Source organism: Cupriavidus sp. DF5525 (genome assembly GCF_040149425.2).
In the GTDB taxonomy this organism is placed as follows: domain Bacteria; phylum Pseudomonadota; class Gammaproteobacteria; order Burkholderiales; family Burkholderiaceae; genus Cupriavidus; species Cupriavidus pickettii_A.
Map to the genome: position 1 here is coordinate 3,894,373 of NZ_CP168265.1, position 113,152 is coordinate 4,007,524.

Consider the following 113,152-nt stretch of genomic DNA (forward strand, 5'->3'; position numbering starts at 1 on the left):
TCCCTACGCGCGCAAGGTGCGCGTGGTGATGGCGGAAAAGAAAATTGACTACCAGATGATCGAAGAGGACGTCTGGTCGCCCGAGACGAAGATCGGCCAATTCAACCCGCTCGGCAAGGTGCCGTGCCTGGTCATGGAAGACGGCGGCGCGATCTTCGATTCGCGCGTGATCGTCGAGTATGTCGATACGCTGACGCCGGTCAGCCGCATGATTCCGCAAGGCGGGCGCGAGCGGCTGGAAGTGCGCTGCTGGGAAGCGCTGGCCGACGGCCTGCTCGACGCCGCGCTGCTGGTGCGCCTGGAGGCAACCCAGCGCGAGGCGCACGAGCGCAGCGAGCGCTGGGTGCAGCGCCAGCGCGGCAAGATCGAGGCGGCGCTGGTGGCGATGGCCAACGGCCTGGCCGACAAGCCCTTCTGCACGGGCACGCATTATTCGCTGGCCGATGTGGCGGTGGGCTGCGCGCTGTCCTACCTGGACTTCCGCTTCCCCGAGATCGCCTGGCGCGAGCGTCATGCAAACCTGGCGGCGCTGGAAGAAAAGCTGTCCAAGCGGCAGTCCTTCATCGATACGGAACCGCCGCGCGGCTGAGGCGCAACGGTTCACGAAAAAACACCCGCTACGTGCTCCCGCTACGTGCGGGTGTTTTTCTTTCTTCGGCCAGCGGTTACTGGATGATGCCGCCGCCCAGGCACACGTCGCCGTCGTACAGCACCGCGGACTGGCCGGGCGTCACCGCCCACTGCGCCTCGGCAAATCCGAGCGTCAGCGCATCGCCCTCCACCGCCCGCACCGTGCAGGCCGCATCGCTCTGGCGGTAGCGCGTCTTGGCCGCCATCGCCGCACCTGCCGCCGGCGGCTCGCCTGCCACCCACGACAGGTCCGACGCATTCAGCACCGGCGTCAGCAGCCACGGATGGTCGTGGCCCTGCACCACGTAAAGCGTATTGTTCGCCATATCCTTGCGCGCCACGTACCAGGCGTCGCCATTGCCGTCGCGGCTGCCGCCCAGCCCGATGCCCTTGCGCTGGCCCAGCGTGTAGAACGCCAGCCCGATATGCTCGCCCACGACCTTGCCGTCCGGCGTCTCCATCGGGCCCGGCCTGGTCGGCAGGTAGCGGTTCAGGAAATCGCGGAACGGGCGCTCGCCGATAAAGCAGATACCGGTGGAGTCTTTCTTCTTCGCGTTGGGCAGGCCGATTTCGGCAGCGATCTCGCGCACGCGCGTCTTGGGGATCTCGCCCAGCGGGAACAGCGTGCGCGACAGCTGCGCCTGGTTCAGCCGGTGCAGGAAATAGCTTTGGTCCTTGGTGTGGTCCAGTGCCTTGAGCAGCTCAAACTTGCCCGCCGCATTCTGGCGCACGCGCGCATAGTGGCCGGTGGCGATGGTTTCCGCGCCGAGCGACATCGCATGGTCGAGGAAGGCCTTGAACTTGATCTCGGCATTGCACAGCACGTCTGGATTGGGCGTGCGCCCGGCGGAGTACTCGCGCAAGAAATCGGCAAAGACGCGGTCCTTGTACTCGGCGGCGAAGTTGACCGCCTCCACGTCGACGCCGATCAGGTCGGCCACCGACACCACGTCGAGCCAGTCCTGGCGCGTGGAGCAGTACTCGCTGTCGTCATCGTCCTCCCAGTTCTTCATGAACAGGCCGATGACCTCGTAGCCCTGCTGCTTGAGCAGCCACGCGGTGACCGACGAATCGACCCCGCCCGACATGCCGACGACAACGCGCTTTTCCTTCCCGCTCACGGCTGCGCTCCAACTTCCAGCACCGACGGATGCGTGTACAGCGCGTCCAGCGCATAGCGCTTGCCGGCCAGATAGTCGTCGACGCAGGCCATCACCAGCGGCGAACGGTGGCGTTCCTGGCAGGCGCGCAGTTCCTCCGCGCTCATCCACACTGTGCGCACGATGCCGGTATCGAGTTGGCGGCCCGCGTCGAGCGAGCCCAGGTCGCCGGTAAAGGCAAAGCGCACATAGGTCACGTCCGAGCCGGTGCGCGACGACAGCGATCGGCCCATATAGCAGCCCAGCAGCGCGCGCGGCTCGAAGGTGTGCGCGGTTTCTTCCAGCGTTTCGCGGATGACGGCGCGGATCAGGCTTTCACCCGGGTCCAGGTGGCCGGCGGGCTGGTTCAGCCGCAGCCCGTCCGCGGTTTCCTCTTCCACCAGCAGGAAACGGCCGCCGCGCTCGATCACGGCGGCAACGGTCACGCTGGCATTCCAATCACTTGACATGATGCTCAATTTTTAGGCAATCCCGCATTCTACCGGTTGCCGGCCTATCCTGCAGCGCCGCGAACCCCGCAACCTGCGCCACATCAGGCACCCTGCGGGCGCCGAAACGCCCGCTTGGCGCCACCCTCAAAACCCGACCGGCCGGTCACCATTGAACGTCAGAATCCTGTAAGCTGCGAAAAAATTGTGCGCTGCGGATGAGCCATTGCGACGCGCAATGGGCCAGACGTCGGCCCGCCCAACCAGATACGACGCCAGCTAAAGGAGAAATTGACGATGTACATCGGCATCCCGCAGGAGACGCGGGCCGGCGAGACTCGTGTCGCCGCCACCCCGGAGACCGTCAAGAAATACGTCGCCCAGGGCCACAAGGTCGTGGTCCAGGCCGGCGCTGGCGTGCGCGCCAGCCAGCCGGACGGCGCGTATGAGGCGGTCGGCGCCACCATCGGCACCGCCGCCGAGGCACTCGGCGCGCAGCTGGTGCTCAAGGTGCGCGCACCCGAAGCGGCCGAACTGGCGCAGATGAAGCCGGGCGCCGTGCTGGTCGGCATGCTCAATCCCTTCGATGCCGAGAACAACGCGCGCATGTCCGCCGCGAACATCACCGCCTTTGCCCTGGAAGCCGCGCCCCGCACCACGCGCGCGCAGAGCATGGACGTGCTGTCGTCGCAGGCCAACATTGCCGGCTACAAGGCCGTGCTGGTGGCCGCGCACCACTACCAGCGCTTCATGCCGATGCTGATGACCGCCGCGGGCACCGTCAAGGCGGCGCGCGTGCTGATCCTCGGCGCCGGCGTGGCTGGCCTGCAGGCCATCGCCACCGCCAAGCGGCTGGGCGCGGTCATCGAAGCCTCCGACGTGCGCCCCGCGGTCAAGGAACAGATCGAATCGCTCGGCGGCAAGTTCCTCGACGTCCCCTTCCTCACCGACGAAGAGCGCGAGATTGCGCAGGGCGTGGGCGGCTATGCGCGCCCGATGCCGCCGGACTGGATGAAGCGCCAGGCCGAACTGGTGCACCAGCGCGCGATCCAGGCCGACATCGTCATCACCACCGCACTGATCCCCGGCCGCAAGGCGCCGGTGCTGCTGCAGGAAGCGACCGTGCAACAGATGAAGCCGGGCTCGGTGGTGGTCGACCTGGCCGCCGCGCAAGGCGGCAACTGCCCGCTGACGGTGGCCGACGAAGTGGTCGAACGCCACGGCGTCGTGCTGGTCGGACACACCAACCTCGCCAGCATGGTCGGGGCGGACGCCTCGGCGCTGTACGCGCGCAACGTGCTGGACTTCCTCAAGCTGGTCATCGACAAGGACGGCCAGTACACGCTGAACCTTGAGGACGACATCGTCGCCGCTTGCCTGATGTGCAGGGACGGCCAGGTCGTGCGAGAGGCGGCGTGATTTCACGGGGCGCCGGGCGCGCCCACCAGCTTTCGCTTTACATATAAGGACGTATCACCCATGCAACGCATCATGCTCCGCGCCAAGCTCCACCGCGTCACCGTGACGCAGGCGGACCTCAACTACGAGGGTTCGTGCGGCATCGACCAGGACCTGCTGGACGCTGCCGACATGAAGGAGTTCGAGAAGATCGAGCTGTACAACGTGAACAACGGCGAGCGCTTCTCCACCTACATCATCAAGGGCGAGCGCGGCAGCGGCGAGATCTCGCTGAATGGCGCCGCGGCGCGCCGTGCGCACCTGGGCGACCAGCTGATCATCTGCACCTACGCGCCGATGACCGACGAGGAAATCGCCACGTACAAGCCCAAGGTCATCCTGGTGAACGAGAAGAACGGCATCAAGGAAATCAAGAAGGTCTGAGGTTTTCTCCCCTCTCCCGCAAGCGGGAGAGGGGGCACGAAATGGGTCATTCAGAGCCAATGATCCTTGGCACCCGCTGACAGCGGGGCGCCATCCTGGTCGTTCGCAATACAGCAATAAGAATTCAGTAAAACGCGCGGCATCCCGGATTCAAAGCAACGGAGGAGAAGTCGATGGAGATGGTGAACCACACGGTGATCAACCTGATCATCTTCGTGCTGGCGATCTACGTGGGTTACCACGTGGTCTGGACGGTCACGCCGGCCCTGCATACACCCCTGATGGCGGTGACCAACGCGATCTCGGCCATCATCATTGTCGGCGCGATGCTCGCCGCGGGCCTGACCGAAGGCGGGGTCGGGCGCGTGATGGGCACGCTGGCGGTGGCACTGGCCGCGGTCAATGTGTTCGGCGGCTTCCTGGTCACCCAGCGCATGCTGGAGATGTTCAAGAAGAAAGAGCCGAAGGCCAAGGCCCCTGAGGCTAAGCAGGCGCTGGCCAGGGAGGGTGCGTGATGACCGGTCTCGTCAGCATGAACCTCGTCACCCTGCTCTACCTGGTGGCCTCGGTCTGCTTTATCCAGGCGCTCAAGGGCCTGTCCCACCCGGCTTCGGCGCGCAAGGGCAATGCCTTCGGCATGATCGGCATGGCGATTGCGGTGGTGACCACGCTGGTCCTGATTATCAAGCTCAAGAATGATTTTCTGGCGGCCGGCACGGCCCAGTCGTCGGTGGGCACGGGCCTCGCGCTGATTTTCGCCGCGCTGGTGGTGGGCGGCGGCATCGGCGCTTACGTAGCCAGGAAGGTCCAGATGACCAAGATGCCGGAACTGGTCGCGGCGATGCACTCGCTGATCGGTCTGGCCGCGGTCTTCATCGCCGTGGCGGCGGTGGCCGAGCCGGCCGCGTTCGGCATCGCGCCGGCGGGCTCGCACCTGATCCCGCTGGGCAACCGCATCGAGCTCTTCATCGGCTGCTTTGTCGGCGCCATCACCTTCTCGGGCTCGGTGATCGCCTTCGGCAAGCTGGCCGGACGCTACAAGTTCCGCCTGTTCCAGGGCGCGCCGGTGGTGTTTGCCGGCCAGCACTGGCTGAACCTGCTGCTGGCGGTGGCGATGGTCGGCTTCGGCATCATCTTCTTCATGTCGCAGGCGTGGCTGCCGTTCCTGATCATGCTGGCGATCGCCTTCGTGCTGGGCGTGACCATCATCATCCCGATCGGCGGCGCCGACATGCCGGTGGTGGTGTCGATGCTGAACTCGTACTCGGGCTGGGCGGCGGCGGGCATCGGCTTCTCGCTGAACAACCCGATGCTGATCATCGCTGGCTCACTGGTAGGTTCCTCCGGCGCGATCCTGTCATACATCATGTGCCGGGCGATGAACCGCTCGTTCTTCAACGTGCTGCTGGGCGGCTTCGGCGGCGACGCGTCGGCTGTGGCAGCCGCCGGCACGCAGGCGCAGCGCAACGTGAAGTCCGGTTCGGCCGACGATGCCGCCTTCCTGATGGGCAACGCCGAAACGGTCATCATCGTGCCGGGCTACGGCCTGGCCGTTGCGCGCGCCCAACACGCGCTCAAGGAACTGACCGAGAAGCTGGCAGAAAAGGGCGTGACCGTGAAATACGCGATCCACCCCGTGGCGGGCCGCATGCCGGGCCATATGAACGTGCTGCTGGCCGAGGCCGAGGTGCCGTACGATCAGGTCTTCGAGATGGAAGACATCAACAGCGAGTTCGGCCAGGCCGACGTGGTGCTGGTGCTGGGCGCCAACGACGTGGTCAACCCGGCGGCCAAGAACGACCCCAAGTCACCGATCGCCGGCATGCCGATCCTGGAGGCGTACAAGGCCAAGACCATCATCGTCAACAAGCGCTCGATGGCGGCCGGCTATGCCGGGCTGGACAACGAGCTGTTCTACATGGACAAGACCATGATGGTGTTCGGCGACGCCAAGAAGGTGGTCGAGGACATGTTCAAGGCGGTCGACTGAGACCGCCCCGCCCGCGGGCGCCGGGGGCCTCCCCGGCCGCCTGCGGCGCCGTGCCTTGCAAGGCAGCCACGGCGCGCTATACTGGCCTGCGAATGCGCACTCAGGCTTGCCGTTTGCGCCGAACCCTGCCCGCCGGCCCCGAGGCCAACGCACCATGACCTTCAACCCGCACGACAGGAATCTGTCGGTCTTCCATCACCCAGTGCTGACCGTCCTGGTCGATGACAGCAAATCGTTCATCGACAGCCTGGCGTTCCAGATGGATGCCTCGCGCGCGGTCATCACCTTCACCGACCCGCGCGAAGCGCTGCAATGGATCCGGGAGGCGTACGCTACCCGCTTCCCGGGCTTCCTGCCGGTGCGCGTCACCCACGACGACCTGACCTTCCTGACCGAGCGCCGCACGGTGCAGCTCGACATCGACCGCATCTACCGCCAGATCCACGACGTCAACCGCTTCCTGCAACCGGGCGTGATCGTGGTCGACTATTCGATGCCGCAGATGGACGGGCTGGAGTTCTGCCAGGCGTTGCAGGACCTGCCGTGCAAGACCATCCTGCTGACCGGCACCGCGGACGAGAGCATCGCCGTGCAGGGCTTCAACCACGGGCTGATCGACCGCTACGTGAAGAAGCACGACAGCAATATGGTGGAGCGGCTGGACCAGGAAATCGATGCAATGCAGCACGCGTACTTCGCCACGCTGTCGCGCACGCTGCGCGAGCTGCTGACGCGGCATTCGTTCTCGTTCCTGTCCGACCCTGCCATGACCGAGCGCGTGCGCCAGATCACCGCGCGCTATGGCTTTGTCGAGTATTACCTGTACCCCAACCCGGCCGGCATCCTGATGCTGACCGCGCAGGGCCATGCCACGCTGATGGTGATCGAGACCCGCGCGGGACTGATGACCCAGGTGGAATCGGCCGAGGCCTACGACGCCCCAGCCGCGCTGATCGAAGGCCTGCGCGAAGGCCGGCTGGTGCCGTTCTTCTGGCCGGGCAACGGCATGTACACGCCGGCCTGCATCGACTGGGAGCAATATTGCCTGCCAGCCGAGCACTGCGAAGGCAACGAAGAGTTCTTCTACGCACTGTTCGACCTGCCGCGCCACCTGCTGCAGGAGCCGGTGGTCAGCCTGCAAGGCTTCCTGGCCGACCTGGCACGCAACCCTGAGGCGATGACGGGGCGCAAGCGCCCCTGACGGCGGCCCCGCCGCTCAGTCTGCCTGCGGCGCCCGGTTGGCGCCGCGCACCATGTCAAAGCGGAACAGCCGACATTCGATATTGCCGTTGTACAGCGGCGTGCGGCGCGATTCCTTGAGCCGCAGCCGGCGCGGGAAATTCAGGTCGCCGGTAAAGACCCACGCCTGCCAGCCCGCGAAATGCTGCTTGAGCGTGGTGGCGAATGCGCTGGCGAACTGGTTCGCGGCGGCCTCTTCCACCTCGTCGCGCGGCGCCTCTTCCTCCGGCGTGCGGCGCTGCCCGCGCACCGCGATCCGTTCCCCGTACGGCGGGTTCATCAGCAGCAAACCCGGCTCTTCGTAAGGCGGCTGGATAAAGCGCGCGTCGACCTGCTTGGTGCGCGCCTCGCCCGGCAGGCCTGCGCGTTCCCAGTTGGCGCGCGTGATCGCCAGCATGTCGGTGGAGATCTCCGACCCGACCACCTGCAGTTCATCGGCCGAAGCCAGCATGCGTGCGCGCTGCGCGTCGGTCTTGAGCTTCTGCCAGGCCTTGGTGTCGACGCCCTTGAGCCATTCGAAGGCAAAGCTCCGGCTGCCGCCCGGCGCGATGCCCAGCGCTACCTGCGCGGCTTCGATCAGGAACGTGCCGCTGCCGCACATTGGGTCGTAGAACGGCTGGAAGGTCTGGCCCGGCACCCAGCCCGCCAGGCGCAGGATGCCGGCGGCCAGGTTTTCCTTCAGCGGCGCCTCGCCCTTCTCGGTGCGCCAGCCGCGCTTGAATAGCGGCTCGCCGGTGGTGTCCAGGTACAGCGTGCAGTCGCGCTCGGTCAGGTGGGCATAGATGCGCACATCCGGGCTGACGGTGTCGACGCTCGGGCGCGCCCCCAGGCGTTCGCGCATGGCGTCGCAGACGCCGTCCTTGACCCGCAGCGCGGTGAAATTCAGGCTGCGCAGCGGCGACTTGTGCGAGGTGATATCCACGCGCAGCGACTCATCCGGCGAGAACCACTGCTCCCAGCGCACGCCGCGCGCCAGCGTATAGATGTCGTCCTCATGCCGGTAGCCGCGCGCGGCCACCCGCATCAGCACGCGGCTGGCGATGCGCGAATGCAGGTTGACCGCGTAGGCGGCGGCCATCTCGCCCGAGAAGTTGACCCCGCCGGGCACTTCCTGGTGCACCGTGAACGGCGCCAGCGCGGCCATGCCGGGCCGGACGGCAATCTCGCGCAGTTCTTCGGCGAGCGCGCTCTCCAGGCCGCGCGGGCAAGGGGCAAAGAAGGCTTGGGTCATGTGTGGGTTTCCTGCAAACAAAAACGTCCGCCGTAGCGGACGGGACATATCCGATAGCTTAGATCACGCCGCCGCCAGCGCGCGGTCGAGGAAGTCGAGCCGGTCCTGGCCCCAGTGGGCCAGGCCGTCATATACATACCACGGCGCACCGAACACGCCGGCCGAGATCGCATCCTGCGTGTTCTGCGCATAGGCCGCCTGCACAGACTGCGCCTCGCTGGCCTTGAGCAGGCTGGCGCCGTCCAGGCCGGTCTCGCCGGCGATCTGCGCCAGCGTGGCGGCATCGGCGATATTGCGCTGCTGCGCCCACACCGCCGCGCCGATGGCGCCGGTCAGCTGCATCGCACGCGCGGTGCCGTGCGCGAGCTGCGCCGCGATGAGCAGCTTGCTGGCCGCGTCACCCGACACCGGGAAGAAAGTCGGCTGCGGGTGCAGCGGCACGCCGAGGAATTCGCTCCAGCGCGCCAGTTCCACCAGCCGGTAGGCCTGGCGCTGTGGCGGGCGCTGGGCCAGCGGCACGCCGCCCGAAACGGAAAACACCTTGCCCAGGTCGCACGGCTTCAGGTTCACCTGCGCGCCGTGGCGCTCGGCGATGGCCGTGAAGCGGGCATGGCCCAGGTAGACGAACGGCGACTGCGGCGTCAGGTAGTAGTCGACCAGCTTGCTCATCTCAGTCTCGCAACAATGTTTGGCGATGGTCAGGCTCAGAACGGCTTGACCACCACCAGGATCACCACCGCCAGCAGCACCAGCACCGGCAGCTCGTTGAACCAGCGATAAAACTTGTGGGAGCGCGTATTGCGTCCCGCCTCGAACTTGCGCAGCAGCACGCCGCAACCGTGGTGGTAGCCGATCAGCACCAGCACCAGCGCCAGCTTGGCGTGCATCCATCCCTGCCCCGCGCCGCGACCGATGCCGTAGCCCAAGTACAGCCACAGCCCGAACACCAGCGCCGGCACCGCCAGCATGGTCATGAAGCGGAACAGCTTGCGCGCCATCAGCAACAGGCGCTGTATGCTGGCGGCGTCGGTCTCCATCGCCAGGTTGACGAAGATGCGCGGCAGGTAGAACAGGCCGGCGAACCATGAAACGACGAAGACGATATGCAGCGCTTTAACCCAGAGCATCGGGAGGGAGACGTTCGAGAACGGTTGCTATTGTTGTTGGCGCGCGGTACGCACGTAAGTCAGGTGCGGATTTCCCCGTGCCCGAAGACCACGTACTTCAACGACGTCAGCCCTTCCAGCCCGACCGGGCCGCGCGCGTGCAGCTTGTCGTTGGAGATGCCGATCTCCGCGCCCAGGCCATACTCGAAGCCATCGGCAAAGCGCGTCGAGGCGTTGATCATCACGCTGGCGGAGTCGACTTCGCGGATAAAGCGCATGCCCGTCGAGTAGTTCTCGGTGATGATCGAGTCGGTATGGTGCGAGCCGTATTCGTTGATATGGGCGATGGCCTCGTCCAGTCCCGCCACGGTCTTGATGGCGAGGATCGGCGCGAGGTATTCCAGGCGCCAGTCTTCCTCAGCGGCATCGACCAGGCCGGTGAAGCCAGCGGCTTCCAGCGTGGCGCGGGTGGCCGGGCATACGCGCAGTTCGACGCCCTTGTCCTGGTAGATGCGGCACAGCGGCGGCAGCGCGGCGGCAGCGATGTCCTGCGACACCAGCAGCGTCTCCATGGTGTTGCACGGGGCGTAGCGCTGGGTCTTGGCGTTGTCGCAGACGCGCACGGCCTTGTCGAGGTCGGCATCGGCGTCGATATAGACGTGACAGATGCCATCCAGGTGCTTGATCATCGGCACGCGCGCTTCTTCCATCAGGCGCGCGATCAGGCTCTTGCCGCCGCGCGGCACGATCACGTCGACGTACTCGGTCATGGTGATGAGACGGCCGACGGCGGCGCGGTCGGTGGTCCCGATCACCTGCACGGCCTCGGACGGCAGCCCGGCTTCGGCCAGGCCTTCGGCCACCAGCGCGGCCAGCGCGGTGTTCGATTCGATCGCCTCGGAGCCGCCGCGCAGGATGGTGGCGTTGCCCGACTTCAGGCACAGCGCCGCCGCGTCGATGGTCACGTTGGGGCGCGACTCATAGATGATGCCGATCACGCCCAGCGGCACGCGCATCTGGCCGACCTGGATGCCGGTCGGGCGGAACTTCATGTTCGAGATCTCGCCGATCGGGTCGGCCAGCCCGGCGATCTGCTCCAGGCCCGCGGCCATGGTGGCAATCGCCTTGTCCGACAGCGTCAGGCGGTCGACGAAGGCGGCGTCCTGGCCGTTGGCGCGGGCGCGCTCGACATCGCGCGCGTTGACGGCCTTGAGCTTGTCGGCATCGCGGCGGATAGCGGCAGCGATGGTCAGCAGCGCACGGTTCTTGTCCGCCGTGGAGGCACGCGCCATCGCGCGCGACGCCGCGCGGGCCTGGCGGCCGACGCGGTCCATGTATTGGTTGAGGTCGAGCTCGTTCATGTTCGTGGCCTTGGGGATGGCCGTCAGTGTGTGTGTTCCTCCCCTCTCCCGCACGGCGCGAGAGGGGAACAAACCTTCAGGGGAGCAAACCCTCAGCGTGCGATCATCAGCGCCAGCTGCTGCAGGCCGTCCCATGGCTCGGCCGGCAGCGCGCTGCTGCCCGGTGGCGGCAGGTCGGACAGGCCCTTGACCTGCCGGTCCAGCCGCGCGGCCATGGCCAGCGCCGCTTCCAGCCGTGGCTGCGCCAGCCGCTGCGCGGCCTGCGGCACCAGCCGCTCGCGCGGGCCCCAGACGCGCAGCTCGCGCATCAGTACGCCCGCCGGCTTGCCGGCCGCGAGGCCTTGCCGGACCTTGGATAATACGCGAATTTCCTCGGTCAGCGCCCACAGCACCAGCACCGTGGCCTCGCCCTCGCCGCGCAGCCCTTCGAGCATGCGCACCAGGCGCGGCACATCGCCCGAAAGCATCGCCTCGGACAGCTTGAAGACATCGTAGCGGGCCACGTTCAGCACCGCGTCCTGGACCTGGTCGAAGCTCAGTTCGCCTGGCGGGTACAGCAGCCCTAGCTTCTGGATTTCCTGGTGCGCGGCCAGCAGGTTGCCTTCCACCTTGTCGGCGATGAACTGCAGCGCGCGCCGCCCGGGCTCGCCGCCCTCGACGCGCTGCTGCTGCAGCGCCAGCCGCTCGCCGACCCAGGCCGGCAGCCGGGTGCGGTCCACCGTGTCGACCTTGATCGACACGCCGGCGCCCTCGAGCGCCTGAAACCACGCGGACTTGGAAGTGGCGAAATCCAGGCGCGGCAGCGTGACGATGAGCACCACGTCGGGCGACGGCTGTGCCGCCACGGCACGCAGCGCCTCGCCGCCGTCCTTGCCGGGCTTGCCCGAGGGAATGCGCAGCTCGACGATCTTGCGGTCGCCAAACAGCGACATCGACTGCTGCGCCTCGACCAGCTGGCCCCAGTGGAAGCCGCGTTCGGCCGCCAGCACCTCGCGCTCGGAAAAGCCGGCTTCGCGCGCCGCCGCACGCAGGCGGTCGACCGCTTCCAGCACCAGCAGGTGCTCGTCGCCGTACACCACGTACAGCGGCGCCAGGCCCTTGGCCTTGGCCTGCTTCAGGTGTGCGTCGAGCCCGTCGAGCTTGAGTTGCATGCGTTGGTCAGATGGCCTTGACGGCGGCCAGCCGGCGCATCAGCTGCTGCACGATATCGCGTTGCATGTCGCGGTACAGCTGCTGTTCTTCGTAGTCCTTGGCCAGCGTGTTGGCTTCGTTGTAGGTCAGGTCGCGCGTCAGTACCAGCTGCGACGGCGGGATCAGTTCCTTGCCGGCGGCGTCGCGCAGCCGGAAGACGAAGCGCTGTGTCAGGCGGTATTCGCGCACCACGCCTTCGGTCGTAATCGACAGGATCGACTTGGTGCGGCTGTCCTGCAGCACGTCCAGCAGCGCGTCGGCTTCCTTCTGGTCTGCCACCACCTGGGTGTCAGACCCGCCGCGGATGGCGCGACGCAGGTCGGCGCCCATCAGCGAATTGGGTGGAATCCCGATATAGAGCCGCTTGAACGCGAAATCCGCGTTGCCGCGCATGTGGAAGCCGCAGCCGGCCAGCAGGCCCATTGCCGGCACCGCCAGCATTGCCGCGAGCACCTTGCGGCGCCCCATGTTCAGTCGCTTCATTCTTGGCGATTCCTTTCGCGCTTACCGGGCTCCAGGCCCTTACAACACAACGTTGACCAGACGGCCGGGCACGACCACGATCTTCTTGGGCGCCTTGCCTTCGGCAAACTTGGCCACGGTCTCGCTGGCGGCAGCAACCGCCTCGATGGCGGCGCGGTCGGCGTCGGCCGGCACGGTGATGCTGCCGCGCACCTTGCCATTGACCTGCAGCACCAGTTCGATCTCGCTGCGCACCAGCGCGGCTTCGTCGACCTGCGGCCACGGCGCGTCAAGCAGGTCGCCGGCTTCGGCCACGTAGCCCAGCTGCTCCCACAGGCCGTGGGTAATATGCGGCACCACCGGGTACAGCACGCGCAGCAGGATGCCGAAGCACTCGCGGCGCGCGGCCGGCGAAGCGTTCTTGGCGTCGTCCAGCGCGTTCAGCATCTTCATCGTGGCGGAGACCACGGTGTTGTACTGGATGCGCTGGTAGTCGTAGTTGGCCTGCTTGAGCACGCCGTGGATCTCCCGGCGCAGGTCGGCATCGTCGGCCGTCGGCGCGCTGCCGGCACCGTCGCGCAGCGCGGCAGCGTTGGCATAACCGTAGTTCCACACGCGGCGCAGGAAGCGCGATGCGCCCTCCACGCCCGAACCACTCCACTCGAGCTGCTGCTCGGGCGGCGCGGCGAACATCACAAAGAGGCGCGCGGTATCGGCGCCGTACTGGTCGATCAGCGCCTGCGGGTCGATGCCATTGTTCTTGGACTTCGACATCTTCTCGATGCCGCCGATCACCACCGGCTGGCCGTCGGCCTTCAGCGTGGCGCCCAGCGGGCGGCCACGCTCGTCGGTGCGCAGGTCGACCTCGGCGGGGTTGTACCAGTGCTTCTTGCCCGAGGCGTCCTCGCGATAGTAGGTCTCGTTGAGCACCATGCCCTGCGTCAGCAGGTTGGTAAAGGGCTCGTCGAACTTGACCAGGCCCATGTCGCGCATGACCTTGGTCCAGAAGCGCGCGTACAGCAGGTGCAGGATCGCGTGCTCGATGCCGCCGATGTACTGGTCCATCGGCATCCAGTAGTCGTTGCGGGCATCGACCATGGTGGCCGCGTCCGGGCAGGTATAGCGCATGTAGTACCAGCACGAATCGATGAAGGTATCCATCGTGTCGGTCTCGCGGCGCGCCGGCTGGCCGCACGACGGGCAGGCGCACTGCAGGAAGCGCGGATCCTTGGCCAGCGGATTGCCGGTGCCGTCCGGCACCAGGTCTTCGGGCAGCACCACCGGCAGGTCCTGCTCCGGCACCGGCACCACGCCGCAGCTGTCGCAGTGGATCAGCGGGATCGGCGTGCCCCAGTAGCGCTGGCGCGAAATGCCCCAGTCGCGCAGGCGCCAGGTCACCTTCTTCTCGCCCAGGCCCTTGGCGCCCAGGTCGGCGGCGATCGCCTCGACCGCGGCCTGGTAGCCGAGGCCGTCGTACTTGCCGCTATGGATGCAGGTACCGTTTTCCTTGTCGGCGTACCACTCCTGCCAGGCTTCGGTCGAATACGGCTGGCCCTTCACGTCGATGACCTGCCGGATTGGCAGCTTGTACTTGAGCGCGAAAGCAAAGTCGCGCTCGTCGTGCGCCGGCACGCCCATCACGGCGCCGTCACCGTAGCTCATCAGCACGTAGTTGCCGACCCATACGTCGACATTGTCGCCGGTCAGCGGGTGCACGACCTGCAGCCCGGTCGGCATGCCCTTCTTCTCCATGGTCGCCATGTCGGCTTCCATGACCGAGCCGTGCTTGCATTCGTCGATGAAGGCAGCCAGTTCGGGGTTGTTCACGGCAGCGTGCGTGGCCAGCGGGTGCTCGGCAGCGACCGCGCAGAAGGTCACGCCCATGATGGTGTCGGCGCGCGTGGTGAACACGTACAGCTTGCCGTCGTTGATCGGCTTGCCGTCCTCGCCCGGGATGTCATGGGTGAAGGCAAAGCGCACGCCCACGCTCTTGCCGATCCAGTTCTGCTGCATCACCTTGACGCGCTCGGGCCAGCCGAGGCCGTCGAGGTCGCCCAGCAGCTCCTCCGCATAGTCGGTGATGCGCAGGTAGTACATCGGGATCTCGCGCTTTTCCACCACCGCGCCCGAGCGCCAGCCGCGGCCGTCGATGACCTGCTCGTTGGCCAGCACGGTCTGGTCTACCGGATCCCAGTTGACGGTGCCGGTCTTGCGGTAGGCGATGCCCTTTTCCAGCATCTTCAGGAACAGCCACTGGTTCCAGCGGTAATAGTCCGGGCTGCAGGTGGCGACTTCGCGCGACCAGTCGATCGCCAGGCCCATCGACTGCATCTGCTTCTTCATGTAAGCGATGTTGTCGTAGGTCCAGGCCGCCGGTGCCACAGCGTTGTTGAGCGCGGCGTTTTCCGCCGGCATGCCGAAGGCGTCCCAGCCCATCGGCATCAGCACGTTGTTGCCGTTCATGCGCAGGTAGCGCGCCATCACGTCGTTGATGGTGTAGTTGCGCACGTGGCCCATATGCAACTTGCCCGACGGATACGGCAGCATCGAGCAGGCATAGAACTTGGGCTTTTCCTTGCCGTCGGGCCCGGCTGCATGCTCCGACACGCGATAGGCGTCGATGGCTTGCCAGTGCTGCTGGGCGGCTTGTTCAACGGCGGAAGGAAGGTATTTGTCTTGCATGGTCGGGACAACAGTCAGGACAACGTCTGCGCGGCTACTGGCCTGCCGGCATCCGGGGGAATCGTTGGAATGTGGGCAGCGGACGCCAGCTGCGCGGCGCCCGCCAACGTGCAATGCGAAAGCAGTCGATTATAACCGTGGGCGCAGGCCGGCTTGCGGCCCGTGCGCCTCACGGCTGCGCCTTACTTCAGGCCGAGCACGTCCTGCATGTCGAACAGGCCGGTGGGCTTGTCGGCCAGGAAACGGGCGGCGCGCACAGCACCGTCGGCATACGACTGGCGGCTGGACGACTTGTGGCTGATCTCGATGCGCTCGCCGATGCCGGCGAACATCACGGTATGGTCTCCGACGATATCGCCGCCGCGCACGGTGGCAAAGCCGATCGAATTGGGATCGCGCTCGCCGGTATGGCCTTCGCGGGCATAGACGGCGCAGGTCTTCAGGTCGCGCCCGAGCGCATCGGCGATCACTTCGCCCATTTTCAGCGCGGTGCCGGACGGGGCATCGACCTTGAAGCGGTGGTGGGCCTCGATCACCTCGATGTCATAGCCGCTCGACAGCAGCTTGGCCGCCACTTCCAGCAGCTTGAAGGTGGCATTTACGCCCACGCTCATGTTCGCGGCAAAGACGATGCCGACCGACTTCGCGCCCTCGGCCAGCGCGGACTTGCCGGCGTCGTCGAAGCCGGTGGTGCCGATCACCATCTTCACGCCCAGCTTCTTTGCCACTTCCAGGTGCGCCAGCGTGCCTTCGGGACGGGTGAAGTCGATCAGGCAGTCGGCCCCCTTCAGGCAGGCTTCCACGTCGGCGGTGATGGCCACGCCGGTATGGCGGCCCAGCAGCAGGCCCGCGTCCTGGCCCAGCGCCGGCGATCCCGGCACGTCGAGCGCGCCCGCCAGGCTCACGCCCTCGGTGTTCAGCACGTGTTCGATCAGCATGCGGCCCATGCGGCCGGATGCGCCTGCGATGGCGATGTTCATGGTGTCTGGCTCAGCGGAATGTGCGCAATGCGCGGAAAGTGAACGAGCCGGTCATGCCTGACCGGCCCGGAAAACTGGGGCGCGCCGCTGCCGGCGCGCCATGCGGCGGATCAGTTGGCCGGCTTGGCGGCCTCGGCCGGCACGCTGGCCGGTGCCGGGGCGGCGGCTGCCGGTGCGGCAGCTTCAGCCGCCGGAGCCGCTGCCCCCGCGGCCGCTTCCGGCGCCGGCTGCTGTACCTGCCGCGGCACGAAGTTCTCCACCGTGGTCTGCGGCTCGGCCTGGGCGGTCGCCGCGCTGGTGGTGGAGATCTTGCCCGGCGTCTGGTCCTTCAGCGCCTTCTTCATGCCGTCGATTTCGGCGATCAGCTCGTATTCGGAGGGCAGCTCGTCGCCGCCAAACTTGACCAGCCGGTCGCCATCGAAGAACACCGTATAGCGGCGCTGCTGTACCACCGAGGCATTGCCGCGGCGGAACGAAAACACGTAGTCCCAGCGGTTGGCGTGGAACACATCGGTCAGCAGCGGCGTGCCGAGCAGGAACTTGACCTGGTCGCGCGTCATGCCTTCGCGCAACTGCGAGGCGGCTTCGCGCGAGACAAAGTTGCCCTGCACGATATTGATCCGGTACGGCGTGATGGCGTTGGCTACCTTGCGCGAGGTGGAATCGTAGGCCGAGCAGGCGCCGGCCAGCAGGGCCGCGGCCAGCAGGGAAACAACCAGCGTCGGGCGCATGGCGGACGAACGGGTATAACGCATGTATCTCGCTTCCGGGGAGGGAAAGGAAAAGTGCCGCGGGCCGGAACAACGCAGGCGCCAGATGCGCCGGTTGCACCACATGCGCACGGGGCGCCTGCCGCGGCAACCACATGGGAAGGCAACGCTGCCTGGCGCGGGATGCCTGGCTCGGACATCACGGCCGCGGGCGACTTTTGCTGCCAAAACCCTTATGATTCAACTATCGAGACATTGTACTCTAGGGAGTCACGCCCATGCCGAGTCCGGCTGACCTCAAGAACATCGGCCTGAAGGCAACCGTGCCCAGGCTGAAGATTCTTGAAATTTTTCAGACCAGCGAACAGCGGCACCTGAGCGCGGAAGACGTCTACCGTATCCTGCTGAACGAGCATATGGATATCGGCCTGGCCACCGTTTACCGCGTGCTGACGCAGTTCGAGCAGGCTGGCCTGCTGTCGCGCAACAACTTCGAATCGGGAAAGGCGATTTTCGAACTCAACGAAGGCAAGCACCATGACCATCTGGTGTGCCTCGACTGCGGCCGTGTTGAGGAATTCTTCGATTCCGAGATCGAGCACCGCCAGCAAAGCATCGCGCGCGAGCGCGGCTTTACCTTGCAGGAACACGCACTTTCGCTGTACGGCAACTGCACCAAAACAAACTGTCCCCACAGACCCAAACGATAAGCCGGCACGCCCCTCGCGGGAGATGACGGCCATAAAAAAACCGGCGCCTGGCGCCGGTTTTTTTATGGCCACGAGCCCCGCTCAGGGCGCCTGCAGGTCCTGCAGATCCTGCTCGGTCACCACGCGCGCCGGACGTGCCGGCGGCAGGCCGACGAACTCACCCACCACCTGGCGGAACAGGCTGCGCGCCCACACCAGCATCGGGTGGGTATTGCGGCTGCGGTGCCAGAACATGTTCAGGCCCAGTGTTGTGTTCAGCTCCGCTGGCAGATGGAAGGCCTTCAGCCCGTAGGTCTCGCAGGCCATGTCCTTGGTCAGCGCGTTGACCGTGAAGATCATGTCGGTCTGCGCGGCCAACTCGGCCTGGGCGCGCCAGGAATGCACGGTCAGCGTCGCGTTGCGCTTGAGCCCGCGCTGCTGCAGCGCGTAGTCGAGCGGGATCAGCGACGGCGCCGGGCGCCCAATCCACCCAAGATAAGCCGTCAAATAGAATCGCAATTTGCCACGCGCACGCTTGACAGATGACGAGGTTCGAGCGGCCGCCGCCCTGCTTGCGCTGGCTGTTTAGCGCAAGCAGGGCGGCGGCCAATAGAGGATCGTTTCTCGATCTTCGCTTGGCTCTCATGCCCCTGTCCGATCTGTTCGCTACGCTTACCCAATATCTGCACACCAAGGTCTTTCACGATCTTGCCCGTCATCCCGAATATCCAGCCGCATTCACCCGTCAGCGCAAGCTCACCCTGCCCACACTGATCGCGTTCATGCTTGGCAACTTGCGCATGGGCGTTCAAGCCGAACTCGATCAATTCTTCGCCGCGCTCGCCCGCCAAAACACCTTGTGCCGGCGAGTCAGTGAACAAGCCTTCGCCCAGGCTCGCAGCAAACTCAGCGGCGATGTCTTTGCTCACCTCAATGACTGGCTGCTTCAGCAGGTGTCCAACCATTTGCCGCGCTGGCATGGCTTTCGGCTGGTCGCAGCCGACGCCTCGCACCTGCGTTTTGCCATCCGCCACAGCCATCTGCCTCGAGCCGCCACCCGTGATCAACTCGCTTTCGGCCTGTACCTCCCCGGGGCCGAGATGATGCTCGCCGCCTCACTGCACAGCGTGCTCGAGAACGAACGCCAGATCCTGTTCGAGCATCTGGACCGCCTGCAATCCGACGACTTGCTGTTGCTCGACCGCGGCTACCCGGCCCGCTGGCTGGTAGCCGTACTCAACCAACGAAACATCCCTTTCTGCATGCGCGCCGACGGTAGCGGCTTTGCTGCCCTGCGGGACTTCGTCCGCTCCGGCCGCGCCGAGACCGTCGTCACGCTCCCGGCTCCAGCCCGCAATGACGCGCGCGACTATGAATGTGCGTCCGTCCCGCAGACCGTCCGGCTCATCCGGCAGATCTCGCCAGCCGCCAAGGTTCGCGTGCTCATCACCAATCTGCTCGACAGGCACCGCCATCCGGCTGCCACCTTCCGCGATCTCTATCACCAGCGCTGGCGTCTCGAGGAGGCCTTCAAACGCCTCAAACACCGCATGGCACTCGAACACCTGTCCGGCCTCTCACAGTTGGCCGCCAGGCAGGACTTCGGAGCCAAAGTCCTGTGCGATAACCTGCACGCCCTGTGCTGTCTTGCGGCCGCGCAGGAACATGACATTGACTCGGATCATCGGATCAACCGTGCCTACGCCATCACCGCCCTTAAACGTGTCCTGCCTGCACTGCTGCTCGGCCTGCGCTGGGCCAAGGCTGCCCTGAACGAGACCTTGACCTTGATCGCAACACGTCTCCAGCGCGTGCGACCAGATCGCGCCAAGCCCCGTCCACCACGCCACAAGCCTCATCGACATGCCGCTTATAAGGCTTGTTGATGCTGCTTATCTTGGGTGGATTGGCCGGGCGCCCCGCACCACCGGAATGCGCCATGAAGATATGGCCACAATCCAGGTATTGCTCGAGCGTGCAGTGGTTCTTCAGTACTGGATGATTCTTGCGCGCGCAAACCCACAGGTTCAGCGACGTCACCATCTCCTCGACGATTTCCGGATGCCGGGTCGGGAACGGCGAAAATGCCAGGTCGAGCTCATTGGCGCGCATCGAAGCCACGTCGGTTTCCCAGGAATGGGACTCGACCAGCTTGATATGCAGGTCCGGCGCCAGTTGCTTGATGCGCAGCACGAAGCGGTTAAATACGGTATCGCCGAGCTCAGCGGCAAAGCCGATGCTCAGCGTGCCGGTGGCGATGGCCGGATCGAAATTGTCCGCGTCACCCTCGTTAATCGACGACCACAGGTCCAGCATGTCGCGGATCTTGGGGCCCAGCTCGAGCGCGCGCGGCGTCGGCGTAAGGCCGTGCGGAACGCGGATGAAGAGTGGATCGTCAAAGATTTCGCGCAGCCTGCCCAGCGAATGCGACACCGCGGGCGCAGTCATATGCATTTTTTCCGCGACGTAAGTGGCGTTCCGCTTACTCAGCAGCTCGGTGAAGATCACTAAAAGCTTTGTGTCTACGTTCACCATGATCAGGCCCCGGTCAGATTTTTCTTAGCAAAGATGGCCCCACCACTTGCGCTGGCTGCACATCAGATTTCAACGACGTCTTAATAGTGTAAGAGGAAAAAACAAGCTCGGAAAGCAAATTCGGCATTTTCGAAGTGACTGTCGAGGTCATTTTTCTGAAAAATGCGGAAATTTTTAGGGTATTGCCTGCATATAGGTACAATTTCCGGACTCCAGCAACCAATATACGGTGGGGGTATATTGACGATCGGTCTTCCATTTTTATCATTCTTTTCTGACGACATCATGTCCGACCCCGCGCCCGCTCCCGCACATTTCCGCCTTCCCGTCGAACTGCCGAAAGCCTATCGCCTGCTCAATCACGGCCCGACCGTGCTGGTCAGTGCCGCAGCCGGCGGCAAGCGCAATATCATGGCCGCCGCCTGGGCCATGCCGCTGGATTTCTCTCCACCCAAGGTGGCGGTGGTGCTGGACAAGAGCACCTGGACCCGCAAGCTGTTGGAAGAGAGCGGCGAATTCGTGCTGCAGGTGCCTACCGTGAGCCAGGTCGACCTGACCGAGACGCTCGGCTCGAGCTCCGGCCTGGCGCTGATGGAGCAGGATGGTACCGACAAGTTCGACGCTTACGGGCTAGGGACTTTCACTGGCATGACGGTCGGCGCGCCGCTGCTCGAGGGCTGCGCCGCCTGGCTGGAATGCCGGCTGCTGCACGAGCCAGCCACACAGCAGACCTACGACCTGTTCCTCGGCGAGGTCGTCGCCGCACAGGCGGACTCGCGCGTGTTCAGCAACGGGCGCTGGCATTTCGACGGGCATGACGGACTGCGCACCATCCACCACGTGGCCGGCGGCCATTTCCTGGTCGATGGCGCGGCGGTCGATGCGCGGCCGCTGGCGCCCCGCCCGGCCGGCTGATATCCCGCTTGTGCAAAAAGAAAAACGCGCCCGAAGGCGCGTTTTTCATTCCGCAAGACTGCAGGATTACTTGGCCGCGACGCGAACCATTTCCAGCACCTTGTTCGAGTAGCCCCACTCATTGTCGTACCAGCTCACGACCTTGATGAAGGTGCCGTCCAGCGCGATGCCGGCTTCGGCGTCGAAGATCGAGGTGCGGGCATCGCCGCGGAAGTCCGTGGCAACGACCTTGTCTTCGGTGTAGCCGAGCACGCCCTTCAGCGCGCCCTGGCTCTGGGCCTTCATCTCGGCGCAGATTTCTTCGTACGTGGCCGGCTTTTCCAGCTCGACGGTCAGGTCGACCACCGACACGTCCGAGGTCGGCACGCGGAACGACATGCCGGTCAGCTTCTTGTTCAGTTGCGGGATCACCACGCCCACGGCCTTGGCAGCACCCGTCGACGACGGGATGATGTTTTCCAGGATACCGCGGCCGCCGCGCCAGTCCTTGTTGGACGGGCCGTCAACGGTCTTCTGGGTGGCGGTGGCGGCGTGCACGGTGGTCATCAGGCCGCGCTTGATGCCCCACTTGTCGTTCAGCACCTTGGCGACCGGCGCCAGGCAGTTGGTGGTGCAGCTGGCGTTGGAGATGATCGCCTCGCCCTTGTACGTCTCGTGGTTCACGCCGTACACGAACATCGGGGTGTCGTCCTTGGACGGGGCCGACATGATCACCTTCCTGGCGCCCGCGTCGAGGTGCTTCTGCGCGCCTTCCTTGGTCAGGAAGATGCCGGTCGACTCGACCACCACGTCGGCGCCGATCTCGCCCCACTTCAGCTCGGCCGGATCCTTGACCGCGGTCAGGCGGATCTTCTTGCCGTTGACGACCAGGGTGTTGCCGTCGACCGACACTTCGCCGTCAAAGCGGCCGTGCACCGAGTCGTACTTCAGCATGTACGCCAGGTAGTCGGGTTCCAGCAGGTCGTTGATGCCAACGACTTCGATGTCCTTGAAGTTGGCGACGGCGGCGCGGAACACCATGCGTCCAATGCGGCCGAAGCCGTTGATGCCGATCTTGATGGTCATGACTGTCTCTCCTGAGGATCGATTGAAACCGGCGGGCGCCGCACGGGCCGCGCGGCGCACCACGCGGCTCCAGCGCCCGGATGCTTAGATAAGGGTGTCCTTCACCGTTCGGACAACGTTCTCGACGGTAAAGCCGAAGTGCTTGAACAGCACACCGGCCGGGGCCGATTCACCAAAGGTGTCGATGCCCACCACCGCTTGGACCTGGTACTTCCACCAGAAGTCCGTCACTCCCGCCTCGACGGCCACGCGCGGCACGCCGGCCGGCAGCACGCTGGCCTTGTAGGCGCTGTCCTGCTTGTCGAACACGGTGGTAGCCGGGATCGAGACCACGCGCACGTGCACGCCTTCCGCTGCCAGCTGATCGGCGGTGCCGACGGCCAGGCCGACTTCCGAGCCGGTGGCCAGGATCACGGCGTCCGGACGGCCGGTGTCCGGGTTGACGCTGTCGCGCAGCACGTAGCCGCCGCGTGCGATATTGGCGCGGGTGGCCTCGTCGCGGCGCTGGAACGGCAGGTTCTGGCGGCTGAAGATCAGGCAGCTCGGACCGTTCTCGCGGCGGATCGCCTCGGCCCAGGCCACCGCGGTCTCGGTGGTGTCGGCGGTACGCCAGACGTCCATGTTCGGGATCAGGCGCAGGCTGGCGACGTGCTCGATCGACTGGTGGGTCGGGCCGTCTTCGCCGAGGCCGATCGAGTCATGGGTGAAGACGAACAGCGAGCGGATCTTCATCAGCGCCGCCATGCGCAGCGCATTGCGGCTGTAATCCGAGAAAGTCAGGAAGGTCGCACCGTAGGGGATGTAGCCACCATGCAGCGCAATGCCGTTCATGACGGCGCTCATGCCGAACTCGCGCACGCCGTAGTTGATGTGGTTGCCCCAGCCATCGACGCGCACGGGCTTGGTGCCCGACCAGTTGGTCAGGTTCGAGCCGGTCAGGTCGGCCGAGCCGCCGAGGAACTCGGGCAGCACCGGAGCGACGGCTTCGATGGTGTTCTGGCTGGCCTTCCGGGTGGCGATGGTTTCGGCCTTGTCCTCGCACTTGGCGATAAAGGCTTCCACCGCAGCGTCGAACGAACCGGGCAGCTCGCCCTTCATGCGGCGGCGGAATTCGCCGGCTTCATACGGATGGCGCTCGGCGTAGGCATCGAACAGCGCGTTCCAGGCGCGCTCCAGCGCCTGGCCGTTGGCCTTGGCGTCCCAGGCGTCGTAGACGTCGCCCGGCACTTCGAACGGGGCGTGGGCCCAGCCCAGCGCCTCGCGCGTGGCCAGCACTTCGGCGCCGCCCAGCGGGGCGCCGTGCACGTCGTGGCCGCCTTCCTTGTTCGGGGCGCCCTTGCCGATCTTGGTGCGGCAGCAGATCAGGGTCGGCTTGTCGCTGGCCCTGGCCTGCGAGATGGCCATGTCGACGGCGGTCACGTCATGACCGTCGATGCCGCGGATCACGTTCCAGCCGTAGGCTTCGAAACGCTTCGGGGTATCGTCGGCAAACCAGTGCACCACGTCGCCGTCGATCGAGATGCCGTTGTCGTCCCACAGCGCAATTAGCTTATTAAGCTTCAGCGTGCCGGCCAGCGAGCAGGCCTCATGGCTGATGCCTTCCATCAGGCAGCCATCGCCCAGGAAGACATAGGTGTGGTGGTTGACGATGTCGAAGCCGGGGCGGTTGAATTCTTCACCCAGCAGGCGTTCGGCCAGTGCCATGCCGACCGCGTTGGTGATGCCCTGGCCGAGCGGGCCGGTGGTGGTTTCCACGCCCGGGGTGATGCCATATTCCGGGTGGCCGGCGGTCTTGCTGTGCAGCTGGCGGAAGTTCTTCAGCTCTTCGACCGGCAGGTCATAGCCAGTCAGGTGCAGCAGCGCGTAGATCAGCATCGAGCCGTGGCCGTTGGACAGCACGAAGCGGTCGCGGTCGGCCCAATGCGGATTGGTCGGGTTGTGCTTCAGGTGCCGGCCCCACAGCGCCACGGCGATATCTGCCATGCCCATCGGCGCACCGGGGTGGCCGGAATTGGCTTGCTGGACGGCGTCCATGGCAAGCACGCGGATGGCATCGGCCATCAGCTTGGCGGGCTGGGAAGCAAAAGGACTTGTTGCGGGATGGGCAAGGGCGGACATGCGGGCTGGACGGAGACGGTGAGCGGGCGTGGGCCTGACGGCGGGAAAACCGCAATTTTAGCAGAAGCTAGGTGGTTTTCCGGACCGGCCGGCGCGGCTAACGGGTGGGTGGGACGCTCTACCGCCGGTGCCGGCGATGCCGCTCACCTGCCCCAGCCATCCTGTCGGAACTATCCGAGCGTGAACATGCCTGATACTCCACCTATGCAGCGACGCCCCCGCCGCTGCACCGCACTTCGACAGCGCAAGCCCGCACGCGTAAGATGCACACTCGCACCGCGCGGCGCGCCAGCCGCGCCGGGTTTCCCGCATTCCAGGAGACGATCATGACCAGACCGGCCAACACCCCCTGGCTCACCCCCTACCTGACCGTCGCCAACGGCCGCGTCGCGCTGGACTTCTACAGCCGCGCCTTCGGCTTCACCGCCGGCCATGTGGTCGATGAAAACGGCGTGCCGACCCACGCAGAGATGCACTACCAGGGCCAGTTGGTGGTGATGTTCGCGCCCGAGGGCGCCTGGGGCAGCACCGCGCGCACGCCGCGCTCGCTGGGCGTGGAATGCCCGCAGACCTTCTATGTCTATTGCGACGATGTCGACGCAATGCACCAGCGCGCGATCGACGCCGGCGCGGTCAGCCTGATGGCGCCGGCCGACCAGTTCTGGGGCGACCGCTACTGCATGGTCGAGGATCCCGACGGCTACCGCTGGGGTTTCGGCAAGCCGCTGGAACAATCGGCGGGGCAGGCAGGCTGATGGCTCCGCGTTTCTTCGTCGGCGGCACGGAGGCGGTCCTGGCCGCCGAATCCGACTTTTCTCTTCCCGAACTCGTGGTACGCCACGCCCAGGTGCTGCGCCTGGCGCCGGGCGATGCCATTACGCTGTTCGACGGCCGCGGCGGCAGCCATGCGGCCACGCTGGTCGAACTGGGCAAGCGCCACGCCGTCGCGCGCATCGGCGCGCATGACACCGCCGAGGCCGAACCGCCCTTCCGCGTCACGCTGGCGCAGGGCCTGGCGGGTGGCGACAAGATGGACTGGCTGATCGAGAAGGCAGTCGAGCTTGGCGTCGGTGCGATCCAGCCATTGCAGGCCACACGCTCGGTGGTGCGGCTGTCGGGCGAGCGCGCGCAGAAGCGCCAGGCGCACTGGCAGGCGCTGGTACAGGCCGCGTGCGAGCAATGCGGCCGGAATCGCTTGCCGGAGGTCGCGCCGGTCGCTAACTTTGAGACGTGGCTGGCGCAGTCCGGCGGTGCCGGGGCACGGCTGCTAGTGTCGCCGCGCGCGGAGCAGTCGCTGCCGGCGTTCGTGGCGGACCGGCACGATGCGCTGGTCGCCAACGGCGTCACGCTGCTGATCGGCCCCGAAGGCGGCCTGTCACCGGAAGAGGAACAGGCGGCACGGCAGGCCGGCTTCACCGGCGTGTCGCTCGGCCCGCGCATTCTGCGTACCGAAACCGCGGGGCTGGCGTGCCTGGCGACACTCAACGCCTTGCTTGGCGGATTCTGATGGCAACAGCCACCCCGGCTGGCGCCAACCCTGACTGAAAGGAGTCGACCATGGGACTACTCGATAGCGTGCTGGGCGGCGTGCTCGGACAACTTGGCAACGCCCGCAGCGAGGACGGCAGTGCCGGCGGGCTCAATCCGAAGCTGATGATGGCGCTCGGGCTACTGGCGATGCTGGCGATGCGCAAGCGCGGCGAGGCTGGCGATGCGGGCGCGGCGGGTGATTCGGCGGCGCCGGTCGACGATGGCGTGGGCGGACTGGGCAGCCTCGGCGGCCTGCTGGGCGGCATGCTCGGTGGCGGCGCCGGTGCCGCGCCTGGGAACGCCACCGGCGGGCTTGACCTTGGCTCGCTGCTGGGCGGCCTGCTTGGCGGCCAGGGCGGCGCACCGGCCAACAGCCAGGCACTGGGCGCCGCCGCGGGCGGCATCGGCGCGCTGCAGCAGATCCTGGCGCAGGCCGGGCTGGGCGAGCAGGTCAATTCGTGGATCAGCAGCGGTGCCAACCAGCCGGTCACGCCGTCGGCGCTGAGCAATGCGCTGGGCGATACCGGTGCGCTGGAATCGCTGGCGCAATCGACCGGGATGTCGCAGGATGATGTGGCGGCGCAACTGAGCGACGGGCTGCCGGAGCTGATCGACCGTCTGACGCCGCACGGGCATATCCCGGCGCAGGAATAGCGGTCCGGCGCATCGCCAGAAAGCAAAAAGCCCGCATTTGCGGGCTTTTTTCATGGAACACCGTGCAGCCGATCAGGCGAACGAGTAGAACACCCGGAACTGCACCTTGCGCTCGCCCCAGAACTCGGCGGCGTCGCGGAACACGTCGAGCAGCACCTCTCGCCCTTCCTTGTCGAATTTCTGCGCAAGCGGCAGGCCCTCAAGCACGATCACGAAGCCCGGCTGCGGGCCGGCCTTGTAGATCATGTCGGTCAGGCAATCGGCCAGCGCGTCGAAGTTCTTGCCGAAGTGCTTCGGGAACGTGAACGAGATCGCGATCGTTTCCAGGATCTCCGCCTTGCTGGCGCAATGCGCGCAGTTGGCGTACAGGAAATGCTGGCCGAGATCCGCGGCCGCCTGGGCCAGCTCGGGCACGCGGAAGGCGCGGATCGACTGGACGATGTTCGGACGCACCGTCTTGAACAGGTTCATGGCCCCCTCGCTGGTGCCGTCTGCCCAGCCGGCACCGGTCGGCATGGCCACAGGCGCGGTCGCGGGCGGGAGTTTGTGCGTCAGCTCTTGGCGCGGCATCATCAGCACGTTGTCGTATAGGTTCTGGGCCTGCTGCTGAGCCCGCTGCCAGCCATCTCCGGCGCCGCGCTCTTCGCGGGCGGCAAGGGCGTCGCCCAATCCGAAAATGTCAGTCATCATTTGATTATCCGTTTGAAGCTGTTGTAGTGGTCTTCCGTGTAGTAACAATCGTTGGCAGCGCGTTGTTCCCCGCCGCATACGATCCGCTTGGCTCCCCGGTTCCGGCTTCTGGCACTCTTTACCGTGTATTCGCGGTAATACCCGCGTTCTCTTTGCGGCAGGATGCGTTCGTAGTTGCCGAATCGGGACCCGTCCTTGTCATACAGGAAAGGGCCGCCGGCTTCGATGCGGTCCAGGGTCTGCCGTGCATCGTTGGGCAACTGCTGCACTGCAATGGTTCCCATCCCTTCGGTCTGCGCCTGACGCGCCAGCGTCGGTTGCGCCAGGGCCAGCACCAGCGCCGCGCCCGTCATGGAACGGACGAGCATGCGTGTTGCGTGCCGCATCAGAGGTACTTGGAAACCCACGTTGCTTGTCTTGGTTGAACCGGAAATCGAGCCTGCCGCTGGTTGGGTAGACGATCTGTCCGGGCCACCCTGGCCAGCGCCCTGCGCCACCTGGTCAGGAGCGCGATGGATGCCGGCCGCACCGGGGCGCTCATGGCGAGCGCCTATATCAAAGGCGTAAGGTTACGCGCATGCACGGAATTAATCAATCCCGGTCCACGGGCAGCGCTATTTCTTCAATTGTTTCAATATGTTAAGCGTATGTGTGCGCATACTAACTGTTGGCAGATGGACACAAAAAAAGCCGGGCAAGCCCGGCTTTTCGCCACATTTGTGATGCGACGGATTAACGCTTGGCGGCGGCAGCGTCGACGACGACCAGCGAGGTCATGTTGACGATGCGGCGCACCGTCGCCGACGGCGTCAGGATGTGCACCGGCGCCTTCACGCCCAGCAGGATCGGCCCGATCGCGACGTTATTGCCCGCGGCAACCTTGAGCAGGTTGTACGAGATATTGGCCGCATCGATGTTCGGGCACACCAGCAGGTTGGCTTCGCCCTTGAGCGTGCCGTCCGGCACCAGCTGGTCGCGCAGCTTCTGGTCGAGTGCGCTGTCGCCGTGCATTTCGCCGTCGATCTCAAGCTCCGGGGCGCGATCGCGCAGGATGGCGAGCGTTTCGCGCATCTTGCGGGCCGAAGGCGCCTCGGACGAGCCGAAGTTCGAATGCGACAGCAGCGCGATCTTGGGCTCGATGCCGAAGCGCTTCAGTTCCTCGGCGGCCATCAGCGTGATCTGGGCCAGCTCTTCGGCGGTCGGGTCGACGTTGACGTGCGTATCCACCAGGAAGATCTGGCGGCCCGGCAGCACCAGGCCGTTCATCGCTGCGTAGACCTTGTTGGTGCCGCCCAGCACCTGGTCGATATAGCGCAGGTGCGCCGCGGTGTTGCTGACGGTGCCGCAGATCATGCCGTCGGCCTCGCCCTGCTTGACCAGCATGGCGCCGATCAGCGTGGTGCGGCGGCGCAGCTCCAGCTTGGCGTACTCGGGCGTGATGCCCTCGCGCGCCATCATGCGGTAATAGGCGTCGGAGTAGTCGCGGAAACGCTCATCGTGCTCGGGGTTGACCACGGTGAAGTCCACGCCGGCGCGCAGGCGCAGGCCAAAGCGCTCGATGCGGTGCTGCAGCACGGCCGGGCGGCCAATCAGGATCGGGTTGGCCAGCTTTTCGTCGACGATCACCTGCACCGCTCGCAGCACGCGCTCTTGCTCGCCTTCGGCGAAGACAATGCGCTTCTTGTCCATCTCGACCTTGCGCGCGGCGGCGTAGATCGGCTTCATCAGCGTGCCCGAGTGGTACACGAACTGCTGTAGCTGCAGGCGGTAGGCGTCCATGTCCTCGATCGGACGGGCGGCCACGCCGGACTTCATCGCGGCTTCCGCCACGGCCGGGGCCACCTTGACGATCAGGCGCGGATCGAACGGCTTCGGGATCAGGTACTCAGGGCCGAACGACAGGTCCTGGATGCCATAGGCGGTGGCGACGATGTCGCTCTGCTCCTGGCGTGCCAGTTCGGCCAGCGCGTTGGCCGCAGCGATTTCCATCTCGCGCGTGATGGTGGTGGCGCCGCAATCGAGCGCACCGCGGAAGATGAACGGGAAGCACAGGACGTTGTTGACCTGGTTCGGGTAGTCGGTACGGCCGGTAGCCATCACGGCGTCCGGGCGCACTTCCTTGACCAGTTCCGGCGCGATTTCCGGGTTCGGGTTGGCCAGCGCCAGCACCAGCGGCTTGTCGGCCATGCGCTGGACCATGTCCTGCTTGAGCACGCCCGCGGCGGACAGGCCCAGGAAAATGTCGGCGCCGTCGATCACCTCGGCCAGCTTGCGCTTGTCGGTCTTCTGCGAGAAGCGCGCCTTTTCCGGGTCCATCAGCTCGGTACGGCCTTCATAGACCACGCCGGCCAGGTCCGTCACCCAGATGTTCTCGATGGGCAGGCCGATGTCGACCAGCAGGTCCAGGCAGGCCAGCGCGGCCGCGCCGGCGCCCGAGGCAACCAACTTGACCTTTTTGATGTCCTTGCCGACCACCTTCAGGCCGTTGATGATGGCCGCGGCCACCACGATGGCGGTGCCGTGCTGGTCATCGTGGAAGACGGGGATCTTCATCTTCTCGCGCAGCTTGCGCTCGACGTAGAAGCACTCCGGTGCCTTGATGTCTTCCAGGTTGATGCCGCCGAAGGTCGGCTCCAGCGCAGCGATGATCTGGACCAGCTTCTCGGGGTCCTTCTCGTCGACTTCGATATCGAATACATCGATACCGGCAAACTTCTTGAACAGGCCGGCCTTGCCTTCCATCACCGGCTTGGAGGCCGCGGCACCGATGTCGCCCAGGCCCAGCACGGCGGTGCCGTTGGTGATCACGGCCACCAGGTTGCCGCGCGCGGTGTAGCGGAAGGAGTTGGCCTGATCGACAACGATTTCTTCACAAGCGGCGGCCACGCCCGGCGAGTAAGCCAGGGCCAGGTCGCGCTGGTTCGACAGCGGCTTGGTCGGGGTGACGGAGATCTTGCCGGGGGTCGGAAACTCGTGATACTCGAGCGCCGCTTTGCGCAGCGCCTCACGCTGCTGCTGTTTCAGATCGTCTTGGGACGGGGACTGCTGAGGGCTGGTCATCGGCGCATCTTCCAATCGGTGGAGCCGTCATTGACGTGGCGGGGACGATCGGCGGACCGGCTCCACGTGTCCGCCCTTCTCTTCCTTTGGAACCCCGCATTTTATATAGTGAAATACTATTTCACAATAAGCCTTTTGCTTGGGGCACCTTTGCGTTTCGGTACAATATGCCCCAACCTCGGGGCCAACACCAGCAAGCGTAGCGCCGTCCGGCGGAAGCGGGGTGACCCGCTGCGATCATGGCTGTCATGCGCGGCAGTATCTTGCTGAAACGCCCTTGGCACCCCATCCTGACGCGCTGCGCGCGCCGCGGTCCCCTCAGGCTGCCTCCTGCAACGCCCCGCCACCCCACCTGCTTTCCCGTCCTTGCCGGCCGGGCCACTCCTAGTCCACAGCGATGTCCGACCCTCACCCCGCCCAGCTTTCCGAGTTCGACCTGATCCGCCGTTATTTCACGCGGCCGGTGCGCAAGGCCGCGCTCGGCGTGGGCGACGACTGCGCGCTGATCGAGGGCCGCCCCGGCCACCACCTGGCCATCAGCACCGACATGCTGGTCAGCGGCCGGCATTTCTTCCCGGACGTGGCGCCGCGCGCGCTCGGCCACAAGGCGCTGGCTGTGAACCTGTCCGACCTGGCCGCGATGGGCGCCGAGCCGCGCGCCTTCACGCTGGCCCTGGCGCTGCCCGAGGCCGATCCCGCCTGGCTGGCCGACCTGGCCGAAGGCATGCTGGCGCTGGCGGACGCACATGGCTGCGAACTGGTCGGCGGCGATACCACGCGCGGGCCGCTGACGCTGTCGCTGACGGTGTTCGGCGACGTACCGGTGCGCGCCGCCCTGCGTCGCGATGCCGCACGCCCCGGCGACGATATCTGGATTTCCGGCACGCTCGGCGACGCGCGCCTGGCGCTGGGCGACTGCCGCGGCGAATGGCTGCTGCCCGAGCCTGAGTACAGCCAGGTCCGCCCTCGCATGGACACGCCCACCCCGCGCGTGGCGCTCGGCATGGCGCTGCGCGGCGTGGCGCATGCCGCACTCGATATTTCCGACGGGCTGGTCGGCGACCTCGGCCATATCCTGGCGCGCTCACAGGTCGGCGCGCTGCTGGACGTCGATGCGCTGCCGCGATCGGCGGTGCTGGCCAGCCAGCCGGAGCCGATCCAGCGCGAATGCGTGCTGGCCGGCGGCGACGACTACGAGCTTTGCTTCACGGCCCCGGTGGGCAATCGCGACGCCATCGCCGCGATCAGCGAGCGGCTCGCATTGCCGCTGACACGCGTGGGCACGATCACGCCGGAGCCGGCCCTGCGGCTGGTCGACGGTGCCGGCAACCCGACCCGGTACGAGGGCGCCAGCTTCGACCATTTTGCTTCCCCCTGACACCGGGGCACAGGCGTGTCATGATGCCGGCATCGGCGCGCCGCGCGGGCACGGGAGTCCCGCAACATGCAGCGCAGCCGGCCATAACCATAAGCAGCACCCGCATCACACGAGCCAAATTGATGTCCACCTTGCCTCCCGGGGCCGCGCCGCGCGACCCCGCCCTGACCCTGGAAGCCGGCCAGACCGTCAAGGTCACGCGCCCCACCGCCCGCTTCATGCTGGCGCATCCGGCCCACCTGATCGCGTTCGGCTTCGGCTCCGGCCTGTCGCCCCTCAGCCCCGGCACGGTCGGCACCCTCTATGCCTGGCTGTCGTTCGTGGTGATCTCGCTGTGGCTCGAGCCCACCACCTGGCTGTGGATCATCGGCGGCGGCTTCCTGGTCGGCCTGTGGGCCTGCGCCAAGACCGCGCGCGACATGGGCGTGCACGACCACGGCAGCATGGTCTGGGACGAGATCATTGCCTTCTGGCTGGTGCTGACCTTTGTCACGCCGACCGGGTTCTGGGGCCAGTTCGCCGCCTTCCTGTGGTTCAGGCTGTTCGATATCGCCAAGCCCGCGCCGATCGGCTACTACGACCGCACGCTCAAGGGGCCGGGCCTGCGCGGCGGCTTCGGCGTGATGTTCGACGATATCTTTGCCGCCTTCTACACCCTGCTGGTGTTTGCGCTGTGGCGCTCGTTCTGAGCCAACCCGCCACGATCCGCGCGCATCGCCCACTTATTTCTAATAATTTACCCCCGAGCCCATCATGTCCGTCAGCCGCCTGCTCGACCAGCTCGCCATCCAGGCCGGCGTCGCCCTTGCCGACAAATCGCTGATGCTGGCCACCGCCGAATCCTGCACTGGCGGGCTGGTGGCGGCCGCCATCACCGATGTATCGGGCTCGTCCGGCTGGTTCGAGCGCGGCTTCGTCACCTATTCCAACGAAGCCAAGAGCACCATGCTGGGCGTGCCGGCCAAACTGATCCGCGACCACGGCGCGGTCAGCGAGGAAGTGGCGCATGCCATGGCCGAGGGCGCGCTGCTGAACAGCCGCGCCCAGGTGTCGCTGTCGATCACCGGCGTGGCCGGGCCCAACGGCGGCACGCCGGAAAAGCCGGTGGGGATGGTGTGCTTCGGCTGGAGCAACCGCATTACGACCCTTACCGAAACGCAGCGCTTTCGTGGCGACCGCGGGCAGATCCGCCGCCAGGCGGCGGAGCATGCGATGCGGGGGCTGCTGGAGCTGCTGCGAAACGAGGCCTGACACCGCCGACACCAGCCCCTGCACCACCAAATAAAAAACCGCGCCGTTCCCGGTCGCGGTTTTTTTCTGCCCTGCCACCCGGCCTCAGCCGTGGCGATAGCGGTTGATCGTCTCCCGCGTCTGCAGCGCGACATTGCGCGCCGCCGTGGCAAAGTCCTTCTCGCGGCTGGCGTAGAGAATGGCACGCGACGAATTGATCATCATCCCCGTGCCATCCGCCGTGCGCCCGGCCTTGACCGTGGCCTCGATATCCCCGCCCTGTGCGCCGATCCCCGGAATCAGCAGCGGCATATCGCCTACGATCTGCCGCACCCGCGCGATCTCGTTCGGGAACGTCGCCCCCACCACCAGCCCCATCTGTCCGGTGGTGTTCCAGCGCTCGCGCGCCGCCTCGGCCACCAGCTGGTACAGCGGCTTGCCGTCGACCTGCAGGAACTGCACGTCGGAGCCGCCCGGGTTGGAGGTGCGGCACAGCACGATCACGCCGCGGCCCGGATAGGCCAGGTACGGCTGCATCGAATCGAAACCCATGTACGGACTGACCGTGACCGCGTCGGCCTTGTAGCGCTCAAAGGCCTCCAGCGCATAGTGCTCGGCGGTCGAGCCGATATCGCCGCGCTTGGCGTCCAGGATCACCGGGATGCCGGGGTGGGCATCGTGGATGTAGTGGATCAGCTGTTCGAGCTGGTCCTCGGCGCGCTGTGAATGGAAGTACGCGATCTGTGGCTTGAACGCGCAGACCAGGTCGGCGGTAGCGTCGACGATCTCGCGGCAGAACGAGAAGATGGCGCCGCCCGCCCCGGTCAGGGACAGCGGCAGCTTCTGCGGGTCAGGATCGAGCCCGACGCACAGAAGGGAATCGTTGCGCTGCCAGGCGGCAGCAAGCTGCTCGGTGAAAGTCATGGGTACTCGGTATTCCTGGTGGCGCCGGCGCCCCACAGGATCGGCCGGCGCGGTTGGCTGCAGCGGCGTGAAAACCATTCATCCCTTGCAGCATATGTCGCTTCCGGCGATTTTACCCGCTGCGTGCTATCGTTTTCCGCTTCCTCTCAAAACAAAGAGCGGCATCGCGCACAGCCAGCCGCCCTCCCTCCATGTCTCTCGATCGCCGCGGTATTTTCCTGCTTATCGTCCTTACGCTTGCCTGGGGCATCAACTGGCCCATCATGAAGGTAGGGGTGGCGCACTTCCCGCCCCTTGGTTTCCGGCTGCTGTGCATGGCCGGCGGCCTGCTGGCGCTGGGCCTGGCGCTGCGGCTGCGTGGCGACTCGCTGGCGGTACCGCGCCGCGAATGGGGCACGGTGTTCCGCCTGGCCCTTCCCAACATGGTGGTCTGGCACCTGTTTGCCATCGTCGCGGTCAAGATGCTCTCGTCGGGCCGGGCCGCCATCCTCGGCTACACCATGCCGATCTGGGCGGTGGTGTGGGGCCTGGTGTTCTTTCGCGAGCGCATCAGCGGCTGGGCCTGGTTCGGCATCGGCTGCGCGCTGACCGGCACCGTGCTGCTGCTGTCGGGCGAGATCAGCGCGCTGACCGGCAGCCCCGCCGGCACGCTGCTGATGCTGCTCGCCGCGGCCGGCTGGGGCTTTGGCACCCAGCTGATGAAACGCACCCAGACCAGCGTGCCGATCGGCGCCATGACCTTCTGGATGCTGGCGATCACGCTGCCGTTCCTGCTAGCCGGCTCGCTGCTGCTGGAAGACGGCTGGCGCATGCCCACGGCAGTCGAATGGGGGGCGATCGCCTACAACGCGGTGGTGGTCTTCGCCTTCTGCCACCTGGTCTGGTTCGGGCTGGCGCGCAGCCTGCCGCCGGTGGTGTCGAGCCTGTCGATCATGTTCATCCCGGTGGTCGGGGTGTTCTCGGGCATGTGGCTGCTGGACGAGCAGCCGCACTGGCAGGACTATGCGGCGATCGTGCTGATGTTCCTGGCCTTGTCTTCGGTGATGCTGGCGCCGCTGCTGTGGCGCCGGTTGCGGGGCGCCATGGGGTGACGCCGCGGCGACGGGGGCCTAGCACAACGGCAGGCCGCGGACGCGGAGATTTCACTTAACAAGCCACCCTTCGTTGGGCTACACTCGCGGCCATCACAATCCCGGAGAAATTACGTGGGCAGTAGCATCGGGTGTTCGAGTTGCCGCAGCAGCGCTGCGACCTCTGCGAATGCCATGTCACTGCGGGCTGCGTAACGACGACCCGCCCGGAGCACCCGGCTCCGCGCCTCGTCGGCCTCGCCCGCAGCAGAACACTGCGGGCGAGTGTCTTTCCGTGCCACCGGCGGCGCCATCCATGCGCGCCGCATCGTTACGGATCTTCCCTCTCCCGGCTAGCCAGCCAACCCAGGCAAACGCCATCGCCTTGTACCGCTTGTGCCGAACGGCAGGCGCGGCACAGCGCGATCACGCTTGCCCGTGGCCCGGCCATTGCGGCTGCGTTGCAGCATAGCGCAAGGCCATGCAGGGCATGACGGAGCACCTGGGATGCGGCGAGCCGCCTGCGCTTGTCTTCGCGCTTGTCTTTGTTTTTCGTCGCAATCAGTAATAAGGAATCCCGGGGATGATCAACCTGTTCGTCCTGCAGAAAGGCCGGCTCGCCCAGGAGCAGGTCGACGAGCGCAATGAGCTGCTGCAACACAAGCCAATCTGGATCGACGTCGTCAATCCCGACGACGAAGAGCTGAACTGGATCAAGGAAGCCTACGGCGTCGCCCTTCCCGAACTGGAAGACCTCGGCGACCTGGAGGCATCGGCGCGCTACTTCGAGGGCGAGGACGAGAATATCCATATCCGCACCGACTTCCTGCTGGACGAGGAAGAGGTGTCGCGCAACGTGCGCGTGGCCTTCGTGCTGACGCGCGACGTGCTGTTCTCCATCCACGACGAAGACCTGCCGGTGTTCCGGCTGGTGCGGTTGCGCGCGCGCATGCGCCCGGGCTCTGTGCGCAATGCCAAGGACGTGCTGATGGACCTGTACGCGACCGACGCCGAGTACTCCGCGGATTCGATCGAGGAAGTCTACGAACGCCTGGAAGAAGCCAGCCGCCGCGTGCTGGCCGAGAACGTGACCGATGCCGCCGCGGCCGACGTGCTGGAAACCATCGCCCGCGAGGAAGACTTGAACGGGCGCATCCGCCGCAACGTGATGGACACGCGCCGCGCAGTGTCCTTCCTGATGCGCAGCCAGCTGCTGTCGGCCGAACAGCAGGACGAGGCGCGCCAGATCCTGCGCGATATCGACTCGATCGAGAACCACACCGCGTTCCTGTTCGACAAGATCAACTTCCTGATGGACGCGACCGTCGGCTTCATCAACATCAACCAGAACAAGATCATCAAACTGTTCTCGGTGGTGTCGGTGGCGCTGATGCCGCCCACGCTGATCGCCAGTATCTACGGCATGAACTTCAAGTTCATGCCGGAGTTGGACTGGGCCGCAGGGTATCCGTGGGCGATTGCGCTGATGGCGGTGTCGGCGGCGATTCCGCTGGTGTATTTCCGCCGCAAGGGCTGGCTTAGCTGACGCCGGGGGGCGTCAGTCCGGCAAGGTGGCCGCCCCCATCCGCCGCGCGATGATCCCCGCCTTGGCGCGGAAATTCACGCGCACATTAGCGCAGTATTCCTTCTTGTCGAAGCACTTGGGCGCCGGCAGCGCCGCGGCCAGGCGTGCGGACTGGCCCACGCTGAGCTTGTCCGCCGTGGTGCGGAAGTAGTGCTGCGCCGCGGCCTGCGCGCCGAACACGCCCTCGCCCCACTCCACCGAATTGAGGTAAATCTCGTAGATGCGCTGCTTGTCGAGCCAGAACTCGAGCATCCACGTGATCGCCAGCTCCTGGCCTTTGCGCAGGTAGTGCTGCTCGGAGGACAGGAACAGGTTCTTGGCCAGCTGCTGCGTGATGGTCGACCCGCCCCGCACGATGCGCCCGCGCTTCTTGTTGCGCTCCCAGGCGTCGAGCATGGCGTCCAGCTCATAGCCCGGGTGGTTGACGAAGTCGGCGTCCTCGCTGGCGATCACCGCGCGCTTGAGATTGCGCGAGATGCGATCGTACGGTACCCATTGCCGGTCGATGCCGCAGTTCCACACGTTGAGGCCGCACAGCCGCCAGCGCTCGGCGCGCATGAACGTGGTCGTCGACGGGTTGATGTATTGCCAGCTTGCGATCTGCACGAAGAAGAACAACTGCATCGCCACCACGCCCGCCGCCACGCAGCCCAGCAGGTAGCCGAGCCAGCGGACCGGGTTGAGCACCGTCCGTGCAGGGGCTGCGCCGCGGCTGGCGCTGGCCGTGCGGTTGCGGTTGGCCACGGCTGGCGGCGCCCCGGTCAGCCCTTGCGTTCGGCCTGCAGCGCGGCGCGCAGCTCGGCCAGCACGGGGGCGGTGCGGGGGCGCACGCCGCGCCAGATGTAGAAGGCTTCGGCGGCCTGCTCGACCAGCATGCCCAGGCCGTCGCTGGTACGCGCGCCGCAGCCCGCGGCGAACTGCAGGAACACCGTGGGCTCGGCGCCGTACATCATGTCGTAGGCGAGCACGCCTTCGCCCAGCAGCAGCTCGGGCACCGGCGGCACTTCGCCATGCAGGCTGCTGGACGAAGCGTTAATCACGACGTCGCAGGCCTCGTCCTCGGACAGGCCTTCAAGCGCATCGAGCCCGCCGCCCCACAGCTCCACGCCGTACTGGTCGGCGGCTTCGACAAACTCTTCCAGCATGTCGCTGGCGCGCGAGGCGGTGCGGTTGGCCACCACGATGCGCGACGGCCGGCATTCGATCAGCGGCAGCATCGCGCCCATGGCCGCGCCGCCCGCACCCAGCAGCAGCACGCGCTTGCCTTCGATCAGCGTGTCGAGGTTGTCCTGGATATCGCACACCAGGCCGATGCCGTCGGTGTTGTCGCCGTGGATCAAACCCTCTTCGATCCACAGCGTGTTGACCGCGCCGGCGGCTTCGGCGCGCTCGGTCAGGCGGTCGGCCAGGTCATAGGCTTCGAGTTTGAACGGCACGGTCACGTTGCAGCCGTAGCCGCCGTCGGCAAAGAACTTGCGCACGGTGTCGGCAAACCCGTCCAGCGGCGCCTCCAGGCGGTCGTATTGCACGGCCTCGCCGGTCTGGCGCGCAAAGGCGGCGTGGATCGCCGGCGAGCGGCTGTGCGCGACGGGGTTGCCGATCACCACATAGCGATCGGACGTGGGCTGGGAGGAATCAGTGGAAGCAGTGGATGTCATCAGCGTGCCTGCAAGCGGGTTTCCAGCCCGCTGCGCGAAAACTTGAAAGTGGAAATGACTTCGAGGATGTCCTGGCGCGCCGCCATTTCCGCCGTGAACGCGCCGAACGGCGCGGCCGCGCGCACGATCGCCACGGCCTGGCGGTCCAGCGCGGGATCGCCCGAACTCTTGACCACGTCGATGGCATCGACGTTGTAGCCGTCGCGGTTGTAGCCGAGCTTGCCCAGCCGGTTGACGTTGATCACCAGGATCAGCTGGCCGTACAGCGGCTTGCCGTTGCGTTGCGGGAAATCGGTGGTACCGCGCGCCTCGATCTTGCGGCGCAGCCGGTCGTAGTACTGCGCGTAGTCGACCGCCTGCGCGCTGGTGGCGGTGAGCTGGAAGCGCTTGGGCCGCTTGGCGTACTGGTCCAGGTTGCGGCCGATCTCGGCCTCGAGCTTGGCCATCTCGTCGGCCGAGGTGCGCTCGTCCTGGCCGCGCTGCGGGGCGTCCTCGCGCCTCTCGCCGGGCTTGAGCGGCTGGTTGCGCACCGCCGGCGCGGGTTCGCGCGCCTGGGTCAGCAGGCGCTGCTGCTCCTGTTCGAGCTGCTCGACGCGGCGCTGCACCTGGCGCACCAGGTCGCCTTCCTGTGTCACGGTCTGAGCCGGCAGCGGCGTGCTGGCACGCTGCTGGTCATGGTCGCCGCCGCCGTCCAGGTTGGCCTGCGCCAATGCGGTCGGGTTGCGCGGCTTCTGCGCCGATTTGGCGTTGACCAGCACCACGTCCAGCGCGGCATCGCTGCGCTTGATCTCGAACACCTCGGGCGCGGCGATCCGCACCATCAGCAGCACCGCATGTACGGCCAGGGAAACGGCCAGCGCCTTGGCCAGCGTACTGCTGTTGTGCCACCTGGCATGCCACCAGTGGCGGGGAGCGGCGAAAGCGGCGTTCACGATGGATGGATGAGGGCTCGGAGGGCTGGGTGCACGGACTGGCCGGGACGGGAGGGGACCGGCAGGCCATGGCAAACCGGGGCCCGCAGGCCCCGGATCAGACTGGCATTGTAAGTGAGCGCCGTCGATTTCCGAAGGCTTCAGCCCGCCGCCGGGCCGCCGGTGTCGCGCTGGGCCGACGGCTCGCCGTTCTCGTCATTGCCGTCCGCGCCCGCGGGTTCCTCCGGCGCCTCGTCCGACACCCCGGCGGCCTGCTCCGCGGCTTGCTCGGCCGCCAGCTCCGCCGCGGCCTCGGCAGCGGCTTCGGCCGACACTTCAGCGGCTTCCTCGTCGCTTTCCAGCTCTTCCTCGGGCAACTCGCCTTCTCCGGCAAAGACTTCCAGCACGCGGCACGACACCTCCAGCGTGATCTCGTCGGTCTCGCCGATCTCCAGCAGCACCTGGGTGCCGCGCTGCGCCTGGGCCAGCTCGGGCACGCGCGTGACCAGCGGGATCTCGGTGAAGCGCACCGCGCCTTCCTTGAGCACCGAGGCCATCATGCGCTCGCGCTTTTCCTGCTTGAGCCAGCGCAGGCACCAGTAGCGCTCCATGGTCGACTGGTGGTCGGCATAGGCGGCATAGGTGCCTTCGAAGTCGGCCACCGCGGCCAGCAGGTCGGCGTCCTTGGGCTTGAACGGCGCCACCAGCTTGGCGGTCACGCCGTGCTGGGCCACCGCCAGGATCTGCCACTGGTTGACCAGGTCGACATAGCGGCGCAGCGGCGAGGTGCTCCACGCGTACTGCGCCACGCCCAGCCCCTCGTGCGGCGCCGGATAGGTCTGCATGCGGGTGCGGTGCATGCCCCACGCCTTCTGCGTGCGGTAGATGCCCGGCACGCCCTGGTCGGCCAGCAGCTTGCCCCAGGTGCTGTTGGCCAGGATCATCAGCTCGGCCACGATCTTGTCCAGCGGCGAGCCGCGCTTGCGCTGCTCGATGCGCACGCGCTGGCTGCCGTCGGCCTGGTCGTCGAGGTAGAAGTTGAAGTCGGCGCGGTTGTGCGTCTCGGGACGCAGGCCGCTGGCCAGGCGCGCCTTCTGGCGCTCGTCGTACAGGTAGCCGGCAAAGTGCCAGAGCTGCGTCAGCGCGTCGCGGAACGGGTAGTCGCCGGTGCCCTGTGAGAGCGAGGCCTCGGTGATGACGTCGTCCAGCAGGTTGTGGCGCAGGTTGGCGGCGATCGGCACCATCTCGGCGCGGGTCTCGCTGCCGGTGATGAGCCACACGCTCGGGTCCACCGTCACGTACAGCGACAGTGCCGGGCATACGCGGCCTTCCTGCAGCGTGTAGCGCTCCACCACCGGGTCGGGCAGCATGGTGATCTTGTCGCCCGGGAAGTAGACCGTGGACAACCGCTGGCGTGCGATCGCGTCGAGCGGCTCGCTACGGCGGATGCCCAGCGCGGGCGCGGCGATATGGATGCCGATGCGCAGCTTGCCGTCGGCCAGCTTCGTCACCGACAGCGCGTCGTCGATCTCGGTGGTGGTGACGTCGTCGATCGAAAACGCTTCCACCTCCGCCACCGGCAGGTCGGCGGGCGGCTCGGGCACGTCGGTATCCGGGAAGCCGGTGCCCTTGGGGAAGCACTCGGCCAGGAACTTGGCCTCATGCAGCGCGCGCGGGCTGGCCACGCCGCCGGCGGCGACCATCAGCCGCATCGGCGTCATGCCCAGCGCGGTGCAGGCCGCGTCCATGGCCTTGAATTCCAGGCTGTTCTTGTCTGGCTTGAACAGGAGCTGCAGCACCTTGTTGCGGAACGATTCCGGCAACGTCAGCGCCTTGAGCTGGTCTTCGTATTCGGCCTGCACCAGCGCCTGCTGGCGCTTGCGCTCGAGCGCGGCCAGCGCCGCCTTGAGCTGGTCTTCGGGCGCGCGCTGGTAGCGGCCGCGCCCCTTGCGGCGGAAGTACACCGGGTTGCCGTGCAGCGCCATCGCCAGCGCCGCCTGCTGCACCGCGCCGGGTTCGGCGCCGTAGTATTCGGCGGCCAGCTCGGCGAAGCCGAACTCGGCCTCGGGCGCGCATTCCCACAGGAAGTCCAGGTCGATCTCCGCCACCATGTCGCCGGTCTGGCGCACCAGCTCGATCGCCGACGGCTGCGCAAACTGCAGCAGCACGTCGCGGGACTTGACCTTGGTGCGCTTGCCGGCCGGCAGCTCCACCTGGTAGGCCTCGCCCTGCTGGTTCAGCACGGTGCCGGCGCGGATTTCGCCGCCTTCTTCGAACAGCAACTGCATCGATCGGTACTTTCAGAAATGCGCGGAACCGCATCGGGGCCGCCAGGGGCGGCGCTGGAGCGGTTCCTGTAGGAGAAATGGTGCGGACGGTGCGGACCGGCGAACGAATACGCGGCTGGTCCGGGCTGGTCCGCGCAGGGCGCGCAAGCTGCGCGCCGGGGCGCCCCCCGTAGCATTACGGGCGTGGCCGCAGACCTGGAATGATACCGCACCCCCGGTCCTGCGCCCGGCCGGCGCCGCTTTGGACGCCCCGCCGGGGCGCATCGGGGAGGCCAGGCCTCAGAGCGACATGCCGCCGCTGGCCTCGATCGCCACGCCGTTGACGTAGCTGGCGTCGTCGCTGGCCAGGAAGGCGTAGATGCTGGCGATCTCGGCCGGCTCGGCCAGGCGGCGCAGCCAGCACGACGACTTCATGCCGTCGAGCACCTTCTCCGGCACGGTCTTCAGGATCTCGGTATTGACGAAGCCCGGGCACACCGCGTTGACGCGCACGCCCTTGGGCCCCAGCTCGCGCGCCCAGGTCTTGGTAAAGCCGATCACGCCGAACTTGCTGGCCGCGTAGTTGGTCTGGCCGAAGTTGCCGTACAGGCCGACCACGCTCGACGCGTTCAGGATCACGCCCCGGCCCTGTTCGGTCATGATGGTGGCGACGGCCTGGGCGCAGTTGAACACGCCCTTCAGGTTGACGTCGATCACGGCGTCGAACTGCGCCTCGGTCATCTTGACCAGGCGCGCATCCTTGGTGATGCCGGCGTTGTTGACCAGGATATCGATGCGGCCATGCGCGGCAATCGCCGCCGCGACCATGGCGTCGACCTCGTCGCGCCGGGTCACGTCGACCCGGTAAGCCGACACGGTGGCGCCGGTGGCGGCCAGCTTGTCGGCGGCCTCGCGCACGCGCGCCTCCTGCACGTCGCACAGCACGACGATGGCACCGTCGGCGGCAAAGCGCTGCGCGGTGGCAAACCCGATACCGGCGGCGGCACCGGTGATGATGGCAACCCGTCCCTGCAATCTCATCTTGTTTTATCTCTTCGCTTCGGTAGTGCGTGTGAAAACGGGGCCGCGGTCTTTGATGCGCGCAAGCGCGCCCGCCCCGGTCCCCGGGGATGGCCGCGACAGCAGGTCCGGCAAGAAGACCTCTGTCACGAGCATGACGCCGTCGCCGCGCCGGAATACCGAGCGCCGCGCCGGCAGCATGGGCAACGGCCCCATGGCCGGCAGCACGCGCTGCAGCGCCTGGCGCAGCGGATGGTGCGGCAGCAGCCGCGCAAACTGGAAGGGGTCGCGCTCGACCGCCGGATCGACGAACAGCCGCCCGCCCAGCGGGCGCTCGCCCAGCCCGCGCAGGAACGGCCAGTCGCGGCGCGCATGGCGCTGGCGCACCACGGTGTGGGCAAATACGGCGGGGATATCGTCGCAGATCAGCAGCACCTCACGCGTCAGCGCGGGGGTGCGGTTGCCCTGCCCCAGCGCCTGCCATTCGTCGGCCAGCGGCCGCAGCGGGCGCTGCTGCAGGCGGGCCACGCGAAAGCGCTCCGACGCGGCCACCAGCCGCGCGGTCAGCGAGCCGTCATCGCCGGTCACCCAGCGCCGCAGGTTGGGCGTGATGGCAGCATCGAAAGGCAGGTGCGAACTCCAGCCACAGCGGCGCGCGGACTGCGCGCTCATGCCGGGCTTGCGCTTGCCGGCACCTTGCCGTCCGGGCCATAGCCGCAGAAGGCGAGCACATCGTCGACGTAGTCGGCAAATTCGCTGATGCCGTGGTCGCTGCCCTCGATGACGCGCATCTTCGCGCCGGGGCAGGCGGCCACCATTTCACGGTAGTCCAGCACCTCATCGCCGGTGGCGGCGATCAGGTAATAGCGTTCGGGGCGGGTGATGGTGTCCACGCGCAGGTCCAGCAACTCCCGCAGGTGGCGCCGCTCGACCCTGACCGAGCCGCCGCCATGCCATAGCGGCTGCTCGCCCAGGTATTGCTCCAGGTCGGTCCACGGATGGATAGCCGGGTTGAGCAGCACGGTCTTGCAGCCGTAGCGCTCGCCCAGCCAGCGCGCATAGAAGCCGCCCAGCGACGAGCCGACGATGGCGATTTCCTGGTCGCCGCCGGCCTGCGCGGCGCTCTTCGCGGCACGAATGGCGGCCTCAGCCTGCGCGATGGCCATTTCCGGCGAGACATTGAGCGTGGGGCAGGCGTAGTAGCGCCCCACGCCCCACTCGCGCATGCGCTCCTGCACCAGCCGGGCCTTGAACGACTGCGGCGAGGAGCGGAATCCGTGCAGGTATAGCAGCATGGTGGTCCTTCGCGTCGGTCAGCGCTGGGCCAGCGCGTCCAGCAGCTTCTGGTGCACGCCACCGAAGCCGCCGTTGCTCATTACCAGCACGTGGTCGCCCGGCTGAGCCGCGGCGCGCACGACCTGCACCAGCTCCGCCAGGTCCTGGAATGCGCCGGCCTTGGCGCCAAGCGGCGCCAGCGATTCGGCCAGGTCCCAGCCGAGCGCGTCCTTGCCCGCCGGAGCGCCGTAGCCGAACACCAGGTCGGCCTGCTCCAGGCTGGCCGGCAGCTGGGCCTTCATCACGCCCAGCTTCATGGTATTGGAGCGCGGCTCCAGCACGGCCAGGATGCGGGCATTGCCGACACGGCGGCGCAGTCCTTCCAGCGTGGTCTGGATCGCGGTCGGGTGGTGGGCGAAGTCGTCGTAGACAGTCACGCCATTGACCACGCCGCGCACTTCCATGCGGCGCTTGACGTTGGCGAAGCGCCCGAGCGACTCGATCGCCTGCGCCACCGGCACGCCGACGTGGCGCGCGGCCGCGATCGCCGCCAGCGCATTCATGCGGTTGTGGGTGCCCTGCAGGTCCCACACCACGGTGCCGACGACGGCATTGCCAAACCAGACGTCGAAGGCATCCTTGCCGGGCGCAGCCTTGGCGCCGGCCGCATCGCTCTCGCGCCAGTCGCCTACACCGAACTGCTCGACCTCGCTCCAGCAGCCGCGCTCGAGCACGCGGGCCAGGCTCTCTTCCACGCCGTTGACCACCAGCCGGCCCTGGCCGGGCACGGTGCGCACCAGGTGGTGGAACTGGGTCTCGATCGCCGTCAGATCGGGGAAGATGTCGGCGTGATCGTATTCCAGGTTGTTCAGGATCGCCGTGCGCGGGCGGTAGTGGACGAACTTGCTGCGCTTGTCGAAGAAGGCGGTGTCGTACTCGTCGGCCTCGATCACGAAGAAGTCGGATTCGGTCACGCGCGCTGAAATGCCGAAGTTCTGCGGCACCCCGCCCACCAGGAAGCCCGGGTTGTAGCCGGCATCCTCCAGGATCCAGGCCAGCATCGAGGTGGTGGTGGTCTTGCCGTGCGTGCCGGCCACGGCCAGCACCCACTTGCTTGCCAATACGTGCTCTCCCAGCCATTGCGGGCCGGAGACATAAGGCAGGTTGCGGTCGAGGATGGCTTCCATTAGCGGATTGCCGCGCGAGACCACATTGCCGATCACGAACAGGTCCGGCTCCAGCGACAGCTGGGCGGGGTCGAAACCTTCGATCAGCTCGATCCCTTGCGCCTCGAGCTGGGTGCTCATCGGCGGGTAGACATTGGCATCGCAGCCGGTGACGCGGTGACCGGCCTGCTTGGCCAGCACCGCCAGGCCGCCCATGAAGGTGCCGCAGATGCCAAGGATATGAATATGCATGGGTTCCCGGAAAGACATGAAGCAGGCCGGCGAACTCGGCCTGGGGACTCGGCACCCGGCGGCGCGCGCGGCGGTTTTGTGCCGCTGGCGAGGCCGGGCAGGAAGCCCACGATTGTACCCGAGCGCCGGCGGCCCTCGCTGCACTGCGGCAGCATGCGGGCACCTGCCGCGGGGGCGTGCTCCGGTATCATGGGGCATGACCCGACGTACCCAGCTTGACCCCTCCCGCCTGCGCGACGAGATCGCCCAGGCCGCCGCCCGCATGATCGCCGAGGACGGTGCCGACTACGCCACCGCCAAGCGCAAGGCCGCGCGCCAGCTGCTGGGCGAACAGCGCGTGCCCGGCGAATGGCTGCCGGACAACGAACAGATCGAAGCCGAGGTGCGCGCCTACCAGGCGCTGTTCCATGCCGAGACCCAGCCCCGCATCCTGGCGCTGCTGCGCCGGCTGGCGGTACTGGCGATGGAAGACCTGGCGCCGTTCCGGCCCTACCTGGTCGGCGCGGTGCTCAACGGCACCGCCACCGAGCACTCTGATATCTATCTGCAGTGCTTCTGCGACAGCCCCAAGGACGCGACGCTGCACCTGCTTAACGCCGGGGTGGACTTCGAAACCAGCGAGAGCCGCCACTTCGGCGGCCGCGGCGAGGTCGAGACCCTCAGCTTCCTGTGGAAGGGCCAGTGGCCCGACCGCCGCGAGGCCAGGCTGCTGGCCGGCGAAGTGCGCGCGGAACTGGGGGCGCCGGTGGGTATCCATATTGCGCTGTATGATGCCGTCGACGAACGCGGCGCCGTGCGGGCCGACGCCTCCGGGCGCTTGGCACGCGCGGACGTGCAGGCGGTGCGTGCGCTGATGGACAAGGCCGACGAGGCCGAACCGGACTGACGCCGGCCGCTCCAACCATCACCCGACACCATGCGCCCCCGTTGGTGCGCCCAACTGACTCCTTGGTCCAGGCCATCCCATGACTGAAACCGTTTCCTCGCCCGCCCGCCGCTCCCGCCTCTGGCTGTGGATCGGGGTTGCCGTGGTCGCCTGCGTCGCCGGCGCGCTGGCCGGCCATTTCGTGTTCTCGCCCAAGCCCGCCGGCGACCAGGCGGTGGAGACCTTCTTCCAGACCCGCCTGCCTGATGCCGCCGGGGCCGACCTGGACCTGGGCAAGCTGCGCGGCAAGACCGTGGTGGTGAACTTCTGGGCACCATGGTGCGGCCCCTGCGTGGAAGAGATGCCCGAACTGACCGCGCTGCATGAGGAATACAAGAACCGGCAGGTGGAGTTTGTCGGCATCGGCATCGATTCCGCCGCCAACATCCAGCAGTTCACCAGGAAGGTACCGGTAGCCTACCCGCTCGCCGTGGCGGGTTTCGCCGGTACCGAGCTGTCGCGCAATTTCGGCAATAGTGCCGGGGGCCTGCCCTATACCGTGGTGATCAACCCGGACGGCTCGGTGAAGTACCGCAAGATGGGGCGGGTCACCGCCGAGGAATTGCGGGCAGTCCTGCCGCGCACATGACGACATTCTTCCGTGAACTCCGCTGAATTTCGGATTTCTTCGGCGATTTCTGTCAGCTGGCGCATCAAACCCGGCGAAAGTGCTTAAAACGGCATTGGAGTACGACTGAATGCCGCCCGGCCTTGTATCGCCCGCTAGACAAATCACTCTAAGCTACGGTAATCTCCGCGCAATTTCGTTGATCTGGTCGAGCCGCCGTGACTGCAACCCGCTCCCTCCGTCGCTCAGCCCGCTACCGCAAGGTGCTGGTCCTCCATGGGCCGAACCTCAACCTGCTGGGCACACGCGAGCCGGAGACCTACGGGCACACGACGCTTGCCGATATCGACGCGGCCCTGGCCGAACGTGCCACAAAGGCCGGTATTTCGCTGGCATCGTTCCAGTCCAACCATGAAGGGGCGCTGGTCGACCGCATCCACGCCGCACGCGCGGAAGGCGTCGACTTCATCGTTATCAACCCCGCGGCCTATACGCATACCAGCGTGGCGCTGCGCGATGCGCTGGCCGGCGTGGCGATCCCCTTCGTCGAGGTGCACCTGTCGAACGTGCACCGCCGCGAGAGCTTCCGCCACCACTCCTACTTCTCCGACGTAGCGGTCGGGGTGATCTGCGGACTGGGCTGGCAGGGTTACCTGCTGGCGCTGGACTATGCGCTGGCCCAGGAGCAGCCGCCGCCAGGGAGTTCGGGGAGCTGACCCCCGCCAGATTTATTTGAATACATGCGCGCGCGCCGCCTGGCGGCCTGCGCCCGTTGCGTGTGCTTCGGCACGGCGGGCGCGGATCCCTGGTGGCCGCCACAACGATTTCTTCCGCCGCGGCCGTTCCCGGCAGCGGCCGGACAACCCGATTCAGGAGGATAAAAAGATGGACCTGCGCAAGCTGAAGACGCTTATCGACCTGGTGGCCGAATCCGGCATCTCCGAGCTGGAAGTCACCGAAGGCGACGGCAAGGTACGCATCGTCAAGCAACCGCCGCAAGTCATCGCCGCGCCGATGGCCATGCCGCAGATGCAGGCGCTGCCGGCCGCCCCGGCCGCAGCCCCGGTCGGCGCTGCGCCGGCTGCCGAGCCGGCTGTCCAGCTGCCCGCCGGCCATGTGGTGACCTCGCCGATGGTGGGCACGTTCTACCGTGCGCCCTCCCCCGGCGCCGCGCCCTTCGTCAACGTCGGCGACACCGTCAAGGAAGGCCAGACCGTCTGCATCATCGAAGCCATGAAGCTGCTCAACGAAATCGAGTGCGACAAGGCCGGTGTCATCAAGGAAATCCTGGTCGAAAACGGCCAGGCAGTGGAATACGGCCAGCCGCTGTTCGTCATCGGCTGATCCCCACCGGGATGCCGCGCCGCATGCTGCCATTGGCCACTCGCGTGGCCACCAGGCAGCACCGGCGCGGTCCGCTAATGGCGTTTCGTGACGCCGGGGACGCTGTGGGCATCGCGGCCCGTTCCGTGCAGTTCCATGCAGTTCCGCGCAGTATTGCGGCCACGACGGCTACCCGCCCTGCGGCCGCGCGCCCGATGTGCCTTTCCGGCACGCAGCGGGACCGCTCCTGTTCTCGCAGAGAGAGACCATGTTTGAAAAAATTCTGATCGCGAACCGCGGCGAAATCGCTCTACGCATCCAGCGCGCCTGCCGCGAACTGGGCATCAAGACGGTCGTGGTGTACTCCGAGGCCGACAAGGAGGCCAAGTACGTGCGCCTGGCCGACGAAGCCGTCTGTATCGGCCCGGCCCCGTCGCCGCTGTCTTACCTCAATATGCCCGCCATCATCTCGGCCGCCGAGGTGACCGACGCGCAGGCCATCCACCCCGGCTACGGCTTCCTGTCGGAGAACTCCGACTTCGCCGAGCGCGTGGAGAAATCCGGCTTCGTCTTTATCGGCCCCACCGCCGACAGCATCCGCCTGATGGGCGACAAGGTCTCGGCCAAGCAGTCCATGATCAAGGCCGGCGTGCCGTGCGTGCCCGGCTCGGACGGCGCCCTGCCCGACGATCCCAAGGAAATCCTGGCGACCGCACGCCGCGTGGGCTACCCGGTGATCATCAAGGCCGCCGGCGGCGGCGGTGGCCGCGGCATGCGCGTGGTGCACACGGAAGCCGCGCTGATCAACGCCGTCAACATGACGCGCGAAGAGGCCGGTCGCGCCTTCGGCAATCCCGAGGTCTACATGGAGAAGTTCCTCGAGAACCCGCGCCATGTGGAAATCCAGATCCTTGCCGACCAGCACCGCCAGGCAATCTGGCTGGGCGAGCGCGACTGCTCGATGCAGCGCCGCCACCAGAAGGTGATCGAGGAAGCGCCCGCGCCGCACATCCCGCGCCGCCTGATCGAGCGCATCGGCGACCGCTGCGCCGAGGCCTGCAAGAAGATGGGCTACCGCGGCGCCGGCACCTTCGAGTTCCTGTACGAGAACAACGAGTTCTACTTCATCGAGATGAACACGCGCGTGCAGGTCGAGCACCCGGTCACCGAGATGATCACCGGCATCGATATCGTGCAGGAGCAGATCCGCATCGCCTTTGGCGAGAAGCTGCGTTTCCGCCAGAAGGACGTGCAGTTCCGCGGCCACGCGATCGAATGCCGCGTGAACGCCGAGGACCCGTTCAAGTTCACGCCGTCGCCGGGCCGCATCACCGCCTGGCACATGCCCGGCGGCCCGGGTGTGCGGGTCGACTCGCACGCGTATGATGGCTACTTCGTGCCGCCCAACTACGATTCGATGATCGGCAAGATCATCACTTACGGCGCCACGCGCGAGCAGGCTATCGCCCGCATGCGCATCGCGCTGTCCGAAATGGTGGTGGACGGCATCCAGACCAACGTGCCGCTGCACCGCGAGCTGATGATGGACGCCAACTTCGTCGAAGGCGGCACCAGCATCCACTATCTCGAGCATCGCCTGGCGGAGCGCGCGAAGGCCTGACGCAACGTTACCCGCAATACACACCGCAGCAAGCACGTAGGAAGCAAGGAAGCCCGTGGCATTTCAGGAATGTGTGATCGAAGTGGCGCAGGACCAGGCCGAGGCCTGGTCTGACGCCCTGTTCGACCTCGGCGCGCTGTCGGTCTCGGTGGAAGACGCCGATGCCGACACGCCCGACGAGCAGCCGCTCTTTGGCGAGCCCGGGCTGGAACCGAAGCAACTCGCGTGGAACCGCTCGCGCGTGGTGGCGCTGTTTGGCGACGATGCCGATCCGGCCGTCGTGGTGGCGGCTGCCTCCAACCAGCTCGGCATCGACCCGGTGCCGGCGTTCGAACTGCGCGCGGTCGAGGACCAGGACTGGGTGCGGCTGACGCAATCACAGTTCGAGCCGATCCGCATCGGCGAGCGCATCTGGGTGGTGCCGTCGTGGCACGACGCGCCCGAGCCCGACGCCGTGGTGCTGGAGCTGGACCCCGGCCTGGCCTTCGGCACCGGCAGCCACCCCACCACGCGGCTGTGCATGCAATGGCTTGAGCAGAACCTGAAGCCGGGCGAGACCGTGCTCGACTATGGCTGCGGCTCCGGCATCCTGGCGATCGTCGCGCGCAAGCTGGGCGCGGGCGACACCATCGGCATCGATATCGATCCCAACGCCGTGGAAGCGTCGCGCTACAACGCCGAGCGCAACCAGGTGCAAGCATCGTTCGCACTGCCCGAGTCGGTGTCCGACGCAAGCTACGACCTGGTGGTCGCCAATATCCTGTCCAACCCGCTCAAGCTGATGGCGGCCATGCTCAGCGCCCGCGTGCGCCCCGGCGGCCGGCTGGTGCTCTCCGGCGTGCTCGAGCGCCAGGCGGATGAAGTTGCCGCGGCCTACGCGCCCTGGCTGCCGCTGACGGTGTGGCGCAGCGAGGAAGGCTGGGTCTGCCTGCATGGCACCCGCCCCTGACCGGTACTGATGGCCGCCGTCAAGCTCGTCACGCGCTGCCCGGCCTGCCGCACCGCCTTCCGGCTGGTCGCCGACCAGTTGCGCCTGCGCCAGGGGCTGGTGCGTTGCGGCCACTGCGAAACGGTGTTCGACGCGCGCGAACACCTGATCGAGATTCCCTTGCCGGCCGGTGGCGCCACGCCTGCCGCAGCCGCGCCCGTTTCCTCCGCAGCACCAGCCCGCGCTGCTTCCGCCCCGGCATCGGCTGGGGCCGCGCCCGCGCCGATGCCAGCTTCCGCGCCGCTCGCGCCCCTTACGCCCCAGACGCCCCAGACGCCATTCAAGCCCACCATCGATCCTGGCTATGACGTGCCGGCGCTGGACGCGCCGACCATGATGATGTCGCCGGAAGAGATGGACGCACAGGCGGACGCCTCCGCGGCGGCCCCAGCGCAGGCCGGCATGGACGACGACGAGATCGAGCGTGCGGTGCGCGAAGCCAACGAAGCCGTCGCGCAACGCGATGCGCGCGATGCCGAACGGCAGGCCGCGGCCCCGACGGAGGAACCGGCGCAGCCGCCGGCTGCCGTGGGAGTCGGGGCTGAAGTGGAGCCCGAAGCCGAGTCTGAAGCCGAGCCTGAAGCCGAAGCTGAAGTCGAGCCTGAAGTCAAAGCTGAAGCCGACCTTGAACTCGAGCCCGAGGCCGGCGCCGACGCAGCGCCCGCATCAGCAACCCCTGCCGGCCCGAATCACGCCGAGGACACTCCGGCACAGCCGGCATCCGTGGCCGTCCCCTGGCCGACGCTCGATCATGCCGCGCTGGATATGGCGGAACCGGCGGCGGAAAAGCCGGCTGCATCGGAACCGCAAGCCGCGACCGACAAGCCCGCACCATCGCCCGCCGCACCCGCTGCAGCGATCCCCAGCGCCAGCGAATTCCTGCGCGCGGCGTCCGCCGATGCCGCGCCCGCGCCATCGGCGCAAGAGCTGTCTTTCACGCCTGCCAGCGCCGATCGCTTCGATGACGCTGGCGAGGAGGCCGGCGCACAAGACCTCGCCCCCGACACTGGCAGCCAACCCTCTACCGTCACCGGCGGCGCCGTGGCGCGCGAGCAGACCACGCGCCGCTGGGCCCGCACGGAAGCGCCGGCCGGCCCGGTGTTCGCCCCCGACTTCCTGCGCCACGCGCGCGAGCGTGAACGCGAACGCACGCGCGAGCCCCGCCGCGGCACCCGCGTGCCGCGCTACGCATGGCATGCGGCCGCCGTCGTGCTCGCCCTCGCCGGCGCGGTGCAGGCCGCGTACCTCGCACGCGGCCAGCTCGCCGGCCAGTTCCCCATGCTGCGGCCGGTGCTCGAGGCGGCCTGCGCGCCGCTGGGCTGCGACGTGCCGCCCTGGCGCGACATCGACGCGCTGCGTATCGAGAGCTCGCAACTTCAGCGCCAGGACGAAAGCGGCGACGTCTACCTGCTGACGGTGACGCTGCGCAACCAGGGCCGCGCCAGCACCGTGCTGCCGGCCATCGAACTGGTGATGACCGACCTGCAGGACCAGCTGCTGCTGCGCCGGGTGCTGCAACCGGCGGATTACCTCGATCCGACGCAAAAGGCCTTTGCCGCGCAGGGTCTTCGCGCGGGCATGGAGCTGCCGGTTCGGGTACGATTCCGGACGCAGCAGGCGCCAGCCAACTACCGCGTGCTGATTTTTTATCCCTGAATTCCCGGCTCGCCGCCGGACCGAATCCGAGTCCGGCAGCGAACCGCGCCCCCACCCGGGTAATGACCGGCCAGGCGCCGGAAACTGAACCGGAAACCATCCAGACATCAAGGAGTAGACATGAGCAACGTCACCCTCGGCGGCAACCCGATCGAAGTCGCAGGCAAGTTCCCGCAGCCCGGCGACAAGGCGCCCGCCTTCTCGCTGGTCGGCAAGGACCTGAAGGACGTCACGCTGGCCGACTTCGCCGGCAAGCGCAAAGTGCTGAACATCGTCCCGAGCCTGGACACGCCGGTGTGCCAGGCTTCGACCCGCAAGTTCAACGAAGCCGCCAGCGGCCTCGCCAACACCGTGGTGCTGACCATCTCGGCTGACCTGCCGTTCGCGATGGGCCGCTTCTGCACCACCGAAGGCCTGGCCAACGTGGTGACGCTGTCGACGATGCGCGGCGCCGAGTTCAAGGGCAACTATGGTGTCGACATCAAGAGCGGCCCGCTCGCAGGCGTGACCGCCCGCGCAGTGGTGGTGCTCGACGAGAACGACACCGTCAAGTACGCGCAGCTGGTGTCGGAAATCAAGACCGAACCGGACTACGACGCCGCCCTGGCCGCACTGAAGTAATCCACGCGACCTGACGGCAGCGGCCGCCCGCAGACCCGGGGCGGCCGCTGCTGCTTTCTGCCTTACCGCTTTCGCAGTAGCCTTCCCGCAAGGGATCCACCCACCTGACCGACCTACCACCTGGAGAGAGCATGGCCAGCCTGATCTGCGGCTCCGTCGCCTACGACACCATCATGACGTTCGACGGACGTTTCCGAGAACATATCCTGCCGGACCAGATCCACATGCTGAACGTGTCGTTCCTGGTGCCCGGCATGCGGCGCGAGTTCGGCGGGTGCGCCGGCAACATCGCCTACACGCTGAAAATGCTCGGCGGCGACCCCATGGTGATGGCCACCGTCGGCTCCGACGCCGAACCGTACCTGGAATACCTGCGCAAGCTGGAGATCCCCACGCAACACATCCGCGTGCTGCCGGAGACGTTCACGGCGCAGGCGATGATCACCACCGACCTGGACAACAACCAGATCACCGCCTTCCACCCTGGCGCAATGAGCCAGTCGCAGCTGAATAACGTCAAGGATGCACTGGGCAGCGCCAGCGCGCCGCGCCTGGGCATCGTCGCGCCCGACAGCCGCGAAGGCATGCTGCACCACGCGCGCCAGTTCGCCGACGCGGGCGTGCCGTTCATCTTTGACCTGGGTCAGGCCATGCCCCTGTTCAACGGGGACGACCTGCGGGAGTTCGTTGAACTCGCCAGTTACGTGACAGTCAATGACTACGAGGCGCAGGTCCTGCTGTCGCGCACCGCGTGGACCAGCGCCGATGTCGCCGCCAAGGTCCGTGCCTTCATCGTCACGCACGGCGAGCGCGGCGCCAGCATCTTTGCCGATGGTAGCCAGTACGCGATCCCGGCCGTCCAGGCCGAGCGCATCGTGGACCCGACCGGCTGTGGCGACGCCTTCCGCGGCGGCCTGCTCTACGGCATTGAAAACGGTTTAGACTGGGAAACGACCGGCCGCCTGGCGTCACTGATGGGGTCGGTCAAGATTGCGCAGCAAGGTCCGCAGAACCACTGGTTGTCGCGCGAAGAAATCGGCAACCGGTTCCAGTCTGCATTCGGGTACCGCTACGCCTGACCTGCGACCAGAGCGTGGCTTTTTTCGGTAACAAGAGATGAACAACAAGCTCCGTGGCGGCGCCGTTGCCGTCCTTGCCCTCGTCACGCTGGTTGCCGGCTGTGCCACGCAGTCCAACTCCAACAGCGTCTACGGCACGGGCCAGGCGCAGCGCGAACAGACCGTGCGCTACGGCGTGGTCGAAGGCGTGCGCGAAGTCTCCATCCAGGGCGGCCAGACCGGCGCCGGCACGCTCGCGGGTGGTGCCATCGGCGGCATCGCGGCCGGCAGCACCATCGGTGGCGGCAATGGCGCGGTGGCCGCAGGCATTCTCGGCGCGATTCTGGGCGGCATCGCCGGTAGCGCCGCCGAGAACAAGATCAACCAGCGCCGCGGCCTGGAAATCACCGTGCGCCTGGACAACGGCGAGATGCGCGCAATCACGCAGGAGGCCGACGAGGCCTTCCGCCCCGGCGAGCGCGTGCGACTGCTGTCTTCGGGCGGCGTGACGCGCGTCACGCACTGAGCGCAAGCGGCCCGGGAGGGCCGCGGCGACGCTGCATCGCAAGCGCCGCACCCGCAAGGGTCGCGGCGCTTTTTCTTTTGGCGTCGAGGTTGGCCTGAAGCCGGCGCGCGCCCATGAAAAAACCCGCCGGGCGGATGCCATCGGCGGGTCGGCAAGACTGGCGTCTTGCGGACCGGATACGCAGTATCCGGTCATGCTGGCACGCGCTGCGTGCCGGTGTGGTTCCTTGCGGAACGTGCAAGCTCCACGCCGTGGCGGCGCAGCTTACGGACGGTTGCCCGTCGGGAACGGCCAGGCAGCAGCCGGGTTCAGCGCGGTCTTGGCAGCCGAAGCGGGAGCCACGGCAGGGGCAGCGGCAGGCTTGGCAGCAGGCGCCTTCTTGGAAGCGGCCTTCTTGGCAGCCGGCTTCTTGGCGGCAGCCTTCTTGGCCGGGGCCTTCTTGGCGGCTACCTTCTTGGTGGCAGCCTTCTTGGCGGCCGGTGCCTTCTTGGCGGCGACCTTCTTGGTTGCGGCCTTCTTGGCCGGTGCGGCCTTCTTGGCGGCTACCTTCTTGGCGGCTACCTTCTTGGTGGCTACCTTCTTGGTGGCGACCTTCTTGGCTGCCGGTGCCTTCTTGGCTGCAACCTTCTTGGCGGCTACCTTCTTGGTCGCGACCTTCTTGGCGGGGGCCTTCTTGGCCGCTGCCTTCTTGGCGGCCGGCGCCTTCTTCGCGGCTACCTTCTTGGTTGCGGCCTTCTTGGCGGCCGGTGCTGCCTTCTTGGCGGCTACCTTCTTCACAGCAGCCTTCTTGGCCGGAGCGGCCTTCTTGGCGGCCGGCTTGGCGGCCTTCTTAGCCGCCGGCTTTTTCTTTGCAGCAGTTGCCATGGATAACTCCTTCACTAGAGAGTGAATATCGAATGACCTAAGTTGGCGACCCGACCGACCCGAGGCGCAAGACAGCAGCGCAGCCCCAGTCGAGCGAGCGATTCATCGGCGTGCGGCGCATTTGCGGCTGCACGCTAATGAATTCGGTTACAGGCGCACCGCCCCTGGCGGTGACTTGGCGGCCGGAGCGAGCCCGCAAGCGGGTCTCGGGCACGTGCCGCGCCCTGGAATATTCGATCAGCCCACGCCGCCCGTTGAGTCGGCGCGCGGCCAGAAATGAGGAGATATCGGACAGCAGGCCTGCGGTGCGGGCATGGCCTCGCGCACGGCAGGCGGCATTCATCATTCGGTGGTAGCTGGCCCAACCCGTCACTGGGCCAAGGGAGACTGCACGCGTTTTAAGAAGCCGGTCCGGCCTGGTCTGCGTCAAAGTTCTCGTGCTCCTCAGCTACTACCTGCATCACTGCATCGAAGCGCGCATCGCGCTCGTCGTTCCATCTTGCTCTTCCTGCTTCTCTGCAATGAAGTGAGACTCTTGTCAAGGCGAATCATAATTCGTTTGCACCATGATGTTAAGAAAAAAGTGCAAAAAAACTTGCCTGCATGCATCGCTCCAACTAGTTCTCACGCGTGTCGTCACGAAGACGTTGCCAATGGCATCGCCATGCATCGCGCGCACGCATGCGGCGACGCGTGTTTCTCTCTCTTGCACACACGTCGCGACACCCTTTCACACCTTCCACGCACGCAGCTTTTACACACCCGCGCGCGACCCGATTACAAGCCGCGCGATGCGCGTCGCAAGCGCGCGCGTAGGTAGCGTCGCGTCTCATCTCGACTTGCGGAAAGCCGCATGGATAAAGGCTTTGCGGGCGATGCACCGCGGCGCGCGCGGCACGCCGCGAGGCGCGCAAGCAGGTTGGCGAGCGCGCGTGAGACTGGCCGCGCGGCGCGTCCTCTGCATGCGTTACACAGTCGGCCGCGCGCTCGATCGCGCCATGGCACCGGAGCCGCGGCATCGATCCGCGCGCGCGTCGCGCGACACGATGCGCGAACCTCGGCGCGAGTGATGCGCGCGCGCAACGGTTTGCATCGGAGCAACAGCGCGAACGCATCGAAAGCGTTGCGATTGAGCAAAGCGACGACGCGAGCGAAGCATTGCGGCAACACATCGGCGGCGCGTCGCACCACACCATCGCCGTCACCATCGCCCCTCGCGCATCCGTCGGTGCGCTTGCTCCTCGAGGGTGCTGGAGGTTGCCGGTCTCGCTCGCACAGTTGGATCGTCAGTCAGGTCCTCAGTTACGTCATCGCTTGCGCCGCCGGTCGTGCCGCGCATGCCGGCGCGCGTGGCACGCGAGGTGCCCGCGGCGCGTCGTACGTCCGCTTAGAGGATTGCTTCAGCGCCCCCGAGGCGATGCCAATTGCTGCGACACAAAAACCTGCAAACCGCACGTGCAGGCGGCTTTGCGGGTAGCGGGCCGGATCAGCGGCAAGGCTTGCGCGCCGTCGCGCCGGATTGCGGCGACGCGCCCGCGCCAGTAGATTGGCGTGCGCGCCCGCCGCTCGCTGGCTGCCCGGATGACCCGATTCGATCCATTGCGGCAGCCGCCGCGCGGCGCACCGCACCGGCATACTGCCGGTGGCCACGAACCTCAAAGGAGACATCATGCGCATCCATCCCACCCTCGCCTGCACCCGACCGCTGTGGCGCGCCGCCGTGCTCGCCGCCGCCCTGCTCGGCAGCGCCGCGGCGATGGCCCAGGCCACGCCGAGCGGCATGTGGAAGACCATCGACGACAACACCGGCAAGCCGCGCGGCCTGGTGGAGATCACCGAGAGGAACGGCGTCTACAGCGGGCGCCTGGTGAAGTCCTTCGTCGAGAGCGACGGCAAGCCGCGCGTGTGCGACAAGTGCACCGACGCGCGCAAGGACCAGCCCGTGATCGGCATGACCATCCTGTCCGGCCTGCGCAAGACCGGCGAGAACGAGTGGAGCGGCGGCGAGATCCTGGACCCCGAGAACGGCAAGGTCTACAAGAGCAAGATCTCGCTGGCCGAGGATGGCAACAAGCTCAACGTGCGCGGCTTCATCGGCATCAGCCTGATCGGCCGTACCCAGACCTGGGAGCGCGAGCACTGAGCACCGCGGCGCGATGGCATGCCGGCGCGGTGGAGACTCAGGGTTTCTCCGCAGGCGCGCTGTTGCATGTCGCCCGCGGCGACGCACGCAACAGTGAGTGCGGATTGATGGACTTGTTCTTGCGCCGACCTGGTCCACGGCACAGACGGTGACATGCCGTCATACGCTGCCGGTTCAAGAGAAGGTTCAGGCAAAAAAAAAAACCGGACGGTGTCGAGCCGCCCGGTTTTTCTTGTCCACGATACTGCGCTTTACATCCGGTACCGCAGCGTCGCCATCACGCTGCGCGGAGCGCCCGGCATGTTCAGGTTGGGGCTGGTGCCGTGGGCCGAGACGATATAGCCCTTGTCGAACAGGTTGTACACGTTGAGCTGCGCCTCGAACGCGCCGCGGCGGTACCAGGCCATGGCGTCGGCGGTGACATAGCCGGGCAGCGTCACGGTGTTCTGCGGATCGGCGTAGCGCGAGCCCACCAGGTTCACCCCGACGCCCACGCCGAAGCCGTGGCCGAGGTCCTTGGTCAGCCACGCGTTGCCGGAGTGGCGCGGCGTGATAGTGGCGCGCTTGCCTTGCAGCGCGGCGCTCGACTTGGTGATGGTGGCGTCCAGGTAGGCATAGCCGGCCAGCATGCGCCAGCCGCTGCCGAGTTCGGCCGCGCCGGCGATTTCCACGCCGTCGGTGCGCTGCTCGCCGATCGGCAGCAGCGCCGTGTTGGCGGCGTTGGCCACCTTGATATTGCTGCGCTCCAGGCGGAACACCGAGATGGTCGTGCTGGCCTTGCCGTTCAGCCAGTCGTACTTGGCGCCGATCTCGGTGTTGTTGGTGGTCTCCGGCGACAGGTCGGCATTGTTCGCCGCCAGCGCAAAGGCCTCGCCCGAAGGCTGGAACGACTTGCTCCACGACACGTAGTACGACTGCGCCTTCGACGGCTGCCACACCAGGCCCGCGCGCGGGCTCCAGGCGGTGTCGGTGCGCGACAGGTTGCGCTGGCCGGCGATCCGGTTCTGCGTCTCCTGCTGGAAGTTGTCGTAGCGCACACCCACCAGCGCCTTCCACTGCTCGCTGAAGGTGATCATGTCCTGGGTGTAGAACGCCAGGGTATTGAAGATGCCGAGGTTGGAGGTGGTCGGCGTGCCCGGCGCCTGGCGCGGCAGCGTCAGCAGCACCGGGTTGAACAGGTCGAAGACGGCGGTACGGCCGTCGGCACCCAGCACCGGCTTGGTGTTGTTGACCTGGTCCTTGTTCTGCTGCCCGATCTCCATGCCATACAGCAGCTCGTGCTGCATGCCGAGGAAGGACGCCTTCTGGATCAGATCGGTCTGGTTGAACCAGCCATGCTCCTCGCGGCGGACATTGCCGTGGTTCATGGTCAGGGTGCGGGCCGCCTCGTTGACCGTGTTGGTGAGCGTGTTGTTGCGGTCCAGCGAGTAGTGGTAGTAGCGGGTCGCATTGCGGATCGACCAGTTCTCGTTGAAGCGATGGTTGATCGTGGCGGTACCGGAGAACACCCGCGACTGCGAATAGTCGGCGTCGCGCGCATTGGCCGCGCCGTAGTAGCGCGAGGCCGGCACGTCGACCGGACGGCCCTGGAAGGCCGGGATGCCGAAGTCGGTCACGCGGCGATCTTCCAGATAGTCGGCCTGCAGCAGCACAGTGGTCTCGGGCGCCACGCGCAGCTCCAGCGACGGCGCGATAGCCGAGCGGTCCAGGAACTGCTGCGAGCGGTAGCTGTTGGCCTTCTGCACCGCGCCGGTCACGCGGAACGCAGCGGCGCCGTCGGCAAACACGCGGCCGACGTCGGCCTCGGCGCGGCGGTCGGCCCACATGCCGTAGCTGAGCGCGAAGTCGGTGACGTCGATGCCGGGCTTCTTGGTCACGCGGTTGATCAGTCCACCCGCCGAGCCGCGCCCGTACAGCACCGCCGCCGGGCCTTTGATGACCTCGACGCGGTCGACGTTGGACATATCGCGGAAGTACAGCGCGTCGTCGCGGATGCCGTCGACGAACTGGTCGGCGATCGCGGTGAAGCCGCGGATCGACACCTGGTCGCGCTGGCCGTCACCGTGGGAGAACGACACGCCCGGCACGTTCTTCAGCGCGTCCTGCATCGAGGTCGCATGCTGGTCGCGCATCACGTCGGCGGTGACCACGTTGACCGTCTGCGGGATGTCGCGCAGCGGCGCCTCGGTCTTGGTCGCGCTGACCGCGTTGGGCGGGTTATAGCCGGCGCCAAGCTCGCGGCTGGCATCGGCCCTGACCGTGACCTCCGGCAACTGCGCCGAAGCGGCTGGCGCGGTCTGGGCCCATGCCAGCATCGGTTGAAAAACGAAGCTCCCCGCTACCGCGGCACAGATCGGGTGAAGTTTTATTCTCATTTCCCTGCTTATTTTCCTGTATTCGCTTGTAATAATTTTTTGAAAAGCGACGCATTATCAATTATGGAAATGAGAGGGTCAACGAGATTGGGAACAATTCGCATTACGCGATCTAAAGTTGTTGTTTTCAGAACGTGTCGTCTTCTCCCCGCTCGTTGTGCGCGATGAATACTTCCTCAGGCCAGTTGTTCGGCCAGCGCATCGCGGGCCTCGGAAATGAGGGCCGACTCGCCGCGCTTGCCGGGCAGCAGGAAGAACTCCGCCTCAGGCAGGCGCGGCAGGCGCAGGCGGGCTACGGTGGCGGCGTCCAGCGGCGCCACGCCGGGCCCCACTGCCGAAGCGTTCAGGCACGACATGCCCAGCCCCGCCGCCAGCGCCAAGTGCAGCCCCGCCACCCCCGAGGCCGAATGCGCGACCTCGTAGGGCAGCCGCTTGCGCTGCAGCAGCTGGATCACGAACTGGTGCAGCGAGCAGGTGTCGGGCAGCAGCACCAGCGGCAACGTTGCAGGAAGCAGCTCGGCTTCGCCCGGCGCTGCCACCCAGGCCAGCGGCTCGCGCCGCAGCACCGTGCCGCGGGTGCTGGCACCCTGCCCCTTGGTGCCGGGGAGCCGCATGCTCAGGCCGATGTCGAAGGCATCCATCTCCGCCGCGGCATCGATCGCCGCGCTCTTCATCACCGTCACGTGCAGGCGCAGGTAGGGGTAGCGTTCGCGCAGCCGGCGCAGCATGCCGGCGATCTCGCCGGGGCGGAAGTAGTCGGTCACCGCCAGGCGCAGTTCGCCCTCGAGCGCGTGGCCGCGCAACTCCTGCAGCGCCAGTTCGTTGAGCGCCAGGATGCGGCGTGCGTGTTCCAGCAGCCGCATGCCCGCCGGCGTGGGGACCGCGCCGTGCCGGCCACGCGCCAGCAGCGGCACGCCGGCGCGCTCCTCCAGCTTGCGCAGCTGCTCGCTGACCGAGGACTGCGACAGGAACAGCCGCGGCGCCGCCGCCGACAGGCTGCCGCTGTCGGCCACCGTGACAAAGGTGCGCAACTGGTCGGTTTCGAATCCACGCATGGCGGTCTCCGGCAAGGTCTGATCGAGGTGAGAGACAGGCGTCTTTGCTTCGGATAATCCGATGGATCACATCGGATATTCCTGCTTTTCCGATATTACACCGCGATCTACCATCACCTCACCAACCCGTTCACACAGGAGCCTGTCATGCCCCATATCGTCCTGCACCTCTCCGGCCAGCCCGATGCCGCCCTGACCCGCCGCAGCGCCACCGCGATCGCCGATATCACCGAGCGCGTGCTCGGCAAGAAGCGCGACGTGATCGCCATCACGGTCCAGTACATTCCCCACGACAGCTGGATCATCGCCGGCGTCCCGCTGTCCGAGCAGGGCTGCAATGCCTTCCACCTGGACATCAGCGTGACCGATGAAACCAACACCAAGGTCGAGAAGGCACAGTTCATCGAGGCCGTGTTCAAGGCCATGTCGGAATTGCTGGGCGAGCTGCATCCGGTCTCGTACGTGCATGTGATCGACGCCCGAGCGGCCGCCTACGGCTATGGCGGACGCACGCAGGAGTACCGGCACCAGCACGGCTGACGCGACTTATCTCTTTCGCATCACGACCGCGAGTCCTAGCGCGATATCTTTGCCGTAACGCTGATCATGACCACCGCGGTGTTCTTTGTGATCGCCGTGTATTTTCTGAGCGGACTGGTCTGAAGCCATCCCGGCGCGCGCGGCTTGTACATTTCGGGTGTTGTTAACTAGTGTGGTTGGGTGCCGCCGGGCACCCGGCCCGGCACCACGGGGAACCAACACATGAGACAAGTCACCCTGCCCGACGGCGAGCGCGTCCCGGCGCTCGGCATGGGAACGTGGAATATGGGCGAATCGCCCGCCGCGCGCGCAGAGGAGATCGCCACGCTGCGCCTCGGCCTGGACCTCGGGCTGCGGCTGATCGATACGGCCGAGATGTACGGCGAGGGCCAGTCCGAAGAGATGATCGGCGAGGCCATCGCCGGGCGCCGCGACGAGGCCTTCCTCGTCAGCAAGGTCTACCCGTTCAACGCCAGCCGGCGCGGCACGATGCAGGCCTGCGAGCGCAGCCTGAAGCGGCTGCGCACCGACCGTATTGACCTCTATCTATTGCACTGGCGCGGCGGCGTGCCGCTGGGAGAGACGGTGCAGGCCATGCAGGCGCTGCAGCGCGACGGCAAGATCCGCCACTGGGGCGTCAGCAACCTGGACCTGGCCGACCTGGAGGAATTGTGGGAGGTGCCAGGCGGCGACCAGCTCGCTGCCAACCAGCTGTTGTACAACCTGGGCCGGCGCGGCATCGAATGGGACCTGCTGCCGTGGCTGCGCCAGCGCGGCGTGCCGGTGATGGCGTATTCGCCGATCGAGCAGTCGCGCCTGCTGGGCCACCCCGGGCTGAAGCGCTTTGCACGCGACCACGGCATGACGCCGGCGCAGGCGGCGCTGGCCTGGCTGCTGGCGCAGGACGGCGTGATCGCCATCCCCAAGACCGGCCGGCGCGAGCGCCTGCAGGAGAACCTGGGGGCGCTGTCGCATCCGCTGTTATCGGCCCAGTTGGCCGAACTCGACCGCATCTTACCGCCGCCCGACGGCCCGGGCGCGCTGGAAATGCTCTGAGCCGGCCTGTAGCGACTCTGAGCGGTCCCTAAGCGACCTTAAGGCTGGCGAGCCGCGTAGCGCTCGCGCTCGACGTACCGCACCAGGTAGGCGCGCGCCTTCTCGCGGGTGTCGGTGGTGACTCGCGCCGCCGCCTGGCGGGCGCTGTTCTTGCCGTGCGACGACGACATCTGCCCGTCAAGGTATGTGCGGAAGGAATCGTGCATGGCATCCAGGTCGGACTGGCACGCGGCCAGCGCCGCGTTGGCCACGTCCTTCGACTGGCCCTTGGCCGACAGGTTGTCGTCGGCCTTCTGCTTGACGCAATCCATGTACTTGGCGCGCAGCGATTGCCAGCCGCTGCTGTCGCCGGCTGCCGCCGCCGTACCGGCGGCGTCGTTGGAGGAACCCGAAGGATGTGAAGCGCACGCGGCCAGGAAGGCCAGCGGCAGGGCGGTCAGGATCTTTTTCATGAAGGCATCGACCGTGCTATGGCAACGGGGTTCCCGCTTTTTTCGCAATGCGGCGGACCCGGCGCAAGTTTCTCGATTTGTCGTCAATTCCCACTCATCTCCTGCCATGAATCGCATTGCAGCACCATCTTCGTCACAAATGGATACGTGTGTAGGACAAGCTGCCATTTCCTGGAGTGCTTCCGGCGCCTATGCTTCAAAGACAACAACACCCACAGGAGCCAAGATGAAACGTCGAACCTTCCTTTCGGCCAGCGCCGGCCTGGCCCTCGGCAGCATGGCACTGGGTGCCTGTACCACGACCGGGCCCGACACACCCACTGACAAGGGTGCCCGCCGCCGCGAACTGGACTCTGGCGTGGATGCCACGCTACAGCGCCTGTACGGCTCGGTCAACGGCTCGCGCGACCTGGGCAACCGCGCGCGCGGCATCCTGGTGTTCCCCAAGACGCTGTCGGCCGGCTTTGTCATCGGCGGCGAGTACGGCGATGGCGCGCTGCGCTCGGGCGGCGCCACGCGCGGCTATTACCGCCTGATCTCCGGCTCGGTCGGCTGGCAGATCGGTGCCCAGTCCAAGTCGATCATCCTGATGTTCCTGACGCAGGATGCGTACGACAAGTTCGTGCGCAGCCAGGGCTGGACGGCCGGTGTGGATGCCACGGTAGCGCTGGCCACCGTCGGCGCCAGCGGCGTGCTGGACACCAACACCGCCCAGCAGCCCATCGTCGGGTTCGTGATGACCAATGCAGGCCTGATGGCCGGTCTGAGCCTCGAAGGCAGCAAGATCACCAAGCTCGACCTGTAGGGGTAGCTGACCTGCCCCTGGCGCCGCGCAGTCCCCTTGCCGCGCGGCGCCGGCCTGCGATTTTCGCGACCGCGCGCCGCGAGGGGATAGAATTCGTCCCTTTGGCCGAATTCTCATGTGGTTCAAGAACCTGCAGGTCCATCGTTTCTCCACACCATGGTCGCCGAGCGCCGACGAGGTCGAAGCCAGCCTGGCGAAGCACGCCTTCTTCCCCGGCACCAGCCTCGAAATGCAGACGCAGGGCTGGGCCTCGCCCCGTGACAACGGCCAGCTGGTCCACACCGTGGGCCGCCAGATGCTGCTGACCCTGCGCACCGAAAAAAAGCTGCTGCCCACCACCGTGGTCAACCAGGTCACGCGCGCCCGCGCCGCCGAGGTCGAAGAGCAGCAAGGCTACAAGCCGGGCCGCAAGCAACTCAAGGAACTGAAGGAGCAGGTCACCGAAGAACTGCTGCCGCGCGCCTTCAGCATCCGCCGCGACACGCGTGTGTGGATCGACCCGGACAACGGCTGGCTCGCCATCGACGCCGCCGCCACGGCCAAGGCCGACGAAGTGCGCGGCATGCTGTTCAAGGCACTGGATTCGCTGCCGCTGGTCAACCTGCACGTCAACCAGTCGCCGGTGGCGGCGATGACTGATTGGCTGTCCGGCGACGCCGCTCCGGCGGGGTTCACCGTCGACCAGGAGATCGAACTGCAGTCCGCCAGCGAGAGCAAGGCCACCGTGCGCTACGTGCGGCATCCGCTCGATGCGGAGGATCTGCAGCGCCATATCGCGGCGGGCAAGCGTTGCACGCGGCTGGCGATGACGTGGAATGACCGCGTGTCGTTCGTGCTGACGGATGGGCTGGTGGTCAAGAAGGTGGCGCCGCTGGATGTCATCAAGGAGCAGGCCGATGGCACGGCTCACGATGAAGATGAGCGCTTCGATGCCGACTTCACCATGATGGCCGGCGAGCTGTCGGGCATGCTCGACGACCTGACCGAAGCACTTGGCGGCGAACGCAAGAGCTAAGACTGATTGCGCGCGCCGCATAGGCGCGCGCTGCCCTCACTCCAGCCAGTTCACCTTGGGGAAGCGCCCGGCAAACCCCTCCGGCATCGGCACGACCTGCTTGTGCACGTAGTCGAAGAACACAAAGCCGGACTTGGCCATCGCGATCAGTGCGCCATCGGCCGGCCGCGTGATGCGGAAAATGATGTCCCCGCCGTACTTGTTGAAGTCCATCACGCCGACTTCGAACTCCAGCTGGTCGCGCGCATGCGCCTCGTTGCGGTACATCGTGGCCAGGTCGGTGACGATGATGCCGACGCCCTCCTGCCTTACGTCCTCGCTGCCGAATTCATACAGGAAGCGCGCCCGCGCCTCGGAGATCATCGAGATCATCGAATCGTTGGCGAGATGGTTGGCCGAGTTGATATCGGTGACGCGCACGGTCAGGTGGGTGGCGTAGCAGAACTGGTCGGCAGGCAGGTCGAGTTTGAGGCGGGCCATGGCAAAGCAAGCTGGAATGGATCGGACGCCGCGCGGCCGGGCCGGCCCGTCAGGGCCGGGGCCGGGGCGCCGGCGAGGCGCCCATCATAAGGGATGCGCCGGTTCGGATATCGGCCGCGCTCAGGGATTTAGCGGCGGCAAGGCCGGCGCCAGATGGCGATGCCGGTGCGCCGGGGCCGGGGCGGCGTGGCGGCGCAAGGCACCCGCCAGCTGCGTGCCGTCCCAGGGGGCCGCTGTCGTAGCTGCGGCGCCGTACAGGCGGCGTTCCAGGGCGAACACGGCATCTGCCAGTTGCGCATCGCCTGCGGCGGCGGTCCATGCCGTCGGGGCGGTGCCGTGCGCGGCGAGCGTCCAGGTGCCCAGCGCCCTGTACGCCGCCGCCGCATCGCCGGCCTGGCAGGCCTGCAGCACGGCCCCCGGGCGCGCGTCCGGGCTTGCGGCGCGAGCACGCCGATGCTCGGCCAGCCGCCGCCGGAATCGCGCCACGAAAGGCTCCAGCCGTCGCCACAGCAGCGCCGCTGCCAGCACAACCAGCACTGCCACCCCGCCCCACAGCAACGTCCGCCACGGCAAACCGCCCTCGCGCGGCAGCGCACCCGCTGACCCGCCCGGGGCCAGCGCACCAGCGTCTCGAGCGGCGGTCACCACGACCTTGACCGCGGCCGCCTCGGAATGCGCCGGTTGGCGCGTGGCGGGGTCGAACCAGTCCACCTCGGCCAGCGCCTCGCGCCGGTAGCGGTTGGCACGGTAGCGCCGCCATGTGCCCCAGCCGGCCCAGGCGAGCGCGGCCAGCAGCAAGGCGCCCGCGACCGGCCAGCCGATCGTCTGCGGCGCCCACGACGGCGGCGCCGGCAGCGCCACGTCGGCCAGCTGCGCCATTGAGACGGGCCCTGCGCTGTCTGCGGCGCCGGGCGCGGTGCTGTGGGTCAGGCTCATCGCGCCACGCCTCCGCCCGCGCGCTGGCGTAGCGGCGCTTGCTGCAAGGGGCTGCCCAGCAGCCGGCGCAGCTGCAACGCGGTTTCTTCGGCCGCCGACAACGGCAACAGCGGCACGCCGATCGCGTGGTGCCAGTCGAGCAGCGCGCGGCCGTGCGACTCGACGAAGTCGGCGATGCTGCGCCGCACCGCGGCCTGGCCGAAGCCCAGCTCCACCTGCAGCTCACCATCGCTGACCACCAGTTGCCCCGACTCCGGCAGCTCGCTGAGGAAGGGATCGTGGACCAGGATGGTCAGCACATCGTTACGCGCCGCCATTGCCAGCAAAAGGTCGCGCGTGCGTGTGTCGTGGCCGTCGAAGTCGCTGATGACGATGACCAGATAGTCATGCCGCGCCTCGCGCGCGGCGTGCTCGAGCGCCGCATTGAGCTGCCCGGCGTCGCCGCGCGCCGGCGCATCGGCGCACAGGGCCTGGTTGAAGCGCACGATGCTGCCCAGCAGCTGCTGCACCGCCTGGCGGCTGCGGCGCGGCGTGAAGGTTTCGCTGCCGGCGTCGCCGAACACCACGCCGCCGATGCGGTCGCCCTCGGCCAGCACGCGCCAGGCGGCCAGTGCCGCGGCCTCGGCCGCGCTGACGGACTTCATCGCGCGCCGGCTGCCGAAGAACATATTGATGCGCTGGTCCACCACCAGCAGCACCGGACGGTCCTTCTCCTCGCTGTACACGCGCACGTGCGGCTTGCCGGTGCGCGCGGTCACGCGCCAGCCCATGCTGCGGATATCGTCGCCGGGCAGGTAGAGGCGCAGCTCCTCGAAGGTCAGCCCGCGCCCGCGCACACGCGAGGCATGGCGCCCGGACAGCACGCTGTGCACCGGCTGGCGCGGTAAAAAGTGGAAGCCCCGCGCCGCCACCTCCAATGCCGCCAGCGCGGCGGCGTCAACGCTGACGCCGGGCACGGCCCCGGAAGACCGTGCGAGCGTCGCGGGGGCTGCACGGGCCAGGGCGCGGAACGGCAGGCGCATGGTCATGGCCTCGCTGGCAATCAGGCCACTGCCACCTGCTGCACCAGGCGGTCGATCACGGCATCGGCGCCGATGCCGGCCGCATGCGCCTCGTACGACAGGATCAGCCGATGGCGGAACACGTCGTGCACCACCGCCTGCACGTCGTCCGGCGTGACGAAGTCGCGCCCGTGTAGCCAGGCGTGGGCGCGCGCCACCTTGTCCAGCCCGATCGAACCGCGCGGACTGACGCCCACCTGGATCCACTTGTCCAGGTCGTCGTCCACCGGCTTGGGCGCGCGCGTGGCCTGCACCAGCGCCACCACGTAGCGCGCCACCGCATCGCTGACATGGACAGTATGGATCTCGACGCGCGCGGTGAAGACCGCCTCCGGCGCAAGCCGGGTCGCATGGGCCGCACCGGAGGCACCGCCCCCCACCTCTTCCTCGCGCGCCAGCTGCACGATCTCCGCCTCCGCGTTGGCCTCCGGGTAGCCCACGCTGACATGCATCAGGAAGCGGTCCATCTGCGCCTCGGGCAACGGATAGGTGCCCTCCTGCTCGATCGGGTTCTGCGTGGCCATCACCAGGAACAGCGGCTCGAGCTTGTGCGTGGTGCCGCCGACGGTGACCTGGCGCTCTTCCATCGCTTCGAGCAGCGCGGCCTGCACCTTGGCCGGGGAACGGTTGACCTCGTCGGCCAGCACCAGGTTGGCAAACACCGGGCCGGGCTGGAAGCGGAACTCGCCCTTGCCGCCTTCGGTGAAATACAGCTCCGAGCCGGTGATATCCGCCGGCAGCAGGTCAGGCGTGAACTGGATGCGCGACAGCCGCGCGTCGAGGTTGCGCGCCAGCATCTTGATGGCGCGCGTCTTGGCCAGCCCAGGCAGCCCCTCCACCAGCAGGTGGCCGTCGGCCAGCAGGCCCAGCAGCAGCCGTTCGATCATGCGCTGCTGGCCGACGATGGATTCGCCCATGCGCTGCTGCAGGGCCAGGACGTCGTCGCGGGCGCTCATGGCGTGCTCCTCGGCTGGGCCGGTGCGCGGCGGGCAGCGTGGCCGCCGAGGAACCACGCGTAGTAGGGATTGTCGGGGTCGGCGCGCATCACCTGCGTGATATCGCTGGCCCAGGCCTCGCGGTCGCCACGGTAGGCGTCCAGTCCGGCGCGATAGAAGGTGTGCAGCACTTCGCGCTGGTGGCGAACCTCGCGCCACAGGGCATCGTCGGCGCCGGTGAGCGGCGGTTCGCTCTGCAGCGACAGCAGCTTCGACAGCGTTTCCGGGAAGGCCTCCTTGCGCACCCAGCCGGCGTATTCGATGCGCGGGCGGTCGTCGGTCACCGCCGGCGCATCGGCGGCGTACCAGTCCAGGCCGGTGCTGTCGGTGACCCAGGTCGCCATCAGTGCCGCCGGCGTGCGCACGCCAACAGCCTGCAGCGCGGCGGCCACTTCGGGTTGTTCAAAGCGCGCGCGGATGCGTGCCACGTCCAGCTGCAGCGGCGCGAGCGAGCCCACCAGCATCATCTCGTGCAGCTCGGTGGTCCACAGCATCGCGTGCGGGAACACATCAAGGAAGCTGCGCACCAGCATGCGGGTGTCTTCGTCGTTCTGCGTCGGCAGCGGCAGCCACTGCGCCACCAGCCCCCCAGGCTGCAACCGCGATGCCGCCAGCCGGTAGAAATCGGTCGAGTACAGGTTCACCACGCCAGCCGCGGATGGCGGCGGCGGCTCCAGCGTGATCAGGTCGTAGCGCTGCGGGCTCTGCAGCAGTTCGCGCCGCCCGTCGCGCAGGCGGATCTCCACGCGCTTGTCGGCCGCCACGCCGAAGTTGCCTTCGAACTTCGGCACCGCGCGCGCCACCGGTGGCAACAGCTCGGCCACCACACGCTGCTCCAGTCCCGGATACGCAAGCGTGGCGCCCGCCGTGATGCCCGTACCGAGCCCGATCACCAGTGCGGACTTCGGCGTGCCGCCATGCACGATCAGCGGCAGCAGCGCCTGCAGCCGCATATAGCGCTGCGAGGTCATGGCATCGCCGGAATTGGACACGCCCTGGATATAGAGGCGCCGGAAGCGGTTGCTCGGCGAGGTCTGCTCCACCACCGCCACGGTGGCGCCCCGCCCCTCCTCGTAGAACACCAGCTCGCCGCCGCGCGCCCGCGCCAGCAATGTGGCGAGCCGGTCCGCCGGGGCCAGCGCCGCAACGATTACCGCCAGCACGCCCACCATCGGCACCGCCCAGCGCGCCGCCGGACGCACGCCGCTGCCCAGCGCCACCGCGACCACGGCCACGACGGCAGCCGCCACCGCCAGCAGCGACAGCGTCGGCACCAGCCCGATCCACGGCACCATTACGAAGCCGGCCAGCGCCGTGCCAGCGATACCGCCCAGCATATTGAGCGCGACCACGCCGCCCACGCCCGCGCCCACGCGCCGGCTGTCCACGCCCACGCGCAGCACGAACGGGAACGCCGCGCCGAGCAGCAGCGTGGGTACGAACACCACGCACAGCGCCGCCAGGGCAAAGCTGGCGCAGGCGGCCAGCAGCGGGCTCGACGTCAGGCCCTGCACCCAGGCCGACAACGCCGCCTGTGCGTGCAGCAGCCATTCGCCTAGCAGCACGATCTCGAGCAGCGCCACCAGTCCGGCGCCGGCCACCAGCAGCCCGAAGGCGCCCCACGGATCGCGCACGCGGTCGGCATGGCGCGCGGCCAGCGCGCTGCCGATCGCCAGCCCCGCCAGGTAGGTCGCCAGTACCACGGTGAAGGCGAAGGTTCGCGTGCTGAGGAACTGCACGATGGCCTGCGTCCACACCACCTCGTACCCAAGCGCAATGCCACCGGCCGCCGCGTACAGCACCAGCGCCAGCCACCACGCCGCCAGCGCCGCGGCGCCGTTGAGCACGCCCGCCGCCACCGCGCTGCCGAGGATGCCAAGCCAGGGAACCAGAACGAAGCCGGCCAGCAGCGTGCCGGCGATAGCACCGGCGGTATTGGCCGCATAGAGCCGTCCGCCATGCACGCCGACCCGGCTCGCGGCCGGCGCCAGCGCCCGCATCAGCACCGGCAGCGTGCCACCCATGGCGGCGGCAGGCAGGATCACCAGCACAAAAGGCAGCGCCCACGCCAGCAGCCCGGCTCGCTGCTCCAGCCACGCGAACGGCGCCGCGGCATGCGCCAGCGCCACGGTGGCACCGATTGCCAGCAGCAGCACGCAGAGCTCCAGCCAGGCGTACAGGCGCAGCGGATTGCCGTGGCGGTCGGCCACCCGGCCGAACAGCCAGCCGCCCAGCGCCAGTCCGGCAAAGAAAGCGCTGACGGCGGCGGTGACCGCGTGCACATCGACGCCCACCACCAGCGACAGCTGCCGGATCCACAGCACCTGGTAGACCAGCCCCGCGGCGCCCGAGGCAAACAGCAGCACGGCAAGCCACAGCCACGCCGAAGCGGCCGCTTCATGCTGCTGTGCGGCTGGCCCGTTGCCGGGTTGTGCCGCCGTACCGCGATCCGGAACATTGCCTTGCGTAGCGTGCGACTTGATCATCGTTAGCACCGTTGGATTCGCCATCGCCGCGGCATGGCTCGCTGCGCTGTCAGCGATATCTGTCATGCCACCAAATGCAGATCGGCCGGGACGGGCAACGCACTCAGCCCGAAGGCTGCGCGCCACCCGTCGCCGGCCGCCCGCACGCACTGCTGCCGGCGGTAAGCCGCTACTTGCTCTTGCCAGCCGCTCCCGCCTCCAGGCTCTTGTTCAGCGCCTCCATCATCTGGTCGATGCTGAAGCTGGCCGGGCGCTGGCTCGGCGGGTAGTCCTTGAAGGTCTGCAGGAAGGGCGCCACCCGCCATACACCGTACTGCAGCAGATAGGCGTTCTTTGCCTGCCAGTCATAGAACTGGTCGGAAACGATATCGGCGCGCTCGTATGGGTCCATGCGCAGATTGAAGATCTTCGGCGCACGCAGGCAAGTGAAGGGATTGGACCAGACCTCGAAGCCGCCCGGCTTGCGCTGCTCGCAGAAGACGATCTTGAAGTCGTTGTAGCGATACGCCACCAGCATGCCATCGTCATTGAAGTAGAAGAATTCGCTGCGTGGCCCGGTCTTGCTCTGCCCCGTCAGGTAGGGCACGAAGTTGTAGCCGTCCAGGTGCACCTTGAATGATTTGCCGCCAATGCTGGCGCCCTTGAGCAGGCGATCCTTGATATCGCCATCGCCCGCCGCGGCCAGCAATGTCGGGAACCAGTCCAGGCCCGAGATCATCGCGTTGGAAACCGTGCCGGCAGGGACGTGGCCTGGCCAGCGAATCAATGCCGGCACCCGGAAGGCACCTTCCCAGTTGGTGTCTTTCTCGCTACGGAACGGCGTGGTGGCGGCATCCGGCCAGGAGAACTGGTTGGGGCCGTTGTCGGTAGTGTAGATGACGATGGTATTGTCGGCCACCTTCAGGTCATCCAGGGTCTTGAGCAGCTTGCCGACGTGGCCGTCATGCTCGATCATGCCGTCGGCATACTCGTTGCCCGGCATGCCGCTCTGGCCCTGCATTGAGGGGCGCACGTGTGTGAACACGTGCATGCGCGTGGCATTCATCCACACGAAGAACGGCTTGTCCGCCTGCGCCTGCTTGGTCATGAAGTCGACGGCGGCCTGCGTGGTCTCGTCGTCGATCGTCTCCATGCGCTTGCGGTTCAGCGGGCCGGTGTCTTCGATCTTGCCATCGGCGAAAGTACGAAGCACCCCGCGCGGCGAGTTGGCCTTGGTGAAGTTGGTGTCATTCTTGGGGTAGTACGGACGCTCAGGCTCCTCTTCCGCGTTGAGGTGGTAGAGATTGCCGAAGAACTCGTCGAAGCCGTGCGCAGTCGGCAGGAATTCATTGCGGTCGCCCAAATGGTTCTTGCCGAACTGGGCAGTGGCATAACCCAGCGGCTTCAGTGCCTGCGCGATGGTGATGTTCTGCGCCTGCAGCCCAACCGGCGCGCCGGGAACCCCGACCTTCAGCAAGCCGGTGCGCAGCCCGACTTCACCTGTAATGAAGGTGGAGCGCCCCGCGGTACAGCTGTTTTCGCCGTAGTAGTCGGTAAACATCATGCCTTCGCGGGCAATCCGGTCGATATTCGGCGTGCGATAGCCCACCACGCCGAGGCTATAGGCGCTGATATTGGTCTGGCCGATATCGTCGCCAAAGATGACCAGGATGTTCGGCTTCTTGCCTGACGGCGTCGCTGCCACCGGCGAGGCTGCGCCGATTCCCGCCGGCGCGGGTGCCGGCATGGCCACGGGCGGGCTTTCCCGGGCAGGCTGCTGTGCCGCTGGCGGCTGGCCGGGCTGCGCCGGCTGGGCAGACTCGGCGGCCGGCGGTGCCGCCGGCGGCTTCGCCTCGTCGGCCTTCTTGCAGCCAGCGATGGTCATCGCGGCCAGGGCCAGCGCAGGGCGCTGCGCGCTCCCGACCGCCTGCTTTGTGTTTCGTTGATTCGACGCATCATCGCCTCCGAAGATCACATCAGGCGCAGCCGTACATCAGGCGCGCATGGCATGCGGTTGGCTGCGGCACGTGCCCGTCAGGGCTTGCCGGCCGGATAGACCTGCTCCCAGTCCTGCTTCATGCTCACCACGGTCCAGCCCTTCGCCCGGGCCATGTCCAGTGCCTTGTCGAGCTTGCCCACCTTGGACTGGCGGTCATAGGCGAACTCGCGCTCGGCGTCGTCGTGATGCACCAGCACGGCCATGCGCGCGCCGTCGCCGCCGGTGGTGTACTCGAGCATCTGCAGGTCACCGTCGGAATTGCCCACCGCCAGGATCGGCCGGCGGCCGATATGGCGATAGATGCCGACCGGCTTGCCGGGACCGTCATCGATAAAGTCGAGCCTGGCATCGCGCACCAGCACCGGCTTGCCGTCGCGCACCATGTAGCGCACCGCCTGCGAGGAGCCGATTACCTGCTCGGGCGGGATGCCATACACCACCTGACTCCACGGCCGCATGAAGTCGATCGTGCCGCCGGAAACGATGTAGGTCTTGAAGCCGTTATCGCGCAGGTAGTTCAGCAACTCGAGCTGCGGCTGGTAAACCAGCTCGGTAAAGGGCCGGTTGAATTTGGGATGGCGTGCCTTGGCCAGCCAGTCGCGGATGGTACGGTCGTACTCGTCCACGCTCATGCCGCTGTTGGCCTTGGCGATCAGCGCGGCGACCTGCTTCTCGTTGCGCATCAGGGCCTGCATGTCGTTGGCCATCAACGCCTTGAACGCCGGGTTGTTGCGCCACTCAGGATGCTGCGGCGCGGCGGCCCTGACCTGGTCGAGCAGGAAGAAGAACTGGAAATACAGCGGCTGTTCGCTCCACAGCGTGCCGTCGTTGTCGAACACCGCCACGCGCGCTTCAGGCGGCACGAAGGCGGGCGAGCCCGGGCGCGTCACGTCGGCGACGAACTTCAGCAGGGCCTGGCGGACGGCGCCGTCGCGCCAGGATGGCAGCGCCTGCGCGCCTGGCTGCGCCGCTTGCGGTGCAGCAGCCGGCGGCGCCTGGCTGGTGGCCGGCGCGGTGCAGCCGGCAAGCTGCAGTCCGGCCAGCGCGAGCGCGGCAGCCAGCGCGGCGATGGCCTTGCGCGGGGCTCCGATGCGCCAGGCACCGGCACCGGAAGTACGGGATGCGGGCGTGCCCATGACGGTCACTCCTAATGGTCCGTCGCGCGCGGGCGCGACTACTGCGCCGCGGCTGCCTGCGGCTGGCCGGCGTTGGCGAGCTGTGCCTGCTTCTGCAGCGCGGCCCAGCGGCTGTCGTCCATCACCAGCCGGAAGCCCAGGTGCGACATGCTGTTATAGGGATCGGTCCCGCGTCGCGCGCTGGGCCGGTAGCTGAGGCAGAAATCCTCGTTGCACAGGAACGAGCCGCCGCGCGTGACGCGCTTGGGCGCGTTGACCGGCACGCCGGGCTCGCTCGGGTCCCACGAGGCCAGCGGCCCGGTCGGGTCTTCGATCGCCTGGGCCTTGCCGGCCTCGCGCCGGAACTGGTCGGCGCGGTACCAGTCGGCCACCCATTGCCAGGCATTGCCAGTCATGTCGGCCAAGCCATAGCCGTTGGGCGGGAAGGTGCCGACCGGGCTGGTGCCGATGGCGCCGCCGGCCTTGGGGCTGACCACCGGGAATGGCTGGCTCTGCTGGCCCTGCCAGACATTGGCCATCTGCTTGTCGTCCGGCGCGAACTGGTCGCCCCAGGCGTAGGTGGCCTGCTCCAGCCCGCCGCGCGCGGCAAGCTCCCATTCGGCTTCGGTGGGCAGCCGCTTGCCAACCCACTTGGCATAGGCGAGCGCGTCTTCATACGAGACCTGCACCACCGGGTGGTTGTCCTTGCCCTCGATCGAGCTGCCGGGCCCGCCCGGATGGCGCCAGTCGGCGCCGGACACATAGCGCCACCAGCGCGAGTAATCGCGCAGCGGCACCGGCTGCGCGGTGCCGACAAAAACCATGCCGCCGGGCACCATGGCACTCGCCGGTGGGCGCGGCGTGCCGGGCGGCAGCTGGACTTTCAGGGTTTCCCATTCGGGCGGGCGCTCGGCCGTGGTTACATAGCCGGTGGCCTCGACGAACTTGCGGAACTCCGCATTGGTGACGTGGTGCTTGTCCATCCAGAACGGATGCACACGCACCTTGTGTGCCGGCTTCTCGTTGGCCTGCGCCATCTTGCTGTCGCTGCCCATCAGGAATTCGCCGCCGGGGACATGCACCATGCCGAGCGGGCCGCGCTTGCCGTCGCCTTCGGTCACAGTGGGCGCGTGGTTCGTGCGCGAATGCGCATACCACCAGCTGGCGCCCGCGCCCGCCGCCACGCCGGCGCAGGCCAGCAAGGCGATCAGCACCTTGCGCCGCAACTGCGGCGCTGCAGCAGAGGCGGGCAATGCCTGCTGCGTGCCGGGGCCGACGGTCTGCGCCCGCCGCCCGTTTCGCGTGCCATCCCCCATGGGGCTTCCTCCGCCAATGACAAAAGGTGCATCGAGCACCTGCGGCTATCGTCACAGAAAGGTTAGGGAAACGGTATTTAGATTTCTTGCCACGCGAGTTGAATTATTTCAGGACTCGCAGCCGTCCCGCGTCGTCCTCTCCGGGTAAATACCGGCCGCCGGCTCGTCCATCCCGCCGATGTGCGGGCGTTGCGGCCGCCCGTACGCTGCGCGAAGCCGTCGCCGCTGCCAGACAGCAGCGCGCCATGCACCGCCCGCCATGCGGATGGGCCGTCCACAGGACGCCAATACCAGGAGGAAACACGATGCAATCTGACCGACGCAAAGCCCTGCAGTTGCTGGGCGCAGGTTCCCTCGCCGCCGCCGCTCCGACGCTCTGGCTCGGCCAAGCACGGGCCCAGTCAACCTATCCTGCGCGGCCGGTGCGGCTCGTGGTGCCCTACCCGCCCGGCGGAGCCACCGATGTGCTGGCGCGCACCCTTGGCGATCCGCTCGGAAAACTCTGGCAGCGCCCCGTGATCGTGGAGAACCGGCCTGGGGTGGGTGGCATGATCGGCGCGGACGCGGTCGCCAAGGCGCAGCCCGACGGCTACACGCTGCTGCTGGCGCTGCCCAGCCTGGTGCAGACGCCCTATATGGTGGCCAAGCCTCCGTTCGATCCGCTGCGCGACCTCGCCACCATCAGCCAGCTGTGCACGACCCACCTCGTGCTGGCCGCCAACGGCGCCATGCCGCGCACGCTGCCGGAGGTGGTCGCGCTGGCAAGGTCCCAGCCCGAAAAATATTCCTATGGCACCTACGGCATCGGCACCGGCGCCCATCTCTATATGCTGGTCTTCTGCAAGGCTGCGGGCGCCGCGCTCGTCCATGTTCCATACAAAGGCGAGGCCCCGATCGCCAACGACCTGATCGGCGGCCAGATCTCGATGGGAACGCTGTCGCCGATGACGGTGCGACAGCACGCGCGCAGCGGCAAGATCGTGCCGCTGGCTGTCACCGGCAATAGCCGCGCCCCGATGCTGCCGGATGTGCCAACGTTCCTGGAGCTCGGCTACAAAGGGCTGGACGGCCCCGCATGGATGGGCCTGTTCACCACGGCTGGCACGCCCCCGGCCATCGTCGCGAAGATTTCGGCAGACGTCGAAACAGTGATGGCCGCGCCCGAGATCCGGCAGCGCATGGCCGACCTGGGGTTGATCGTCAAAACGTCGCGGCCGGCGGCGTTTGCGGCAGTGGCGAAGGCAGACCAGGCGTACTGGGGCGGCGTGATCAAGGAGTACAATATCCGGCTGGATTGAGCGGATACGCAGCAAGGCCGCGCCGGGCGGCCGCGCATCGTAGCGCGTCGCCGCGGGCCCGAACATCACTCAATTGCAGCAATTTGTGTAGGGTGTTGCGCCGGCCCGCCACGCGCAAACATGACCCGGCCGAATCGATATAATCAGCCGCACAGAACAATAGAACAATAGAACAAAAGAACAAAAGAACAGAACAATAAGAACGCCGGACGGGGATGCTGCGTCTTCTCGATTTACGCTGCGAGGGAATATGACCAGCACTGACCATGCCCTGTCCGGACGCCTGTCCGCGACCGTCCCTGCCCGCCGTGCCGCGGGCGTTTCATTTGCATCGCCGGCCGCGCCGCTGCTGAAGGGGGTCTACAGGCGCTCAGACCAGTTGATGACGGCGGTGCTGTGGATCCTGTGCATGCTGTCGCTGATCGTCGGCAACCATTACGGATCGCTGGACCTGACGCTCACCGTCGGCCTGCCGATGGCGCTGCTCGGCACGCTGATGGCCATCACCCTCTCGGCCCACATGGCCACGCGACTGACGATGGGGGTCTTGCTGATGGCCTTTGCCGCCCTGCTGATCCACCAGGCGCGCGGGCAGACCGAGTTCCACTTCCTGGTGTTCGTGTCGCTGTCGCTGCTGCTGGCCTACCGCGACTTCCGCGTGATCCTGCTGGCGGCGGCGGTAATCGCGGTGCAGCACCTGAGCTTCAACTTCTTCCAGCAGTGGGGTTGGAATGCGATCTGCTTCACCCATCCCAGCTTCAACATGGTGCTGTTCCATGCCGCCTTCGTAGTGGCGCAGACCGGCGTGCTGTGTGCGATCGCCTGGCGGCTGGAGCGCGACGCACGCTCCACCGACGAACTCAGCGCGCTGGCCGCGGGCATCGAGCGCGAACCCGGTTACCTGACGCTGCGCGCCGACGGGCACGAGCCCGACAGCGACTTCGCCCGCGCCTTCCGCAAGACGCTCGACACCGTGCGCCAGACGCTGCTGCAGGTGCGCCACGCCGCCGCCAGCGTGGCCGATGCCGCCGGCAATATCCTGGACACCAGCGCCACCGTCGCGCGTCGCACCGAAGACCAGGCACGCACCGTCGAGCACACCATGCAGGACATGCGCACGCTGACGCAAACCGTCCGCGCAAGCGCCGACCAGGCGCGCGGCGCCTGCGAGCTGGCCGAGGCGTCGAGCGCCGTGGTCGCGCGCGGCAGCGGCGAAATCCTGTCGGTCATCCGCACCATGGGCGAAATCAACGATGCCTGCGAGAAGATCACCGAGATCATCGGCGTGATCGACAGCATCGCCTTCCAGACCAACATCCTGGCCCTCAACGCGGCGGTGGAAGCAGCACGTGCGGGGGAGCATGGCAAGGGCTTCGCGGTGGTGGCCGGCGAAGTCCGGCAGCTGGCGCATCGGTGCGGCGCGGCGGCCAAGGAGATCCGGGAGCTGATCAGCACCTCGGTCGAACGCGCGCGCACCGGCGCGGAGCTGGTCGGCCATACCGGGCAGACGATGAACGAGGTGGTGGCCAGCATCGGCAAGCTCGCGACGCTTGTGGAAGAGCTGGCAACGCTGGGAGACAGCCAGCGCAGCGGCATCGAGGGCATGGCCCGACGCGTGGCGGAAATCCAGGAAGCGTTTCGGGAGAATGCGGCGGTGGTGGCCGGCGCGGCCGAGGCGGCGCGGGCGCAGCGGGGCCAGACGGAGGGGTTGAGCCGGGCGGTGGGAGTGTTCCGGTTGGATAGCCACGGAGGGGCGAGGTCGACGCGGGGCCTCTTCACCCTTTTTTCGCACCTTTTTTGACATAAGTGTCAGAGGGCCGCTGCTGTGCATACAACACCCCATCTAGGCATTTATATCGTTGTTGTTAGTTATTTTTAATACTGATATGCATTAAGTTTCATTCTTGCAACCGCTTGGCCAGCCCGCCTCTTTCATCCTGACCACCGATGGCCTCAGCCAAAAGACTGAGTTGCGGTCACCCCTGCACATGGACCGCCCGATGTCTATCCACACTTTGTCCTAGAATAACAGCCTGATCCGGTACCTTTGGGGCACTCCCCTCATACCGCCTCTGTTCTGTCCCCGATATCGCCTTCTGCAAGTCCGGAACAGGCCCGATGCATTCCTGACGAGGCCCCGGATACCCGACATAGCCCGATATGGATGGCGCGCGCTGCAAGCCGGCGCCTGCAATGCCACCTTTCAATGCGGCCATCTGCTGTGCAGTGCGGCATTGCGCACGCTTCGATATTGACATCACGATTTCCCCGCCAGTCCAAGTAACAACGCTGCAACCGCACATACGGCGGCGGCCGGTGCCCAGCCTTGTCGGCGACTAAGAATTCACAATGAATTCAACGAACTAGAAACCGCTGGCACAACCATCGCTCTCTTATGACGCGGCGTGCATATCGCGACATAACGAAACTGTGATCCCGGGCGGCAGGCATCCGCGGCGCCTCTCCTGCGGCAAGCGTAGGACGGGCGATCTGACAGGCAGATCGTCCGCCGACGCACCGGCGAGACTCCCTTTGCAGGACAAGAGAGAGACCGACATGCCGAAGAAAGTCCTCGCTGTATTCGGGACCCGTCCCGAGGCCATCAAGATGGCACCGCTGATTCACCGGCTGCGGGAATCCAGCAATTTCGAGTTGCGGGTCTGCGTCACCGGACAGCACCGGCAGATGCTGGACCAGGTACTTCGGCTCTTCGAGATCGTGCCGGACTTTGACCTCAACGTGATCAGCCAGGGGCAGAGCCTGTCCGACATCACGACGCGCGTGCTGTCAGGCGTGCACACGGTGCTGGACCGCTTCCTGCCTGAAGCCTTGCTGGTCCACGGCGACACCACCACCACGCTGGCCGCCACGCTCGCGGCCTTCTACCGCAACGTCGCGATCGGGCATGTTGAAGCGGGACTGCGCACCGGCAATCTCAGCGCCCCCTGGCCGGAAGAAATGAACCGGCGCGTGACCGATGTGATGGCGTCCTGGCATTTCGCGCCAACGCTACAGGCACAGGAAACGCTGCTGCGCGAAGGCGTCGATCCGGTACGCATCAGCCTGACCGGCAACACCGGCATCGACGCGCTGCTGCAAGTCAAGGCCCGGCTGGACGCCGATGCCGAAATGCGGTGCCGGCTGGCGAGCCAGTACCCCTTCCTGGACGAGACGCGGCGGATGGTGCTGGTGACCGGACACCGGCGCGAGAACTTCGGTACACCTTTCGAACGCCTGTTCACCGCGCTGCGCACGCTGGCGGACCGCAATGCGGATATCCAGATCGTCTATCCGGTGCATCTGAACCCGTGCGTGCAGGGCCCCGTGCAGGCGATCCTGAGCGGGCACCCGAACATCCACCTGATCGATCCCCAGGACTACCTGCCGTTCGTGTTCCTGATGTCGCGCGCCTACCTGATCGTCACCGACTCAGGTGGCATCCAGGAGGAGGCGCCGGCCTTGGGCAAGCCGGTGCTGGTGACGCGGGAAACCACCGAGCGGCCGGAAGCCGTGGCCGCCGGTACCGCACGGCTGGTCGGCACCGACCCTGCTCGCCTCATCGCCGCCGCGGAGCAGTTGCTGAACGACCCCGAGGAATACGCCTGCATGTCGCGCGCGCACAACCCGTTCGGCGACGGCCGCGCCAGCGAACGCATCGTCTTTGCGCTGCAGGCGGCGTCCCCGGAGGCGTATCGGGAATGTGGCGAGTCGGCCGATGCCGGCGTCGTCAGTCTGTAGCGAAAGACAAGGTTCAGAAAAATCAGCGGCCCAGCGCACCAGTACCCAGGCCCGGCCTGGCCGCTTCAAGCAAGAGGAGCAAGTCAATGAAGCGCTCACGTATGACACGGTTTGCGGCAGCGGCAACAGCGGTGCTCTTCACCGCCTCTCTTGCCTCGGCGCCCGCCCATGCCGCACTGACCCAGGATGCCGCCGCGGTGGCGGCCGAGACCCCGCTCTATCTCCCGGCGAGTCCGGCGGATCCCGGCGGGTTGCTGGGCTATGACCACAGCTTCCAGATCGACTTTGCGTACGAGGCGGAGAAGGGCAAGAACAAGGCAGCCCTCAAGGCCCTCAAGGATGAGCTGAAGGCGAAGAAGCCCAGGAAGCTCAAGGCCGGAGCCAAGGTGAAGGCGGGCACATACACGCTCGCGCCGGCGCCTGGAGCCGAACCGGACTGACCGGCTCTGCATGCTCGCGTACGTCGATGTGCCGCGGCGTTTTGCACACCGAGGCAACTTGTAGTCATCGCGCTGGGAGAAGACCGTGCTCTACCAATCCTACTCACTGCTGCGGCGAAGCAGCGTCCTGGTGCTCCAGCTATGCCTGGCACTGGTGCTCGCTTTGCCGGCAATCTCGCACGCCGCCACCAACCAGATCGCACTGCTGGTGCCGGACGGCTTCTCCCTTCCCGATCCGCGCGTGTCGGCCTGGCTCGATGGGGCCGAGGAAGAAGGCCTGAAGATGACCGTCATCACCGACAGCCAGTTCCAGCAAGGCACGACCCCGGCGCAATTCCCAGCCGTAATTCTGCCGGACCAGGTGCACGTGAACGCCAGCGATGCGTTGATCGCGGCGCTGGAGACTTACACCAGCCAGGGCGGCAAGCTGATGCTGGTCTACGACTTCGGCGCGCTGACCTCTACCGGCTTCTACGCGCCGCAAAAGAGCCGGCTCAGCAACCTTGCCGGCGTCGACTACGTGCTCTATGACCAGTTGCTCGGCAACATGATCGGCGTCGGGCCAATCACCGCGCTGGGCACCACGCTAAGGACGCTGCAGGTGCCGCCGGGCAAGTCGATGGTGTGGGACGCGAGCACGACCCCTCCCATCGAAGGGATCTCGGGCTACGTCTATGGCTTCCTGATCTATCCGAGCTTCGTCACGCAGGGCACCTATACCGGCTCCGCGCTGATCACGTCTCCGAACTTCGGGCTGGTGGCAGGGCTGCGCAACTTCGGCTCAGGCAGCGTGCTGTTCGTCAACCTGCCGCTCGCCTACCTGAAGGGACAGACCGACGGCATGCTGATGCACGGCTTCCTGCGCTACTTCGGCGGCAACCTGTTGAAGACGGCGCGGCTTTCGGCGCAGCCCAAGGCGCGCGGCGGGCTGGTGCTGAACTGGCACTTCTGCGCCGGCGACCAGATCGAGCCCGCGGTGGAGATGAATACCTGGGGCACCTTCGACGAGAACAATAGCCCGTTCTCCATTTCCGTGACTGCGGGCCCTGACCAGATCAACTTCGGCGACGCCCAGGGCATCAACCTGTCGCAAAACACTGCGGCAAAGAATTTGATGCTGTCCCTGCAATCGAAGGGGCACAAGATCGGCAGTCATGGCGGATGGATCCACGACTACTGGGGTGACAACGCCAGCGAGACCAACCAGCCCACCTTCGAACAGTACGTGATGCTGAACAAGCAGAGCGTGGAAGGCGCGACCGGAAGCGCCGCGGTCGAGTACGCCGCGCCGCAAGGCAATACGCCGCAGTGGTCGGTCAACTGGCTCGAAGCCAACGGCAACACCGGTTACTACTTCGTTGGCCATACCGGGATGGCGCCGACGCGCAGCTATCGCGAGGGTGTGCTGTCGAACGACACCATCCGCGCCTTCCCGGTGATGCCGTTCGGGCAGTACGCGACGTTCGAGGAGTTCGAGGAATTTAACGTGCCCGTGGCCGACATCAACACCTGGTACCGGCAGCTCATCGATTTCGTGGCGAAGAACCGCACCAGCCGGCTGATCTACATGCACCCGGCGGGCGCTATCCAATACCCGAAGACGCTCAACGTCATCTTCAACAAGGCCGACAACGTGAAGGCAAACGGACTGTTCAACTGGTACACGATGGACACGCTGGCGAAGTTCGGCCAGCGGCGCCAGCAGACCGTCTGGCAGGCCACCGACAACGGCAACTCGTGGTCGTTCCAGGCCACCCATCCGACAGACATGACCGACATCGCCTGGGTGCTGCCGCGCACGGCATACACGCAACCGGTGGTGACGCAGGGACTCGGCCAGGTGACATGGGACACCAACAACTGGATCGTGACTTCGCTGGGAGGCACCTCGCTGGCCTTCGTCGCCGGCAAGAAGTAAAGCGCAGGGACTCACCGCGGCCCGCCCCGGGGGCGGGCGCGCGGCAATAACACCCTGCGATGAAAGAACAATGAGGAGGGTCGTCGAGCATGCGTGCGACGTATCGCGTAGTGCTTTCACTGAGCGGGCTGCTCGTTCTTGCCACGCCCGCCCCCGAAACAGAAGCCACGGAAATTCCCGGGCGGGGGGAGGCCTTCGCCCGGGGAACGCCAGAAGCCGTCCCTAAACCGCTGCCCAAGCTCATGGCCCATGCTGCCGCCGCACCGCCAGGCGCAACGGTGGAACTGGCAATGACGTCGCCGGACACGCTGGAAGAGAACGCGCGCATGGAGCCGGCAATGCGTCCGCCAGCGTGGACCAAGCCACCGGCGCTCGATCCACCGGCGCTCCAGCCGCCGCCGGAGCGGGCAGACGCGCAGGCGATCGTGCCCCCGCTGACGGTCATGCTGCTGCTGATCGTCGGCCTGGTGATCTTCTATGCCGTGCGCCACTACATGTTCACGCTGAACCGGCTGTTCGGCAGGCAGCGCCATCCCTACCTGGACATCGACGTCGCGGACTGGCCAAGCCTGACCGTGCTGGTCGCCGCGCACAACGAAGAGGCCGTGATCGCCGGCTCGCTGATATGCCTGCTGCACGCGGACTATCCCGTCGACCGGCTCACCATCATGCCCGTCAACGACCGCTCCTGCGACCGCACCCGCGAGATCATCGACGACCTCGTGCAGCAGTACCCGGGGCGCATCACACCGTTCCACCGCACCGGCGGCAAGCCCGGCAAGGCGGCCGCGCTCAAGGATGCGAGCGATGCCGTCGCCAGCGACATCATCGTCGTCTTCGATGCCGACTACCTGCCCCCGGTGGGCCTGCTCAAGCAACTGGTGGCACCCTTCTTCGATCCCGAGGTGGGCGCGACCATGGGCCGCGTAGTGCCGATGAACGCGGGCAGCAACCTGCTCACGCGGCTGCTCGACCTGGAACGCTCGGGCGGCTACCAGGTCGACCAGCAGGCCCGCATGAACCTGGACCTGGTGCCGCAGTACGGCGGCACCGTCGGCGGCGTCAGGATGCGGGCGTTGCACAGCGCCGGCGGCTGGCACGACGACGTGCTGGCCGAAGACACCGACCTGACCTACCGGCTCCTGCTGGCCAACTGGAAGACGGTCTACCAGAACTGGTCGGAGTGCTATGAAGAGGTGCCCGAGACCTGGCCCGTGCGGGTGCGCCAGATCATGCGCTGGACCAAGGGCCACAACCAGGCGCTCTATCGGCACGGCTGGAAGATGGCGGTCTGCCGCAACCACGGGCTGTTGGAGAAGATCGACGGCGTGGCGCTGCTCGGCATCTACATGATGGCGCCGCTGATGCTGTTCGGCTGGCTGCTGGCGATCCTGCTGTTCTATGCCGGCGGCCTGCCGCTGTTCGGTGAAGCGGTGATCCTGTTCGCGCTGATGTCGTACGGGACGCTGGGCAACTTTGCCGCCTTCTTCGAGATTGCCGCCGCAGTGTACCTGGACGGCAGCCGCGAACGCATCCGCCTGCTGCCGCTGAACTATTTCGGCTTCCTGGTCAGCATGCTGACCGTGTCGCGCGCCATCCTCAGCCAGGTCGCCTTCGATTACCTGCTCCGCCGCGAACTGCGGTGGGACAAGACCACGCGTTATCGCCAGAGGAGCTGAACATGTGGCCCCTGCTGCTTGGCATCCTCACCATGCTGGTCTTCGGGTTGCCGCTGGTGCCGGCGGTGCTTGAATGGCGGCGCCGGTGCGACGTCCGGCCGCTGGCGATCGATAGCGAACACACGCTGGATGTCGCGGCCGTGGCCGCGGTCTTTCGATCGATGGTCGAGCGGCAGGACGAGAAGTCCGGCCTGCGTGGCGTGGCGCACCCGGTCAGCGCCTTGCGGCCTGTGGTCCACGTGACGGGCACATTCATGCCGACGGCGGCAGAAGCGTTCATCGGCGTCTGTGCGCGCACCATCGTCGCGAGCGGCTCACTGGTGCTTCCGGACAGCTATACGTTTTCCCGGGACATCTACGGCCGGCGCGGTATCGCCACGGGCCGGAGGAATCGCATGCAGGTGCTGCTGTCCGAAGGCGAGATCCTGATGCGCAGCGGCAGCGAACTGCAGCGCTGGGCGCACGCGCGCAGTGTCCATGTCGAGCCGCGGTGCCGCTTGCTCGGACCGCTCTCTGCCCTCTACTCAATTCGTCTCGAAGACGACTGCGAATTTACCTCGGTCAGCGCCGCGGTGATCGGGTTCGGGGCGCGTCATCTTGCCGCGCCGCCCGACATGGACGCCACCGCCCCGCCCGGGGGAGACTGGGCGCATGCCGTGCTGAATCCCCCCGAAGCCTCGCACGGCCGCTGGCTGGTAACGCACGATCTGACGTTTCCCGCCAGCACCCTGTATCGCGGCGACCTTGTCGTGCATGGCGACTTGTGGATCGGCTCCGGCGCGCGCATTATCGGCAGCATCAAGGCAAGCGGCTGCATCTGGTTGGGCTCGCGGGTGCGCATCGACGGTGCACTGATCGCAGGGGGCGCCATTTCCGTGGCCCGCGAGTGCGTCATCGCCGGGCCGGTGGCTTCCGAGCGCGAGATCGATGTCGGGGCGCGCAGCACGATCGGCGCCGCGAACAAGCGCACCACGGTGGTGGCGCCGGTGCTCCACGTGCGGGTTGGCACGGTAGTTTATGGCACGGCATGCGCCCCGGAGGATGGAAGGGTCGTATCCGATAGTCACGTAGCCAAACCATGACTCGCCCTTACCCACCATGAAAACACTGCTCGCGCTGCTCCTGATCCTTGCCACATACGTCCACCAGCCGGCGGGCGCCGCCGAGCTCACGCTGACCGACTACCAGCGTCCCGACGGGGCGATCACGACCTACTTCGCTGGCGACTCGATCGATCCTTATTTTGCGGCCAAGGCACTGCTGGCCGCACAAGACGCGGGCATGACCACCAGAGCCGCCGCCACCCGCTGGATCGCATGGCTGCTGCCGCGCCAGCACGCCGACGGCCGCTTCGACCGCTACTGCATGAAAGGCCAGCGCTTCGTGACCTGCCAGGAGGCTGACGCCGACGACGCGCTGATGGCGGCCTGGATGGAACTGCTGGTCCGCAGCGCGCCGCCCAAGGGCATGCCGCCGGCGTGGCAGGCCAGCTTCGACAAGGCCAGCCGGTACCTGGACACCCTGCGCGACGCTCGCTCCGGCGTCTACTACATCTCGGCCAAGCTCCCGGTGGCCCTGCTGATGGACAACGTGGAAGTCTCAAGCGCCTTCAAGGCTGCCAGCCACTATCGCCAGCGCCACGGAGACGCCGTAGGCGCCGCCGGCTGGAGGCGCAAGGCCGAACAGCTCGACAAGGACATCCTGCGCGTATTCTGGCGCCCCAACCAGGGCTATCTGGTCAGTACCCAGCCTCGCGAGCAGTTCGAGTTCTATCCCGACGCCGTGGCGCAGATCTTCCCCATTCTGGGCGATATCCAGCCCGCGAACCGGCCCCATGCCGTCGCTTACCAGTCATGGATGAATGAGAACCGCTGGGCCTGGTTGCAGATGTCCGAAGTCGATTTCCCCTGGGGGCTGGTCGCCCTGGTCGCCGACAAGATGGGAGACAAGGACGCCATCGCGTGCTGGCGCCTGCGTTCCATCCAGTTCCGGCATGGCAAGCACTGGAATGTCTTGGAGGAGGCACTGTACCTGGCGTTCGAGTCGCGGCTGAGTCCCGAGCAGGCGATTGCGCCGCCTGCGCCAGGCTTGCGGTGTCGCTGATTTGCACCACATCGGGCTAAGACATGCGAAACGCGTCACCACCGAGCGAGCCATTATCGACTGATCGCCGCGAAGCAGTGTATGGTTCAACAGCAGCATGCGGGCCGGAGGGTCCTGACGGGCCCCTCCGGGCGACATCGACCAGAAGATCGACAGGATACGCATGGCGAAGCTCTCGGATACCAGAACCCACGGCGCTCGTGCCCTGCCCCTGCTGGGCATGCTGGCACTGCTTGCCGCCACCGATGTCCGCGCCCAGGCAGAAGCTACCCCGCCAAGGACGTTCGCGCCCTTGCTCACGGGTTTCGTGGAAGGCGGCCTCGGCCACGCCAACCTCACCGGCGACAATGCCAACTGGAACGACCAGTACCTGCGAGGCGGGGTCAACTTCACCCCGAAGGATTACGTGACCGGCGAAATCAGCCACCAGAGCCACTTCGGCGACCAGGGCACGTTCTTCGGGCTGGGCTACACCCGCACCTTCGACGAGAACTGGTACGGCTTCCTGAGCGCCGGCACCAGCGCGGGCGGCTTCTTCCTGCCCGAGGTCCGGGTCGACGGCCTGCTGTTCCGCAAGCTGCTAGAGAAGAAGAACCTGGTCGTGAGCGCCGGCTTCACCTACTACCGCGCCAAGGAGGTCTATACCGACAAGACCTTGCTGCTGGGCCTGACCTACTATTTCGACGCCCCCTGGATCATCCAGCTCGGCGCGCGTCTCAACCGCAGCGATCCGGGCAATGTCCGCTCCAATCGCGGCATAGTCGCCGTGACCTACGGCCGCGACAAAGACCAGTTCATCACCCTGAAATACGACGGTGGCAGCGAAGCCTACCAGCTCACCGGCGAGCAGGCCCTGCTGAGCGACTTCAACAGCCATGAAGTCTCGCTGACCTGGCGCAAATGGTTCACCAAGCGCTACGGCATCAACCTGCGCGCCATTTACTACGACAACCCCTCCTACACGCGCAAGCAAGCGGAAATCGGGGTCTTCGCGGAGTTCTAGCCCGGAGTTCTAGCCATGACGCACCCCACCGGACACACTGTTGCCACACGCGACCAGAGCGACGCCCTTGGCCTGACCGTCCTGTGCCTGGCCCGGCATCGTTCGCTGGACCACCTGACCCTGTCCGTCCCCGCGATCGCGGGAATCCTGCTGGTGCCGGTGGCGTTCAATGTGGCCGAATGGATGCTGCGCGACCGTATCAGCGGGGTGTGGGCGGGGGTGCTGCGCTTCTGGATCGACAAGCTCGGCATCGAGGGCAGCGTCAGTGAGCAATTGACGCGGGTGGCGTGGTTCGACTTCAACCTGCCCTACACCACTGTCGTTGCCCCGGCGCCAGACGTGCTGACCTGGTGCATAACGCTGATCGGCACGCTTGCCGTTTGCCTGATGACGTTTCGGATACGGGACCAGTACCTGCCGCTGCGGTATTTCCTGCTGTTCGCCGTGTTCATCCAGGCCACGGCGCTTCTGTTCTTCGCGGTCGCGCCGCAGAGCTTTCCGTACTCGGCCAGCAGATACGTGGACAACGGCGTGAAGACCTGCGCCAGCTTCTTGTTCCTGTTGCCGTGGGGGCATGCGCTGGTCTACTACATCTTTGACTTCTCGTGGCCGAAGAAGATATTTCTGACACTGCTCACGCTTGTGTTTGTCGTGATCGCGGTGCCGATGCAACTGGCGTTGCACGTTTATCTGATGGTGTCCTGTTCGTTGTTGCAGATGCCACTGCTGTCGTTTGTGTTCGGGCCGACGATGCTGGTGTTTGGGTGTATTGCGTTGTATGGGTGGGCGATGAGTTGGGAGAGGGTTGAGCGAAAGGTGTAGAAGCCGAAGGCGTCGCCTTGGTACGTTGCCCTTATGCCAGGAGCGCGCGCAACTCACGCTTCATTGCAGGAACTGCCAGGCTCGCGCTCTTCGCGAGATTCACCTGCATGGCCATCGCCGCCACCTCAATGAGCCTGGGATCGATCTCGTAGTCCCGCTGCTGCAGCCACACCAGCACATCCCGCAAGTGCCAAAGGACGCTGCTGCCTTCGTGCACAGGCGGCGGGAAGGATTCGGGATAGCCGAGCATCAGCTTGCGCATGTTCTGGCGGGACATGCCGACGATGTCGGCGATGTCTGTCAGGCCCACGAGATCGGGGGCGGCTTCGATCAGGATGGCGGAAGGCATTGCACGCCTGGCGTCGGCCAGGGCGCTCAGGACGGCGGCGTTGGCAGACTCGGCTTCGCGGTTGAAGGCCAGCGCAATCCTACCTGTCAGCCCTGTACCAGCGGTTGCGTCCTCACATCCTGCTTCGTACAGGCGTTCTACCAGCGTGTCGGGGTCGTTGTCGTCTGGCGACAGTTGGTATTTGAGGATGAAGGCGTAATCCATGGCTATTCCCTGGTCTGCAATTTGAGCAGCGTTGTCTCTTCGTACGAATGCGAGCAGTTGTCCACGATCCGCCTGATTGCGTTGGCATGGTTGGCCGGACGCTTTGGCGTGCTCCAGATGCTGGAGATACAGAACTCGCCGCAGCGGCATCCCTTGTCGTTGCGAGGGCAGTAGATACGGCCCCACGCATGTCCGTTACCCTTCGCCTTCTCGACGCGCCAGCCTTGCAGTTCGGCATGTCTTAGTGCTGCTTCGACCTCCTTCTTGGGGTGCTTGGCACGGACCATTCGTATCTCCGAGGCTAGAGGGGCAACGAGTGGTTGTCAAGCGACAACCACTAAACAAGCAAATTCCGAGGGGATCGGAGAATTGTCGTTGCATGGGGCTCGGGCGGGCTTGAGAGGAGTCTGCAATCGGCGGCCGTATCAGCCATCAAGCCAAGTGGACGGCATGGGCGGGGGCCTGCGACACGTAGGATGCCTGCACCCCTTCGTCGCGTGGTGGCCAGACAGACCACGCGGAAATATGTGCGGGTGGTATGAGGTGGTGGTGCGGTAGTGCGTCAATCTGTCGGTGATTGCTGACAGAAGAGGTTTTGCTTTGCCATAACTGGCCCGGCGGAAACCATCTTCACGCCGGGCATGCCCTACATTTAACTGCCCTTCCATTCCGGCGAGCGCCGGCTCACGAACGCGTCTACCCCTTCGCGGAAGTCGCTGCTCCCGTAGCACAACCGCACCAGGTCATCCGTATCGGCCACCGCCTCCACGGTCTGGCGCCGCAACGCCTCCTTGACCACCGTCTGCGTAACAGGCGCCAACGCGGCGAGCCGGTCGCATAGTGCAGCGACCTCGCCCTCCAGCGCCTCGGCACCAAAAACACCTTCCACGAAACCGCAGGCCAGCGCGGCGTCGGCATCCAGGATCTGCGCCAGCAGCAGCATGCGCCGCACCGGCTGCAGCCCCCAGGCCGCGCGCAGCTTGGCGAGGTTCAGCGCCGACAGCGTGTTGCCCAGCGTGCGCGCGATCGGCACGCCGAAGCGGGCCTTGGGGGTGGCCACACGGAAGTCGCAGGCAGTGGCGATGGCCAGGCCGCCGCCCACCGCCCAGCCCTCGATGACCGCCACAGTAGGTATCGGCAGCTGTTCGACAAGGCGGATGCCCTCGTCGATGCGCGCTTCGTAGGCAACCCCGTCGTCCCCGTTCGAGAATTGCTGGAACTGTGCGATGTCGGTGCCCGCGACAAAGGCTTCGCCGCCCGCGCCGCGCAGCACCACCACGCGCACGCGCGCACTGCCGTCAGCGGCGAGCGTGCGGCAGTGCGTGGCGAGTTGTTCGTACATTGCCCATGTCATCGCATTACGCGCGGCCGGACGATCGAACGTCAGCGTCGCGACCTGCCCCTGCACCGTCAGCGTGACCTGACCGTCGCCGCCCGGACCGGCTTCGCGCTGGCTCGCCGCTGGTTGACCGCCTCCCGGCGGCAGCGCGGCGTTCATGCGCCGAACGCGCCGGCCGCGGCCAGCGACTGCTGTTCATCCTTCGACAGCCCCAGCTCGGCCAGGACTTCTTCTGTATGCTGGCCAAGCAGCGGCGGCGGACGACGTACCTGCTGCGGCGTGCCGCCCATCTTCACCGCGAAGCCGATATTGGGCACCTTGCCCTCGATCGGATGGTCGATCTCGATGCGCATCTGGCGGTGCCGGCCATGCTCGCTGTCGAAGGCCTGCGGGTAGGTCAGGATCGGGCCGGCCGGGATGCCGACTTCGAGCAGCTGCTCGATCCATGAGTCGGCGCTCTGCTTGGCGAAGGTCTCCTCCAGCGCTGCGATCAGTGCCGGCCGGTTGGCCAGCCGCAGCGCCACGGTGGCAAAGCGCTCATCCGCGAGCAGGTCGGGCCGGTCGAGCGTATTGCACAGCAGCTGCCACAGCTTCTGGTTGGTGGCCCCCATGACAAAGTAGCCGTCGCCGGCCTTCATCGCCTGGTAGGGCGCGCTCATGCGGTTGGCCGTGCCCAGCGGCTCGGGCTCGCGGCCCGTGCCCCAGTACTCGCAGGTGTCCCACACCGAGAACGCCAGCGCGGAGTCGAACAGCGACGCATCCACGTACTGCCCCTTCCCCGTCTCCTTGGCACCGATGTACGCGGCCAGCATGCCGTAGGTCGCGAACAGCGCGCAGCCGATATCGGCCACCGGCACGCCCGCCTTCACCGGCGGGCCGCCCGGGTAGCCGGTGACGCTCATCACGCCCGACATGGCCTGCGCCATCAGGTCGAAGCCGGGCCGCCCGGCCCACGGTCCAGTCTGGCCAAAGCCCGAGATGCTGACGTAGACCAGCTTCGGATTGATCTTGGCGAGCGTCTCGTAGTCGATCCCCAGACGCTTCATCACGCCAGGACGATAGTTCTCCACCAGAATGTCGGCCGATTCCGCCAGGCGATACAGCACCTGCCGCCCGGAATCGGTCTTCAGGTCCAGCGTGACGCTGCGCTTGTTGCGGTTCATGTTGAGGAAGCCCATGCTGTCCGAGCCCTTCATCTTGAACCCCATCGAGCCGCGCGTCTGGTCGCCGCCGTCGGGCGGTTCGATCTTGATCACGTCGGCGCCGAGGTCGGCCAGCAGCATGCAGGCATAGGGCCCGGCCATGACCTGACTGACGTCGAGCACGCGCACGCCGGCCAGCGGCAGATTGGATGCAGGCGCTTGCGCGCGGGAATCGGTGAAATCAGTCATCAGTTGCTTCCTGGAAAACTCGATATAGCGGCGTGCATGGGCGCGACGGCTCCTGGCCATCAGCTTTCAGCTTTCACGCCGGCGTCCTTCACGACCTTGGCCCACTTGGTGGACTCGGACGCGATGAAGGCGCCGAACTGCTGGCTCGAGCCGCCGGAGTCCTCGGCGCCGAAGCTCTTGAGCCGCTCGGCAACGTCGGGCATGGCCAGCACGCGGTTGACGTCAGCATTCATGCGCTGCACCAGCGCCGGCGGCATGCCCTTCGGGCCCACCAGGCCGTACCACGACGCCGCGTCCAGGCCGGGGAAGCCGGACTCCGCCAGCGTCGGCACATTGGGGTGGCTGGCCGCGCGCTTCAGCCGGGTCTGCGCGATCGCGATCACCTTGCCTTGCTGGATAAAGGGGGTGGCGGCGGTCATGGTGTCGAAGGCATAGTCGATCTGGCCGCCGATCAGGTCCGCCACCAGCGGACCCGAGCCCTTGTAAGGCACGTGCACCACATCGAGCTTGGCCTGCAGGCGGAACATCTCCAGCGCCAGGTGCTGTGCCGAGCCGATACCGGACGAACCGAAGGAAATCTTTCCAGGCTTCTGGCGGCATAGCGCCACGATGTCCGAAACGCTGCGCACCTTCTGTTCCGGACGGCAGGTCAGCATGTTGGGCGTGACACCCACCATCGAAATCGGCGTGAAGTCAGTGCGCGGGTCGTACTTGACGTCCAGCAGCGCCGGGGCGATCGCATGGCTGTTGACATGCGCCATCAGCAGCGTGGTGCCGTCAGGCGGCTGCTTGGCGACGTAGGCGGCGGCGATCGCGCCGGTCGCGCCGGGCTTGTTTTCCACCAGTACGCTGGTGTTCCACATCACGCCCAGCTTCTGCCCGATCACCCGCGCCAGCACGTCAGTGCCACCGCCGGGGGCAAAGCCCACCACGATGCGTACCGGGCCGGCCATATCCGCAGCGCGCACGAGGCCGGGCATCGCCAGTCCGGCTGTTGCCGCCAGAATAAATTGTCTGCGCTGCATTGCGTGTCTCCGAGCTAGTAGTTATGGAGCCATCATCCGCAATGCGCCCGCCGCGGGCTATCGCTATTTGGGGGATTCAGGTTTCGCGTTTTGCGCAAGCACCTCCAGCGCGCTGAGCGCCGCCGAGGAAAGTGCGCCATGGGGCCGGTGGCAGAGCACGAATTGTCGTTCTGCCCATGGCTCGGCAATGGGCAACCGGACGAAGCGGCTACCTGCTGCCACCTCGCGCGCAATCGCCTCTGGCATCACGCCGCCGCCCAGGTTCTGCGCGACCAGCGCGGCGATGCTGTCGAAGCCGCCCACGCGCATGCGCATATGCAGCACGCGGCCGGCTTCCTCGGCCAGACGCTCCAGCCCGATCGAGATTGCCGAGCTTTCGCCGAGCACGATCAGGTCGCAGTCCAGTACGTCTTCCGACGTGACCTTGCGGCGCCGGGCCAGGGGATGGCCGCGCGCCACCACCAGTACCAGGCGGTCGGTCCGGTAGGGCCCGGTCGGCAGATCGACCACGCCCAGGCTGCCTTCGTAGATGCCGATGTCCACCGTGCCGCGGCGCAGGGATTGCTGGACTTCCAGGCTGTTCATTTCCTGCAGGTCGATGCGGACGCCGGGGCAGGCAGTGGTGCAGCGTTGGATGTCGAAGGGGAGGAACTGGATGACAGCGGACTTCGGAGCGGCTACGCGGACTACGCCAAGGTCGCCGCCGACGAAGGAGGCGGCGTCGTCCTGCATGCGCTGGACCGTGTGGGTGATGCCGCGGGCGTGGGCCAGCAGGGCGCGGCCGGCTTCGGTCAGGGCCATGCCGTGGGGGAGGCGTTCGAACAGGGAGACGCCGAGTTGGGATTCCAGTTCGAGGATGCGGCGGGAGGCGGCGGCTGGGGCCAGGTGGAGGCGTTCGGCGCCGCGGGTGATGCTGCCCTGGTCGGAGACTGCGATGAAAAGCTGGATGGTGGTCAGGTCGAAATGCAGACGCGGGGTGCGTGGAGCCGAGGATGTCACGATGGGCCGTGCTTAGGTAGGCGGGCTACCGATGAGGGAAGTGGAAACCGTTTCGAGCGCCTTGGAATGCGGTGCACTGGGCCGTCTGATTTTCCCCTCATCGAGCTGGGTCGGCAACTGCGGATTTCCCGCGTCCGCGAATTTCACCCTCCCAATCGGGAAAGCTCAGATAGTCACCGGCTTGTCGAAGGCACGGTGCCAGCTGTGAATTTCCACGCTTTCGCGAAGGCCTTCGATCCAGAAAGGATCCGATTGAAGCAAGATTTCGACTTCCGAGCGATCGGATGCCTGGACGATCCACAGGCCGCCAACCGGGTCGGCCTCCGCCATTTCGCGCAATGAGCCGGCGATCAGAATCGCGTCGCTGTGCCTGGCGATCCAATCGAGGTGGGCCTGCAAATGAGCACTGCGCAGGTCGAGTTGACCGGGCTTGTCGTGGAAGCGGACGGCGAAAAGCATAAGGTTTTCCAATATTCGTCGAGATCAGTGCCTCGACAGAAATCTGCAACCGCGAAGAAGTCAGCGCTTCGGCCATATAGCGTATCAGCTGATCACTATGCCCGCATGGCGCAGAGGAGACCCACGGCCGAGCGAGACAAAATCATCCGACAAATTCGCCAGACCCTCAAATGGATTCACATTTGCCATTATGACGACATTACATTTCGTCACTCGATGAGCAAATAGATGAGTGCACCAGTCCCAGCTGCCGAATCCCGTATTGCCGTACTTGTCGACTGCGATAACACGACACCGGACATTCTGGAATACGCCCTCCGAGTCGTTGCCCAGTTTGGACGCGTTGTTCTCCGTCGTGGTTATGGCAATCAGAACACGCTGGGCAAGACGTGGCAGGAAGCGCTAGTTCGACTGGCATTTACGCCGTGCCTTCAGTATCAATACGCGGCCGGCAAGAACACCGCCGACATCGCGTTGGCGCTGGATGCGCTGGAGGCAATGTTCGACCACCGGGCTGACAAATTCTGCCTGGTAACCAGCGACTCTGATTTTTCCTATCTCTGCCGCAAGCTCCGTGAGCGTGGCGCGACGGTCTGCATCGTTGGCGAGTCAAAAACGCCGGAAGCGCTTCGCAATGCCAGCGACCAGTTTTTCGAGTGGAGGCCGGCCGCCACGGCGGCTACCGAGACTGCCGCCGGTGCGCCCGCGCACACGAAGCCGGACGTGCCAAAGCAGCCTGCAATCAAGCGGCGGCCCCGGTTCGTGGTGGAAGCCATCAGCTTGCTTGCGAGCAACACATCTGAAGGCCGCGTGCATCTCAGCGCGCTAGGACAGTACCTCAAGCGTACCGACCCCAGCTTTTCCCCTGCCAGTTACGGGCATTCAGGTCTGGTGGACATGCTGAAGACGTACGACCTTCTCGCTCTGAAAAGAGAGGCAGGTGGTCACTACACGGTAGAATTGGCTGAAATGAGATTGACCGACGCAAACGCCAGTGCCACGACTTCGTTAGCAATAGGCAGTTAGGAGCTCCCTTCGGCGCATTGTGCCTTGCTCTCACTGGCCAACGGCCGACCGGCCCCTGACCTGGCGCCGCGGGGAGATACTCCATGAGTGGGATGGACACCACAGGGTGAAAGGTGACAGATCTATTTCTGATCCCGAATTAGATCTGCCCTTTTTTCTCTCTCTCCCTGACGTTGCGCATGACTGCCCAAATGCCTGGCGCATGGAGGCCACTGGCTGTCGCGATAGTACGTCCACTTATCGGTGGTCGCTGGCGGAAGAGTTGTTGCTTAGCCTAGTCAATGGTGCTGAACACACCTCTTACAGCGACTCAGCCACGCTCGCCAGCCCGTGGTTCTTTGCGCCCATAGCTCTCGCTATGGCCGGGTAACGCGCAGTCATACAAGACCCGCAAGGGGAACACTGCGGGCCGTCTGTGAGCGGTGTTCAAGTACCTGGCCGCCCTATGAACGGGGGCGATTCCGCATTCTCACAGGAGTTGGCTATGGCAAAGCTATCGGCTCGCGCACAGGTGCGCACTCTCAAGACGGGGCGTACTTCTTATCCGGTTGCTTCAGGTGGAAGCAACAACTTTACTGGGCTACGGGCAATCCCGTGGATTCGATTGCGGGGTGTTTGGCTGGAGAAAGCTGGCTTCAGCGTTGGGCAATTGCTGAAGGTTAAGGTACAGGACAAGAAGGTTGTAATTTCAGTAGAGTGAAGCGAACGGCCAAGTCGGTGGCGACCAACGGACGCCCCCTATCGACCCGAAGCGGCCAACGGCGTCCAGCGGAAGCGGACAGCCGTACCGCAGACTGGCAGCGATCTGCGCGTACCACACAATGCGCGCTATTTGCCACGAGGCAGATTTACAGAGAACACCGTTTCTGTTGCGTCGGATCGCGCATCGATTTCGCCCCCGTGTGCCTTGGCAATCTCGCGCGCGATATACAGTCCGAGCCCCAGACTGTTGTCGGTATTTGTGCCTTGATGGTTCGGGCCGCGCTGGAGTGGATTAAAAATGAGGTCGAGGGTCGACCGCTCAATGGCGGTGCCGGTATTCCTCACTTCCAGTAGGACTTCCGCGCCCTCGTCGGTCACTGTCACACATACAGGCGCGTCTGAAGCTCCGTACTTGATCGCATTTAGTACCAGATTGCCCAACAACTGCTGGAGACGCGGGCCATCCCAGACACCCATGCAGTCACCGACCACGTCCAGATCAATCTGATGGTCCGGGTGTACTACCCGCAACTGGTCCAGCGTATCGGCAAACAACTGGGCCAGATCGATATCGGTTGGCGCGATATTGATACCCAAACCGAGCCTGGCTCGATTGAAATCAACCATATCGTCCAGCAGCGCCTGCATGCGAGCGCCGCTTCTGATCAAGCGGGACGCGGCTTCCGACACTTTTTCGCCGGCGTTCAGCGCCGCCAGATACGACGCTGTAATCTGGATGGTCTGGAGCGGACTGCGCATGTCATGCCCCAACATTCCGAGGAACAGATTACGGGCCAAGTCTACCTGCATGCTGAAAAAGTCTACCGATTCGGCGATTGCCTGATCGATGGCCTCGTTGAAACGGATCATGTCATCCTCGTGATGACTGTCGGGCGCGCACTCGTCCAGCCACAGTCGGAGTACGCTCGCGCGCAGGGCACGGTATTCGGCAACCATCTGGTTGATATCAAAGCCGCTTCGCGCGCGCAGAAGGGCGTGCATCTGGGCGGCTGTCTCTGGAGCTCCAGCCAGTATGGGCGCCTGCCCCGTGGACTTTTCAAATTGTTCCTTCCTGCTTTGGGAAGTAGACAGATCCTTTGCCACAGCCACCAGAATCTGCTGCGCATGGTCCCGTAAGGCCAGCGATCTCATATCTGCCGCTGCTGGCAACTGGGTGCGGGCGAAGTCCTCCCATCGCAACAGAATCGCATCCATATGGTCGAGGATAAAGTCGGCTAATCGCATGTCTGCTCTCGAAGGACGGGAAATGCGTTGCATAACGCATTTTTGCGGTGAGCAAAATTGCTACCTCATTTTGTCGGGTACATCAATTGCTTATGATAGGAAATTGGAGAACCTCATGCCTACCCGAAACGCGGTGTGCCTGCTAATCGCGGACGACGACCCGAATGCGTTGGCAGCATACGAGTTGTTTTTCGACGCGCATGGTTACGCAACCCGGACAACAGGAGACGGCGCGGACGCGCTCGCGGAATACTATGCGTGGCGTCCGGGCGCTGTTGTTCTCGACATTCAGATGCCCGGTTTGGACGGGCACGCGGTGGCCAGGGAGATCCGGCGTCTACAATTCGTGCCGGCTCCATTGCTGGTGGCGATTACCGCTCTGGCATCGCCTTCCGAGCACGCCGAATCAATCAGATCCGGATTCGATCATCATTTTGTAAAGCCTGCCGATCTGCCGGCCGTCCTCGCTGCGATAGAGGCCTACGTAGGCCCTGGCGCCACGGATGATTAATGACAATCGGCTCCGCGGTCTATGACCGCTTTCCGGCGCGCTAATGACTGGCCGTTCATGGCCGATAGCAGCCATTTCGCCATTTTTGAGTCGTAGCCAAAAGAAATGGGAGCCTCAGCTCCCATTTCTAGTTCCTGCATGACAGCAGGATGTCTGCCGCTGCTGCCTCAATCCCAGCTCAACGCCCCGCCAGTCTGATACTCAATAACCCGAGTCTCGAAGAAGTTCCGTTCCTTCTTCAGATCGATCATCTCAGACATCCACGGGAACGGGTTCTCTTCGTTCGGGAACAGTTGGTCAAGTCCAATCTGCTGGCACCGACGATTGCAGATGAAGCGCAGGTAAGACTTGAACATCGGCGCATTCAACCCCAACACCCCACGCGGCATCGTGTCCTCAGCGTAGCGGTATTCGAGGTCAACCGCTTTCTTGAACAACTCAGTAATCTCAGCCTTAAACTCCGCCGTCCACAGATGCGGATTCTCCAGCTTGATCTGGTTGATCAGGTCGATACCAAAATTGCAGTGCAGCGACTCATCCCGCAGGATGTACTGATACTGCTCAGCAGCCCCGGTCATCTTGTTCTGCCGCCCCATCGCCAGGATCTGCGTAAAGCCCACATAGAAGAACAGCCCTTCCATGATGCAGGCAAACACGATCAGCGACTTTAGCAGCTTCTGGTCATTCTCCGGCGTACCGGTCTTGAACGACGGATCCGTCAGCGTGTCGATGAATGGGATCAGGAACTCGTCCTTGTCGCGGATCGACTGCACTTCGTGGTACGCGTTGAAGATCTCGGCTTCATTCAGGCCAAGCGACTCAACGATGTACTGGTAGGCGTGCGTGTGGATGGCCTCTTCAAACGCCTGGCGCAGCAGGTACTGGCGGCATTCCGGCGCCGTGATCTGGCGGTAGGTGCCCAGCACGATGTTGTTGGCGGCCAGCGAGTCGGCGGTGACGAAGAAGCCGAGGTTGCGCTTGATGATGCGGCGCTCGTCTTCGGTCAGGCCGTTGGGGTCTTTCCACAGGGCGATGTCGCGGGACATGTTGATTTCCTGCGGCATCCAGTGGTTGGCGCAGCCGGCCAGGTACTTTTCCCACGCCCACTTGTACTTGAACGGGACCAGCTGGTTGACGTCGGTGGAGCCGTTGATGACTCGCTTGTCGGCGGCGTTGACGCGGCGGTTGCTTTGCAGGGCGGCGGCGTTGGGATTGTTGCCCAGGATGCCGGGCTGCGTGGCGGCGGGCGGCAGGACGCCTTGCTGGTCGGCCGTGGTGGCGGCAGCGGGTTGCAGGGCAGGCTGCGGGGCAGCTTGCGGGGTGGCTTGAACGTCGTCGTCCCAGCTCAGCATGATGTGATTCTCCGTGATTCGTGGTGGCTGGCTAGGGGGCCAGCAATGGGCGGCAGCACTTCGTTGAGGCGCCGGCCCTCTCCCCCGGCCCCTCTCCCGCGAGCGGGAGAGGGGAGCAAACCGAGGGGTTAGGTAGGACTTATTGGCAGGCTTCGCACTCTTCGAAGCCGGGGTCGCCCGGGCGCATCGTGCAAACCGCGCCCTCGGCTTCCGGCATGACCGGGGCCGAAGCGGCCGCTGCGTCCAGTGCCGAGCCGTTGTCGCTACCCGACGACACCGCATTCAGCGAACCGCGCGACACGGTCGACTTCTCCACGTGCGTGGCAGCCATCGTGCGCAGGTAGTACGTGGTCTTCAGGCCGCGTACCCATGCCAGCTTGTAGGTGTCATCCAGCTTCTTGCCCGATGCACCAGCCATGTAGATGTTCAGCGACTGGGCCTGGTCGATCCACTTCTGGCGGCGGCTTGCAGCCTCCACCAGCCAGGTCGGCTCGACTTCGAACGCGGTGGCGTAGATGTCGCGCAGGTCTTGCGGGATGCGGTCGATACGGGCCAGCGAGCCGTCGAAGTACTTCAGGTCGGCAACCATCACCTCGTCCCACAGGCCGCGTTCCTTCAGGTCGCGCACCAGGTAGTCGTTGACCACGGTGAACTCGCCCGACAGGTTGGACTTGACGTACAGGTTCTGAAAGGTCGGCTCGATGCAAGCGGACACGCCGATGATGTTCGAAATGGTCGCGGTCGGGGCGATCGCGATGCAGTTCGAGTTGCGCATGCCGTGTTGCTTGATGCGGCCGCGCAGCGCGTCCCAGTCCATCGTGCTGGACAGGTCCACTTCCAGGTAGCCGCCGCGCTCTTCGGCCAGCAGCTTGAGCGAGTCTTGCGGCAGGATGCCACGGTCCCACAGCGAGCCTTCGTAGGTGCTGTAGCGGCCGCGCTCTTCAGCCAGCTCGGTCGAAGCCTGGTAGGCGTAGTAGCACACCGCTTCCATCGAGGTGTCGGCGAACTGCACCGCGGCCTTGCTGGAGTACGGGGTGCGCAGCACGTGCAGGCAGTCCTGGAAGCCCATGATGCCCATGCCGACCGGGCGGTGGCGCAGGTTGGAATTGCGCGCCTTCTCGACCGCGTAGTAGTTGATGTCGATGACGTTGTCGAGCATGCGCATCGCGGTGCGGACGGTCTTCTGCAGCTTGGCGTGATCGAGCGCGTAGGTGCCGTCGGCCTGCCTGGCCAGGTGGGCGACCAGGTTGACCGAGCCCAGGTTGCAGACGGCGATCTCGCTCTCGTTGGTGTTGAGCGTGATTTCCGTGCACAGGTTGGAGCTGTGGACGACGCCAACGTGCTGCTGCGGGCTGCGGATGTTGCAAGGATCCTTGAAGGTGATCCACGGGTGGCCGGTCTCGAACAGCATGCCCAGCATCTTGCGCCACAGTTGCAGCGCCGGCAGCTTCTTGAACAGCTTCAGTTCGCCGCTGGCGGCCTTGGCTTCATAGCCGAGGTAGGCCTTCTCGAATTCCTTGCCGACCTTGTCGTGCAGGTCCGGGCAGGTGGCGGGCGAGAACAGCGTCCATTCACCAGCTTCCATCACGCGCTTCATGAACAGGTCCGGAATCCAGTTGGCCGTGTTCATGTCGTGGGTGCGGCGGCGGTCGTCACCAGTGTTCTTGCGCAGTTCCAGGAACTCTTCGATGTCCAGGTGCCACGTTTCCAGGTAGGCGCAGACGGCGCCCTTGCGCTTGCCGCCCTGATTCACGGCCACGGCGGTGTCGTTCACCACCTTCAGGAACGGCACCACGCCTTGCGACTTGCCGTTGGTGCCCTTGATGTGCGAGCCCAGCGCGCGCACGTTGGTCCAGTCATTGCCCAGGCCGCCGGCGAACTTGGACAGCAGCGCGTTTTCCTTCAGCGCTTCGTAGATGCCTTCCAGGTCGTCCGACACGGTGGTCAGGTAGCACGAAGACAGCTGCGAGCGGCGGGTGCCCGAGTTGAACAGCGTCGGCGTGGACGACATGAAGTCGAACGACGACAGCAGCTGGTAGAACTCGATGGCGCGGCCTTCGCGGTCCTTCTCGTTCAGCGCCAGGCCCATGGCCACGCGCATGAAGAAGGCCTGCGGCATTTCGATGCGGGTTTCATCGATATGCAGGAAGTAGCGGTCGTACAGGGTCTGCAGACCCAGGTAGTTGAACTGGAAGTCGCGGCCGGCGTCCAGCGCGGCGCCCAGGCGCGTCAGGTCGTAGGTGGCGAGCTTTTCGTCCAGCAGCTCGGCTTCGATGCCGCGGGCGATAAACTTGGGGAAGTACTCGGCGTAGCGGGCCGACATTTCCGACTGGGTCACTTCGGCGCCCAGGATTTCCTTGCGGATGGTGTGCAGCAGGATACGAGCGGTGACCTGGCTGTAGGCCGGGTCCTTTTCGATCAGGGTACGTGCGGCCAGGATGGCGGAGTCGTACACCTGCGTCATCGGCACGCCGTCGTACAGGTTCTTCAGGGTTTCCTTCAGGATCGGCTCGGCGCTGACCGCATCGCCCAGGCCCGAGCAGGCGTTGTCGATCAGGGCGTGCAGTGCGGCGATGTCCAGCACGTGGGTCACGCCGCCGTCGGTCACGTTGACCGAGAAGCCGCCTTCCTGCACACGGGCCACTGCCTGCGCGCTAGCGCTGGCGCGCTCGTCCTTGCGCTTCTCGCGGTACAGCACGTAGGCGCGGGCCACTTCATGCTCGCCCGAGCGCATCAGCGCCAGTTCCACGTGGTCTTGCACGTCTTCAATATGGAAGGTGCCGCCGTTGGGGCGGCTGCGCAGCAATGCGCGGACCACGGTCTGGGTCAGTTGCTCGACCACTTCGCGCACGCGCGCTGAAGCGGCACCCTGCCCGCCGTTCACGGCGAGGAAGGCCTTGGTCATGGCCACGTTGATCTTGGACGGCTCGAAAGACACCACGGCGCCGTTGCGACGAATGATCTTGTGATCCGGGTAGTTCGTATTGGCGGCGTTGGCGGGGGTCTGCTGCGCGGTCGGTGCGATACCTGCAGCGCCACTCGCGCCCGTGGTGATTTCGTTCTGGGCCGTTTGCATGAGAACTCCTGTTTTTACCCTGGAAATAAGAGACAAAAGAGTCCCTGGCGAAATGCTGCGGAAAGAACATCCGCCCGGCCTGGGCCGGGCATGGACAAACTACCTCTGCGTGAACATTTCGCCAGGGACTCTTGTGATGCGCTGGCCCCGCGGTGGCGGCAAGACGGTGTCGCGATCTGCGCGACGGCCACCTCACACCTGGGCCGGCTCCCCGGTTTGACTACTAGATATAGTGGGTGCTGCTGAAAACTGGGCTAAGTATAGTGAAACGAATCCGAATGACCAGTCTTGACAAGCGCTTTTTCGGGGTCGGTGCCACGGATGCGGCAGCGCCACATGCCCGGGAGGCTAATACTCGCAAGGGTTTCGGCCAAACCGTTCGCAACCGCACATTTTTGAAAAATTTTTTTGATTGTTGTGACGGTGCGATAGCCCCTCGCCGGCATGGGGCATGTGCGCCAGGACGGGGCACGCTGGCGTGATGGCAGACGTTACGAATCAGTCACCCGAGTCGGTCACCGGGCCGCAACGATACGGCAGCATAGCCGGCGGCAATGACGCTTCTGTGGCAAAGCGCGCCCAGTCGAAATGCGGGCCGGGATCGGTCTTACGCCCCGGGGCGATATCGCTGTGGCCGGCAATCGCCCGCACCGGGTAGGTGGCGAGCAGCGCCGGCACCAGTGCGGTCACGGTGTCGTACTGGGCGGGGGTGAATGGCAGGTCGTCGCAGCCTTCGATCTCGATGCCGATAGAAAAGTCATTGCAGCGCGCCCGGCCAAAGAAGTCCGATTGCCCCGCATGCCAGGCCCGCTGCGTACACGGTACGAACTGCACCAGCTCGCCCTGGCGCGTGACCAGGAAGTGAGCGGACACCTGCACCTGGTGGATGGTGGCGAAGAACGGGTGCTTGTCCGGGTCGAGCCGGTTCTGGAAGAAGGCTTCGATGTCGCCGCTGCCGAACTGGCCCGGCGGCAGGCTGATGTTGTGCAGCACCACCAGGTCGACCGCCATGCCTGGCGGGCGCTCGTCGAAATTGGGCGACGGCACGCGGCGCGCGGCGGGGACCCAGCCGTCGGCGTCGGGCAGGAAGCGGCGGCTGCGCTCCGGCAATGCGGGCAGCGCGGGCGTGGCGGCGCTGGTCATGACGTGCCCTCGGTAGCGTTCTCGCCCGCTCCCTCGGCGGCGCCGCGGTCGGCGGCGTCCATGGCCTCGCGGATGCCCAGCTGCTGGATGCGGTAGCGCAGCTGGCGCAGGTTCAGGCCCAGCAGCGGCGCCGCCGCGGTGCGGTTGAAGTTGGTTTGTGCCAGCGCCTGCAGGATCAGCTCGCGCTCCACGGCTTCCAGCCGCGCCGCCAGGTCGATCGGGAAGACGATGCCGCGGCAGGCGCGATCCACCGGATCGCCGTCGGTTTCGGGTTCCGGGGCGGCGGCGGCCGGGGCAGGCGGTGCGGGTTCCGGTGCCGATGTCGGGGCCGTCGATGGGACCGCCGTAGGCGGCACGGGCGGCCACATGCCCCCGGCGGCCCAGGGGGCGTAGTGGGCGGCGGGCGCCATGGCGGGGGCCGGCGCGTGCATCAGCCCGGCGCGCTCGGCGCCTGCTTCCAGCGGGCCCAGGTCGGCGACCTCGATCTGCTCGCTCTCGGCAAAGGCGTAGGCGCGCTCGAGCAGGTTCTCCAGTTCGCGCACGTTGCCGGGGAAGCGGTAGGCGGCCAGCCGGTCCAGCGCCGCCGGCGCCAGCCGCTTGGGGCGCGGGTCGCCGTAGCGCACCGCCAGGTGGTCCAGGATGGCGCGCGCCAGCACCGGGATGTCCTCGCCGCGCTCGCGCAGGGTGGGCATGCGCAGCTCCAGCACGTTCAGGCGGTAATACAAGTCCTGCCGGAACTGGCCGGCCGCGACCATCGCCGCCAGATCCTTGTGGCTGGCGCACATCACGCGCACGTCCACGGCGTCTTCACGGCTGGCGCCGATCTTGCGCACGCGCCGCTCCTGCAGCGCGCGCAGCAGCTTGACCTGCATCGGCAGCGGCAGGTCGGCCACTTCGTCGAGCATCAGCGTGCCGCCGTTGGCGGCCTGGAAGAAGCCGCCGCGCTCGCCGTCGGCGCCGGTGAACGCCCCTTTGACGTAGCCGAAGAACTCGGACTCCATCAGGTTCTCGGGGATGGCGCCGCAGTTGACCGCGACAAAGGGGTGCGCGGCGCGGGCGCTGGTCGCATGGATGGCGCGGGCGGCGCGCTCCTTGCCGCTGCCGGATTCGCCGCTGATCACCACCGGTGCCATGCTGCGCGCCAGCCGCGACAGCGAGCGGCGCACCTCCTGCATGGCGGCGGAGTGGCCGGGCAGCAAGGCCGCGGCGCGGTCGGCGGCTGGGTCGGCCGCGGCGGCATCGCTGTCGCGCTGCTGGCGGCCGAGCGCGTTCAGCACCAGGCTGCGCAGCTGTTCCAGCGATACCGGCTTGGCGATGTAGTCGAAGGCGCCGGCCTTGAGGGCCTCCACGGCGTTGTCGGCGCTGCCGTAGGCGGTGATGACCGCGACCGGCACGCGCTCGGGCGCGGCGGAAAGCTGCCGCACGATCTCGATGCCGAGTCCGTCGCCCAGCCGCATGTCAGTCAGCACCAGGCTGTAGCGGCGCTGCGCCAGCTTCTCGCGCGCCTCGGCCAGCGAGCCGGCCAGCACCACGTCATGTCCCATGCGGCGGATCGAGATATCCAGCAGCTCGCGCAGGTCGGCCTCGTCGTCGATGACGAGGATGGGATCGGGCGCGCTGGACATTCGGGGTGGCATGAGAACGGGATCGGGGGTGGGTCGGGTTGAGCCGGCTCAGGCTGCGGCCGCATCCGCGGTCTCGATGCGCAGCGTCAGCACGAAGGCCTTGGCCGGCAGTGTATCGCGCGCGGCTGGGGCCAGCACGCCGGTACGCTCGATCAGCGCCGGCAGCGACACGGCGCCATAGCGCACCTGCGCATCGTTGACGCCGCACAGCTCGCGCGCCATGAACAGGCCCAGCCCGGTGCCCTGCGCGTTGCTGGTGAAGAATGGCTCGAACAGGCTGCGCTGGTGCTCGCGCGAGACCTCGGCGCCGTCGTTCCAGACGATCAGCTCGGCATGGTGCTGGTCCAGCGCGTGCGCCAGCAGCCGGATCGAGCCCGGCAGCCGGCTGCAGTAACGCCAGGCGTTGTCGAGCAGGTTGCCCAGCACCTGCTGCAGCTGCGAGGTATCGAACACCACCGGCTGGGCCACGTCCACCGTCAGCCGGATGGCGTTGGCGTTGATGTCGGCGCGGCCCGCTGGGCGGGTTTCGCCGGCGTGCGGGCGGCGCGAGCGCATTTCCAGCCGCCAGCGCTCGACGATCTCGGGCAGCGCCTGCGCCAGGTGCACGGTGCTGCGGCCGGTGCGCGGGCGGCGCGACATCTGCAGCACGTCGGACACCACCTGGTCGAGCCGGCGCACGTTGTCGTTGATGATGCGCAGCAGGCGGGCGTCGATATCGACGTCGGCGCCGCCACTGTCTGGCACACCGGGCTCGCGCCTGCCCGAATCGGCCAACAATTCGCTGGCCTGGCTGATTGCCGCCAGCGGGTTGCGGATCTGGTGCGCGATGCTGGCCACCAGCCGGCCCATCGCGGCCAGCTTTTCCTGCTGCACCTGTTCGGCGATGCGTTCCCAGCTTTCGATATGGACCAGCACGGTGTCACGCATCTCGCTGCGCAGCAGCGCCTCGTCTTCCTGCGACCAGGCCATGGCCTCGTTCTGGGCGATGGCCAGGCGCAGGCGCGCGGCAGCTTCGGGCGAGAGTTCGTTCCAGGTGGCGGTATCGAGGGTGGTCGGCAGAGTACGGCCGTGCGCCAGCGTCGAGCGCAGGCCCGCCAGCCCCGGCAGCACGAAGCGCAGCCGCAGCCGAGTGTGCTGCATGGTGCCGTCGGCCAGCGCCGTGCCGGACGCCATCGGCAGCAATTGCAGGATGCGCGGCACATCGTCCTTGCTGCGCAGCCAGTCGCGCAGCATCTCCATCAGCGGCTGCAGGCGCGGGATGCGGCGCAGGTCGAACAAGACGGCGTCGCCACCGCTGGCGCCCTGCCCCGCAGCGCCACCGAGCCGGCGCGAATAGATCCGTTCATGCGGCTGCACCCCCAGCAGCACTACCGCCGCCGGGTTGGCCGCCACCACCGCGCCGTTGGCGCGCACCAGCATCACGCCGTCCTGCATGTCGTTGACCATCAGCCGGTTGACCAGCTGCTGCAGCCGCAGCTCCTGCTCGCGCGCCAGCGCCAGTCGTTCCTGCGCGATCTGGCGGTTGGCCAGCATATACATCAGCAGCGCGGCGATCATGAACACCAGGCCGAACAGGCCCGAGCCCAGCAGGCCGGCGTCGGCCTGGCGCAGCAGGATGGTGTGGGTGAACGGGCCGCTCATCACCACCAGCGCGGAGATGGCCGCGGCGAACAGCGCGAACAGCAGGCTGGTCAAGGCCCCGGCTTCCAGCGCCGGCAGCAGGAAGATCATGGCCAGGCCGTCGGCCTGCCCGTGGGTGCCGTGCCGCGCCAGCACGTGGTAGACCAGCGCCAGCAGCGCCAGGTCGGCCAGCACCTGCACGCGTACACGCAGATGGAAGTGCCGGCGCCACAGCGTGCCGGCCAGCATCGCCAGCGCAATCACCAGGTAGGGCAACGCGACCGTCATGGCCGCCGCATGCTCGACCGCTCCCAGCGCAAACGGCAAAACTGCGGCGACGGCCGGGGGCTCGCCGCGCTGCATCAGCGCGTAGCCGACCAGCAGCAGGCCGACGGCGACGCGGGTCCAGCAGAAGTAGCGCAGCAGGCGCCAGTGGAATTCGGGTGGTTCGTCCTGGCGCCACAACTGCGCCAGACCGCGCCAGGCGTTCAGCCGCTGCCAGCCCGAGGGACCAGTCGGCGCCGGTCCGGTCATGCGCCGGGACCGCCAGTGGTGCCGGTGCTGGCTTCGTCAGGCAGGTGGCTGCGGCGGCAGTAATGCAGGCCGCGCCAGGCAATGGCCTCGCCTTGCGGCAGGTGTACGCCGCAGTGTGCGCACTGGACCATCGGCTCGGCCGTGGCAGGCGCGGCGGCTTCGGCGGCAGCGCGCTGGCTGGCTTCGCGCGCATGCTGCTGCGCGCGCTGTTGCGCCAGCCGAGCCTCGGCACGGGCTCGCAGCCACCAGATGACGCCCAGCACCACCGCCAGCAGGATCAGGATACGTGCCATGGCAAATCAGATGCGGTGCAAGACGACTTCGATCACGAAGCGGCTGCCGACATAGGCCAGCAGCAGGATGCCGAACGAGGCGATGACCCAGCGCAGCGCCACCTTGCCGCGCCAGCCGCGGAAGATGCGTCCGGCCAGGATGCCGCCGAACATGGCCCACGAGATCAGCGCAAACACGGTCTTGTGGTCGAGCCGGAAGGCGCGGCCAAACAGTTCCTCGGAAAACAGCAGTCCCGAGGCAATGGTCAGCGTCAGCAGCACGAAGCCGGCGCCGATCAGCCGGAACAGCAGCTTCTCCAGCGTCAGCAGCGGCGGCAGCAGGTCCAGCCAGCGCCCCAGCCACTGGCTGGGCTGCGCCTCGCTCGGCCGCGCCGGCGCGTGGCGGAAGCCGTGCAGGCGCCGTTCAGCCAGCAGCATCAGGAAGGCGTGGAAGGCAGCCAGCGTGAACAGCCCATAGGCCACGTTGGCGATGATGAAGTGCAGCTTGAACAGCGGCTGCGCCGCGTAGCCCAGGATCTGCGAGCCTGGGAAGGCCAGGGGCAACAGGCTGGCGACCAGCGCCACCGGGATCACGATCAGCCCCAGACCGGCCAGCGAGAAGAAAAAGCTCTCGATCCAGTAGATGCCCACGCCCAGCCACAGCATGGCCGACAGCGCGAAGGCAAAGCCGAACACCATGCGCTCGGCCGGGAAGATGGTTTCATGCAGCAGCATGCCGTGGCTGGCCAGCGCGGCCAGCATCAGCACGTGCCACCAGGCCGGGCGCGCTTCGCCGTGCGCGCCGCCCGCCGGTGGGATGCCGCCGCCCGGGCCGCCGGGACCGGAAGCAACGAGCACGGCCGAGGCGCCGCCGCCTGCCTGGCCGGCCGCGGTCGCGAGCGGATGGCGCGTGGCCCAGCCGTGCCAGGCCAGGCCGCAATAGAGAAGTGCCGTGAGGGCATACAGTACAATGACCATTTGCGCAGTTTACCTTAGTGCCCACGGACGGTGGCGGCCGGTTGAACCGGTGCTCCAGGCCCCCGCGTGAGCCGGTCCTGCCCCGATTCTTCTCCGAGCCCTGCTCCGACCTTTCCCCAATTCCTGCCATGCTGGACAATCTCACTCAACGCCTGGCGCGTGTGGTCAAGACCATGCGCGGCGAGGCGCGCCTGACCGAGGCCAACACCGCCGAGATGCTGCGCGAAGTGCGCCTTGCCATGCTCGAAGCCGACGTGGCGCTGCCGGTCGTGCGCGAATTCGTCGCCCGCGTCAAGGAAAAGGCATTGGGCGAGGAGGTCGTCACCAGCCTCACCCCGGGCCAGGCCCTGGTCGGCGTGGTACAGCGCGAGCTGACCGCGGTGATCGGCGGCACCGAAGCCGCTGGTGGCAACAACAAGGAAGCCGAGCTGAACCTGGCCGTGCAGCCGCCCGCCATCATCCTGATGGCCGGCCTGCAGGGTGCCGGTAAAACCACAACCGTGGGCAAGCTGGCCAAGTGGCTCAAGGAAAACAAGAAGAAGAAGGTGCTGACGGTCTCGTGCGACGTCTACCGCCCCGCCGCGATTGCGCAGCTGAAGACGGTTTCCGAGCAAGTCGGCGCTGACTTCTTCCCGTCGCAGCCGGACCAGAAACCGGTCGACATCGCCCGCGCGGCGGTGGACTGGGCACGCAAGCACTACCACGATGTGCTGATCGTCGACACGGCCGGCCGGCTGGGTATCGACGAGTTGATGATGCAGGAAATCGCGGCCCTGCACGCCGAGCTGAAGCCCGCCGAGACGCTGTTCGTGGTCGACGCCATGCTCGGCCAGGACGCGGTCAACACCGCCAAGGCCTTCAACGACACCCTCCCGCTGACCGGCGTGGTGCTGACCAAGCTGGACGGCGATGCGCGCGGTGGTGCGGCGCTGTCGGTACGCCACATTACTGGGCGCCCGATCAAGTTCGTCGGCGTCGGCGAAAAGCTCGACGGCCTCGAGCCCTTCTACCCTGACCGCATGGCCCAGCGCATCCTGGGCATGGGCGACATCCTCGCGCTGGTCGAGGAAGCCCAGCGCGGCGTGGACATGGAAGCGGCCGAGAAGCTGGCCAAGAAGATCAAGAAGACAGGCGACTTCGACCTGGAAGACTTCAAGGCGCAGATCGGCCAGATGAAGAAAATGGGCGGCCTGGGCAGCCTGGTCGACAAGCTGCCGGCGCAGTTCGCCCAGCAGGCACAAGGCGCCAATATGGATCAGGCGGAAAAGCAGGTGGCCCGCATGGAAGGCATCATCAACAGCATGACGCCGACCGAGCGCGCCAAGCCCGAGCTGATCAAGGCCAGCCGCAAGCGCCGCATCGCCGCGGGCGCCGGCGTGCCGGTGCAGGAAGTGAACCGCCTGCTCAACCAGTTCGACCAGATGCAATCCATGATGAAAAAGCTCAAGGGCGGCGGCATGATGAAGATGATGCGCCAGATGGGCGCGATGAAGGGTGGCATGAAGGGCCTCTTCAACCGCTAATTAGCGGTAGTAAGATCGGCAAGCGATCTGCCTTCCCCCGCAAAAGAACAGGAAAGACATCATGATGAGCGCCGTACAGGCCCGCGAGCTGTGGGCCAACTCCGAAGAAATCGTCTCCGCCGAGGAAGTCCAGGCCGCCCTGGACCGCATGGCGGCCGAGATCACCGTCAAGATGGGCGATGCCTTCCCGCTGGTACTGTCGGTGATGGGCGGCGCGGTGGTCTTCACCGGCATGCTGCTGCCCAAGCTGGCCTTCCCGCTGGAGTTCGACTACATCCACCTCTCGCGCTACAACAACAAGACCGTGGGCGGCGAGATGCAGTGGCGCGTGGCCCCGCGCGAATCGGTCAAGGACCGCGTGGTGCTGGTGCTGGACGACATCCTGGATGAAGGCGAAACCATGGCCGCGATTCGCGAGCGCATCCTGGACATGGGCGCCAGGGAATTCCACGCCGCGGTGCTGTGCGAGAAGACGCTGCCCAAGATCAAGCCCATGCACCCGGACTTCTGCGGCTTTGCCGTGCCGGATCGCTATGTGTTCGGTTGCGGCATGGACGCCAAGGGCTACTGGCGCAACCTGGACGCGATCCGCGCCCTGTTCTGATCACGTAAATACAGGCACCCGCCGGGGTGCCTGCCCTGGGCGCCCGCTTCAGGCCCCCAGGATCGGCCACAGCGAGGCCAGCAGCAAAGCTGCCATGCCGATATTGAAGGCGCGCAGCACGCGCGGGCGCGCCAGCCAGCGCCGCAGCGCCGAGCCGCACAGCGCCCACATCGCGACGCTCGGCAGGTTGACCACGCCGAAGATCCCCGCCAGCAGCAGCACGTTGAGCCACAGGTTGCCGTGCAGCACGTATGTGCTGCACGCGCCGACCGCCATCACCCAAGCCTTGGGATTGACCCACTGGAATGCCGCGGCGGCCAGGAAGCCCATCGGCCGCCCGACCTTCTGGTCCTGCACGCCGCCGGAGGTGGCCAGCTTCCACGCCAGCCACACGAGGTAGACCGTCGCCACCACGCGCAGCACCTGCCAGGTCCACGGAAAGGCGTGGAACAGCGATCCCAGCCCCAGCCCGACCAGCGCCACCATCAGCGCAAAGCCGATGCTGATTCCCAGCACGTGCGGCACCGTGCGCGCAAATCCGAAGTTCACGCCCGAGGCGAGCACCATGGTGTTGTTGGGACCGGGGGTGATCGACGACACCAGCGCAAAGCCGGCAAACGCGGCAAAGACACCGGTTCCGGCGGCAAGTTGGGACACTTCCATAACTGACTCCAGGGCATTCAGGGAATCAGTCTACGGTCAGCCAACGGTACAGTACCGGTACACTTTGACGGAAATCCGCCGATACGGTGCCCGGCGACCAGGTGCGCTTCCGCGTGCTCGGCAGCGATGCCGGCGGCAAGGAGCGCGTGGACGAGCGCCTGGCCATCACGGCGCAGAACTCGCCGCAGTCCGCATGGGGCCCGCAGCTGGCCAGCCTGCTCAACGGCAAGTACGGCACGCTGCTGCGCATCGGCGAACGCCAGGGCAACGAAGTCGTCTTCAACACGGCCAACCTGCAGGCCAACGTGATTTACCTTAAGAACGAGAAGGACTCGGCGCAGCTGTCGATCCTGTCGCCGGATGCGCCCACGCCGGCGCCCGCACCGACGCCGGCGCCCTCTCCTGCGCCTGCGCCCTCTCCTGCGCCTGCGCCCTCTCCTGCTCCGACGCCAGCGCCGGCTCCCGCACCGACTCCGGCACCGACTCCGGCGCCTGCACCGGCCCCGGCGCCGGGCCAGTACCCGAAATGGCCCGATGGCATCGGCACCTACAAGCCTGGCGTCCACGTGACCCACCACCACACCATGCACTTGTCACCGCTTGCCCACCTGTTGATTGGCCACCTTGGGGAACTGGGCAGCCATTGCGGCCTTACCCGCACGGCCAGCCAAATCCTGAGCCTGCTGTATATCGCCTCGCGGCCGCTGAACGCCGACGAGATCGCGCACGCACTGAACCGCTCGCGCTCCAGTCTCAGCGTGGGGCTCAGGGAACTCGATTCCTGGAACCTGACCCGGCCGTCCCATGCCGATGTCCCGCGCGACCGGCGCGAGTACGTGCGCGTGCCGGCAGATGTCTGGGTCAACTTCCGCACCTTGGCGGACGAGCGCAAGCGCCGCGAGATCGATCCCGCCGTAGCGGCCGTGCGCGCCCTCAGGCAGGAAGCCGGGGCGGCCGGCGACGACGCCCACCTGCTGGCGCGCATCGATGCGTTGCTGGAGTTGCTGGCGCTGCTGGGCACCTGGCTCGACGGCACGCAGCGGCTGGACGACGATGCCCTGCGCCGCGTACTACGCCACGGCACGGTGCAGGATCCGCCTTGAGATGAGACCAGTGCCAGCAGATGGATCAGCTGGCGCCGGCAGGCAGGCTCACGCCTCGCTGCGGTATGGCCGTTCGCGCAGCCATTTGGTGGCGATCCATTTCTCGCCCGACGCCACCGGCAGGCCGGCGTGCAACGTGCGGTCGTCGAGCTTGCCGTCGGGCAGCAGGTAGCTGAAGTACACGGCGTTGCCCTTGACCGGCGCCACTTCCAGGCCTACGCGCGGGAACGCGGTGGCGCCGCCCGCCTCGGGGGTGTTCAGGTAGATCACCAGCGTGGCGATGCGCTGGCCGCCTACGGACAGCTGGCGCGCCTCGCCGGGGCGCTGCGGATTGAAGTAATCGAAGTGCGGCTGGTACTCGCCGCCGGGCTTGTAGTTGAGGATCTGCAGCCCTTCGCCATGCTCTGCCGGCACGCCGGTGACCGCGGCGATGCGCGCCTCGATGCGCGAAATCAGCGCGTGCTCGCCCACCTGGAACATCGCGCCCATGCTGGTGCGGGCGTCGATCAGGTTTTCGTCGCCGGTATCCGGGTTGACCACCGGCGAGCGCGCCAGCCGGCCGCGCGACAGCGCCACCAGCGCATCGCATTCCTCGTCGGTCAGCAGATGCTGGAACAACCGGATGCGCGGCGATGCCAGCTGGAACAGGATCGAGATCTCGCGGTCGCCGCCGTGCGCTACGTAGACCTGCGGCTCGGCCTCGGCCGCAGCGACGGGCGCCTTGCCGCGCGCCGCCGGCTTCGCGGGTGCGTCGGCGCCTGCATCCTGCCCGAATGCCGCCGCCACGGCCTGGCGCGCAAAGGCATCGTCATAGCCCGAGCGCAGCATCGACAACACCAGCGCATCGGCGCCGAAGCCCTGCGCGATATGCCGGGCCAGCCATTGCTCGAGTTCGGGCGAGGATTCGGTATAGCCGGCCTTGCCGCCGACTGCGGATGCTTCGCGGATCATGAGGGATTGGCGACGCGCCGGGGCGAGAAGGGATTGCTTTGGGGTGGCTCGGATACAGGCGATAGCGGCGCGCGCGGGGGCGACGGGGCGATCTCGGGATCGCCGGCGACGGTGACCGAGGCTTCGGAATATTGCCAGCGCTTCCACGCCGCCAGCACCGCGTTCGGGTACTCCGGCCGGCCGCGGCTGCCGTTGTAGCGGCCCAGCGCGAGGTACAGGTCGCCCTGCTCGCGGTCGAGGTAGTAGCGCAGGATGGTGCAGCCGTAGCGCAGGTTGCTCTGCAGGTGGAACAGCTTGCGCGGGTCGTTGTCGCCGATGGCTCGCACCCAGAACGGCATCACCTGCATCAGCCCGCGCGCACCGGCGGAGCTGATCGCGTACTTGCGGAAATTGCTCTCGACCTGGACCAGGCCCAGCACCAGCGCGGGCTCCAGCCCGGCGCGCTTGGCCTCGTAGTAAGCGGTCTCGATCAGCTCGACGCGCACCTGCGGCTCG

General features: G+C 66.4%; 103 protein-coding genes and 2 pseudogenes (2 of these 105 running past the window's edge). 48 read left to right on the forward strand and 57 right to left on the reverse strand.

Annotated features, from left to right (window positions below; genetic code table 11):
* Nucleotides 1-589: the 3' portion of a glutathione S-transferase N-terminal domain-containing protein gene (locus ABNX08_RS18190; protein ID WP_022536550.1), read on the forward strand. The gene continues 26 nt to the left of window position 1, outside the view; the window shows 589 of its 615 coding nt (coding positions 27-615); its start codon lies beyond the left edge, outside the window; its stop codon occupies nt 587-589.
* A gap of 76 nt (nt 590-665) precedes the next feature.
* Here ABNX08_RS18190 and mnmA read toward each other — a convergent pair whose 3' ends face one another.
* A complete protein-coding gene (gene mnmA, locus ABNX08_RS18195) occupies nt 666-1,751 on the reverse strand; it encodes a tRNA 2-thiouridine(34) synthase MnmA (protein WP_022536551.1) in 1,086 nt (361 codons plus the stop codon).
* Entirely contained in the window at nt 1,748-2,239 is a 492-nt protein-coding gene (locus tag ABNX08_RS18200) for an NUDIX hydrolase (RefSeq protein WP_022536552.1), read from the reverse strand. The genes mnmA and ABNX08_RS18200 overlap by 4 nt, the downstream gene beginning before the upstream one ends.
* Nucleotides 2,240-2,515: 276 nt before the next feature.
* On the opposite strand from ABNX08_RS18200, the gene ABNX08_RS18205 reads away from it, so the two are divergent.
* The 5 genes from ABNX08_RS18205 (at nt 2,516) to ABNX08_RS18225 (ending at nt 7,251) form a co-directional block, all read left to right on the forward strand.
* Nucleotides 2,516-3,637 (forward strand): Re/Si-specific NAD(P)(+) transhydrogenase subunit alpha, encoded by a 1,122-nt coding sequence (locus ABNX08_RS18205; protein ID WP_349606326.1) that lies wholly within the window; start codon nt 2,516-2,518, stop codon nt 3,635-3,637.
* Nucleotides 3,638-3,697: 60 nt separating this feature from the next.
* Entirely contained in the window at nt 3,698-4,060 is a 363-nt protein-coding gene (gene panD, locus ABNX08_RS18210) for an aspartate 1-decarboxylase (RefSeq protein WP_012353832.1), read from the forward strand.
* 173 nt (nt 4,061-4,233) lie between these two features.
* On the forward strand, nt 4,234-4,575 hold the full coding sequence (locus tag ABNX08_RS18215) for an NAD(P) transhydrogenase subunit alpha (protein WP_022536554.1): 342 nt from the start codon (nt 4,234-4,236) through the stop codon (nt 4,573-4,575).
* Nucleotides 4,575-6,050 (forward strand): NAD(P)(+) transhydrogenase (Re/Si-specific) subunit beta, encoded by a 1,476-nt coding sequence (locus ABNX08_RS18220; protein ID WP_374063623.1) that lies wholly within the window; start codon nt 4,575-4,577, stop codon nt 6,048-6,050. Before ABNX08_RS18215 ends, ABNX08_RS18220 begins: the two co-directional genes overlap by 1 nt.
* A 154-nt stretch (nt 6,051-6,204) precedes the next feature.
* The gene (locus ABNX08_RS18225; RefSeq protein ID WP_022536556.1) at nt 6,205-7,251 is read left to right on the forward strand and encodes a two-component system response regulator; all 1,047 of its coding nucleotides are present in this window, start codon (nt 6,205-6,207) and stop codon (nt 7,249-7,251) included.
* Nucleotides 7,252-7,266: 15 nt separating this feature from the next.
* Here ABNX08_RS18225 and ABNX08_RS18230 read toward each other — a convergent pair whose 3' ends face one another.
* The 9 genes from ABNX08_RS18230 to ABNX08_RS18270 form a co-directional block, all read right to left on the reverse strand.
* Complete coding sequence (locus ABNX08_RS18230; protein ID WP_349607134.1) at nt 7,267-8,520, reverse strand: class I SAM-dependent RNA methyltransferase; 1,254 nt, start codon at nt 8,518-8,520, stop codon at nt 7,267-7,269.
* 63 nt (nt 8,521-8,583) lie between these two features.
* Nucleotides 8,584-9,189, reverse strand: coding sequence for a 2-hydroxychromene-2-carboxylate isomerase (locus ABNX08_RS18235; RefSeq protein WP_022536558.1), 606 nt, complete (start codon nt 9,187-9,189; stop codon nt 8,584-8,586).
* A gap of 35 nt (nt 9,190-9,224) precedes the next feature.
* Nucleotides 9,225-9,647, reverse strand: a complete 423-nt coding sequence (locus ABNX08_RS18240) for a CopD family protein (RefSeq protein WP_349607135.1) — start codon at nt 9,645-9,647, stop codon at nt 9,225-9,227.
* Between the two features lie 59 nt (nt 9,648-9,706).
* Nucleotides 9,707-10,987 carry a glutamate-5-semialdehyde dehydrogenase gene (locus ABNX08_RS18245; RefSeq protein ID WP_022536560.1) on the reverse strand — a complete coding sequence of 427 codons (1,281 nt, stop codon included), beginning with the start codon at nt 10,985-10,987 and terminating at the stop codon, nt 9,707-9,709.
* Between the two features lie 92 nt (nt 10,988-11,079).
* Nucleotides 11,080-12,138: a DNA polymerase III subunit delta gene (holA, locus tag ABNX08_RS18250; RefSeq protein WP_349607136.1), complete on the reverse strand. Its 1,059-nt coding sequence runs from the start codon at nt 12,136-12,138 to the stop codon at nt 11,080-11,082.
* Nucleotides 12,139-12,145: 7 nt separating this feature from the next.
* Entirely contained in the window at nt 12,146-12,661 is a 516-nt protein-coding gene (gene lptE, locus ABNX08_RS18255; RefSeq protein WP_022536562.1) for an LPS assembly lipoprotein LptE, read from the reverse strand.
* A gap of 39 nt (nt 12,662-12,700) precedes the next feature.
* Nucleotides 12,701-15,322 (reverse strand): leucine--tRNA ligase, encoded by a 2,622-nt coding sequence (gene leuS / locus ABNX08_RS18260; protein ID WP_349607137.1) that lies wholly within the window; start codon nt 15,320-15,322, stop codon nt 12,701-12,703.
* A gap of 182 nt (nt 15,323-15,504) precedes the next feature.
* Complete coding sequence (gene dapB / locus ABNX08_RS18265; RefSeq protein WP_022536564.1) at nt 15,505-16,302, reverse strand: 4-hydroxy-tetrahydrodipicolinate reductase; 798 nt, start codon at nt 16,300-16,302, stop codon at nt 15,505-15,507.
* A 110-nt stretch (nt 16,303-16,412) separates the two neighbouring features.
* Entirely contained in the window at nt 16,413-17,057 is a 645-nt protein-coding gene (locus ABNX08_RS18270) for an outer membrane protein assembly factor BamE (protein WP_022536565.1), read from the reverse strand.
* Between the two features lie 233 nt (nt 17,058-17,290).
* Here ABNX08_RS18270 and fur point away from each other — a divergent pair, with 233 nt between their 5' ends.
* A complete protein-coding gene (gene fur / locus ABNX08_RS18275) occupies nt 17,291-17,722 on the forward strand; it encodes a ferric iron uptake transcriptional regulator (RefSeq protein ID WP_022536566.1) in 432 nt (143 codons plus the stop codon).
* Nucleotides 17,723-17,803: 81 nt separating this feature from the next.
* Here fur and ABNX08_RS18280 read toward each other — a convergent pair.
* Nucleotides 17,804-18,181: pseudogene (locus ABNX08_RS18280) on the reverse strand (LysR family transcriptional regulator); the annotation flags it as partial.
* Between the two features lie 164 nt (nt 18,182-18,345).
* On the opposite strand from ABNX08_RS18280, the pseudogene ABNX08_RS18285 reads away from it, so the two are divergent.
* Nucleotides 18,346-19,278 (forward strand): annotated as a pseudogene (locus tag ABNX08_RS18285) (IS4 family transposase); the annotation flags it as partial.
* A gap of 139 nt (nt 19,279-19,417) precedes the next feature.
* Here ABNX08_RS18285 and ABNX08_RS18290 read toward each other — a convergent pair.
* A complete protein-coding gene (locus tag ABNX08_RS18290) occupies nt 19,418-20,236 on the reverse strand; it encodes a LysR family transcriptional regulator (RefSeq protein WP_374063624.1) in 819 nt (272 codons plus the stop codon).
* A 285-nt stretch (nt 20,237-20,521) separates the two neighbouring features.
* Between ABNX08_RS18290 and ABNX08_RS18295 the strand changes: the two genes are divergently transcribed.
* Nucleotides 20,522-21,151, forward strand: coding sequence for a flavin reductase family protein (locus tag ABNX08_RS18295; protein ID WP_022536568.1), 630 nt, complete (start codon nt 20,522-20,524; stop codon nt 21,149-21,151).
* Nucleotides 21,152-21,217: 66 nt separating this feature from the next.
* Here the strand turns inward: ABNX08_RS18295 and gap are convergent, their stop codons facing one another.
* Nucleotides 21,218-22,216, reverse strand: a complete 999-nt coding sequence (gene gap / locus ABNX08_RS18300) for a type I glyceraldehyde-3-phosphate dehydrogenase (protein ID WP_022536569.1) — start codon at nt 22,214-22,216, stop codon at nt 21,218-21,220.
* An 84-nt stretch (nt 22,217-22,300) separates the two neighbouring features.
* Nucleotides 22,301-24,334, reverse strand: coding sequence for a transketolase (tkt, locus tag ABNX08_RS18305; RefSeq protein ID WP_349607138.1), 2,034 nt, complete (start codon nt 24,332-24,334; stop codon nt 22,301-22,303).
* Between the two features lie 326 nt (nt 24,335-24,660).
* Between tkt and ABNX08_RS18310 the strand changes: the two genes are divergently transcribed.
* The 3 genes from ABNX08_RS18310 to ABNX08_RS18320 are packed head-to-tail and all read left to right on the forward strand — an operon-like array spanning nt 24,661 to nt 26,518.
* The gene (locus tag ABNX08_RS18310; protein ID WP_022536571.1) at nt 24,661-25,089 is read left to right on the forward strand and encodes a glyoxalase/bleomycin resistance/extradiol dioxygenase family protein; all 429 of its coding nucleotides are present in this window, start codon (nt 24,661-24,663) and stop codon (nt 25,087-25,089) included.
* Nucleotides 25,089-25,841: a 16S rRNA (uracil(1498)-N(3))-methyltransferase gene (locus tag ABNX08_RS18315; RefSeq protein WP_022536572.1), complete on the forward strand. Its 753-nt coding sequence runs from the start codon at nt 25,089-25,091 to the stop codon at nt 25,839-25,841. Before ABNX08_RS18310 ends, ABNX08_RS18315 begins: the two co-directional genes overlap by 1 nt.
* Nucleotides 25,842-25,891: 50 nt before the next feature.
* Nucleotides 25,892-26,518: a YidB family protein gene (locus ABNX08_RS18320; protein ID WP_022536573.1), complete on the forward strand. Its 627-nt coding sequence runs from the start codon at nt 25,892-25,894 to the stop codon at nt 26,516-26,518.
* 72 nt (nt 26,519-26,590) lie between these two features.
* On the opposite strand, the gene ABNX08_RS18325 is transcribed toward ABNX08_RS18320, so the two are convergent.
* The 3 genes from ABNX08_RS18325 to ABNX08_RS18335 form a co-directional block, all read right to left on the reverse strand.
* Nucleotides 26,591-27,208 (reverse strand): barstar family protein, encoded by a 618-nt coding sequence (locus tag ABNX08_RS18325; protein WP_022536574.1) that lies wholly within the window; start codon nt 27,206-27,208, stop codon nt 26,591-26,593.
* Complete coding sequence (locus ABNX08_RS18330) at nt 27,205-27,576, reverse strand: ribonuclease (protein WP_041681155.1); 372 nt, start codon at nt 27,574-27,576, stop codon at nt 27,205-27,207. The genes ABNX08_RS18325 and ABNX08_RS18330 overlap by 4 nt, the downstream gene beginning before the upstream one ends.
* A 364-nt stretch (nt 27,577-27,940) precedes the next feature.
* The gene (locus ABNX08_RS18335; protein ID WP_022536576.1) at nt 27,941-30,268 is read right to left on the reverse strand and encodes an NADP-dependent malic enzyme; all 2,328 of its coding nucleotides are present in this window, start codon (nt 30,266-30,268) and stop codon (nt 27,941-27,943) included.
* Between the two features lie 397 nt (nt 30,269-30,665).
* On the opposite strand from ABNX08_RS18335, the gene thiL reads away from it, so the two are divergent.
* The 3 genes from thiL (at nt 30,666) to ABNX08_RS18350 (ending at nt 32,897) form a co-directional block, all read left to right on the forward strand.
* On the forward strand, nt 30,666-31,646 hold the full coding sequence (gene thiL / locus ABNX08_RS18340; protein ID WP_022536577.1) for a thiamine-phosphate kinase: 981 nt from the start codon (nt 30,666-30,668) through the stop codon (nt 31,644-31,646).
* Between the two features lie 122 nt (nt 31,647-31,768).
* The gene (locus ABNX08_RS18345; RefSeq protein ID WP_022536578.1) at nt 31,769-32,335 is read left to right on the forward strand and encodes a phosphatidylglycerophosphatase A; all 567 of its coding nucleotides are present in this window, start codon (nt 31,769-31,771) and stop codon (nt 32,333-32,335) included.
* A 64-nt stretch (nt 32,336-32,399) separates the two neighbouring features.
* Nucleotides 32,400-32,897 (forward strand): CinA family protein, encoded by a 498-nt coding sequence (locus ABNX08_RS18350; RefSeq protein WP_022536579.1) that lies wholly within the window; start codon nt 32,400-32,402, stop codon nt 32,895-32,897.
* An 84-nt stretch (nt 32,898-32,981) separates the two neighbouring features.
* Here ABNX08_RS18350 and pyrF read toward each other — a convergent pair whose 3' ends face one another.
* Entirely contained in the window at nt 32,982-33,800 is an 819-nt protein-coding gene (gene pyrF / locus ABNX08_RS18355; RefSeq protein WP_041681156.1) for an orotidine-5'-phosphate decarboxylase, read from the reverse strand.
* A 191-nt stretch (nt 33,801-33,991) separates the two neighbouring features.
* Between pyrF and ABNX08_RS18360 the strand changes: the two genes are divergently transcribed.
* Both ABNX08_RS18360 and corA read left to right on the forward strand, forming a co-directional pair.
* Nucleotides 33,992-34,891, forward strand: a complete 900-nt coding sequence (locus ABNX08_RS18360; protein ID WP_022536581.1) for a DMT family transporter — start codon at nt 33,992-33,994, stop codon at nt 34,889-34,891.
* A 562-nt stretch (nt 34,892-35,453) separates the two neighbouring features.
* Nucleotides 35,454-36,416 (forward strand): magnesium/cobalt transporter CorA, encoded by a 963-nt coding sequence (gene corA / locus ABNX08_RS18365; protein ID WP_022536582.1) that lies wholly within the window; start codon nt 35,454-35,456, stop codon nt 36,414-36,416.
* Between the two features lie 12 nt (nt 36,417-36,428).
* Here corA and mtgA read toward each other — a convergent pair whose 3' ends face one another.
* From mtgA to mpl, 8 genes are all read right to left on the reverse strand, one after another.
* On the reverse strand, nt 36,429-37,199 hold the full coding sequence (gene mtgA, locus ABNX08_RS18370) for a monofunctional biosynthetic peptidoglycan transglycosylase (RefSeq protein ID WP_022536583.1): 771 nt from the start codon (nt 37,197-37,199) through the stop codon (nt 36,429-36,431).
* A gap of 17 nt (nt 37,200-37,216) precedes the next feature.
* Nucleotides 37,217-38,113, reverse strand: a complete 897-nt coding sequence (aroE, locus tag ABNX08_RS18375; protein WP_022536584.1) for a shikimate dehydrogenase — start codon at nt 38,111-38,113, stop codon at nt 37,217-37,219.
* The gene (locus ABNX08_RS18380) at nt 38,113-39,045 is read right to left on the reverse strand and encodes an energy transducer TonB (RefSeq protein ID WP_022536585.1); all 933 of its coding nucleotides are present in this window, start codon (nt 39,043-39,045) and stop codon (nt 38,113-38,115) included. The genes aroE and ABNX08_RS18380 overlap by 1 nt, the downstream gene beginning before the upstream one ends.
* 140 nt (nt 39,046-39,185) lie before the next feature.
* Nucleotides 39,186-41,312 (reverse strand): ribonuclease catalytic domain-containing protein, encoded by a 2,127-nt coding sequence (locus ABNX08_RS18385; RefSeq protein ID WP_022536586.1) that lies wholly within the window; start codon nt 41,310-41,312, stop codon nt 39,186-39,188.
* 279 nt (nt 41,313-41,591) lie between these two features.
* The gene (gene fabG, locus ABNX08_RS18390; protein ID WP_349607139.1) at nt 41,592-42,332 is read right to left on the reverse strand and encodes a 3-oxoacyl-ACP reductase FabG; all 741 of its coding nucleotides are present in this window, start codon (nt 42,330-42,332) and stop codon (nt 41,592-41,594) included.
* Between the two features lie 6 nt (nt 42,333-42,338).
* Nucleotides 42,339-42,983 (reverse strand): chorismate lyase, encoded by a 645-nt coding sequence (locus ABNX08_RS18395; RefSeq protein ID WP_349607140.1) that lies wholly within the window; start codon nt 42,981-42,983, stop codon nt 42,339-42,341.
* The gene (locus ABNX08_RS18400) at nt 42,980-43,606 is read right to left on the reverse strand and encodes a YqiA/YcfP family alpha/beta fold hydrolase (RefSeq protein ID WP_022536589.1); all 627 of its coding nucleotides are present in this window, start codon (nt 43,604-43,606) and stop codon (nt 42,980-42,982) included. The genes ABNX08_RS18395 and ABNX08_RS18400 overlap by 4 nt, the downstream gene beginning before the upstream one ends.
* Nucleotides 43,607-43,624: 18 nt before the next feature.
* Nucleotides 43,625-45,004: a UDP-N-acetylmuramate:L-alanyl-gamma-D-glutamyl-meso-diaminopimelate ligase gene (mpl, locus tag ABNX08_RS18405; protein WP_022536590.1), complete on the reverse strand. Its 1,380-nt coding sequence runs from the start codon at nt 45,002-45,004 to the stop codon at nt 43,625-43,627.
* A 196-nt stretch (nt 45,005-45,200) separates the two neighbouring features.
* Here mpl and ABNX08_RS18410 point away from each other — a divergent pair, with 196 nt between their 5' ends.
* From ABNX08_RS18410 to ABNX08_RS18455, 10 genes are all read left to right on the forward strand, one after another.
* Nucleotides 45,201-45,890 (forward strand): hypothetical protein, encoded by a 690-nt coding sequence (locus ABNX08_RS18410; protein ID WP_022536591.1) that lies wholly within the window; start codon nt 45,201-45,203, stop codon nt 45,888-45,890.
* A 79-nt stretch (nt 45,891-45,969) separates the two neighbouring features.
* Nucleotides 45,970-46,518, forward strand: coding sequence for a TlpA disulfide reductase family protein (locus ABNX08_RS18415; RefSeq protein WP_022536592.1), 549 nt, complete (start codon nt 45,970-45,972; stop codon nt 46,516-46,518).
* A gap of 197 nt (nt 46,519-46,715) precedes the next feature.
* On the forward strand, nt 46,716-47,213 hold the full coding sequence (gene aroQ, locus ABNX08_RS18420; protein WP_349607141.1) for a type II 3-dehydroquinate dehydratase: 498 nt from the start codon (nt 46,716-46,718) through the stop codon (nt 47,211-47,213).
* A 169-nt stretch (nt 47,214-47,382) separates the two neighbouring features.
* Nucleotides 47,383-47,841: an acetyl-CoA carboxylase biotin carboxyl carrier protein gene (gene accB / locus ABNX08_RS18425; protein ID WP_022536594.1), complete on the forward strand. Its 459-nt coding sequence runs from the start codon at nt 47,383-47,385 to the stop codon at nt 47,839-47,841.
* 247 nt (nt 47,842-48,088) lie between these two features.
* The gene (accC, locus tag ABNX08_RS18430) at nt 48,089-49,441 is read left to right on the forward strand and encodes an acetyl-CoA carboxylase biotin carboxylase subunit (protein ID WP_022536595.1); all 1,353 of its coding nucleotides are present in this window, start codon (nt 48,089-48,091) and stop codon (nt 49,439-49,441) included.
* Nucleotides 49,442-49,496: 55 nt separating this feature from the next.
* On the forward strand, nt 49,497-50,390 hold the full coding sequence (prmA, locus tag ABNX08_RS18435) for a 50S ribosomal protein L11 methyltransferase (protein ID WP_022536596.1): 894 nt from the start codon (nt 49,497-49,499) through the stop codon (nt 50,388-50,390).
* A 9-nt stretch (nt 50,391-50,399) separates the two neighbouring features.
* A complete protein-coding gene (locus ABNX08_RS18440; protein WP_022536597.1) occupies nt 50,400-52,085 on the forward strand; it encodes a zinc-ribbon and DUF3426 domain-containing protein in 1,686 nt (561 codons plus the stop codon).
* A gap of 120 nt (nt 52,086-52,205) precedes the next feature.
* Entirely contained in the window at nt 52,206-52,706 is a 501-nt protein-coding gene (tpx, locus tag ABNX08_RS18445; RefSeq protein ID WP_022536598.1) for a thiol peroxidase, read from the forward strand.
* Nucleotides 52,707-52,837: 131 nt separating this feature from the next.
* A complete protein-coding gene (locus ABNX08_RS18450) occupies nt 52,838-53,785 on the forward strand; it encodes a carbohydrate kinase family protein (protein ID WP_022536599.1) in 948 nt (315 codons plus the stop codon).
* A 37-nt stretch (nt 53,786-53,822) separates the two neighbouring features.
* On the forward strand, nt 53,823-54,290 hold the full coding sequence (locus tag ABNX08_RS18455; RefSeq protein ID WP_022536600.1) for a membrane protein: 468 nt from the start codon (nt 53,823-53,825) through the stop codon (nt 54,288-54,290).
* Nucleotides 54,291-54,554: 264 nt separating this feature from the next.
* Here ABNX08_RS18455 and ABNX08_RS18460 read toward each other — a convergent pair whose 3' ends face one another.
* Nucleotides 54,555-55,154, reverse strand: a complete 600-nt coding sequence (locus ABNX08_RS18460; protein ID WP_349607142.1) for a histone H1-like DNA-binding protein — start codon at nt 55,152-55,154, stop codon at nt 54,555-54,557.
* 1,669 nt (nt 55,155-56,823) lie between these two features.
* Here ABNX08_RS18460 and ABNX08_RS18465 point away from each other — a divergent pair.
* Nucleotides 56,824-57,297, forward strand: coding sequence for a DUF2147 domain-containing protein (locus ABNX08_RS18465; protein ID WP_022536602.1), 474 nt, complete (start codon nt 56,824-56,826; stop codon nt 57,295-57,297).
* A gap of 251 nt (nt 57,298-57,548) precedes the next feature.
* Here ABNX08_RS18465 and ABNX08_RS18470 read toward each other — a convergent pair whose 3' ends face one another.
* Both ABNX08_RS18470 and ABNX08_RS18475 read right to left on the reverse strand, forming a co-directional pair.
* The gene (locus ABNX08_RS18470; protein ID WP_022536603.1) at nt 57,549-59,672 is read right to left on the reverse strand and encodes a TonB-dependent siderophore receptor; all 2,124 of its coding nucleotides are present in this window, start codon (nt 59,670-59,672) and stop codon (nt 57,549-57,551) included.
* A gap of 176 nt (nt 59,673-59,848) precedes the next feature.
* Complete coding sequence (locus ABNX08_RS18475; protein ID WP_022536604.1) at nt 59,849-60,727, reverse strand: LysR family transcriptional regulator; 879 nt, start codon at nt 60,725-60,727, stop codon at nt 59,849-59,851.
* A 147-nt stretch (nt 60,728-60,874) separates the two neighbouring features.
* Here ABNX08_RS18475 and ABNX08_RS18480 point away from each other — a divergent pair, with 147 nt between their 5' ends.
* Together ABNX08_RS18480 and ABNX08_RS18485 are read left to right on the forward strand one after the other, a co-directional pair.
* On the forward strand, nt 60,875-61,267 hold the full coding sequence (locus ABNX08_RS18480; protein WP_022536605.1) for a 4-oxalocrotonate tautomerase: 393 nt from the start codon (nt 60,875-60,877) through the stop codon (nt 61,265-61,267).
* Nucleotides 61,268-61,489: 222 nt separating this feature from the next.
* Nucleotides 61,490-62,323, forward strand: coding sequence for an aldo/keto reductase (locus ABNX08_RS18485; protein WP_022536606.1), 834 nt, complete (start codon nt 61,490-61,492; stop codon nt 62,321-62,323).
* Between the two features lie 38 nt (nt 62,324-62,361).
* On the opposite strand, the gene ABNX08_RS18490 is transcribed toward ABNX08_RS18485, so the two are convergent.
* Nucleotides 62,362-62,775 carry a hypothetical protein gene (locus ABNX08_RS18490; protein ID WP_022536607.1) on the reverse strand — a complete coding sequence of 138 codons (414 nt, stop codon included), beginning with the start codon at nt 62,773-62,775 and terminating at the stop codon, nt 62,362-62,364.
* A 226-nt stretch (nt 62,776-63,001) separates the two neighbouring features.
* Here ABNX08_RS18490 and ABNX08_RS18495 point away from each other — a divergent pair, with 226 nt between their 5' ends.
* On the forward strand, nt 63,002-63,580 hold the full coding sequence (locus tag ABNX08_RS18495) for a YSC84-related protein (RefSeq protein ID WP_022536608.1): 579 nt from the start codon (nt 63,002-63,004) through the stop codon (nt 63,578-63,580).
* A 115-nt stretch (nt 63,581-63,695) separates the two neighbouring features.
* The gene (locus tag ABNX08_RS18500; protein ID WP_022536609.1) at nt 63,696-64,595 is read left to right on the forward strand and encodes a recombination-associated protein RdgC; all 900 of its coding nucleotides are present in this window, start codon (nt 63,696-63,698) and stop codon (nt 64,593-64,595) included.
* A 36-nt stretch (nt 64,596-64,631) separates the two neighbouring features.
* Here the strand turns inward: ABNX08_RS18500 and ABNX08_RS18505 are convergent, their stop codons facing one another.
* From ABNX08_RS18505 to ABNX08_RS18540, 8 genes are all read right to left on the reverse strand, one after another.
* Nucleotides 64,632-65,075, reverse strand: coding sequence for a thioesterase family protein (locus ABNX08_RS18505; protein ID WP_022536610.1), 444 nt, complete (start codon nt 65,073-65,075; stop codon nt 64,632-64,634).
* Nucleotides 65,076-65,195: 120 nt separating this feature from the next.
* Complete coding sequence (locus ABNX08_RS18510) at nt 65,196-66,011, reverse strand: DUF4381 family protein (protein WP_022536611.1); 816 nt, start codon at nt 66,009-66,011, stop codon at nt 65,196-65,198.
* Nucleotides 66,008-67,033, reverse strand: coding sequence for a DUF58 domain-containing protein (locus ABNX08_RS18515; RefSeq protein WP_041681598.1), 1,026 nt, complete (start codon nt 67,031-67,033; stop codon nt 66,008-66,010). Before ABNX08_RS18515 ends, ABNX08_RS18510 begins: the two co-directional genes overlap by 4 nt.
* Before the next feature lie 20 nt (nt 67,034-67,053).
* Nucleotides 67,054-68,028, reverse strand: coding sequence for a MoxR family ATPase (locus tag ABNX08_RS18520; RefSeq protein ID WP_022536613.1), 975 nt, complete (start codon nt 68,026-68,028; stop codon nt 67,054-67,056).
* Complete coding sequence (locus ABNX08_RS18525) at nt 68,025-70,553, reverse strand: fused MFS/spermidine synthase (RefSeq protein WP_374063685.1); 2,529 nt, start codon at nt 70,551-70,553, stop codon at nt 68,025-68,027. Before ABNX08_RS18525 ends, ABNX08_RS18520 begins: the two co-directional genes overlap by 4 nt.
* Nucleotides 70,554-70,722: 169 nt before the next feature.
* The gene (locus tag ABNX08_RS18530; protein WP_041681599.1) at nt 70,723-72,417 is read right to left on the reverse strand and encodes a sulfatase-like hydrolase/transferase; all 1,695 of its coding nucleotides are present in this window, start codon (nt 72,415-72,417) and stop codon (nt 70,723-70,725) included.
* A gap of 149 nt (nt 72,418-72,566) precedes the next feature.
* A complete protein-coding gene (locus ABNX08_RS18535) occupies nt 72,567-73,667 on the reverse strand; it encodes an HAD family hydrolase (RefSeq protein ID WP_349607144.1) in 1,101 nt (366 codons plus the stop codon).
* A gap of 38 nt (nt 73,668-73,705) precedes the next feature.
* Nucleotides 73,706-74,962 carry a formylglycine-generating enzyme family protein gene (locus ABNX08_RS18540; protein WP_349607145.1) on the reverse strand — a complete coding sequence of 419 codons (1,257 nt, stop codon included), beginning with the start codon at nt 74,960-74,962 and terminating at the stop codon, nt 73,706-73,708.
* A 305-nt stretch (nt 74,963-75,267) separates the two neighbouring features.
* Here ABNX08_RS18540 and ABNX08_RS18545 point away from each other — a divergent pair, with 305 nt between their 5' ends.
* From ABNX08_RS18545 to ABNX08_RS18590, 10 genes are all read left to right on the forward strand, one after another.
* Nucleotides 75,268-76,260: a tripartite tricarboxylate transporter substrate binding protein gene (locus ABNX08_RS18545; protein ID WP_022536618.1), complete on the forward strand. Its 993-nt coding sequence runs from the start codon at nt 75,268-75,270 to the stop codon at nt 76,258-76,260.
* A gap of 250 nt (nt 76,261-76,510) precedes the next feature.
* Nucleotides 76,511-78,061, forward strand: a complete 1,551-nt coding sequence (locus tag ABNX08_RS18550) for a methyl-accepting chemotaxis protein (RefSeq protein ID WP_349607146.1) — start codon at nt 76,511-76,513, stop codon at nt 78,059-78,061.
* A gap of 755 nt (nt 78,062-78,816) precedes the next feature.
* On the forward strand, nt 78,817-79,998 hold the full coding sequence (gene wecB / locus ABNX08_RS18555; protein ID WP_349607147.1) for a non-hydrolyzing UDP-N-acetylglucosamine 2-epimerase: 1,182 nt from the start codon (nt 78,817-78,819) through the stop codon (nt 79,996-79,998).
* A gap of 86 nt (nt 79,999-80,084) precedes the next feature.
* Nucleotides 80,085-80,438, forward strand: a complete 354-nt coding sequence (locus ABNX08_RS18560; RefSeq protein ID WP_349607148.1) for a hypothetical protein — start codon at nt 80,085-80,087, stop codon at nt 80,436-80,438.
* An 85-nt stretch (nt 80,439-80,523) separates the two neighbouring features.
* Nucleotides 80,524-82,356 (forward strand): hypothetical protein, encoded by a 1,833-nt coding sequence (locus ABNX08_RS18565; protein ID WP_349607149.1) that lies wholly within the window; start codon nt 80,524-80,526, stop codon nt 82,354-82,356.
* Nucleotides 82,357-82,646: 290 nt separating this feature from the next.
* A complete protein-coding gene (locus ABNX08_RS18570) occupies nt 82,647-84,035 on the forward strand; it encodes a glycosyltransferase family 2 protein (RefSeq protein ID WP_349607150.1) in 1,389 nt (462 codons plus the stop codon).
* Between the two features lie 2 nt (nt 84,036-84,037).
* The gene (locus ABNX08_RS18575) at nt 84,038-85,117 is read left to right on the forward strand and encodes a hypothetical protein (protein WP_022536624.1); all 1,080 of its coding nucleotides are present in this window, start codon (nt 84,038-84,040) and stop codon (nt 85,115-85,117) included.
* Between the two features lie 16 nt (nt 85,118-85,133).
* Nucleotides 85,134-86,138 carry a hypothetical protein gene (locus tag ABNX08_RS18580; RefSeq protein ID WP_022536625.1) on the forward strand — a complete coding sequence of 335 codons (1,005 nt, stop codon included), beginning with the start codon at nt 85,134-85,136 and terminating at the stop codon, nt 86,136-86,138.
* Nucleotides 86,139-86,301: 163 nt separating this feature from the next.
* Nucleotides 86,302-87,141 (forward strand): YaiO family outer membrane beta-barrel protein, encoded by an 840-nt coding sequence (locus ABNX08_RS18585; protein ID WP_022536626.1) that lies wholly within the window; start codon nt 86,302-86,304, stop codon nt 87,139-87,141.
* A gap of 15 nt (nt 87,142-87,156) precedes the next feature.
* Nucleotides 87,157-87,963 (forward strand): hypothetical protein, encoded by an 807-nt coding sequence (locus tag ABNX08_RS18590; protein ID WP_022536627.1) that lies wholly within the window; start codon nt 87,157-87,159, stop codon nt 87,961-87,963.
* Between the two features lie 31 nt (nt 87,964-87,994).
* On the opposite strand, the gene ABNX08_RS18595 is transcribed toward ABNX08_RS18590, so the two are convergent.
* The 7 genes from ABNX08_RS18595 to ABNX08_RS18625 form a co-directional block, all read right to left on the reverse strand.
* Nucleotides 87,995-88,516, reverse strand: a complete 522-nt coding sequence (locus ABNX08_RS18595; RefSeq protein ID WP_349607151.1) for a DNA-binding protein — start codon at nt 88,514-88,516, stop codon at nt 87,995-87,997.
* A gap of 2 nt (nt 88,517-88,518) precedes the next feature.
* Nucleotides 88,519-88,803: a hypothetical protein gene (locus ABNX08_RS18600; RefSeq protein WP_349607152.1), complete on the reverse strand. Its 285-nt coding sequence runs from the start codon at nt 88,801-88,803 to the stop codon at nt 88,519-88,521.
* Nucleotides 88,804-89,168: 365 nt separating this feature from the next.
* Nucleotides 89,169-90,014, reverse strand: a complete 846-nt coding sequence (locus ABNX08_RS18605) for an enoyl-CoA hydratase/isomerase family protein (RefSeq protein ID WP_349607153.1) — start codon at nt 90,012-90,014, stop codon at nt 89,169-89,171.
* The gene (locus ABNX08_RS18610) at nt 90,011-91,246 is read right to left on the reverse strand and encodes a CoA transferase (protein ID WP_349607154.1); all 1,236 of its coding nucleotides are present in this window, start codon (nt 91,244-91,246) and stop codon (nt 90,011-90,013) included. The genes ABNX08_RS18605 and ABNX08_RS18610 overlap by 4 nt, the downstream gene beginning before the upstream one ends.
* A gap of 59 nt (nt 91,247-91,305) precedes the next feature.
* Nucleotides 91,306-92,271 (reverse strand): tripartite tricarboxylate transporter substrate binding protein, encoded by a 966-nt coding sequence (locus ABNX08_RS18615; protein WP_022536632.1) that lies wholly within the window; start codon nt 92,269-92,271, stop codon nt 91,306-91,308.
* Nucleotides 92,272-92,334: 63 nt separating this feature from the next.
* Complete coding sequence (locus ABNX08_RS18620) at nt 92,335-93,270, reverse strand: LysR family transcriptional regulator (protein WP_349607155.1); 936 nt, start codon at nt 93,268-93,270, stop codon at nt 92,335-92,337.
* A gap of 165 nt (nt 93,271-93,435) precedes the next feature.
* Nucleotides 93,436-93,729 carry a YciI family protein gene (locus ABNX08_RS18625; RefSeq protein ID WP_349607156.1) on the reverse strand — a complete coding sequence of 98 codons (294 nt, stop codon included), beginning with the start codon at nt 93,727-93,729 and terminating at the stop codon, nt 93,436-93,438.
* Nucleotides 93,730-93,957: 228 nt separating this feature from the next.
* On the opposite strand from ABNX08_RS18625, the gene ABNX08_RS18630 reads away from it, so the two are divergent.
* Together ABNX08_RS18630 and ABNX08_RS18635 are read left to right on the forward strand one after the other, a co-directional pair.
* Nucleotides 93,958-94,755 (forward strand): NYN domain-containing protein, encoded by a 798-nt coding sequence (locus ABNX08_RS18630; protein WP_349607157.1) that lies wholly within the window; start codon nt 93,958-93,960, stop codon nt 94,753-94,755.
* Between the two features lie 484 nt (nt 94,756-95,239).
* Nucleotides 95,240-95,455: a SymE family type I addiction module toxin gene (locus ABNX08_RS18635; protein WP_349607158.1), complete on the forward strand. Its 216-nt coding sequence runs from the start codon at nt 95,240-95,242 to the stop codon at nt 95,453-95,455.
* A 128-nt stretch (nt 95,456-95,583) separates the two neighbouring features.
* Here ABNX08_RS18635 and ABNX08_RS18640 read toward each other — a convergent pair whose 3' ends face one another.
* Nucleotides 95,584-96,702: a sensor histidine kinase gene (locus ABNX08_RS18640; RefSeq protein ID WP_349607159.1), complete on the reverse strand. Its 1,119-nt coding sequence runs from the start codon at nt 96,700-96,702 to the stop codon at nt 95,584-95,586.
* 115 nt (nt 96,703-96,817) lie between these two features.
* Between ABNX08_RS18640 and ABNX08_RS18645 the strand changes: the two genes are divergently transcribed.
* Nucleotides 96,818-97,213, forward strand: a complete 396-nt coding sequence (locus ABNX08_RS18645; RefSeq protein WP_349607160.1) for a response regulator — start codon at nt 96,818-96,820, stop codon at nt 97,211-97,213.
* Between the two features lie 167 nt (nt 97,214-97,380).
* On the opposite strand, the gene ABNX08_RS18650 is transcribed toward ABNX08_RS18645, so the two are convergent.
* From ABNX08_RS18650 to ABNX08_RS18680, 7 genes are all read right to left on the reverse strand, one after another.
* On the reverse strand, nt 97,381-98,565 hold the full coding sequence (locus tag ABNX08_RS18650; RefSeq protein ID WP_022536640.1) for a ribonucleotide-diphosphate reductase subunit beta: 1,185 nt from the start codon (nt 98,563-98,565) through the stop codon (nt 97,381-97,383).
* Between the two features lie 139 nt (nt 98,566-98,704).
* On the reverse strand, nt 98,705-101,641 hold the full coding sequence (locus tag ABNX08_RS18655; RefSeq protein WP_349607161.1) for a ribonucleoside-diphosphate reductase subunit alpha: 2,937 nt from the start codon (nt 101,639-101,641) through the stop codon (nt 98,705-98,707).
* Between the two features lie 498 nt (nt 101,642-102,139).
* Nucleotides 102,140-102,784: a 1,6-anhydro-N-acetylmuramyl-L-alanine amidase AmpD gene (gene ampD, locus ABNX08_RS18660; protein ID WP_349607162.1), complete on the reverse strand. Its 645-nt coding sequence runs from the start codon at nt 102,782-102,784 to the stop codon at nt 102,140-102,142.
* Nucleotides 102,781-104,421: a sigma-54 dependent transcriptional regulator gene (locus ABNX08_RS18665; RefSeq protein ID WP_349607163.1), complete on the reverse strand. Its 1,641-nt coding sequence runs from the start codon at nt 104,419-104,421 to the stop codon at nt 102,781-102,783. The genes ampD and ABNX08_RS18665 overlap by 4 nt, the downstream gene beginning before the upstream one ends.
* Before the next feature lie 36 nt (nt 104,422-104,457).
* Entirely contained in the window at nt 104,458-106,563 is a 2,106-nt protein-coding gene (locus ABNX08_RS18670) for a sensor histidine kinase (RefSeq protein WP_022536644.1), read from the reverse strand.
* The gene (locus ABNX08_RS18675) at nt 106,560-106,856 is read right to left on the reverse strand and encodes a PP0621 family protein (protein ID WP_022536645.1); all 297 of its coding nucleotides are present in this window, start codon (nt 106,854-106,856) and stop codon (nt 106,560-106,562) included. Before ABNX08_RS18675 ends, ABNX08_RS18670 begins: the two co-directional genes overlap by 4 nt.
* Before the next feature lie 6 nt (nt 106,857-106,862).
* Nucleotides 106,863-107,813, reverse strand: coding sequence for an inner membrane protein YpjD (locus ABNX08_RS18680; protein WP_022536646.1), 951 nt, complete (start codon nt 107,811-107,813; stop codon nt 106,863-106,865).
* 128 nt (nt 107,814-107,941) lie between these two features.
* On the opposite strand from ABNX08_RS18680, the gene ffh reads away from it, so the two are divergent.
* The gene (gene ffh, locus ABNX08_RS18685) at nt 107,942-109,336 is read left to right on the forward strand and encodes a signal recognition particle protein (RefSeq protein WP_022536647.1); all 1,395 of its coding nucleotides are present in this window, start codon (nt 107,942-107,944) and stop codon (nt 109,334-109,336) included.
* Between the two features lie 61 nt (nt 109,337-109,397).
* Nucleotides 109,398-109,940 (forward strand): hypoxanthine-guanine phosphoribosyltransferase, encoded by a 543-nt coding sequence (locus ABNX08_RS18690; protein WP_349607164.1) that lies wholly within the window; start codon nt 109,398-109,400, stop codon nt 109,938-109,940.
* A gap of 48 nt (nt 109,941-109,988) precedes the next feature.
* On the opposite strand, the gene ABNX08_RS18695 is transcribed toward ABNX08_RS18690, so the two are convergent.
* Nucleotides 109,989-110,603: a LysE family translocator gene (locus tag ABNX08_RS18695; protein WP_022536649.1), complete on the reverse strand. Its 615-nt coding sequence runs from the start codon at nt 110,601-110,603 to the stop codon at nt 109,989-109,991.
* 86 nt (nt 110,604-110,689) lie between these two features.
* Here ABNX08_RS18695 and ABNX08_RS18700 point away from each other — a divergent pair, with 86 nt between their 5' ends.
* On the forward strand, nt 110,690-111,706 hold the full coding sequence (locus ABNX08_RS18700; protein WP_349607165.1) for a hypothetical protein: 1,017 nt from the start codon (nt 110,690-110,692) through the stop codon (nt 111,704-111,706).
* Nucleotides 111,707-111,754: 48 nt separating this feature from the next.
* Here ABNX08_RS18700 and ABNX08_RS18705 read toward each other — a convergent pair whose 3' ends face one another.
* Together ABNX08_RS18705 and ABNX08_RS18710 are read right to left on the reverse strand one after the other, a co-directional pair.
* Nucleotides 111,755-112,657: a 2OG-Fe(II) oxygenase gene (locus tag ABNX08_RS18705; RefSeq protein ID WP_349607166.1), complete on the reverse strand. Its 903-nt coding sequence runs from the start codon at nt 112,655-112,657 to the stop codon at nt 111,755-111,757.
* A protein-coding gene (locus tag ABNX08_RS18710; RefSeq protein ID WP_374063625.1) for a lytic transglycosylase domain-containing protein crosses the window boundary here: on the reverse strand, nt 112,654-113,152 show its 3' portion. The gene runs 287 nt beyond the window's last position; 499 of the gene's 786 nt are visible here — the last part of the coding sequence; its start codon lies off the right edge, out of view — the gene reads right to left on this strand; it ends in the stop codon at nt 112,654-112,656. The genes ABNX08_RS18705 and ABNX08_RS18710 overlap by 4 nt, the downstream gene beginning before the upstream one ends.

Coding starts and splice junctions, on each gene's coding strand:
- ABNX08_RS18200 (WP_022536552.1), bottom strand. CDS start 2,239: ATGTCAAGTGATTGGAATGCCAGCGTGACCGTTGCCGCCGTGATCGAG.
- ABNX08_RS18205 (WP_349606326.1), top strand. CDS start 2,516: ATGTACATCGGCATCCCGCAGGAGACGCGGGCCGGCGAGACTCGTGTC.
- panD (WP_012353832.1), top strand. CDS start 3,698: ATGCAACGCATCATGCTCCGCGCCAAGCTCCACCGCGTCACCGTGACG.
- ABNX08_RS18215 (WP_022536554.1), top strand. CDS start 4,234: ATGGAGATGGTGAACCACACGGTGATCAACCTGATCATCTTCGTGCTG.
- ABNX08_RS18220 (WP_374063623.1), top strand. CDS start 4,575: ATGACCGGTCTCGTCAGCATGAACCTCGTCACCCTGCTCTACCTGGTG.
- ABNX08_RS18225 (WP_022536556.1), top strand. CDS start 6,205: ATGACCTTCAACCCGCACGACAGGAATCTGTCGGTCTTCCATCACCCA.
- ABNX08_RS18230 (WP_349607134.1), bottom strand. CDS start 8,520: ATGACCCAAGCCTTCTTTGCCCCTTGCCCGCGCGGCCTGGAGAGCGCG.
- ABNX08_RS18235 (WP_022536558.1), bottom strand. CDS start 9,189: ATGAGCAAGCTGGTCGACTACTACCTGACGCCGCAGTCGCCGTTCGTC.
- ABNX08_RS18240 (WP_349607135.1), bottom strand. CDS start 9,647: ATGCTCTGGGTTAAAGCGCTGCATATCGTCTTCGTCGTTTCATGGTTC.
- ABNX08_RS18245 (WP_022536560.1), bottom strand. CDS start 10,987: ATGAACGAGCTCGACCTCAACCAATACATGGACCGCGTCGGCCGCCAG.
- holA (WP_349607136.1), bottom strand. CDS start 12,138: ATGCAACTCAAGCTCGACGGGCTCGACGCACACCTGAAGCAGGCCAAG.
- lptE (WP_022536562.1), bottom strand. CDS start 12,661: ATGAAGCGACTGAACATGGGGCGCCGCAAGGTGCTCGCGGCAATGCTG.
- leuS (WP_349607137.1), bottom strand. CDS start 15,322: ATGCAAGACAAATACCTTCCTTCCGCCGTTGAACAAGCCGCCCAGCAG.
- dapB (WP_022536564.1), bottom strand. CDS start 16,302: ATGAACATCGCCATCGCAGGCGCATCCGGCCGCATGGGCCGCATGCTG.
- ABNX08_RS18270 (WP_022536565.1), bottom strand. CDS start 17,057: ATGCGTTATACCCGTTCGTCCGCCATGCGCCCGACGCTGGTTGTTTCC.
- fur (WP_022536566.1), top strand. CDS start 17,291: ATGCCGAGTCCGGCTGACCTCAAGAACATCGGCCTGAAGGCAACCGTG.
- ABNX08_RS18290 (WP_374063624.1), bottom strand. CDS start 20,236: ATGGTGAACGTAGACACAAAGCTTTTAGTGATCTTCACCGAGCTGCTG.
- ABNX08_RS18295 (WP_022536568.1), top strand. CDS start 20,522: ATGTCCGACCCCGCGCCCGCTCCCGCACATTTCCGCCTTCCCGTCGAA.
- gap (WP_022536569.1), bottom strand. CDS start 22,216: ATGACCATCAAGATCGGCATCAACGGCTTCGGCCGCATTGGACGCATG.
- tkt (WP_349607138.1), bottom strand. CDS start 24,334: ATGTCCGCCCTTGCCCATCCCGCAACAAGTCCTTTTGCTTCCCAGCCC.
- ABNX08_RS18310 (WP_022536571.1), top strand. CDS start 24,661: ATGACCAGACCGGCCAACACCCCCTGGCTCACCCCCTACCTGACCGTC.
- ABNX08_RS18315 (WP_022536572.1), top strand. CDS start 25,089: ATGGCTCCGCGTTTCTTCGTCGGCGGCACGGAGGCGGTCCTGGCCGCC.
- ABNX08_RS18320 (WP_022536573.1), top strand. CDS start 25,892: ATGGGACTACTCGATAGCGTGCTGGGCGGCGTGCTCGGACAACTTGGC.
- ABNX08_RS18325 (WP_022536574.1), bottom strand. CDS start 27,208: ATGATGACTGACATTTTCGGATTGGGCGACGCCCTTGCCGCCCGCGAA.
- ABNX08_RS18330 (WP_041681155.1), bottom strand. CDS start 27,576: ATGCTCGTCCGTTCCATGACGGGCGCGGCGCTGGTGCTGGCCCTGGCG.
- ABNX08_RS18335 (WP_022536576.1), bottom strand. CDS start 30,268: ATGACCAGCCCTCAGCAGTCCCCGTCCCAAGACGATCTGAAACAGCAG.
- thiL (WP_022536577.1), top strand. CDS start 30,666: ATGTCCGACCCTCACCCCGCCCAGCTTTCCGAGTTCGACCTGATCCGC.
- ABNX08_RS18345 (WP_022536578.1), top strand. CDS start 31,769: ATGTCCACCTTGCCTCCCGGGGCCGCGCCGCGCGACCCCGCCCTGACC.
- ABNX08_RS18350 (WP_022536579.1), top strand. CDS start 32,400: ATGTCCGTCAGCCGCCTGCTCGACCAGCTCGCCATCCAGGCCGGCGTC.
- pyrF (WP_041681156.1), bottom strand. CDS start 33,800: ATGACTTTCACCGAGCAGCTTGCTGCCGCCTGGCAGCGCAACGATTCC.
- ABNX08_RS18360 (WP_022536581.1), top strand. CDS start 33,992: ATGTCTCTCGATCGCCGCGGTATTTTCCTGCTTATCGTCCTTACGCTT.
- corA (WP_022536582.1), top strand. CDS start 35,454: ATGATCAACCTGTTCGTCCTGCAGAAAGGCCGGCTCGCCCAGGAGCAG.
- aroE (WP_022536584.1), bottom strand. CDS start 38,113: ATGACATCCACTGCTTCCACTGATTCCTCCCAGCCCACGTCCGATCGC.
- ABNX08_RS18385 (WP_022536586.1), bottom strand. CDS start 41,312: ATGCAGTTGCTGTTCGAAGAAGGCGGCGAAATCCGCGCCGGCACCGTG.
- fabG (WP_349607139.1), bottom strand. CDS start 42,332: ATGAGATTGCAGGGACGGGTTGCCATCATCACCGGTGCCGCCGCCGGT.
- ABNX08_RS18395 (WP_349607140.1), bottom strand. CDS start 42,983: ATGAGCGCGCAGTCCGCGCGCCGCTGTGGCTGGAGTTCGCACCTGCCT.
- ABNX08_RS18400 (WP_022536589.1), bottom strand. CDS start 43,606: ATGCTGCTATACCTGCACGGATTCCGCTCCTCGCCGCAGTCGTTCAAG.
- mpl (WP_022536590.1), bottom strand. CDS start 45,004: ATGCATATTCATATCCTTGGCATCTGCGGCACCTTCATGGGCGGCCTG.
- ABNX08_RS18410 (WP_022536591.1), top strand. CDS start 45,201: ATGACCCGACGTACCCAGCTTGACCCCTCCCGCCTGCGCGACGAGATC.
- ABNX08_RS18415 (WP_022536592.1), top strand. CDS start 45,970: ATGACTGAAACCGTTTCCTCGCCCGCCCGCCGCTCCCGCCTCTGGCTG.
- accB (WP_022536594.1), top strand. CDS start 47,383: ATGGACCTGCGCAAGCTGAAGACGCTTATCGACCTGGTGGCCGAATCC.
- accC (WP_022536595.1), top strand. CDS start 48,089: ATGTTTGAAAAAATTCTGATCGCGAACCGCGGCGAAATCGCTCTACGC.
- ABNX08_RS18440 (WP_022536597.1), top strand. CDS start 50,400: ATGGCCGCCGTCAAGCTCGTCACGCGCTGCCCGGCCTGCCGCACCGCC.
- tpx (WP_022536598.1), top strand. CDS start 52,206: ATGAGCAACGTCACCCTCGGCGGCAACCCGATCGAAGTCGCAGGCAAG.
- ABNX08_RS18450 (WP_022536599.1), top strand. CDS start 52,838: ATGGCCAGCCTGATCTGCGGCTCCGTCGCCTACGACACCATCATGACG.
- ABNX08_RS18455 (WP_022536600.1), top strand. CDS start 53,823: ATGAACAACAAGCTCCGTGGCGGCGCCGTTGCCGTCCTTGCCCTCGTC.
- ABNX08_RS18460 (WP_349607142.1), bottom strand. CDS start 55,154: ATGGCAACTGCTGCAAAGAAAAAGCCGGCGGCTAAGAAGGCCGCCAAG.
- ABNX08_RS18465 (WP_022536602.1), top strand. CDS start 56,824: ATGCGCATCCATCCCACCCTCGCCTGCACCCGACCGCTGTGGCGCGCC.
- ABNX08_RS18470 (WP_022536603.1), bottom strand. CDS start 59,672: ATGAGAATAAAACTTCACCCGATCTGTGCCGCGGTAGCGGGGAGCTTC.
- ABNX08_RS18475 (WP_022536604.1), bottom strand. CDS start 60,727: ATGCGTGGATTCGAAACCGACCAGTTGCGCACCTTTGTCACGGTGGCC.
- ABNX08_RS18480 (WP_022536605.1), top strand. CDS start 60,875: ATGCCCCATATCGTCCTGCACCTCTCCGGCCAGCCCGATGCCGCCCTG.
- ABNX08_RS18485 (WP_022536606.1), top strand. CDS start 61,490: ATGAGACAAGTCACCCTGCCCGACGGCGAGCGCGTCCCGGCGCTCGGC.
- ABNX08_RS18490 (WP_022536607.1), bottom strand. CDS start 62,775: ATGAAAAAGATCCTGACCGCCCTGCCGCTGGCCTTCCTGGCCGCGTGC.
- ABNX08_RS18495 (WP_022536608.1), top strand. CDS start 63,002: ATGAAACGTCGAACCTTCCTTTCGGCCAGCGCCGGCCTGGCCCTCGGC.
- ABNX08_RS18500 (WP_022536609.1), top strand. CDS start 63,696: ATGTGGTTCAAGAACCTGCAGGTCCATCGTTTCTCCACACCATGGTCG.
- ABNX08_RS18505 (WP_022536610.1), bottom strand. CDS start 65,075: ATGGCCCGCCTCAAACTCGACCTGCCTGCCGACCAGTTCTGCTACGCC.
- ABNX08_RS18510 (WP_022536611.1), bottom strand. CDS start 66,011: ATGAGCCTGACCCACAGCACCGCGCCCGGCGCCGCAGACAGCGCAGGG.
- ABNX08_RS18515 (WP_041681598.1), bottom strand. CDS start 67,033: ATGCGCCTGCCGTTCCGCGCCCTGGCCCGTGCAGCCCCCGCGACGCTC.
- ABNX08_RS18520 (WP_022536613.1), bottom strand. CDS start 68,028: ATGAGCGCCCGCGACGACGTCCTGGCCCTGCAGCAGCGCATGGGCGAA.
- ABNX08_RS18525 (WP_374063685.1), bottom strand. CDS start 70,553: ATGATCAAGTCGCACGCTACGCAAGGCAATGTTCCGGATCGCGGTACG.
- ABNX08_RS18530 (WP_041681599.1), bottom strand. CDS start 72,417: ATGACCATCGCTGGCTGCAAGAAGGCCGACGAGGCGAAGCCGCCGGCG.
- ABNX08_RS18535 (WP_349607144.1), bottom strand. CDS start 73,667: ATGGGCACGCCCGCATCCCGTACTTCCGGTGCCGGTGCCTGGCGCATC.
- ABNX08_RS18540 (WP_349607145.1), bottom strand. CDS start 74,962: ATGGGGGATGGCACGCGAAACGGGCGGCGGGCGCAGACCGTCGGCCCC.
- ABNX08_RS18545 (WP_022536618.1), top strand. CDS start 75,268: ATGCAATCTGACCGACGCAAAGCCCTGCAGTTGCTGGGCGCAGGTTCC.
- ABNX08_RS18550 (WP_349607146.1), top strand. CDS start 76,511: ATGACCAGCACTGACCATGCCCTGTCCGGACGCCTGTCCGCGACCGTC.
- wecB (WP_349607147.1), top strand. CDS start 78,817: ATGCCGAAGAAAGTCCTCGCTGTATTCGGGACCCGTCCCGAGGCCATC.
- ABNX08_RS18560 (WP_349607148.1), top strand. CDS start 80,085: ATGAAGCGCTCACGTATGACACGGTTTGCGGCAGCGGCAACAGCGGTG.
- ABNX08_RS18570 (WP_349607150.1), top strand. CDS start 82,647: ATGACGTCGCCGGACACGCTGGAAGAGAACGCGCGCATGGAGCCGGCA.
- ABNX08_RS18575 (WP_022536624.1), top strand. CDS start 84,038: ATGTGGCCCCTGCTGCTTGGCATCCTCACCATGCTGGTCTTCGGGTTG.
- ABNX08_RS18580 (WP_022536625.1), top strand. CDS start 85,134: ATGAAAACACTGCTCGCGCTGCTCCTGATCCTTGCCACATACGTCCAC.
- ABNX08_RS18585 (WP_022536626.1), top strand. CDS start 86,302: ATGGCGAAGCTCTCGGATACCAGAACCCACGGCGCTCGTGCCCTGCCC.
- ABNX08_RS18590 (WP_022536627.1), top strand. CDS start 87,157: ATGACGCACCCCACCGGACACACTGTTGCCACACGCGACCAGAGCGAC.
- ABNX08_RS18595 (WP_349607151.1), bottom strand. CDS start 88,516: ATGGATTACGCCTTCATCCTCAAATACCAACTGTCGCCAGACGACAAC.
- ABNX08_RS18600 (WP_349607152.1), bottom strand. CDS start 88,803: ATGGTCCGTGCCAAGCACCCCAAGAAGGAGGTCGAAGCAGCACTAAGA.
- ABNX08_RS18605 (WP_349607153.1), bottom strand. CDS start 90,014: ATGAACGCCGCGCTGCCGCCGGGAGGCGGTCAACCAGCGGCGAGCCAG.
- ABNX08_RS18610 (WP_349607154.1), bottom strand. CDS start 91,246: ATGACTGATTTCACCGATTCCCGCGCGCAAGCGCCTGCATCCAATCTG.
- ABNX08_RS18615 (WP_022536632.1), bottom strand. CDS start 92,271: ATGCAGCGCAGACAATTTATTCTGGCGGCAACAGCCGGACTGGCGATG.
- ABNX08_RS18625 (WP_349607156.1), bottom strand. CDS start 93,729: ATGCTTTTCGCCGTCCGCTTCCACGACAAGCCCGGTCAACTCGACCTG.
- ABNX08_RS18630 (WP_349607157.1), top strand. CDS start 93,958: ATGAGTGCACCAGTCCCAGCTGCCGAATCCCGTATTGCCGTACTTGTC.
- ABNX08_RS18635 (WP_349607158.1), top strand. CDS start 95,240: ATGGCAAAGCTATCGGCTCGCGCACAGGTGCGCACTCTCAAGACGGGG.
- ABNX08_RS18640 (WP_349607159.1), bottom strand. CDS start 96,702: ATGCGATTAGCCGACTTTATCCTCGACCATATGGATGCGATTCTGTTG.
- ABNX08_RS18645 (WP_349607160.1), top strand. CDS start 96,818: ATGCCTACCCGAAACGCGGTGTGCCTGCTAATCGCGGACGACGACCCG.
- ABNX08_RS18650 (WP_022536640.1), bottom strand. CDS start 98,565: ATGCTGAGCTGGGACGACGACGTTCAAGCCACCCCGCAAGCTGCCCCG.
- ABNX08_RS18655 (WP_349607161.1), bottom strand. CDS start 101,641: ATGCAAACGGCCCAGAACGAAATCACCACGGGCGCGAGTGGCGCTGCA.
- ampD (WP_349607162.1), bottom strand. CDS start 102,784: ATGACCAGCGCCGCCACGCCCGCGCTGCCCGCATTGCCGGAGCGCAGC.
- ABNX08_RS18665 (WP_349607163.1), bottom strand. CDS start 104,421: ATGCCACCCCGAATGTCCAGCGCGCCCGATCCCATCCTCGTCATCGAC.
- ABNX08_RS18670 (WP_022536644.1), bottom strand. CDS start 106,563: ATGACCGGACCGGCGCCGACTGGTCCCTCGGGCTGGCAGCGGCTGAAC.
- ABNX08_RS18675 (WP_022536645.1), bottom strand. CDS start 106,856: ATGGCACGTATCCTGATCCTGCTGGCGGTGGTGCTGGGCGTCATCTGG.
- ABNX08_RS18680 (WP_022536646.1), bottom strand. CDS start 107,813: ATGGTCATTGTACTGTATGCCCTCACGGCACTTCTCTATTGCGGCCTG.
- ffh (WP_022536647.1), top strand. CDS start 107,942: ATGCTGGACAATCTCACTCAACGCCTGGCGCGTGTGGTCAAGACCATG.
- ABNX08_RS18690 (WP_349607164.1), top strand. CDS start 109,398: ATGATGAGCGCCGTACAGGCCCGCGAGCTGTGGGCCAACTCCGAAGAA.
- ABNX08_RS18695 (WP_022536649.1), bottom strand. CDS start 110,603: ATGGAAGTGTCCCAACTTGCCGCCGGAACCGGTGTCTTTGCCGCGTTT.
- ABNX08_RS18705 (WP_349607166.1), bottom strand. CDS start 112,657: ATGATCCGCGAAGCATCCGCAGTCGGCGGCAAGGCCGGCTATACCGAA.